Origin of the sequence: Ktedonobacter racemifer DSM 44963 (assembly GCF_000178855.1) — a bacterium.
Classification (GTDB): domain Bacteria; phylum Chloroflexota; class Ktedonobacteria; order Ktedonobacterales; family Ktedonobacteraceae; genus Ktedonobacter; species Ktedonobacter racemifer.
The window spans coordinates 1-114,257 of the sequence record NZ_ADVG01000005.1; the positions used below are offsets into that span (position 1 = coordinate 1).

The following is a 114,257-nucleotide window of genomic DNA, read 5'->3' on the forward strand; positions in this document are numbered from 1 at the left end:
TTCATCTCCTATATACATCACCATCCTCCTCTATATCCATATATACACTTGTATCATCCTAACTTATCTCTTGCTCTACTGGCAAGGTTCTCTTTAACATTTCGCTATTTCCATCTATTTCTATTTACCTATCCTTTTGCCACCCCTGGCCTCCTCCTTTTAACACTCCGTTTCCCTTCCACGCTCCCCATTCTGCCTTCCCTCTTCCCCTCTTCTTTCCCACAAAAAAAACTCTCTCCTCTCGGATCAAGCGCTTCTCTCTGACTTCCTCTGCAACAACACGCGCCCCTCATCCATCTCCCCCTCACCCGGTGAACCTCCTCCTCCCTGGCCCACTCCTCTTTAACATTCCCTTCCAATTGCTTCCCTTTCGCCTCTCTCTGGACTCCTCTTCTTTCACATTTTCTGCCAATTGGCCTACTTCCTTTTTATCAACAACAAACCAGGGCGCTACCGCCTGGTTCCTCATCCAGAGGAGAGAGCGGAAGCCCTCGCTCTCCTCCAGGTCGCCATCTCCACCTCTCTCGTTCATCCCCAGACCATTCTCCACACCCTCTCACCTGCCAATGCCTGACGATCTCCCTCACCGGTATCGGAAGAAACGCAACCATTCCCCAAAAATGCACCAAAACAGGGGTGTAACACCCCCTTTTCGTGCTCAAAAAACGCAATTTTGTGCAATCGTAATTTGGCACGACGTTGGAGGAAAAACACGGGAGCAGCACACGTGGAGGGCAGGCGCTGCGTAGAACAAACATGGGAAAAACATGGGAAAAAGAAAACCACCATCCATCGTCCTGGCGCCTCCCAGGCCAACACACGCTCCTTCATGCTGGCAGCGGCAGGGACAAGCCTCGAGAACGATCCTCATTGATGCCAGTGCAGAGAGCATTGCTGGGCGCGCCGGTAGCAACGGCGAACGTGTGGGATCGTTTGGAGCACAAGACCGGCGCGCCCGTGTCTGGCCCTGGGCCAGGCTCGGCCGCGGCCACACACGATCCAAGAGGGAAGACACCTGGAGCCACCATCAGGGCCTGGGCAAGAGAACAGGCCCTGCCTCGCTTCTTGCAGACAGACGTGATACCACTGAATAGGAGATTTTTGCGACAGCTCTCCTCGTGGGTATTCTATGCTAGAGCGAACATCCTCGTAAAGAGCCATCATTCTCTTCTGAGGCTTGACACACCACTCGGCATGGTATCAGGACAAAATTGCGATTGCAAGAATATGAGCATTTTCACGCTTACTCTGGGGGTGCCACTGCCCTCTTTTCCCTGTCACCCTTTCATTCTTCTCGCCTCTCACTCACCTCACCCCCATCTCCATCCACCCTTCTCTTCTGCACTCCCCCACCAGCACCAGGCGCCCGGCATAGACCACATCCGGAGCACCCGCGCATCACCGCCTTGCCATTTCTGAGGAGACGATACCAGGCGCATACCGTACGTTCCTCTTGGCGAGAACTCCATCAATTCCACTCCTCGCTCACTTCAAGATTCCTCCTCTCTTGGGCGTGGACGCAGTCACTCGTCTCTGTCTTCTTTCAAAACGGTGAGCAGTGCTGCTGGTGCGCGCCAGATTATCCTGGAGAAATACACGTCAGCACCCACTCGGTCTGACAGGAGTCAGACTACTGCAGCACACTCGACAAGAGCCTAGACCACGATCCCGCTGGAGCAGACAGTAGGCAAGCGCCAGAATGAGCCATGCACAAAAGCACTTCATGGATCTGGAACCAGGTGCGCCAGATCCACCCAGCAGATCGGAGATCTCCCAGCGCTGGGGAGCGTCAGGAGGGCCTCGTTGCGTCTACAACGGGGTGTATAGAGCACAGAAAGCATCAATGGGAAAGACCGCAAGAAGAGTGACCCGCTTTCCCCAGGAAAAAGCGCTCCGAGAAAAAAAGAGCAAGCCACAAGGACTTACTCTTTCGCCAAAAACATGGATCACACCCAACATAGGTGTGGGGTTTGGTCTGTAGTATAAAACACTTCAAAACACTTGTATAGCGCACCAGCATCAATCAAGCACCTCCAGCAGAAGCCTTCCACCAACGCCCAGAAAGCTTGGTTTATTCAGCAGAACCAAAATCCAATACTCCCTCTCGAAAAATTGCTCATCCATGTACTATACTTTCGTCTATGTATAGCATTTGCTATACATGCTCTTCTTTGTACAGCAAAAGAGAGAGAGGCACACAGTGAGTGAAAGAGAGTCAAACCTTGCCGGGAGGGAACCCACAGAACAGGAACGCGCCGAGGAAGCAATTGGCCCACAGGTCAACTTCCGTCCGAGTAAAGAGGATAAACTTCGTTTATGGCGACTCATGGAGCGGACTGGCCTGGGAATCTCGGAAGTTCTACGTTTCTCGCTCGCTCAGACCGAGCGGCACTTCCCTATGACACGCCCTTCCGGTCAGATTGACCGCGTCCGTATGCAGTATCTTGTCGGCTTCATTGGCATCCTGCGCTGCTTTTGCCAGGCTGCCTTGCACCGTATGCGAGAGCAGCAGGTAAGCATAGCAGAACAGCGGCTCTGGGTCCAGAACCTGCTCGCGTCTTTACACAATCCTCTGCATATTTGCAGTGTCCTTGCCGAGTATCTCGACCTCGAGCAATGCGAGGTCTTCTTGCATCATAATGATCGGTACTACCTGCAATACCAGGGAACCGTAAAGCTGTTAGAACGGCAGGTAAGTGATATCTCTTCGCGTTACCCTCCCAAAGCACGCCGCCAAGCACGTTTCGAGGAGGAAAACACCCAGAGCGAATATCCATTACAACTGTTCAGTGAGGATATTCTCTCTGCCTACCAAGAAACGCTGGCGAGCGCGGCAGAGCAACGAGCCACTCTGCTCGAGACCCTCCGTCAAGGCGTGCTGGCATTCCTGCCTCGCACCCTGACCCAGGCCAAGGGAGCAACAGCGTAATCGGCAGTGAACAATGACCGTGAGTAGAAGCCATCTGAGGCAGCACGCCTCAACTGTGCAGATCTCCGCCTCCGAAGCAACCGATTTAATCCCTGAGTCATTTGATCCTGAAACGGCCTGGTTTTACCACCTTGGAGATGCCAATGCCTGGGTATCCAACATCTCACCTCACGACGGGGGAGTCGAATTTTACCTGCATGTGAACTTCCATGCTCCCCTCAATATCGTCGTTGATATCATCGTCCTTGATCCACATGAGCAATTCCATCTAGAACGACAGTGACACTTACGCAGCTCAAGCACAGGAAGCAACAGGAACCTCTTGCACCCGGCAACAGGGGGAGCCTTCAGCCTTTCCCTGGGGCACACCTCCCTCTGCTGCTGCTCCTCCTCACATCACGACAATGATAACAAGAAAAAACCAAGTCGGTCCCCATCATGCATACAAAACAAAGAACCAGAGAGATCTCCCTGGTTCTTTTCCTTTCATACAGCAATCCATTTCTCCCTTGCTGCACAAAAAAAGCCATCGTTTACCTGATCTTGGCTCGCGACAACGCTATTATACGTCAAAAAAGTATCTTCATCAATACCGTTATTGGGTATAAACCAGCTCTGCAAGCCACTTGACGCCTATTCTCAAGTTATGATATTATGGCTTTCAAGTCATTGTTTAGCAGGAATCCACTCACTTTTCCTTCCTGCTTCTTATATATTTTCCTCCTTGAAAAAAAATGAGGATCGTAAACTTACCTTAGAAAGTTGTTTCTCCAGACTAGCCAAGTAGGCGAGAGGATCTTTGCGAAAGCGCAGCTGTTTGCAGCGAGCCTCTTGCCGAAAGGTAATTTCTGTCCGCAATTGTTGCCAGCGAGCCAGGTCCGAGGGAACGAGGTCCTCTGCATTCAAGGGATGCAAGCGGGTGGCAAGCGCCGCTGTCAAGCGAACAGCTCCCCGCACCACCAGTGCAGGAATGGCTCCTTTATTCACTGTAGGGATTGTTGCTACCAAAGCAAATGGAAAAGTATCTATACATACCAGTATGGTCGGCGGAAGGATTGCTCCTTCCGCCGACCATACTGGTATGTATACGGTGGCAATGTGCAAACTACTCTGACATGATTGAGCTAAAAAGCACGTTATAGAATGCTTGCTGGCGTTCTCTCGCTTTGGTATAGATCGTGTGCCGGACAGGGTCGGGTTGGACTGTTCTGATGGTTTCGGGGACCAGTTGCGTCATGTCCGGCAGGATCTGGAGGGTTTCGAGGGCAAGCAGAGCAGCGCCGCGGGCGGAGGCTTCGCTACTCTCCGAAAGTTCAAGTGGACGGTTGAGGGTATCGGCCAGGAGCTGGCTGAGGAGCGTCGATTTAAGAAGTGCGCCGCCATTGGCGATGAGTCTGGGTTGTGTGACCTGTGCTCTCAGCGCGTGAACGAGCTGGTCGTGGATTTCACCAATCTGGAAGATAACCGCTTCCAGGCTTGCACGAGCAATTTCTGCTGGGGTTGTGTGTAAGGTAATGCCAGAGATGGCCATAGCAGCGTACGAGTGCCAGCCAGGACTGCGTTCTCCGGCAAGTTTCGGCAGAATCGTCAGGCCGTGCGCGGCTGGCTCCATGCCGGTGAGTTGCTGGTCAAGTTCGGTCAAATCTTGTATCTTCAGTGTATTCTGGAGCCAGGACAGCATGTTGCCGCCTTCACTGAGCGCTCCACCGAGTAAAGCACGCTTCTGGTCGACGTAATACAGCCAGAGTCCCTGTTCAGGTTCAACCTGCTCCGGTGGTACCACCACGCGCATCGCGCTCGATGTGCCCATGGTCACGGCCCAGGTGGAGGGATCAGCACAGTTTGAGCCCAGATTGGCTGCGGCTCCGTCTCCAATCGCTGGAAACCAGGGCACATGATCAAGCACGGGCCAGCGTTCAGCGAATTCAGGGGTAAGTCCCCGGAGCGTATCTGGCAGATCGCCAGGCGTTGGCAGATGCACGGGCGAGAGGTGCAGGTGGGCAAGCATTTCGCTATCCCAGGTGCCGGTGCGGGTGTTGAGCAGGCCAGTACCGGAGGCCATGGAGAGGCTGCACACAGCTCGTCCCAGGAAACGCTCGTGAAGATATTCGCTAAACGAGACATAACGAGCTGTGCGTTCCGCGATTTCGGGATACGCACTGGCTAACCAGCGGATCTTGGCGGGCCAGTAGCAGGCGTGCAGGCGTGTTCCAGTGCGCCGATGCGTGCTTGCCTCGTCAAGTTGTAAACGCAATTCAATGGCGGCCTGCCGTGGGCGTGTGTCCTCCCAGGTCAACAAAGGGAGGAGTGGGCAACCAGCGGCATCCAGCGGAACAAGCGTGTGCCAGAATGCGGAGGTCGCGACAGCGGCGATCCCATTCACGCGTGTGCCAGCAGCTCGCAAAACTTCATCGATGGTGCGCGCAACAAGTGCAAGCAAGAAATCAGCATCAACCGAGGCTTCGCCCTCGTGGGAAGTTGTCAACTGGTAAGTGAACTGAGCTTGAACCCCGGGGACAGCCGTGCCGTGTGCGTCGTAGAGCAGCGCGCGGGTGGATGATGTGCCAATATCGAGTGCGAGAATGTAAGGCTGATCTGCCATGGTATTTCCTTTGAGCTTGAACTTGTTTGCGCATCTTCTGCTGAGTAGGAAAACGGCGAGCGCTGAGTATGGCTTTTTTCCCGACCCCACCCAGCCCAGGAAGCAAAACAGCGGAGAGGCCAGGGCAGCATGGTACCCTTGCTCACTTGAGGTGATGAACATGATAAGAAAAGGCCAACTGCAAGGTGTGGAAAAAGGTGATGTGAGAGACCAAGTCGAACTGATCGCTAAACTGTTTGGAGTGGCCTCCTAAGAACGTTTGAGAGGGCCACGTACCCTCGACTTCTTTCCTCAGATTTTTTGCAACACAACCGTACAGTGGGCTCTTGGTTTGTTCATTCAGGTACATCCAAAACAGCACCGGGTGGATAGCAACGGATACAGTCCAATTGGGGTTTGCCATGAAGAGTAAAGTGCTTTACGCCTGCAGGCAGGAAAAACCGGCTTCCCTTCACCAGTGCGATACCTGTTTGATTAAAAAGAAGCTCACCCTCACCCTCCAGTACAACAAGGATGGACGCACCTGTTGGTTTGAAGTCCAATACTTGATTACAAATGATTCTCTGTATGGAGAAACAGGGTGTGACATCTTCCCCTACAAGCAGTGTGCAACTTCCATCCATTGAATAAAATAGAGTCTTGGGCTGTAAACGGCAACGCGCATCCAACTGTTCCTCTGTCATACCAACATAGTGGAAGCATTCCATCAACAATTTCTCACCAAGCCCCTGATGGATGAGTTGCTCAGGGATGGGCGTTCCGTCCTGCCTGGTGCATTCGCTGCGCAGCGTATAATCGGTGGGTTCCTGGATTTCAAGCAGGAAACAGCCCGGACCGATTGCATGAGGCAGGCCGCCGGGTATAAAGAAGGTATCGCCAGGTTTGGGGGTTACTTTGTTCAAGCAGGCCACCATTCCTTCAATATCCTGCTCCACATACAGCTTATGCCAGTACTCTTTGGTTATCCCGGGGCGGAAGCCCATTAGCAGATATGGTTCCTGCCCGTTGCCCCGACGGGTTCCCAGTATATACCAACACTCGGTCTTACCATAATCAGAGTGGAAATACCGTTTGGCGAACGGCTTGTCCGGATGAACCTGGATGCTGAGTCTTTCAGACGAATCAATAAGCTTCGCAAGCATACCCAATTGCCTACCATATTGTTTGATGTGCTTGCTGCCCAGCATCGCTTCCTCCGCAGCCTCGAATACATCCAGCAGCAATTGTTCTTTCCCACCAAACTGAACCCTCGACAAACCCTCGTTTTCAATGGGTGGAAAACCAGGATTGACAGCCCTTGTAACGGACGCTAGCCATTCTTCTGGTCGGTCGCTATCATCAGCATTGGGCACCCCATGCCAACGGTCGATAAGACTTCCACCGCGGTAGGTTCTTCGAACTCTGGTAGGAAGAACCTCAAGTGGTTGGGAAAAGGTATTAGCCATTGAGATGCACCCAAAAGACGACTGCACGATTAAGTAAGAACCTATCAGACATCGTCAACTTCCTTTCACACTATTGGGTCATGAGTGTTTTTGATAATCAGGATAAAGGCCATTTGCTAATCTCATTTTCGGCCAGAAAATGTGGCCAGCCAGCTTAACATGTTAACAATCGGTCAATCACCCAAATGCTGTTGACCCTCTCCACAGGCGGCTGGCATGCCTCGTCGCGACGAGGCATGCCAGCCGCCTGTGGAGAGGCCAATAAATTAGCACCAGATTAGCAGGTGGCAGACTTCTCGATTATCAAAAACAGTCATGAGTGACTTTATCAAGAGCAACCAGGTAGAAAGCGACCTATTAGCGCTGGATGACAGTCTGACGACAAATTCGAGACCCGGCCATTATTCCATCAGTGCCAACACGCCCCAGTCACATTTTTCTCTATGATGTATCGCCGAAGATTACTCATCAGAGGTTAGACAGAAAATCAACGACACTTTTCTCAACAAGATCGGCATGCTCGACCAGTGCAAAGTGTGTACCCGGTTTCAGTTCGACAAATGTCACCGGCCCGCCCAGATTGTCACGGTAATACTCGGTTGCTTCAAACTCGTTGACACTTCCGGGGTTTGGAGCCAATATAAGCGCAGGCACTTTGATGGTTGGCACGACCGGACGAAAATCCTGATAGCTTGAATCAAACCAGGTCGCCATCAGGGCCAACTGGTCTACAATGCTCAACAGACCCTTATCCAACATCCCAAGCAGTCTCATATATTCAGGCGGCACTTTTGATTTATCCTCGGCAGTAAGGGCAATCTCTATGGGATTCATCCGCATTTCAGGTGGCAGGTCGATATCCGGAAAAGCGCCCGGCGCGGATTCCATACCGTCTTGAGCAAGAAATTCGTCAAGGTTATGAAACATTTTTGCCATTGAATCCATCAGCTTTTTCATATCCTGTTTTCCGCGCAGCCTGCCATACGGCCAGTCCTCTCTCGAAGTACAGGCCGGCGACTGGTCAAAGAGAATGATGCTGTCAACATATTGATCCCCGTATGCTTTGAAATATGCGAGAACAACATGAACGCCCATGGATCCAGCATAAAAGACCGCTTTATCAACCTTCAGATGTTCAAGCAATTCTTTCGCGTCCAGCGCACACCATGCCATAGAATTGTATTTGCTGGGCGAGGATTTGCCATAGCCACGATAGTCAAACGCAACGCAATGGTATCCTTTGTCCACCAGGACATCAAACATTCGATTTGGAAACTCTTCATACGGTGCCGGCCAGCCATCGAAGAAAAGGACTGTCTTCGCGTTTTTGTCGCCTGCTTCCTTATATGAAATGTTCAGCCCCTGGGAATTGGTGTAAAAAGCCATTTTTTCTCTCTCCTTTTAGTTACTAAATTGGTTAACGAAAATCCTACTGACTACACTCATTCTCAATTATCTACACAGATCACCTCCCTTCATGTCATCCGAATGGCACAGCTTCAGCACGACCTGCCAGATGCTTTTATCCACCACCATTTACATATTTGCCTGGACATTTGCGACGGTTTCCGTTTTGATATCCTCCACTTTTGGAGACACTTCGGGTATCGGAATCACACAGAGCGCGCTCACCAGTCCTCCCACGGCCAGGGCACCAAAGAAGAACGGCCACCCGCCCACAGCAAGCAGTAGGGGCGCTATAAACGGAGTAATAGACGACGGCAGCGCATTGGCTATGTTCATAATACCAAAGTCTTTTGCGGCGTCTTCTTTGTTGGGTAGGATACGGGCAACCAGCGCCAGGTCCACCGCTGTAAAGATGCCATAGCCCAGGCCGATCAGGGCATTCCCAACGATAACCAGCGTAAGATCGGACGCTATGGCGCACAGCACCAAGCCAATGCCGACAACGAGTGCGGATATGGCTACAAACGGTTTCTGCTTTCTCAGTTTATCCGAAAGCATGCCGCCAAAGATGCTCGCAACCATCAGGCAGAAAACTGAGATCATGGAAAGTAATGTGACCTTGGAGGATATCTCAGCCTGGGAATATTGAAAGCGCTTTACCAGCATGATTGTATTGTATACAGTGGCGCTGTATGCAATGGAGACAAAGAAGCGGGTCAACCATCCCCAGGTGAATACAGGATATTTTCTAGGGCTGGGGTATACGCGGGACAGCGCTTCCGTGAATTTCAGTTTTTCTTTTTGTTTCCGTTCAAATTTTACCCGGCCCTCGATAATGAGTATACAGCTGACAACGGCAGCAACGATGCCGATGGCGGGCAGCACACCCCATTTCAGAAGCATGGGCGCATTGTTCAGCATTGTCATGAGCGAGAGGCCAAGGAGTGCGCTCAAGGGTAAGGCAAAGCCGGCAATTCCGGATATCGTGCCTTGTCTGGATGCTTCCACCTGATCGGGAACCAGCCCGGTAAGGGATGCTAACACAAAATTAAAGAAGATCTGCGTGAGGCACCATAATACGATAATCATTGTTAAATCGCTCGTCAGCGCAAGACCCAGCAGGGAGAACCCTTGAAGAACGGTGCCTAAGAGGATCCAGGTCCGCCGCCTTCCGAATTTCAGCGTTGTACGATCGCTGATCGCTCCGCCGATGGGGTTTGCTATCAGGGCAGCCAGGACACCCAGACCACTTGTTATACCAAAATGGGCTTCAGCAGTATTCGGGTTTATCTGCAAAAATTTCAGTGACAGCAGCAGCGTTGTAGCCGCATAAATTCCGATACTTCCGCCTATTTCGCCAACAACCATGGCTGCAACCAGCCTCTGAAAGGGTGTTTTTTTCAACGTGTCATTCGTTTTTTCCACACTTTTTTCTCCTTTGAATTCCAGACATACAGTGTCCAATACAAGATGAACGCATTGATCGAAGAACAAACCGAGCGGTTGGACGCGTGACCATCACCCAGATTTGTGGAGGCTCGAAAGACGATTACCTCACCGATTGAGCAAAGGCTTGTTTCATGAGCCGAGCGCTTCCTCGGCAAACTCGCGTGTGCTCTGCGAAATGGCTAAAGGTATACCGGTCATATGCATATGGCGGGCTGAAAGAAAATAATCGCGATCCAAATGAGCGAGAACCATCTGGCTTGCTGCCGAGCGTTTGCGAAAATACTGCACCTGCGGGTCTCCTGCGACAACCCGAGACTTCAATTGAAATCCCGTGGGGTTCAGCCCATCGGTGCCAACGCCGTCGATATTTACTTTCTCCTCCAGGAGACGGTTGAAAATATATTTGCCAAATGCATCGTCTCCTACTCGGCTCACCCAACCGCTGCGCAGGCCAGGCCGCGCCAACCCGATAGCGACATTGGTTTCGGCTCCCACGAACCGCCGCTTAAATCAATTGACATCATGTAATTCCCCGATCGTATCGACTACGAACATAGCCATTGCCTCACCGAAAGTGACGACATCCAACTTGCTCAACAATACTCCCTCCATCTTCTAAGCCTTTCCTAACATTGCGATGCAATCAGGCGGCCTGCCCATAAATCGATTTAGTAAATCGATTTATGGGCAGATTATACTTCACTTTTTTACTAAATTCAAGCCCCCTCCCCAAAGTAATTGTTCAGATTTGACCCAAAGAAAAGAAAGAGCCAGCAGACGTCTTTGTGGAGAGAAGAGGCCCATCATTGGCGCTCTATTCCTCTTTCCTGCTCGCCAAAAATGTGCGCAATTGTTTCGCATACGCCCAGCACTTTTCGGGAGGCGCGATCTCACGAGATCGGAAGCTCTGGTACAGGTTATCATCGATATATCGGGGAAAAACATGCAGGTCTTTGACGGCTTTGGCCAGTTCAAGACCTCCTCATTCTCAGGAAATTTTTCCTTGAGTTTGTGGATATCACGCAAGTCATGCGCCCAACAGCGTTGATGAAACCCTTGGTGGATGTTGTACCCCGCATAAAAATCGCTGCCCAACACTCCCTGATACTGGTCTCCTATCAAGTGTTCGACGACTTCTCCTGCACGCGAGTGATGGTACTCGTAGTAGCGCACGGTTGGGGTACTCACACTCCAGATGTATCCGTTGATCCCATCCTCTCGCCAGCCGGTTTCATCGGCTTGTAAGGCGGGGCTAGTACACTGCGGTGGAAATAGTTCCGTGATAAAATAGGAGGGAAAACAGGGTCTCGCGCCATAACTTGCGAGTGCGCATCTCCAAATAGACATCCAACTTATTGATTTCGAGAGAGAGAGTTAAAGTTTGGAAGCAACCCGCCGAGAGAAAGAGGTATGGGAGCACCAAAGAAAGCCGATTGGCGAGAAGAACGGCGCAAACGCGCCTGGGAACTGAAACAAGCAGGATGGAAACAAAAAGACATCGCAGTGGCGCTGGGGGTGACAGAAGGAGCGATCAGCCAGTGGATGAAAAGTGGACGAGAGGGAGGAGAAGAGGGTCTCAAAGCCCATCCAGCCAAAGGAGCCACGCCCCGTCTGACACCAGAGCAGCAAGCGCGTATCCCAGAAGTGCTGGCGAAAGGAGCAGCAGCCTACGGATTTACGGGAGACGTATGGACAAGCCGACGGTTGGCGGTGGTCATCAAGCGAGAGTTCGGAGTCAGCTATCATCCCGATCATTGTGGGTACCTGGTCCGCAAGATGGGTCTGAGCTTGCAGAAACCAGTGGTGCGAGCAACTCAGCGCAATGAGCAAGCCATTGCGCACTGGAAGAATCAGCAGTGGCCTCGGCTCAAAAAAAGCCGAACAGGAAAAGCGCACGATAGTCTTTGTCGATGAAGCGGGTTTTTATCTGTTACCAATGGTGGTGCGAACCTACGCTCCGCGCGGACAAACCCCGGTGCTGCGAGTTCCACTGACCCGCGATCACATCTCTGCCATTGGAGGCATCACCCCAACGGGCGGATCTTCATGCAAACGCAAGAACGAGCGTACAAAGCGGTGGACGTGGTCCGGTTTTTGCAGGTGCTCCTGCGCAAGATCCCTGGTCGCTTGCTCGTCATTTGGGATGGCTCACCCATTCATCGAGCGAACGTGATCAAGCAGTTTCTGGCCAGCCCGATGGGCAAACGAGTGCATCTGGAACGCTTACCCGGCTATGCGCCGGATCTCAATCCGCAAGAAGGGGTCTGGAACGCGGCTCAAACGTCGTGAACTCAAAAACCTGTGTTGCCGGGACCTTGCTCACCTGCGCCAAGAACTGGTCCACGCTAAAGAGCGCCTGCGCCATCGGCAGACCATCCTGCAGCAGTGTTTCTCCCATGCTCTTGCTGAGATTTAGTTGTCAGCCACGAAATCAATAAATGATCCACTTGAAGATGCGCAGAGGGTTTCCTGGAGTGAAACCCTGGAAAAGTGAAGGGAAACAGAACCATGCCAAAACGTGCCATCCATATGGTCCTCAGTGAGCGAGAAAAAGAAGAGGTAGAGCGGCTTACAAAGCATCATCGGAGCGAACAGCAACAGGCGCAGCGGGCGCGGATAGTCCTGACTGCAGCTCAAGGTCATTCGAATGCGCAGATTGCCCGCGAGTTGCAGGTGAATATGGACACCGTGCGCTTGTGGCGGGATCGTTGAGTGGGACTGCAAGGCATTGATCTGGAAATGCTCACAGTGGCAGAACGTTTACAAGATGTGTCGCGACCGGGAGCGCCTCCAAAGTTCACGGAAGAACAGCGCTGTCAGATGGCAGCCTTTGCGTGTGAAGCACCGATGAAAGCAGGGCGGCCCATCAGCCAGTGGACAGGCCGAGAGATTGCGGATGAATTGAAGAAGCGAGGCATCGTTGAGCAGATTTCGCCACGACATGCGAGCCATCTGCTGAAAAAAGGGGGCTGCAACCGCACCGTTTCCGGTATTGGTTAACCGAAGAGCCTGACCCCAAGCGCGATAAGAAAATTGTCGAGGGCTGCGAGGTGTACAGGAGTGCACGCGAGCGAGCCAGGCAGGGTGAGCGCACCATTAGCATGGATGAGTTGACAGGGGGGCAAGCCTTGGAGCGCAAACATCCAGACTTGCCGATGCAGCCGGGCCATGTGCTGCGACGCGAGTTTGAGTACATTCGGCATGGGACGTTGACCTGGTTCATCAACTTTGATGTAGTCAGCGGGCAGGTGATCGCCCCCTCTTGGGGAGCGACTCGTATGGAGCAAGACTGCCTGGCCCACCTCGTGCAAATCCACGGGTGCCTCATGCCATTTTTGACACTGGGCACACCAGCCTTTGAAGATTCGGTGGTGCAGGACTTCGACAGGTGGCGGGGACGGCACATCGATCACCTCTCGCACTCGCGCCAGGCTGATCCCTCCTAGCCGCAATTGGCAATCAGGACAGGCCACGATCCGATACTCTACGATCTGCGTGGGCACGCTGCGGGGACGGCCATGGTTGTGCTCAGCCACGCGTTTCTTCCACTTGGGGCTTTTTTACATTGGCTTTGACAAACGCTGGCGGCGGCGTTTTCTGGTGTTCCAACTCTTCGATCCGTAGAAGAGCAACCTGCAGCAGTTCCTGATTTTCTTTCCGAAGCTGGGCCACTTCTTCTTCCGTTATCATCATAGCCTGAGTTTACCAGAGCGTTCAAGTCTGAACACTTACCCCCAAAATTCATTTTGCGGACGAGTGCTTCTCCGTGAAGATTCCCGAATGATTAATTTGCAATCGAATACCTGCTCACGCGGCGGTCCATTGGTTGGCACATCCGCGGTTATTCGGTTCATGAGCAGTTTGCCTGCTGCCCTGCCCATTTCCAAGGTGGGTTGTGCGATCGCAGTTAGGGTCGGTGTCAACAAGTGGGCAAACGAAATGTTATCAAACACGATCAGCGCGAGCTCTTCCGGCACTGGCATTTGGTTGTTCTTGATAAAAGATAGAATTTCCATCAGAACCAGCTCGTTGCCGGCGATCATCGCAGTCGGCCGTTCCGTCCCCGAGAAAAGCTCGGCCAGCTTGCTGCGGATTTGCCCGATTTCGCAATGAATCATAAATTCCTGCCGTTGTTCCAGCCCCAATTCCCGGACAGCTCGCTTATACCCTTCCATCCGATCTATGCGCGAGCTGATCGTCAGCGGTTCCGTGATGATCGCGATCCTCTTATGCCCCTGTTCAGCGAGATGCTCAGTTGCTTGAAATACGGCCTCCGCATTATTAACGACTACGGTGTCTGACAGGACTCCTTCCACCTTCCGGTCTAAAAAAAGAAGAGGCATACGCTCCTTCACCAATTTCTTATATAAAGATTTATTTTCCCCGGTAGGGAATAAAATGATGCCGTCTACCTGTTTGGCTTGCAACGTTTCTAGATATGTCTTCTCTTTCTCCATATCCTCATCCGAATTGCATAAAATGACATTCATGCTCTGTTCCTGGAAATAATCTTCGAGCGCTCTGCAAATCTCAATGGAAAATCCGTGCACGATATTGGCGACGATGACGCCGATCGTCGATGTACGTTTTTGTTTGAGGCTTCGAGCCAATATGTTCGGCTGATAGTCCAGCTCCGCAATCGTAGTTTCGATCTTTTGTCTCGTTTGTGCACTCATATACTCGTAACGCTTGTTCAAATACTGGGAAACGGTGCTTTTCGACACACCTGCTTTTTCAGCAACGTCAGTTATCGTTACCATCATTACAACTGATTCCACCTTTGCCTTCTATCTATAAATCAGTTTATCATTCCGTAACATCTCGCTGCGTTTGATGCTATCAAGGGACGTTGAGACATTCAAGTTTTTCCTGACACAAACCATTCATTCGGCATCGTATAACCGGGCATGCTTGCTCTTGAAGTTCCGCCGTGCCGTCATGCGTATTCCAATAAATTCGTCCTTCCGACCGCGCCGACGCTTAGTGCTGCGTTCCTCATTGGCGCTATCATTACTGCCAGGCAGAGCCTCTGGATAAAACATGCCTGCATTGGTTCTCAACTTTGATTCAGCGTTTTATTCATACCAATGAGGAACGTAGCACCAGGTCGGCCTGAATGGTTTGAGTTTCTCGAACGACCGCCGATAATCTGCTTTCATTTAACCCGCCGTGATCCAGCCATAATTCAACCGGAGCCGAATAGACGCGTATAAGATCATACGGTTCAATGGCCTGCCTGCACAACTCCAGCGGCAGAAGTTCGCCGGGAAACAACTCGCGCCGAATTTCGCTTCCTTGCCCTCCGCTCTCTGCAATGAGGGCGGCATACTCGCCTTGATCAACTTCTTTCCGGCAGCCAAAAACTGAGGGAGGGACTACAATGCTTTTCATGCTGTTCACAATCCATTCATAAATCGATTTACGAATGGATTATGAACGAATTATACTTCACCCTTTTACTAAATTCAAGCACTCGTCCGCAAAATTCATTTTGCGGACGAGTGCTTCTCCGTGAAGATTCCCGAATGATTAATTTGCAATCGAATACCTGCTCACGCGGCGGTCCATTGGTTGGCACATCCGCAGTTATTCGGTTCATGAGCAGTTTGCCTGCTGCCCTGCCCATTTCCAAGGTGGGTTGTGCGATCGCAGTTAGGGTCGGTGTCAACAAGTGGGCAAACGAAATGTTATCAAACACGATCAGCGCGAGCTCTTCCGGCACTGGCATTTGGTTGTTCTTGATAAAAGATAGAATTTCCATCAGAACCAGCTCGTTGCCGGCGATCATCGCAGTCAGCCGTTCCGTCCCCGAGAAAGGTTCTGTCAGAACTCAAACACTCCCTTGGCAGAGCGCTCACACTTCTGTTATGCTGATCCCATGAAAACAGGATAGAATCGAGGAGTGTTGACTGATGAACTGCCCCCATTGCGCTGCCATGACCACCAAGAAGCGAGCGAAGAAAACCAAACTGGGCTATGCAACGTTCTTTTGCCTTCACTGTCGCTGTACCTTCAACGAACGTACTGGCACCCCTTTCAACTATCTGGAATTTCCCACGGACATTGTCCTTCTTGTGGTCTTGTGGCGATTGCGCTACAAACTGAGTTTGCGTGATGTTGCCGAGTTATTTTTAGAGCGCGGCTTTGTTTTTACTCATGAAACGGTTCGAGACTGGGAAGAGCGGTTTGCTTCGTTGATCGCGGATCACTTGCGGAAAAAACGTTATGGCCAAGCAGGGAGATCCTGGTATGTTGATGAAACGTACATTAAAGTCAATGGGAAATGGTGTTATCTCTATCGGGCCATTGATCGAGATGGCAATCTGGTCGATTCACGACTGAGTGAAAAGCGAGATATGGATGCCGCCAAATGGTTTTTCCAGCAAGCAGTCGAGATTGTTGGTCATAGTCCCGATCAAGTAACAACGGATGGGCATACATCCTATCCGAGAGCAATCCGTGAAGCGCTAGGCAGCAATATACTCCATCGAACGAATACATACCTCAATAATCGGCTGGAGCAAGATCACCGGGGCATCAAACAGCGATACTATCCGATGCGTGGTTTTGGATGTTTCGAGGCTGCAGCCCGTTTCTGTCGTGCTTTTGACGAATTACGCAATTATCTTCGTCCGCGTCGGGAGATGGGAGAACCAGTTTCACTCCCGGAACAACGCCAGGCTTTCCTTGAACGACTTGCAGCCCTGCAATCATTCATCCAAGCGACCTCATAGTTCAGAGAGCGAGAGGGAAGCATACAATTCTGGTAAGTTTTTGTGTTTTCAGTTCTGACAGAACCCAGCAGGAGAGCCATGGCGATTCTACGATTTGGGGCATGGATACTGCTCCTATGATTTTTTTGATCAGTGCCCTCACCGCATGGCCTGCGCAAAATGCACCTTCTATGTACCTAAAGAGTCGAGTCAAGCACAGATCTTGGAAGGCAAGGCAAACTTACAACGGATGTTGCAAGAAATCCCGCTCTCAGACGATGAACGCGAAGCCGTTGAAGAGGGCATTGAAGCCCTAGAAAAACTTTCGGCACAGTTAGTTGATATACCCACTCCCGCCGGGCCAACTCCACGGCAATTGCAAGAAAACTCTGGTAAATCGAGCTTTGTTTCGTTACAATCAGTTCAGCGCAGGTTCTCACAGGCTTGACAAGCTCAATGAGGTTCGAATATCCTCTATATAGAGCTAGAAGATGTACTATCTCGGCACACATTTTGCTGTATGCAAAAGGAAACATATACGACATATGGCTATGGTAAAAAAGGCGTTTTATGCCCACTGGACGGGTGCGCTCTTCTCTCGGTGTCAGTCGCCCATAGCCATACTATGCCCTTTTTCAGCGAGCGAGGTAGCTAAGCGCTAGGCAATCCCATAGTAAATAGGGCCATGGGCGATGAATATGCATTGCTCATGGCCTTTTTGTGCTTTTTTGGATGGAGAGGTTGTGAGGCGTGCATGTGGTACCGGACACGTTCTCATGGCTGTTTGTCTCGTATGCGACTCTGGTGCTTGTCTACTCTTTAGCTCTCGTGCTCCGGGGACACAATGGATGCCACACACACTCCTTATCTTTCAAGAGGAGAATGTCTTCATGTCGCAATCCTTGTCCATCGATTCACAGGCTCGATGGAAACAGCGTTTTCGCGCCCCTACGCTCTCCTGGTCCCAGGTCGCGGCGCATGCACCCGACCGGGGCCTCGTAGCGAGCAACCTTTCAGGGAGCTATCAACTCCACTCCTGGGATGTATCAACGGGTGAGCTCAGGCAGGTCAGCTATGCTCCAAAGGGGGTGTTCATTGGACGCCTCTCTGGTGATGGCCACTTCATCTACTACTTACATGATGAGGATGGTGATGAAATGGGGCGTTTTGTACGTGTTCCTTTTACAGGAGGCAAGCCACAGGAGCTTACGCCTGAATTTCCTCCCTACTTTGCCGACCCCTATCTCAATCCAACTGGGACTATGCTGGGCTTCCTGGTTGGCAAACCAGAAGGGGTAGATCTCTATGTTGTGCCGCTTGGCCCCAATGACGGCGTTGGCGCGCCACGCTGGGTCTTTCATAATCCAGTGCCTGGACTGTTGGGGAGAAGGTTGCTGGCTCTCTCCAGCGCGGGGACGACTGCGATCATGATCTCAAAGCCACACAATCCTTCTACTTATGAGGGGTTGCTGGCTATCGATCTGGCGACGGGCGAGTGCATTGACCAGTTGCAGGCGGAGCCAGGCACCTCTGTTGCATTGGGGGATTACTCTCCTGTATCGGGTGATGAACGCCTGTGGGCAACGATCCAGCGTGGCGATACACGGCAGCACCTCATCTGGAATCCACGCACCGGTGAGCGTCTCTCGCTCGACCTGAGTGGTTTAATGGGTGCGTCTCCCTGCTCCTGGTCATCAGATGGCACACGCCTGCTTTTATGGCAAGAAGATCAGGGCCACAAACGCTTTGCCATCTTTACCCTTGCTGAGCAGAGTATCCAGGTCTTGAGCGAGTTGCATGGGACATATTGGAGTAGCTACTTTGGCAACACTGGCGAGATCTATACGCACTGGGGGATGATTCAGGATGGGAGTGTAGTCGGTCCAGAAATTGTGTCTTTGGACGCGATTTCTGGCTCACAACGGCATCCTCTTGTTGTCTTGGATCCGGTTCCATCTGGACGTCCCTGGCAGTCGGTGTCGTTTTCCTCGTCTGATGGGCAACAGGTACAAGCCTGGCTCATTACGCCTGAGAGATCGGGGCCCTATCCAACCATCATTGATTTGCATGGAGGACCACATATGCAGCGTATGGTTGATCCGGCCCCCGATCTGCAGATGTGGGTAGATCATGGCTTCGCGGTCCTCTCCGTCAATTACCGGGGGTCAACTGGCTTTGGCATGGCCTTTGAGCAGTGTATTGTGGGCAATGCCGGTCATTGGGAGGTCGAAGATATTGTTGCAGCTCGCTCCTGGCTTGTTACTGAGGGACTAGCTCGCCCGGAGGCTGTGATGCTGACCGGCTGGTCGTATGGCGGCTATTTGACCCTGCTTGCGCTTGGCAAATATCCTGACCTCTGGGCTGCTGGCATGGCAGGTATCGCCATTGCTGATTGGGGCCTCCTTTACGAAGATACCCACGAGGCATTAAAAGTATCGCTACCCATCCGGCTGCTGGGGGGGACACCAGAAGAGAAACCAGCACAATACCAGATCAGCTCCCCCATCAACTATGCTGAACAGGTCAAGGCGCCTGTACTGGTCATCCAGGGGCGTCATGATCGTGGTTGCCCGCCTCGGCAGATGGAACAGTATGTAGCTCGCCTGCAAGCGCTAGGCAAGCGGATTGAAATCGACTGGTTCGACTCTGGTCACGGCTCGCTCCACGTTGAGGAGGAGATTGGCCTGTACGAGCGGATGCTGACATTCGCGCTCACAGCTCTCAAGGCGAAGTAACGCTGCCTCATGGAAAATATTGAACCAGAGCGGCAAAGGTGACTTTGCCGCTCTGGTTCAATAGAAATATGTCTTTTTTTGCAGATAAAGTGGCGAGAACTCTCGTAAGAGCAGAACAGCCATGAGAAACCGTCTCTTTTCTCTCATTTTTTGATGACATGCCATGTTATCTGGCAGCGACGCCAAATAATGGAGCTTACGCAAGTTTGCTGATAAATGAAATTCTTCAACGAGCTAGCAGTCTTTCACGAAATATAAAATCGCCAGTTGTTCATGCTTCACAAACCCCATACGCATGTTAATGGAGAGCATGGGAGCATTCAATGCATCATTAACCGTACGCAGTACGGTATAGCCATGCTGCTGGGCGTAGCGTATGCCGCGCAGCTTTAACGCGGTAGCAATGCCCATGCGCCGGTAAGAGCGCAACGTTCCAGTGAGACCGGTGGAAATCAGCTTGCTGCTCGGTTGAGCGCCCATAAATGAGAGGCCAACATACTCGCCATTATGCACCGCGACAATAAAAGCTTCTGGTACAATTTCGGGATGATACAGGAAACGAGCACAAAAGAGTTCAAAGCTGATAGGGCTGCGTGGTTCAGTTGCCGGGACATCCTGGCGTATTTGCCAATCTAATGCATACAGCTTGCGATCGCGTTCCGGGTCACCCGCCAGTTCTTCCAACGTTTTCAGGACAATTCCCTGTTCGCTTAAGCGCTGTTCCACTTCGAGATAAGGCCCGAGATCAAAGGTTGTAAGATCCAGCCGCGATTCCCATTTGCGCTGCTCCTCACGAAAGCCGCGCTGCTGCAAAAAGCGGACAGACTGGGATTGATCCTCCTGTGTCTGCGTCCTGATTTGCACAGGTTCAAATGGCTGCAAAGCTTCTAGCATATGTGTATAGAGTTTCGAACCAATGCCCTGGTTCTGATACGTCGGGAGCACAAAAAGATTGAGAAAGAATTTATGTGGATGATATTTATGAATCCTCTGGGTATATTCGCCCCAGGCGACAGGCCGCTCCTCCATCTCAACCATCCAGCGCCGGTGCTTGCACATGGGATCACGTAAATCATCAGCCAGGCGCACTTCCTCAACAGTTACTGACGCTTCCGAATAGACAGCGTTCTGGATATCGCACAGAGCGGCATAATCAGCAGGAGCAAAAAGGCGCAACGAAGCAGACATGCAAACTCTCCTCAAGTGGTGAAAAACAGGGGAAATACATTTTTAGACCATTAAAAGTTGGAATAGCATACTAGCATAAAGTACGCTTTTGTCGCAAGTGTATCTCGGCTTGCAATTTTACAATTTCGGTCTCAGCAAACTTGCGTAAGAATCAAATAATGTAGCAAACGTTAGCGTTTCCCGTATCAGTTACACCTACTCCAACAAATTCTGAAAGAAAGGAAGGGTCTCTGGCTACCTAGTGCAAAAGCACACGACCTATTCGGGATAAAAGAAGGCAAGCACAATCTATACTATGGAGAAGATGCCAGGCTAGCCTTGCCTTCGTCTTGCCTCTGCGCATCAAGCACATGCTTGCTCATTTGATGTCTATACCGCGCTCCTTGCACGCGTCGCTGCCTTCATGCTCGCCATACAAAGATGAAATCACTGGTGATGTTGTTGCTCGCCGCCAGCAGCATTGCGGTCGTTATAATGTTGGATGTGTTCGATGATAGCCTGATCGATTATGACTTGCTCTATGAGGTGCTGTGGATCGGTGTGCTGCGTCTCACGCGCTTCTTCCATCAAACTGCCGATCATCAAGCCACGGCGATAGGTGGCTTCCCCCTCGGCATCTCTCTGGTTGTCTGGCCTGGATTGTGTGGAAGAGCCTATCAATGTGGGGAGAAAGAGCAAAAAGAGGAGAAATAAGCCAACGATAATCACGGTAATCAGGGTACCTGTATCCATTTTTTCACCTTCTTGGAATCTGATATTCTTCTTGTGCTTCTTTGTTTACATAGACGTTGAGGCGCAAACGATCCCCAATCTGATTCATCCTGGCTGTGTATGAGTCGACGTATCTTTGCATGCGAAAAAGCTGTATGACGTTGTGATTAAGAGCAATTTAGGTAATTTAAACATAATTACTGCATAATCACACGACCTTTTTGGAAAGAGCAAGATGCGGTTCATGAGAACAGCCAAAGTGAGCACAAATGCGTTCAGCCAACTGCTGAGCAGTGAGCAAACCGTCAGGTTCGACGATGGCCTGTTTCCCATGGACCCACTTGGGCTCGATGGGATTGAGCCAAGGGCTTTTCGTCGGCAAGAAGAAGGGCAAAATGCGTGTCCCTTTTCCCGCCTGTCTGACCTGCTGATTGTGCTCACGAATCCAGGTGCGCACCTGCTTACTCCCATGCCAGGAGGCGTTATCCCAGATCAGTAGCCAAGCCGTCTTGCCTTGGGCTTGCAGTTGCGTGCAACACCACTCCAGAAATTGGATCGTGAGAGCACTCACTGGGCGTCCAGTGACGAAGCGTAGCGACATCTCGCTACGCCTGGGACCGCTCAGGGGTCCTTGCTGCCACAGAACTCCATAACAGGCCAGGGCTTTAGGATCTGGATCCCTTTTTTGCCAGGGTTGCTCCACCAGGCGCACCGGCTGTTCCTCATCTTGCCACGCTGACATGCGTGGTAATGCAAAGCGGCTCCACCACACCTCGTCGGCAAACCCAATCGCCCAGTTTGACTGTTGACTACACCAAGCAATCAAGCGATCCCGTGCGTTTTTTTTCGCAGGTACTGTGGGTCGGGGCTTGTAATCCAGTGTTTGGCCCGTTTCCAATTGGTTTTGAGTCGTTTGAGAGCTCGGCGCACGCTCTCGTCGGAGATCGGGGTCACAACGATCCCCTGCTCGAGGCTGACCTGGGCGGCCAGTTCCAAGGTCCAGGTACTGCGCTCTTTACCAAATTCGCTGGGACGGCGATGCAGCAGATCTTTCAACCGCTGGAGCCCTTCCGGCGAAAAGTTGGTGTGCAGGTGACGGGGGCGCGAAGAGCCTTCGTGCAGCACAGCCAGGCCGGAGGAATTGAAGCCATGGATGACATTGCGTACCGTTTGGTCGTCGCAACCCAGTTGCCGGGCAATGGCGATTGCCCGTTCTCCCCGGGCGCTGGCCAGCAAGATTTGGCAGCGGCGCAAGACAAAGGCATTCGATGAACGCAATCCCGCTTGGGTCTGCTGCCGTTCGTTCTCGGTCAGCGGGCGAATAAAAATGGGGGGTCTCATGCCTTTTGTTGTACCACATTTCCTAACATCTCTGGTGGGAATGCACTAGCACATTGGCACGTCTAGACAGAGGCACCTTCGCCTGCTATCCTATGGATGAGATAGTATCAGGAGATCGGGATGATACATGTTGTCATCCCCACCTAATTTAGAGGGGATTATATCCAATGCCTTCACGTTTCCTTTGGCTCTCGTTCCTTCGATGGGGGGTCGCGCTCGTCATTGCAGCCGCGCTGATTACAGAGATAGTCTTTCCATCCTCTTTTGGAATCCTTCCATCATTTCGCCTTTGGAAGCTCGCTTTTAACGGTGCAGTGCTTATCGGCTGGATCGTTCTCTCCGGGTACGCTCTTCGGAAGCTAAAAGAGAAAGCTGATTTTACCTCGTTTCGTCAAGCACTTCTCGTGAACTTTGCTCTCGTCATTGGGATGCCTCTCTTTTTTAGCCTGATGGTCTTGACCGATGGGAAACCATTGGATTTTGCCATACAGTTCGGGTTTTGTCCGGGCTTACTATTCAGCATCGGACCGCTGATCCAAATTGTTAAGTACTGGCGTCGGCCCCGACGTGCAAATTAACCAGCATTTACAGGTTTTCAGGCCAAGTGCTCATGGAGAAGGGGACTTCCGCTCCGGCAGAGGAGATGAATCTTACTCTCCATGGGCAACCGACACTTTTGCTAGAGATCATGAAAGGGGTTGTGAAAGCAGAAAAAGAAGAGGATACTTTCTTCCAGGTAAAAACGTGAAGAAAGGAAGCCTCCCCATGACCAATGAGAGCGTACCCCCACAAGAACCGGTGTGGCCCAAGCCCAATGAGAAGCAACTCCTCCTGGTTTTTGAGCAAAGTTGTCAAGACCTATGCCGTCCAGCCAAAAAGCGTGCGGGCCGGCCTGCCACGGTCAGTTGGAGCCACTTATGTTTGGCGATTATGATCTGCTTTTTACGCGGCTGGAACGCGCAATTGGAGGTGTGGTGGCTCATTGTCGGTGAACATTTCGGCGGCTTTGCCCCGGTGAAAGTGAGTGATCAAGCCATTTACAACCGCATTGAGCGGGCAGCAATACCGCTGTACTGGCTCTTTGAACACGTGAGCGCCTGGCTGCGGAGGCGTCTGGCTCCTTGGGAAGATCGTCGTCTCGCTCCCTGGGCCGCAGCGGTCTACGCCGCAGATGCCAGCACCTTGGATCAGATATCGCGCTTTTTGCCTTGGTTACGTGCTCTGGCGGAGGGGATACACGCCTGCTGGCAGGCCAGATCAGTGCCTTGTTTGATGTGCGTCTGCAACAATGGGTGCGCGTGGATTACTGGTCGAACGCTCGCGATCACTGCAAGACACATGTTCTGACCCTGGTGGAACGCGTGCAAGCAGGCACATTGCTACTCTTTGATCGCGGCTATCTCAGCTTCGCTTTCTTCGACCAGCTTTCTGCCCGAGGAATCTGGTGGATCAGTCGGTACGCCCATCAGGTGAGCTATCAGGTGTCTCACGTGTGTTATCAAGCCGATGGGGTGCTCGATGCGATCGTCTACTTGGGAACCTCTTCCTCCAACCAGGCCCGTGATCCCGTGCGCTTGGTCCAATTCTGGCTTCACGGGCGGCATTATCGCTACCTGACCAATGTGCTTGATCCACATGTGTTGAAGCTTTCGGACGTGGTGAACTTATATGTGCGCAGATGGGATATTGAATTGGCCTTCCGGGCGATTAAAGATCATCTCAATCTGCACCACCTGTGGAGCGCGAAGCGGGCGGTGGTGCAGGTGCAACTGTGGTGCTGCCTCATCCTGGCTCAGGTCTATCATGCCTTACAGGTGGAAATTGCTGGACAAGCAGGCGTGGAGGTCTTTGAGGTTTCCCTCGATCTGCTGATCCGCCTGACTCCTGGCTGGCTCTCGCGTAGACTGACTCCCCTAGAGCATGCGGTGCGCTTTGGCCGCGATCTGGGTCTGATTCGTCCCTCGACTCGCCATCACATCGAGGTTCCCTGGATCGATCCCTGTTGGGTCGTCCCCCCACCTCCCGAGGCGGTTCAACCTCGGGAGATGGTTCGCTATCGTTCCCAGACCAGAGGCACTGGAACCAAGAGAGTTGGTCTCGTCAGGCTCAAAGCTGGCAAGCTCCATTTGTTGGAGTAGGTGCGTATCAGTTGGGATATACTTGCAGCAAGAACATGTATTGCCCAGACTTTGTTTCAACGAAATGTATTATGCTAAATTGAAGCGAGATGATGAGGACAGAAAGATGGTTCAAACAGATTGGACGGTTTTACTCTTAGGCGGATCATCAGGAGTAGGCAAAACAACGGTTGCAGAACAAATAGGACGTCATCTTGGCATTTCCTGGCTCCAGCTGGATGATTTTCGTTTAGCTTTGCAATGGGGTCTCGCTTCTCTTTTGCCGGAGCATCACATCGAAGCACTGAACTTCTTTAATGATCCTACTGTCTGGCAATCGGCTCCAGAACATCTTTGCAAAGGTTTAATTACCATGGGCGAAAGCATGGTGCCCTCTCTTGAAATCGTCGTAAACAATCACGTTGATACTGCTGCTCCCACGGTGATTGAAGGAGATGGCATTCTCCCTTCCTTGTTTGCTCAACCATCATTTCAACGTCACCGAACAACAGGGCGAGTACGGGCAGTGTTTCTCGTAGAACCGGAAGAAGAACGTATTTTTGCCAATATCATAGAACGACAACGGGGTACACAAAACCAATCTGAGGCAGAATTACGAACAGAGGCACGAACCAAATGGTTGTATGGACAATGGCTCACTAAAGAAGCTCAACAGTATGATTTGCCTGTACTTCCCCCGCGCCCTTGGTCGACGCTTTTCGAGCGTCTATTGTCGGCTTTCGCTCTTTAAATTTTTTCATCCCCATGGCAATCGTCTACTCTTCTAGTAAATAAGCTGAAATCCGCAACGATTTTAAGGTGAACCTGGGAGAATCAGCGCGAATTGTAGGAATTCGCCAGGTAGCATCAGGAGAAACCGCTTCTCATCTGAGGTACGAGCAGAAAATTCTGTAAATAGGCATTTTATATGACGTATTCTTTAGCAGAAAGGTAATCCTTTCATGGCTCAAACAGATAGGCCTGAAGCACTTTTAGATGCAGCCCAACTTATTTTCCAACCCGCCGATGATGTAGAAGCTGTTGTCAATAATTTTTTACAGCGTTGGGGAGGATGGACATTGGACGTTTTTGCCCGTGTGCTACAACAAACAGATGAAACTGATCCCGACGAATTGGCTCAAGATGATAAACTCTTCGCACTCTTAGCGCTCGGCTTCTTGGCTTACCCAGAAGCTTCCGCACTTTTGTTCCCTTTCATTCATTCACCCAAACGGACTGAACGTTGGGTCAGCACACTCTCTTTGGGCCTTCTTAGAGAGTCTGCTGTTTGTCCTCTCCTACAACAAATGCTTCTCGAAGACCTCCTCAATCCTCGTGCTTTCGATCATGATTCCTTTTATGATTCCAACTGGTATATGGTCCTTCGATGTCAGATTGCTTTAGTCCTTGGTGAGTGGGGAAATCCACTTGCTATTTCTCCACTCTGTGAAGCGATTCGGCAATGTTGGGCTTTTGAAACGAACCCAAATATGTATTTTGGAAAACCTGCAAATTCATTTGAAGATTACGATTCTTGGATTATAGATTATGATCGTCTTATCGATAGGTTATGAGATTGCCCCGATTTGAAAGAGTCCCTAAAGCTGAGATATACTCGAAGCAGATCAGAAAGGGGCTTATCAATGGGAAAGAGCCAAAAGGTCTACACAAAAGAATTCAAAGAGGAAGCCGTGCGGCTGGCGCAAACATCAGGCAAGCCGATTGCACAAATAGCGCGCGAGCTGGGTATCTCCGACAGCGCGATTCATGGGTGGCGCAAGGAATTAGCAGAACATGGGAAAGAAGCATTTCCAGGCAAAGGGCATCAAACCACGCTTGAGGAAGAAAATCGTCGCTTGAAACGCGAAGTCGAAAGACTCCAGCAGGAGCGTGACATACTAAAAAAAGCAGTGAGCATCTTCTCACGGGAATCCAAATGAAACATCAATTTATTGAACAGCACAAGCATGAATTCTCCATTGTTATCATGTGCGATGTGCTCGGAATCTCGGAAAGCGGCTTGTATGCCTGGCGCAAACGTTCAGCCTGCCTGCGCGAACGAGAAGATGCTCATTTAACGCAGAAGATACGGCAGGTGTTTGTAACTCATCAAGGACGATATGGAAGCCCACGCATTTTGAGAGAGCTGCGTGACGAAGGGATCACCTGCTCACGCAAACGGATCGCCAGGCTCATGCGGCAGAAGAACCTTTCTGCCAGACGTAAACGGCGTCGAGTAGTGACCACAAAAAGAGATATGGCTCATCCAGTCGCTCCCAACCTTTTAAATCGGGAATTTCGTGCTGAAGCGCCAAACAAAAAATGGGTGACGGATATCACGTATATCCCAACTCGACAAGGATGGCTCTATCTCGCGGTCATTTTAGATCTGTATTCACGAATGGTTGTGGGATGGTCGATGTCGAGCAATTGCGATGAGAGATTAATAGAACAGGCACGCTAACCTTGCCCTTGCCCGCCGTCGCCCTAAAGCGGGGTTGCTGCATCACAGTGATAGAGGAAGTCAGTACACTTCAAGAGCGTATCAGGCGTGTTTAGAACAAGCTGGAATACAGTCAAGTATGTCACGTAAAGGAAATTGTTGGGACAATGCCGCGATGGAGAGTTTCTTTGGAACCTTAAAAGATGAATGTGTAGGGGAACGCATTTATTCATCACATGATGAAGCGCGATTAGCACTCTTTACCTACATGGAAGTCTATTATAATCGTGTTCGTCGGCATTCTACACTCGGATACGTAAGTCCACTGAATTATGAGCGGACGGGGAATTAAAAAACATAACGTAACGTTTGACGTAGTACAATTTTTATACTATAATAAAAACGTTAACGTCACGTTGCGTCAAAACATTTTTCACTCTCCTCACCTCAAACCTCTAGAGACTCTACGAAAACGGGGCAAGCTCATTAGCTTTTGCCCTAGGGAAATTGGGCGCTCAAGAAGCACTTGAGACTATCTCACTCCTGCCGCTTCACTGGCTTCGTGTACAAATGTACTTTATCTTTGGAACGCTGTCCGGTTCAGATCCCATTGATTATCTTATCTTTATACAATCCCCTATTCGAGAATATGTTGATGGTACATTTGAAACCACATATTCTACTATTCCTCGCGTGATGAAAGCGTTAGAAACATATTTTCATCTCCCCCAAGAGGAACAAATAGCCTTTCTTCATCAATTCGCGTCTAAGCCACACCGACGGTTCGATGAAGTCTATCCACGCAATATACCTGGATTTGAGGAACATTTTCCTTATTTTGATGACGAACCTTTTTAATCCGTGTTTATACTTGGCTTGTCTACGTTTTCTTTCTTCTAACTTATTTTGGGACTTATCCGAAAATAGCAAGACATTCACAATGATGGGAACAACTGGGAGCACAGGCCAAATATAGGAAAGTATCATAGGTGTGGGGTTAAATTTTCCCAACGAATTACTATCTGATGTTTTTGATAATCGAGAATCTGCCCTTTCGCTAACGTTTCCAAGCAGCCAGGAGCTGTAGCTGGTTTAGAATTTGCTAACGAGCACGAACACCTTGCTAAACAAAATATACCCATCTCCTGAGCATATTTTGTTTAGCAGAAAGCCAGTGTTTAGAAAAGGGATAAAATTTACAAGCTCTCCCCATGAATCGGATCAGGAATATCACGCCTGTTTTCATGATGAAACGGTACAGTAAATGAAAAATGCCAATGACCTGCCAGGGCGGTGTTCGCTTTGCCAGTCTCCACTAGCTGGTGTACATCCAGGGTAAGAGCAAGAGTTGTTGCCCCCGCCGGAACCAGAAAAGCTGGTTGCAACATATAACAGTGGGCAACGCCATTCTGTGGAGCATCACAGTGTGTAGCAGTGAGCACCTCCTGCTTCTGTGCTGTCGGGCTTTTTACATCATACGAACCTAGAAGAAAACTTCTGTTTGCCTGCGCCGAAGCGATGTCATAGGCAATGACCGTACGCCCTTGATCGGCATAGACCTTCGTCACAGTGATCGTGACGCCCTGATCGCTCTGTGTTTGTCCAATTGACTCATACAGATGAACATCGCCAAAGAGCGAATTCCACATTTGCATACGTTCCCTTTCTTTCTTACGCTCCCTTCGCTGATAACCCATTGGTTGGGGGAGACGCTGTACAGAAGTAGTGGAGAGGTTCTGTCCTCGGTCGGGCAGCATTTGTAAAGCACTTTGAGCAGCGTGTAAATTTTGAAATTCTGGGGTCTCCCGCTGGTTTGGTGAATCCGCTCGCGTGCTCGCAACTTGAGATAGTCAGTTTTACTGTCCATTAGGCCTGTCGGTATCCTATCGTCAAAATGATACCGACAGGCTATTTGTTGAGCCAGGAGAAAAGGCCCTATTTACAGAATTTTCTGCTCGTACCTCAGATGAGAAGCGGTTTCTCCTGATGCTACCTGGCGAATTCCTACAATTCGCGCTGATTCTCCCAGGTTCACCTTAAAATCGTTGTGGATTTCAGCTTATTTACTATCTTCCTCATCCAACTACCGACAGTTTCTGCCGTATATCTTGGCGTCATTGTCGCATATCAAATGCCTTGCTTTTCTTCAATCTCCGACACCACTGATTCGAAAACAGGTCTTGCCAAGGGATCTGGCTCACTTTTGATACCACTGGCGAACCCTTTTCGACAGCATCAGAGCGGTATGGAAAAGCGCACACCTGGATCTCAATCGTGTTGAAGGCTTCTTGCCCCTCGATCTCATGAAGAATCTGCTCGCAATCACTTCTTTTGCCAGGCATCTGCCAAATGCATGAGTGTTTGCCAATCCGAGGCTTTTCATCCAGAGCTTGTTCCCTGGCTGCCTCATCGTTCTCTCCGAGGTTCGCCAGCGGTATCACTTTTGGTAATAAGGTCTTCAATAGCCTGCTAGAAGTCAGAACCCATTTTCGTTCTACTGTTCCTCAGGTGCCATGAATGCTTCACGAGTCATCTCATACACGCTCTGCCAAGACTCAAACTCCCACAGCCGTTCTATCTTATGCATACCCAACTTCTCGGCCAGGCGACATGATGCGATATTCGCCTCTTGCGTTATGATCAACACACTCTCTATATTAAGTCTGCTAAAGCCATCTTCCAGGCAGGCACGCGCCGCCTCCATCGCGATACCACGTCTCCAGAAGATGGGATAGAAATCATAGGAGAGTTCAATGCCTTTTTGCGAGTAATGCAGTCCGCAGAGACCTGCAATCTGTCCGCTTGCCTTCTCATAGACGGTCCACCGTCCAAAGCCTGCCTGCTGCCAATGCGTCTGTTGCCAAGCCAGTTTCTTCTCAATTACCTCCTCACCCACAACGCCACCTAAATACCGCCGCACCTCGGCGTCGCGCCACAGCCCACTCAAGCCTGCATCCTCTTCGCGGCTTGGTCTCTTCAGCAATAAGCGCTCTGTCTCTAGCACTTCTGCATTGTTCACATCAGCCTTATTTTGCATGCTCTGCTTCCTCTTGCTATCTCTATTTCTGCTACAATCACGACGATCATTTCAAGCGCATCCTCCTCCGCAAAAGTTTGCAAGGATTCGGGGCATTCTTAGCCAACTTGAACTCCCCAAAGCGCAAAGTCATTAATGAGGAGGTGCCCACTCATGTTCAGTGGCCTGTTTATGCTCAAAGAGAAAATGATTTTTAGTAGATAAGCTCATCATTCACCAAGATTGTGCCAGAACTAATTTACAAGGCAATTTCTCATGCACAAAATTCAATTCTTATTCCACATAACCCGTTATAACCGGCATCCATGAAGAGTCCCATATTCTCACCTTTTACCCCTGACTGCATAGCGGTCTGCGATAAATGGACGTTTTCTTCTGCCACTTTTTCGCGTAAGAAAATCCGCTGTTCTGTCTGGTGGCGGAGCTCGTGGATTTCATGGGATTCAATAGCATAGTTGAAGTAGGAAAGAGCCGCAGCTATTTCAGGTATGTGCGAGTTTCCTTGCATCGCAATATATCGACACGCACGCTTGCTAAGGAAATAATCTGAGATTTCTCGAGTAGCGCGACCTTGCCTAATGGTAATTTTTGCTTCAAAGAAGTTTTCGATGATAGGAATGTTATCAGTAGCGCAGGCTGCCATGGCTTTTTTTATGACTTGTTCAAAACCACGCCAGTTCGTTCGGTAGCCAAGTTGCTCTGACAATTCTCTTGCTGACCAGTAAACTTGACCTTGATCATTCTCTCGTTTGAGGCTATCAAAATCAGGTGCAGACAAGTTCATAGTAGATACCCTTTCCATCATATCCAGCAATTTACGGAGCGAGAACCTTTTCCTTAATAATCGCTCCCCAATATATGTCTCTTGAGCTTCTCGCTAGGTCTGAACGTGTTACCCGCTCCGGTAACATATTCAGACCTAGCGAGATATATTAAATCAGTCCATTACTTCTCCGATTTGTTGCGCCACTAGTACCTTTCATAAAATTGTATGTCTTTAACAGTTTTGTTGTCAATTGCTCAAATTACAACTCAAGGGAGCCAAAAAAATTAAAGAGAGGAAGGCATTTTACTCCTCAGAAGTACTCTCTTCCCGTTCCTCACGGACTCTAGCTTCAGCATAGAGTTCAATGATCGTTTGTTCAGGGACGTTCTTTCTCAGCATGTGTGATTTGACAATCGAGGGTCTTGGTCACTTTCGGCGTTTAAGCTCACCAACAGGTGGGAGTGAAAGGCTTTCTTGGCTTCTGGAGCGATCTCTTGCTATACGTTCATAACTCTACGATAATCGATCCACCGAAAGTGACCAAGACCCTCAAAATCGTTGCGGATTTCAGCTTATTTACTACTCCCGCATAGGAAAAATAGGAAATAAACAGCTTTGCATCTGTTTATGCTACTCCTCGGTATGCGTTTTCTCGCCTACCTCACTAGCTCCCTGCTCAGACTGAACAGCCTCAAGCCTGGCTGCTTCATCATGCTGCTCAATGGTAAGAAGCAGGGCAATGAGGCGCTTGCGTGTCTCCGTCGTTTTGGAATGATGCGCTCCTAGCACCTGTTCACGAATGGACAGCGCTCGTGCATACCAGAGTCTGGCCTCCTCGCTGTTGCCTTGCATTTCCCGAAATCGTGCAAGATTGTGCATGGTTTCAGCCGTTTCGGGATGCTTGGGACCCACCTGCTGCTCCTGGATCTGCAAGGCTCGCTGATGAAGCGGCTCCGCCTCGGCATACTTGCCCTGCTCAGAGTAGAGGAGCGCCAGATTGTTGAGTGATTGGGCCACATCGGGATGGTCGGGACCCACCTGCTGCTCTCGGATCTGCAAGGCTCGCTGATGAAGCGGTTCCGCCTCGGCATACTTGCCTTGATCGGAGTAGAGGTTCGCCAGATTGTTGAGTGATTGGGCCACATCGGGATGGTCGGGACCCACCTGCTGCTCCCGGATCTGCAAGGCTCGCTGATAAAGCGGTTCCGCCTCACGATACCGCGCACGATCCTTGAGATAGGAAGCTATCTCAAAGAGCAACCGTCCTGCTGCCTCGCTGATCATCTGGTACTGCTCAATCCTTTGTGCTCCTGCCAGTGCTTGTGGAAGCAACCGTTCACACTGCGCCCAGGTTCCATGCTCCACGTGGGGAAAGGTCGCATTGACTGCCATCATTACTCGCTCGGCCCAGGTACGCCGTGCTGTTTCCTCCAGCGAGTCCTGCAATACGGTTTGAACCAATCGGTGTATCGAAATGGTCTGGTTACTGAGGTTGCGGCGTACAAGAGAGTAGGCACGTAAGGCTTTGAGTGTTGTGTTCAATTGTTGAGGATTGCTACTCAGAATTGAGAGGGAGCCCTCTAGCTTGGCAGTGCCTTGGGTAAAGAGTTCTTCGGGAATAGCATCAGCGGCTAGGAAGGTGCAGAGACATAAGAGATCAGCGGCGATTGGGTGGCGTTGTTGCAAAAGTTGAAATAACAGCAACATCGTTTTCGTGACTGAATCTGGGTGATCCTCGACAAGGTCGCCTCCACGATAGTCGAGTAATTGGGCTCGGGACGCTTCATATTTCTGGAGATACCCAGAGAGAGAAATTCCCTCTTCCAAAATGTAGGCCCCAGCCTGATCGAGAGCGAGAGCGAGGCCCCCTAGTTCCGTGCTGAGGCGGCGCGCCAGTGCTTGATCTGCAGGCGATGCCTGATTGAGAGGTTGCCCAATATCAAGGATACTAGCTCGTTGTAAAAGGAAAAGAGCCGCAGTGTCAATGGATAAGGTGTTGATCTCAATTCGTTGAGCCAAAGGGGCTGTGACTTCGGCACGAGTAGTAAGAAGGATGTGACCTGTGGGACTTGTGGGAAGAAAGCTACGTACCATCACCAAATCATCAGCGTTGTCTAGGATAAGAAGCCATCTATCGTGGGTGATCAACCATTGCTTCACGGCTTCAACGATTTTGAGTTGGTCTTGCTCATCTTTTTCAGGCAGCGAGAGCAACGTAGCGAAGGTCACATAGTCGGCGATCATGCTCTCACTGGCGGCAGCTCGGGCCCAGAAAACATATTTATAGTCGGCGACAAAACGGAAGGCGTATTCGAGAGCTATTTGTGTTTTGCCGATGCCGCCCAAGCCACTGAGTGCGAGCGAAGTGAAAGCTCCTTTGCTTGTTCGGAAAATGTTGGCAAGAGTGGTGAGCAGGTCTTCACGACCGACGAAATAAGGGTTGCGGCGCGAAGTGATAGTCCACAGCAGGGAAGTGGAGGATGAGGGCGATGAGGGAACTTGCCCTTGCTGGGAGAGGATGATCTGGAGGCCACTCACTACGTTGGTTGCCTTGAGTTCTTCTACATTGATAGGACCTCCCGGTGTAATGTGCTGATCCTGGAGTTGCTTGAGGAGGTCGGCTAGCACATCCGCTAAAGGAGAGCCAGAGGGAGGAGAATCATATTGACTCATATTCCAAGTAATCCCCGTGTGACTTGCCAAACAGTGGCTGCAATGGGAGCAAGTTTGATCACCAGGGCACCAATCTTCCCAGCTTGTTCAGCTGCTTGAGCGCTTTGAGTTAAAATCTCATTGACGTTTTTAAGCCGTTTGAGTACTTTCTCTCCATTGGGTTGTGACTTCCCCAGTTCTTTTTCTGCAACTGTCAGGTCTTCAGTGGCGGCCTTTGCCTCGTCTTCGTCTGGAATCTCCTGTGCTGCAATGGCTGTCTCTACCTGCTGACGTAGAGATGCCAGTTCACAACGCACGTCTTCAGTGGTAGCATGAGCGGGATCAGCGATATATTGGAGGCCGCTGACAAGGTTACGAGTGGTAATGTCGTCAGCGGTGATTTCGCCGCGTTGGATGGCTTGAGCGAGTTGAACAAGCGAGGAAGCAGATTGAGCATCACCACCTTGGATCTGTATGCCAGAAACGATATTATCTGCCTGGATGCGTTTTGCGCGAATACCACCAGGTTGCTGATTGTCTGCGCTCATAGGTTTCGTCCTCTCCTTTTCGAGATAGTACTACGTTTTTCGGAACGTCTAGTTATTTTTCTTATTGCTGACATTCTTTTCAAGAAAAAACAAGCGCAACTATCGATTCTCGCCTGTTTCCCTGACACCCACTCTCTCCCAAAGAGTGAACGACCAAAGCACTGAATTTGGTCCGTTAGATTCAGGACGGATATCATTAGCCTTGCACGCCTTGTAGAACTTCAGAGCGCCATACATCGCACCATGATCGGTGATCGCCAGGTGCTTCATGCCCAACTCTTTGGTCTGCTTCACCAGCGTCTTGATACGGCTAAAACCATCGAGCAGGGAATACTCGGTATGGACATGCAGATGCGCGAAATCAGGTGAGCGTGTAGCTGCCATGTGATTCCTCTTCTTGACGTAAAGGGGGTATCCAAATGCAAGCTTCCCCCCTTCATTTTCCTCTTCGTACACACAATGGGGTCGTCTCGGTCTTGAGCAAGATCATGTACAAGGGAAAGGGCTTACCACCATCAGCCCCTCTCGTTCAACACCGTCTCCGTGCAGGGCAAACCAAGGGTCAGAGAGGTGCTGCTGTTTCCGCGTCCGTGCCTCTCTCAGAGAGCTAGGTCCCGCTGGTAAATTCACTTAAGGGCTGACGTTTTTTGCACTCAAGGGTGGAATTTTGATGCGAAGGATTGGAATCCACAGGTTCGAGTTTGGGAATACGGCTCTGGAAGCGGATTTCAGCACACGACGTTGGTAAATTCACGGCAAGAGGAAGTGGAAAAGAGGTCCTTCTTTTTTCCGTTATGAGGGAAAGGGCTGAGTAGCAAAAAACCTTCATTTTGTGGCACTAGGATCATGTCTAACAGTCGTGATTGCAGGGACAGGACCGTTCGAGCGTTGAAGCACTTTTTCTCAGGTAGCTTCCCATTCGCCGGGCTTGAGTCCGTATGGGTTTGAGTCCCACCTCCACTCTTTTCAAACCCTGCGAGAAGATATGGGGACATCTTTGCCGCGTGTCTCTTGCCCTCTTGCAAGATCGACGAATCTCTTGTGTATCGGGTATACTTGAGAAGGCAATCTGGCAGGACCTGAAACGAAAACGGTGCAGAACTGCGGGAACGCCACTTTCACAGGAGTCAAGGAAGAAAAAGCGTATGCCATCATCCGTTCCCCCATCAGAAGCATGGTATGAAGCCTTGCTGAGCATCAGCCGTCAGGCAGCGGATCAGGGCTCGTTTGAGGTAGCATATCATACCTTAGCCGCAGCCCTGTCCTGTGTGAAAGACCGCCCCCAGGAACACGCCCTGCTCGAAGAACTCCAAGCCCTGCTGGAGAAACAAGAGCGACCGGATCAGCGATTCGATGTTCAGGTTGAGGTAGGACTAGGATGCCTGTAAAATCCTATCACAAAGCAGGCTCCTGGCTCTGGGATCAATGGGGCCAGGATCTCCCATTGGGTGTCGGTCACATCTGAAGGATAGGGCTTTCGAGCACGCTGATTCGTCATCGAAGTTGATCCTTTCTCTTTGCTTGACTGACTCCTTTGCTTTTTTCTCTCGGCACTTTTCTTCGTTACGACACACTCTCATAAAACCAAGTGAGGAATAACATGATAGAGTCAGTTGCGGATGTGTTAGTTATAGAAAACAACAAAGTACTATTAGTACAGCAGAAACAACAGAGTTCCTACGGCTTGTGGGGTTTTCCTGGTGGTCATCTTGAGCCGGGTGAGACCGCTCAGGAGGCAGTCGCGCGGGAGATTCACGAAGAGCTTGGTACAGTGCTCATGCAAGTCAAACCGTTCAAGGTAACCCGTATTGAGCGGCCAAGTGGAACGCTTGAACTCAACACATTCACCGGTGTATTACGTGGCCCCGTAGTCCTAGAGGACCACGAACTCATGGCCTATGGTTGGTTCAGCCTCGAATCGCTTCAAATAATGCGGGAGAGACTCCGGCTGCCAATCTTGCTGGAGCACGCTCAAGAACTGCTCATATCTCTTCCGTCCGTCGCAGGCAAATAAGCAGACAGGCGAAATCCACCATGGCCTGGAACATACATTTCTTCCGCTCATACCGATAACGTAACCGGTGGTAGCTTTTAGGGACTCTCAAATAATTAATTATCCCTGCCAACAGACAGAGAATAGGTGATATCCACAAACCATTTCTCCAGGGAAGGCCATCGCTGGAGGTGGGTTTCCACCACTTGCATGGCTTCCTTCGTCAGCTTCACACCAGTTTGATACGTGGTCGTCACCAAATCAACCATCGGATGGTTCCCTTTCCATGTCATCGTTTTGGCAAACTGGATGACAGCATCCACCGAATCGAGCAAGGTCCCATTCCAGTGCTGTTCTAAAATGCCCCAACAGCGCTCAACCGGATTGTATTTGCTATGATAGGGTGGATAATATGCCAGACGGACGGTGATCTGATACTGCTGCACAAATGCGAGCAAACGCTGCATGAACTGGGTCCGACGACTGTGATTCTCTGGTCCATTATCCACATTGATGACAAGTGTCTTGATGTGGGAAAAGCGCTCTTTCACGCTCTCCCACCACTGCACCAGGCGATCCACCAGACAGTCGCTGGTCACTTTGGAGACGACCCCGTACAGAAAGAACTCATCGGAAGCGGGCAGGAAAATGCCCACCGGCGTCACCGTGGCTTTTGCCTCAAAATCATGGTCAGCCGCTTTGGTCAGCACACGGCTCTTTCCTCCTCGTGCAAAGGGACCGACTTTGACCGTTGCCTTGGCATCCATCGAAAGGCGTAAGGTCGAGTCCTGCGCATCTGCCTGAGCATTGACCTGCTTTAGATGCTCGAAGATGGCATCCGTTTCCGGGAGTTTTTTTGGGGTTGCGTCTTGGCCACCTTTTTGAGGGAATATCCCAGCGCATTGAGCCTGGTCGTGATCGTGACTGCCGTTGGTAATTCAGCATCGGTGTAATGGAACGTTGTGATCAACTGGCGACGGACTTCTGTGGCGGTCAAACGCGTGTAGAGCCGGGTACTACGAAACTGCGGATCGGCTTGGCTTTGCCCATCCACAATGGCGGTGATATCCTTCAGCAAGTTCGGCAGATGCTCTTCGCTGCGTTTTCTGCCTCGAAGCTGGAAGGCATCCACACACACCTGTCCGCTTTTCAGTTCATGCTCGCCTTTCCTGATCGTTGCACGATTCCAGCCCAACTCCTCTTCGGCTCGACGTTGCCCTCCTTCTCCCAATGCTCGTACCGTCCGTGCCATAAAAAGACGACGAGCGCTGCCTTTTAATTCCTTTGCTGCCTTGATCAGTAACTCTTTCACTTCCTCTGCCAGTTCCATCTTCCATCCTTCCAGAGCTTTTTTGCTTCTAGTCTATCATCTCTGGCAAGGGCGTTTCTGGGGTGATTTATTTTTTTAGTTTCCCTTAAGCCACGCAATAGCTCGCTCCACAAACGTCCGGAATTTAAATTGATCTTTGTCCATATGGGCATGCGGCCCGTGCTGTCTGCGGTGACTTTTGCGTTGCCTTTCGGGAATGTTGCTGGTCGTACCATGCTTGAGTAGGTTGCGGCGGAATGCTCTGCTGTCATACCTCTTGTCAGCGTTGAGCTCACCGAGCCTCCGCTTAATACCGATGCGCAGCTTGTTTACTGTCGGAAAGACCATAAATTCGCCAGTTAATTGAGCTTGGTTAGAATGTTGTTCTGGTTTTCTCTGACGCATATCTTCGCCCGAAATGGAATTTGACCCATAAACCTGCCCAAAGTTTTCTTCTCCCAGCTAGCTCGGATTTTCATTCACGAACCCACGTTTCACGCCTCAATCTGGTGGAGAATTACGTCAATGCGGCGAGAAAATGCGTCACTACCTTGTTTTTGATTCCAAAGTTGGGTATGCTCTCAGCAGAGGTATCCAGCACGCCATGCGGAAATGGTTGTAAATGTGATTACTGAATGGCGTAGTTTTTTGATAAGTATATGATGCTTATCGCAGATAGCCTTCCCAAAGAGAAAGCTCTTGAACCCGCTTACAAAGCCCTTTCCCTCGTTAAGGGAGGGAAAAAGCAACACCGAAATTACGTCAAACAATTATCAAATTTTGTCGCCATTTAGTAATCATATTTACACATGAATGAAGGTGGGCCATCGCCATGACCGGAATCGAAGCTTCGACCTCTCTCCCTCCCTTGCCGCGCTGGTTCGGACCTAGAGCCAGCCCAGATGATCCGGCCGTCTCGGCCCTGATCGACCGCGTCGCGCGCGGGGCCGGGTGGGCAGACATTGGCGGTTCGTTCAACCTCAACGTGCGAATAGACGCTGAGCCGCCGGTTGTCCTCCGGGTTCATAGGCCGTGGGTAACGCGCGGCCGAGTGGCTGGATTGCGACGCCTGCGCGAGCGGCTCCAGCGCACCCAAGTCCGAGTCGCTCGGCCGATTCGGATGTTCGGCTCCGACTTTGTGAGGGCCGCTGATCGTTGGGCTGAGCTTGAGGAGTTCATCGATCACGTGCAGCCGCCGGCGACCCAGGATTCCTACGTCCGCCTATTCGAGGAGCTCGGACGTCTTCACGCGGCGCTCAAAGCAGTCTGGGAGCCCAGTCCGCCCGAACCTCTCGACGACCACAGGACATTCGGCCAACTGCGTTACTCGGTCGGCTTCACACGCCGCCGGCTCGGACCCCGTAGCGAGCCGGTCGTGCGTCGGATGCGCCAACTGACTGGCGAGTTGTCCAAGCTCCGGAAGGGTGTCGAACTGCCATTCGCGCCGATTCACGGTGACTACCGCTTGGGCAACGCGGTCGAACTGTCAGACGGCTCATGGGTCACCCTGGACCTGGATTTTGTGAGGGTCAGGGAGCGGCTGTACGACATCGCGGGCGCTCTGAGCCTGATGCGCGACCTTCCCGGCATCGCCACCAGCCTGAACCCGGGTGCACAGAGCGGCGAATGGATCGAGCCGCGACTACTGCTCGACGCCTATGAGCGCACCGCTCCGGAACCCCTGACTCCCGACGAGCACCGTTGGCTTCCCGGGGCTCTGGCCCTTGTACCCTTGCACTGGGCTGCCACCGCCGGACTCGCAGGAGACGGCGTCGAGGAGGCGGAGAGCGCAATGAGCGCCGCCGAGACCTGGTGGTCGCGTCGGGCTGAACTGTCGTCGTAGTCCGGCGGCTGCGCGACAAGATATCCTTGATCTGATTGCTGCCGCGACAATCCAGCAGTAAATGGGGAAAGAAGCCTGAAGCATCGATTGCAATCGCCAGACCCTCTCCAGTGATCTGGATATGTTCGACGCGCATCACTTCCGGTAGAGAAAGCAGAGATATCTCTCCATCATGAACTCCCTCTTGCGAGAAAATACATGTTTCGATGAGACGCTATCACCTTTCACCGATATGTCGCAAAGCAAGCGAATGGTAAACCCCAAGAGTGGACTTGCACTAGAGCCGTCTTAGCCCAGACTTGACGCATATCTTCGCTATTTTCTCCCTCTGACGCATATCTCCCCCTTTTGGCGAATTTATGTGTCAAACGACATTTACTGTACGCTCAGCTGAAGTAATGTCGTTACGGTTGCCTTTGGCAGACAGCGTGGCCAAAGGCAAGCCATCCCTCTCGGTTAGTACACTGACATTTGTACCAGTCCGGTGATGTTTGCCAGAGTAACCGGTACACTCCTTGAAGTTCGGCGCTTGGACGAGCGTGCCATCCAGGCTACCGAGTGAAAGGTCAATCTGTCCTTCTCGGTCAAGTAGTTTGAGTACGGTCTGCCAGGCTGTCCGGCCGTTTCTTACCTCTCAAAATCGACCGTTTAATGGCATGCACTGTTCAGCTTTTCTAGTGGGGAAGCGCATCGCCTCCGCGAGCAGGAGCATCGTGATTGGAAGAGTATCAAAAAACGTATCATAATCAAAGTATCATTTCCTGAGAGGTGAGATGAGTATCTGACACTCACAGGAGAGGTTTTTTGTAAGCTGGAACAACCGGCGTATCCTTAGCGGAATGTAGAGGGGGTTTTATGTCGGGGCCCCTACATGGTCTTATGCCTGAAGGAGGCCTTCTACAGCTCGAATAGCTTTCGCGAACCGTGCATCCCAGCTTCCGCTGATCCTGATATATGGGCGATTGCGCTGCTCCAGTACCTGTAGACACCGATCGAGAAACTCTTGCCTCTGGTCGGAGAAAAAACGTTGGTTGTCGTCTACCCAGGGGACATCAATATCTGTGACCAGGTAGAGATCATAGCTCATGGCGTCCGCGGCCTCGTAGAGCCAGGAGGGGCAGGTGCCAAAGAGCGCGTTGCTCCAGACAGTTGTCGTGAGCAGATCTGTATCACAGAAGAGCACGCGATTGGCCTGTCGCGCCAGTGCTTGTGTAGAAGCACGGTGCCCATGCGCGATTCTTGCGATGTCTTCGAGGTCGTCACACCTGCCGTTTTTGAAATCCAGCAGGCCGCGAGCGTATTCCTCGACGAAAACCGTCTGGAAATGGCGTGCCAGGTCGATGGTCAGGGTGGATTTGCCGGTTGATTCGGGACCGTATATACAGACGCGTTTGACATAATGCGGGCGCACAACTGGCGGAATGTATTGCCAGTATTGCAGCGGATTGGAGCGGAGACGCGTTGCTGAGATAGGGACAAGTGTGCGTGGGTGGTTGACTGGAATATACTCCATACCCAGGAGTTCAGCTAACTTCCAGCCATAGTCTTCGGATGCGAAAATAAAGTCAGGAATGTAGGGGAGGGCCGCGCGCAGTGTCTGTTCCCAGATCTGCCAGTACCGTGGATCTGTTTCCTCTGGATTCTCGTCATTGACGCGAATCACACGCGCCCAGGGTGCCATTTCTTTGATCCAGGCCACGCGCAGTTCCCCGTCGATCTCGTCAGTGGGTCGTGTTCCCACTACTAGCAGTAAGTCATCGACATAGTTTTGCGCGAAATCGATCAGATATTGATGGCCGAGGTGTGGTGGAATAAAGCGGCCAAGCACAAGACCAGTAGTCATGCGTATGCTCTCCTTGATTGCAGCCACGCGCGTATCCCAAAAAGGCACATGACCAGAAAAGTCACGTAGACCACGCCTGTCAGATAGAGTCGCTCGTAGATATAAAGCGGGATATAGATGAGATCAGCTAGAATCCAGCCGTACCAATTCTCCACAAATTTTTTGTTTAACATATATTGTGCCACAAGACTGAGCACAGTCGTCAGCGCATCCCAGAATGGGGCCGAATCCTGCAGTGTTTGCAGATAAAAGGTCAGACTGGTGGTAGCGATTCCCGTGATGAGCACAAGCACCAGAAGTTCGAGCGGGGAGATATTAGAAACGCGCAAAGAGGTCTTATTCTTGCCCCCGTGTAGCCAGAGATACCAGCCTTGCAGGCCTAGCAGAACGTAGAGCACCTGCAAGCCCATATCGGCAAAGAGTCCAGCTTGCCAGAAGAGGACGAAGAAAAAGATATCATTGGCAATCCCGATAGGGAAATTCCAGATATTTTCCACTACCGTTAACCAGACTGAGAGAGCGCCAGTAATAAAGCCGAGGTCTTCCGTCAGTGTGAAAGGAATAACCTGCAACCATGAGCCCACCAGCAGCGCGAGAGAGCCGCAGGTGAACAGAGTAAGAAAGACTATCGTTCTTATTTTCACAAAGCATCCTACTGCCCGCTTTGCGAGCGACATGAGTGAGGCATGGTAATGGATCAGTTACGAGCAAGTATACCATATTCAGCTCTTGCTTCCCTGCTTTGGGAGCCAATCGGGTATGCGTCACGTTTTTGCAACCCCCAAAGGGGGCGCGGTGGTGCCCCTCGTTCCATAGGCACCACGTTGACGGCGCCGTTTCACGATGTACCGCCAAACAGAGGCGCCACGTTGACGGCGCGCCGATTCATCACCCAGGAGGGGCCAATCAACCTTTCATGCGTCAAGTTCCCTGGGCAACACGCCTTTTTGGCCTTTTTTGGGTGTGACGTTGGGGGACATGGACGCATATGGGGATAGTGATTGCATCCATGAGATAAATCCGCGCGCCGTCAACGTGGTGTTGAAAGTCAACTAGTCTTTGTCGACGCATTGCCTCAAGGAATCATCAGCATTTATCTCATGCTCTCTCTACACACGTCTAAAGGCTGATCTCCCAAAGGTGCTTCACCAGAGCAGCGCGGTGCGCGGGATTATTCCAATCGAAGGCCGGGGCGTTTGCTTCGGCTTCCTCCTCGCTCTCATACGCATCGTAATCTATGAATGGATTGTGCACAAACGAGAGCGCAGCATCCAGATCGCCTGGCAGGATGAAAATCTCGTGGAGCCACCAGGGGATCACTGCATCATTGACGATACCACGCAGGCGCGTGCTCATCTCAGGTTTATAGCCCTGCTCGACAAACTTTGCCAGCAGGGTATCAAGAGCCTGAACTGTTGCATCCCAGCGTGCATTAAACTCATCAGCAGTTATTTTAGGTGGACTAAAGTGTTCGTGGATCCTCTGTATCACTGCCAGGCCGGGCAGAAGATCGGCGAGATCTGTGGCGTCCCCTGGCGACAGATCAGATGTTGTGGGAGCTCGCAAATAACGATAATAACAGATGACATGACCGAAATCGGGAAGAGCATGCCAACTCTCCGCCATCGGCGTATCTCCAGTCTCAAAAAACATGCACGCCCCATCTGTGATTTCGACCTCTTCCCACCACATAGGGTCCTGTTGCCAGCGTTCGTGATACTCTTGAAGTGATAAGGGCATAAAAATGTCAGCCTTTCGTGAAATAATGACCCGCATAGTGCTCAGCGCCCACAAAGATGCGCTCATGACAGAGACTACACAGCAATCCACAACAATTGCGCGCTCTCCTGCACTACGATCCTATTCTTAAAGCTCATCCAAAAACTGGTAACGTCGCAAAGCATTGCGCTCACTTCGCCGGATGCGCCACCGCCGGATCAGCCGGTCCCGGCACCAGATGCTCTCAGCGCTTTAGCAGCCGCGCCACCGGACAATCAACCACCAGCCTGTTCTTCCGCCATATCAGCCTCTTCTCCCGCTTCGGCTGTGGCGCGTAGCGCGGCTAACTGCGGAAGTGCCGTATTCAGCAGATCGCTGGCAATGGCAATGGCCTCCGCAGGTGTTAGAGAGATAGCGACCTTGAAAGATGGCTCCAGAATCTGTTCCTCGGTCGGCACCTGATGGCGCAATTGCAAAATGATATGCGCGGGATCGCTGTAGATGAGAACCCTGTCTCCCGTTTCTACTGTCCGTGGTACGCATTTCATCCCTCTGGGTGTGCTCATAGTTTGCTCCTTCGCTCTAGTTTCTGCCTGGCTCGACGCATCAAACCTATCTCCCCTCGTGCGCCACCTCCGGATCAGCCGGCCCCGGCACCAGCCGTGTCTCATACGCCACGTCTGTCTCCATGGCCCGCTGCATCTCGTCGTAGATTTCGAGGATGACCCGTTTGGTGCGGTACTCGCCGCACTGCTTCACTTCCTTCTCCCGGTACCCCCTGAACGTATCCATGATATAGTCCACATCCTCGGCGCACGCCGCCTCGAATCCTACCTTTTAGCGGCCATCTCCAAATACATGGATAGAACCGCCTTTGAAGAGGCCCTCACGCTTGAACGCCTTGTGGAGCAAGAGGCTGAGAAGCGCTTACAGAACGTGATGAGCGGCTTTGTTGAAACAATGACCACCCAGGGCGCGCCAGGCTGCAACCTCCCACTCAAAACACAACAACGCTATTTTGCCGCAAACACAGATGACCCAGGGGTATAAATAACTCCAGCGAGAAAAAGGCCCTCACTAAGAGTGGCCTCTTGCAGCCGCCCCTGCTGCTGCTCTGTCGCAACGATGGCAGTTGCTCGCGAGTTTACACTCGATGAGATCGCCAGCGGCCTCCAGATGTCGGCCAACTCGATGAGAAGTCCCTCTCTTGATGGAGGCTTGATCAATACAGGTGTCGTGTCTCTCGACGAGGCACGGTCGGGCGGCGACTATCTACCGATCCGGGCTCATTCCCTTTCTTCAAGAAAGATTTCCCGAGCAAAAAGAGCCGCTTGATGCGCTTATTCCTCTACTCATGTATGACACCCTTCGTATACGGATGAAGAAAAACGACCACTGGCGACGAACTTGGCTCGAGCAGCACCCAGTGCATAAGCAAACAATCATTAAATTTTTAACGCGGGGCAATCCATATATGGACATTAGCTTGGACAGTAGCTGCGGGAGGGTATGACTCAACGTGGTTTAGATCGAAACTTATAGAAGCAATCCGGGTTCCATCGGGAGACCAAGATACTATAAAAACACCTCCCAGTCCCACATGATTATTGTAAGTATAAATCCACTGCTGGTTAGCTATATCCCAAACTTGTACGGCATTAGTTTTTCGATCTTGATGCCCATTAGAGTCACTACAGCCAATAGCAATATATTTGCCATCAGGTGACCAGGATATTGAGTTTATCGTTGGAATAAAATCATCTCCGTTACTCTCCAGTTTGAAAGTTGAAATTAAATTTCGTGTATGAATATGATACTGTCAACTTGGCTATGGGCTTGACCAGAAAACAAATCTTGTGACAGAGTGCGAGCATGAAAACAAACACCACTGCTCCCGACTACAAAGGGTTCCGTTTCCCTTCTGAGATTATCAGCCACGCGGTTTGGTTGTATTTCCGCTTCTCACTCAGTTATCGTGATGTTGAGGAACTTTTGGCCCAGCGAGGGATCGTCGTGACCTATGAAACAGTGCGCCAGTGGTGCCAGAAGTTTGGGCAAACCTATGCCAATGAACTGAAACGCCGTCATGGAAAGCGAGGAGACACGTGGCACTTAGATGAGGTCTTCCTCAAAATCAACGGGAAAACCCACTCCCTGTGGCGGGCGGTTGATCAGGATGGCAATGTGCTTGATATCCTCGTCCAAAGCCGGCGCAACAAGCATGCTGCCAAAAAGTTCTTTCGTAAATTGCTCAAAGGCTTGCAATACGTGCCGCGGGTTATCATTACCGACAAACTCGCTAGCTACGCCGCCGCCAAGAGGGACATCATGCACAGTGTCGAGCACCGCCAGCATAAGGGCTTGAACAATTGTGCGGAACGTTCGCACCAACTAACCAGGCAACGAGAGTGCACCATGCGACGCTTCACATCCCCTGGCCATGCGCAACGCTTCCTCTCTGCGTTTGGTCCGATCTCCGATCATTTTCGGCCCAAACGCCACCGTCTGAACGCCTCGGTCTCTCGTGCCCTCATGCAGGATCGCTTCCAGGTTTGGAATGAGGTAACCAGCGGGAAAACAGCAGCTTAAGAGAAAACCACTCTTCTCAACCTTCCACCTTCTCCTTTCCTCTCATCATTCTTTTCAGAAAGGCTCTTCCATTATCTCGCTAAGTTGACAATATCTCTCAAAGCCAGCGGGATCCTTTCCTCATCAGTTGAATTGCGACAAGTCAAATACTTGAATAATCTCATAGAACAAGACCACCGTTTCATCAAACGACTGGTCAAGCCAGGAATGGGTTTCTTTTCGTTCGAAACAGCTTGGCGAACATTACAGGGGTATGAGGCAATGAACATGATCAGAAAGGGACAGGTACAGGGAGTGAGCAAAGGTCACAGCACACACCAGGCTGCATTCATTGCTGAATTGTTTGGGATAGCCGTCTAAACTCAAGAATATGCCAGGGCACTCCCGTTTCTTGTATTCCTCTCGGCGTTTTTGCAACACAACCGGTCCGCGTGCGTTGCCTTGTCGGATGGTTGCAACTTGTCGCCCCATTTGCGAGGCGCACCGCGTTTGCCTGTTGGGGGAGGAGCGGGGCGGTAAAAACAGCGATTGCCTTTGAGTCGGATCAAGGTTCCTGTGATCGGCAAGCCACTGAGTTGACACCACAACCAGGCCGAGTCATACCCGCGATCCATGTAGGCCAGGGTGTTTTTCGGGAGGTGCGGAGCCAGACGCGCCAGTTGGAGAGCGGCCACCTGGGCCGCAGTGGTCGAGGTCTCGATGCGACGTTGGTCCAGGACATAGGTCCAGCTCCCTGGGGTTGCTGGCAGGGCGACCACTGTCGAAAACTGCCACCCGTAGGTAATGGCCTGTTCTCCATCCGGCAAATTTGGTACCTTTTGCCCGCTGCGATCCGGCGAGGTCACCGCTTTGGGACGCGCAATGTTGCTGGCATCTATGCCAATGCGCAAGGGCTGATCCAGGGCTGGTCGAGCGAGGTACTCAAGAAACAACTCGCGCAAACGGCCCTCGTCGATTTTGCCGTCCGACAAGGCTTCATAGACACTGTCCCACGTCCGTTGAAAATGCGGCGACAGCGACAATTCGATCAGCGATTGAGCCTCACACTCGCTCAGCAGTGCGTCCAACAAGTTGAACAAGGCGTCTTTTCCCTGGAGAAAGCAGCCGTACACGGCGTGACGAAATTCGTTCCATGTGTTAAGGTGCATTCGAGCAAGCTCCTGCGTATTCGTAATACAGGAACCTTACTCGCTTGGGTGGCTTTTCGCAAGGGAGGCCACCCAGTTCTTAGTTAGTCCAAACTAGAAAAGATCGAGGGAGTTTTTAATACATGAAATGCACGATTCGGGATATACCTATCAATTATGAATCCTACGGATCTGGTCTACCTATCATTTTGATCCATGGAAATACGCCAGATCATCGTCTCATGAAAGGTTGCATGGAACCTCTTTTTGCACAGCGGATTGGCTGGCAACGTATCTATTTTGATTTGCCCGGCATGGGACAGACTCCTGGTAGTGAGCATATCAAGAGCACTGATGATATGCTGGATGTCGTGATAGATTTTATCGATGCGGTTATCCATGAGCAACCCTTTCTGATTGCAGGTACATCGTATGGGGGCTATCTCAGCCGAGGAGTGCTCAAGCGCAGATTCACTCAGGTTGCGGGAATGGCACTCATCTGCCCGGTTATTCTCGGAGAATGGAGTCAGCGAGACCTCCCTCCACGTACCGTGCTGGTCGAAAATGCCCAATTATTGGCTTCACTGGACCCGGCTGATGCGGAGGTATATGGCTCGATGGCGGTGGTACAGAATGAATCGAACTGGCGGCGTTATCGAGATGAGATTCTCTCGGGGATCAGGATTGCTGATGAAGCGTTTCTTCAAAAGCTGAGTCAGCGTTATAGTTACTCGTTTGATGTTGATGACCTTCCACAACCTTTCTCCAGGCCTGTCGTGATCCTTGTCGGAAGACAGGATCATGTCACAGGCTATCGGGATGCCTGGCGTATTTTGGAAAACTATCCTCGTGGCACCTTCGCTGTATTAGATCGTGCTGGCCATAATGCGCACATTGAGCAAAGCCAGCTCTTTCAGGCTTTGGTCTGTGAATGGCTCGATCGGGTGCGGGAATCCATCTCGTGAACATCAAGGCCGCATTCTGAGTATTCGTAGTTAGATTGTGTTTCATGGGAATCTGCCAGGCAGTGCTGGTTCGGTTCCTGTCCTGTTAGAAAGATATATTGCCGTGAAGAATGAATATACACACCAGGAGTTGGCCGTTTTGGGAGCGGAAACGGTACAAGAAGATAACCCTGCACCGCTCGACCGCCGCCTGGTTTGGATGATGGCGGTAGCCTGTACACTCTCTATCGCCAATCTCTACTATGTCCAGCCGCTCCTGGCTGAGATGGGTCAGAGCTTTCGTGTCTCTGTGAACCAGATTGGATTTGTTGCAACGCTGATGCAGTTTGGCTTTGCGGCAGGTCTGCTGTTGGTTGTGCCATTAGGTGATAGATACAATCGGCGCACTTTAATCGTGAGCATGTTGGGGGTCGTAACGCTTGCGCTTATCCTGGTTGCGCTGGCACCGACCGTGACGGTGTTAACTCTCGCCGGGTTTTTGTTAGGGTTTGCCACCGTGGTTCCGCAGATCATTGTGCCCCTGGCGGCCAGCCTGGCAGCTCCATTTGAGCGTGGGAAAGTTATCGGGACGGTGATGAGTGGCTTATTGATTGGTATTCTGTTGGCGCGTACGTTCAGCGGCCTGATTGGAGCGTATCTGGGATGGCGGGCGGTCTATTGGAGTGCTGCCGTCATCATGATCGTGCTGGCTCTTGCCCTGCGCTTTCTTTTGCCAAAGGATCAGCAACGTTCAACCATGAGCTATGGGCAACTCCTCCGTTCACTTGGAAGCCTGATTCGCACTGAGCCGATCTTGCGCGAGGCTGGAGTCTTTTATGCACTGTCATTTGGTGCATTTAGCGCTTTCTGGGTTACCTTGACGTTTATGTTGCAGTCGCCACCGTATCATTATGGTAGCGAAGTCGCCGGGCTGTTTGGCCTGGTAGGGGTAGTGGGCGCGTTTGCGGCCTCTTTTGTTGGCAGACTTGCTGATCGTTTGAACATTCGTCATGTGACCGGCTTAGCGCTCCTGATTGTGCTGTGCTCGTTCATCTGTATGTGGCTAACTGGATACTGGCTCTGGGGTCTCATTGTTGGCGTGATTCTGCTGGATCTAGGTGTGCAGGGGACCCATATATCGAATCAGACGCGTGTCTATAGCCTCGATCCTGAAGCACGCAATCGTCTGAATACCGTCTATATGGTGACAGGCTTCATCGGTGGCGCGCTTGGCTCATACCTGGGTACATGGGGTTGGAGTCTTGCTGGTTGGAATGGCGTGTGTAGTGTCGGCTGCATCTTGCTGGTTGCCGCTCTGGTGGTGTATGCAATCAATAGCAAACGCAAATCTGGGTAGTGACTCTTGATAGGAGTGGTAGAATCAAGGTCAGAAGGGCTGACGTGATGCGCCGATGCATGGTGGTGAGCACTGGCCGTCTGCGCGCCTGCCCGATCCTGCACTCTCGATGTGTGGCGCTTAGTCACAACACGATTCGCGGAGCTGCCAGTGGCTCGCCGCTCAATGTGGAACTTTGTGTAAAAAAAGAGATATATAGCATGGAAAGTGCGTGATGGCTTGAAAAGTGATTGAGCTATTTTTCAACCCATCACACACTGTTTGTTAAAAAGCGGGACGGTTCTCCAAGCGGTGAACAAGATCCCAGAACTCTCCATCCCCTTGCAAAATCTGGCCCGCGCCCATGCCCTGGCCTGCATCAAGAGAAACCAATGTACAACTCCCCTCGTATGCATCGACATTCATAAGAACCGGCAGATCCCACTGCGTAAAGCTAAACGTGTACCACTTCCCTTTCCCAGCCACCTTATCCTCTCCCAGTGGACAATTGGGCTGTGCTTTCCCTACTGGCAACGCCCAAATCTTCGTGTAAAGCTGCTGCCTCAATCCCGCGTCAGCAATCGTGCTCTGCCGGGCGGCGCCACTCCCCGGCTGGAGATCCAGAGTAAGCCGATCGGGATGCGCCAGCGCGAAGGGAGTCGCGGCCAGCGTCTGCTCGAAGAGGTGCTTGAACTGACCGTTCATAACAAAGGTTCCACTGCGAGACTGGTAGTTCCCCTCAAGCGAAATGGTGTTACATGTTTTGTCAATAACAGAGTGAATTGCTTGATTTGCTGTGTGGAAAACAAGTTGGTATTCGTGGAGTGACTCTGGTGAGCAATTCCCATTCTGGGGAGCCAGCGGGAGCGCGAGGATAGCATCGTACAGGCGCTGCACCGTCTCAACCGACGTAATCTGCGCAGCCTGAGGCGGCTGATCGAGCTGCAAGGTATGCAGGATAGCAAGCTGTTCCGGCCTGGCAACTGGCGTGGCCTTAGAAATGGCCTGGTCCAACTGCGTCCAGAAATCATTTGTGGACTGCCGATCTGTTGATTCTCCTGCGATAGAGACTGGTTTGCAGCCATAATCTGCAGCCACAACCGTCGCCAGGGTCTTCGTCCCTTGCTGGAAGGTCAGGGTATAGGGAAACCCACCATCCGCTGTACAGGCAATGGTCTGGGGCATTGGCGGCAGGGCAAAGATGGTCGAATAGAGGTGTTGCACCTGCGTGGCAACGTTCAGGGTCACCACGCGTTTGCTTTGCGCCGGATCAAGGGCAGGCCTCTCAAAATTGATACGCACACTGTCGGGACTGCCGGCAGGTCCAGGACCTGCCGCCTGAGACCCTGCATTCATCCCACAGCCACTTAATCCGACCAGGAATGCCAGCAATAAGGCGGGCAGGAGAGTGGGTATGTGTTTGTTCAAAATAAAAGCTCCTTGGGTTCTAGGAGAGAAGAGTGCCACAGCTTCTTCTCTCTAGAGGAGACGTAGAAGCGTGTGGATTTGTTCCAATTGGTTGGATCCTCTACTCATGCTTCAGCACCACCCACGTCAGTAGCATACTAATCCGCTCACGATACCTTTTTAGGATACTGTCAACTTGGCTATGGGCTTGACCAGAAAACAAATCTTGTGACAGAGTGCGAGCATGAAAACAAACACCACTGCTCCCGACTACAAAGGGTTCCGTTTCCCTTCTGAGATTATCAGCCACGCGGTTTGGTTGTATTTCCGCTTCTCACTCAGTTATCGTGATGTTGAGGAACTTTTGGCCCAGCGAGGGATCGTCGTGACCTATGAAACAGTGCGCCAGTGGTGCCAGAAGTTTGGGCAAACCTATGCCAATGAACTGAAACGCCGTCATGGAAAGCGAGGAGACACGTGGCACTTAGATGAGGTCTTCCTCAAAATCAACGGGAAAACCCACTCCCTGTGGCGGGCGGTTGATCAGGATGGCAATGTGCTTGATATCCTCGTCCAAAGCCGGCGCAACAAGCATGCTGCCAAAAAGTTCTTTCGTAAATTGCTCAAAGGCTTGCAATACGTGCCGCGGGTTATCATTACCGACAAACTCGCTAGCTACGCCGCCGCCAAGAGGGACATCATGCACAGTGTCGAGCACCGCCAGCATAAGGGCTTGAACAATTGTGCGGAACGTTCGCACCAACTAACCAGGCAACGAGAGCGCACCATGCGACGCTTCACATCCCCTGGCCATGCGCAACGCTTCCTCTCTGCGTTTGGTCCTATCTCCGATCATTTTCGGCCCAAACGCCACCGTCTGAACGCCTCGGTCTCTCGTGCCCTCATGCAGGATCGCTTCCAGGTTTGGAATGAGGTAACCAGCGGGAGAACAGCAGCTTAAGAGAAAACCACTCTTCTCAACCTTCCACCTTCTCCTTTCCTCTCATCATTCTTTTCAGAAAGGTCTTCCATTATCTCGCTAAGTTGACAATATCTCAGTGATGAGGATATCCCCATGGAGTCGAAAGAGCAGGCTATTGAAGAGATCCGTAAGGCAGCGGAAAAGTCCGGTTACGCCAAGCAGGTTCAAGAAGAGGCTCGTAAACGTGAGCACGGCGAAAAAAATCGTTAGCCTCTCCCTCCTTGCTCAGCGCTGTGTGCTGTACTAATTCACCTATATCGGGGCGCATCACATGAGCGATGCCCCCGATTTTTTTGCCTGAAAATGTCGCTGTTCTGCTTCTATACCAGCCGTACCGCCTCACCAAAAGGGACAGTTTGCAGCGAAATCCCTCCTGGCGTCAGGACCCACAGAACTGGCAGCGATCCCTCTTGCTCTGGAAATGTACCATATCCGTCGGTCAGGTAGACACATACGCCTGCCTGGTTGGGATCATGCTCTTTCTCAATGGCTTCAAAGAAAGGGCGAAAGCTGGTACCACCTCCACCGACCGGCTTGGGCAGGTGCGACGGGTCCTGACTCGTCAGCTCATAGGGACCATAGCAACTCGCGTCGGCATAATATAAGTGGGCCTCCAGGTGTGGATAGGCCTGGAGGATGCCTCGAACCTCGCTCAAAAAGAGGGAGAGTAGCTTGTTGTCGATGGAGCCACTGGTGTCAACGGCGATATAGACACGTACTGACTCCCCTTGAAGCGTTTCCAGGTAGAGGCCACGTCCTACAAAGCGCCGGTCAAAGCCCTGAAAGTCGTTGGGTGTCTGGACCAGGAAGCGCCAGAGGTAGCTGCGCCAGTCCAGTTGAGCCGGGTTGAGGTGCGACAGCTCACGCTCCATTCCAAGTGGAAAGTTTCCCTGTCCCAGCATCTCCGCGAGCGTCTTTGCGTGCTGTAACGCCTGGCGCCAGTGCTGCTCAAGCTCGGCATAGGTTGGATGACCTGGGCCATCCATGGGTAGCAGATCGCCTACATGTAGCGTATATTTCCTGGCTTGCGTTTGAAGAATGTGATAGATCTCTTCGACGCTCAGGTGCTCCAGTTTTGTGTCACGTATATGCCCTGGCGGTAGTTCTAAGCCCTCTTGAGCCAGGACCATACCATTGACTACGATATCCGCCGCGATATTCCACATGAGTGGCTCGCGTGTGCCACATCTGGGAACGTGTAGTAGGGCCGCGTGCAGTACTTCATGCGCTATCAATCCTAGTCGCTGCTTAGGCGTCAGTGTTTGCCAGAAGTTAGCATTGAGAAAGATGTTTTTACCATCCGTGGCCGCTGTGGGAATGCGCGTCGTAATCTCAATCTGGGCGAAGAGCGTCAGCGTGGCGAAGAATGGTGCGCGCAGGCGCAGTTGTAAGATGGTTGCGCTGATCTGCCGTTGTAGCTCTGTGTTCTGCTCCATGGTCTGTTACCCTAACAAGGACATATAATCGCTGAGCATCTGCTGGAGACGCTTGTCTCTCTGCACCAGGATGGCCAGTTTCCCCAGCTCGTTGCGTGCCTGGACCAGTTTGAAGAGGTCGGTCGCAAAGAATTGTATCCACTCGGCGCTTGCCTTCTCGCTGATCCACTGGAAGGCACTATAACTCTCCTGCATATTCGCTGCGCGTAGCGTAAGCGCCGTGGTGAGCGCATAGCGTAAAGATGGCTCTTTGGGAAAGGCTATTTTTTGTCCATTCCCCTTGAGAATCGTGGCCACATCTGGAAACTGGTTATAAATAGCGCAGAACGCCTGGAATTCAGCCGCCGCTGCCTGCCCAATTACTGGATCAATTGGTAGCTCCGCGTGATAGAGCTGTGAGGCCATCATCCATGAGCGGGGCGAGGGCCAGGCTGGCTGTTGGGGATCAATTCGGTGCAGGAGTCCAGGCCGGAAGGAGAGAAATGCAAGCAAGCGCTCATGTAGATTATGGGCTATGGCGTAGGCCTTAAAGCTCTCGAAATGTGGTTCCACCACCAGGTGGACAAAACGGTTCGCCAGGGGCGTGGGCATCTCAAAGACCGAGGCGCGATCCTCTTTGCGGTTGCCTGCCGCCCAGATGAACCAGCCCTCAGGCACGGTATATGAGCCAACTTTGCGGTCGAGAATAAGCTGCTGCGCCATTCCCTGCATTGCCGGAGGCGCCATATTGAGTTCATCCAGGAAGAGAATGCCCGCGCCCTCGCGTGGCAGGAACTCCGGCGGATACCAGCGCGAAATGCCGTTTTCGGCTACTGGTAGGCCGCGCAGGTCGGTGGGTGCAAGCTGCGAGAGGCGCACGTCGATGAGGTCAATGCCATGGGCCTGTGCTGTCTGGGCCACTATGCTCGATTTGCCAATGCCTGGTGGTCCCCAGAGCATCGTGCTGAGCATCAGGCGTCGCTCGACCAGGGTATGCAGAAAGTGCGAAAGGGCTTCTGGTGTCATGGATTATTCCTTACTTTTTCTTATCTCGCAGTGCTAGCCGTTGGCGGGCGACCGCGCGTACATAGCGATTGGCATCCTGTGCCAGCTCCTTGAGTAAGGCCGTTGAGGCATTGGGGTGCTGTGCGCTCTTGTAGCGCTCCAGGGGAATAGGCGAACGCGCGAAGCTGTACAAAAATTGGATGGGTAACTTCTTATAATCCAACAGTCTCATGCGCAGTGGGTCATTAACATTGGATTGAAGTGTATGTAAGAAATAATCGTGTAGTACCTGGATACGTTTTTGTTTAGATACGACAGACTTCTGTAATATATCCTGTATTTGATATGGTTGTAGTCCTCGATAGAATCTCCCCCCTACACTATCTTGATTGATAATGGCATCTAAAAGCTTCAGAGATGTCTGTGGAGATTGCCTGGGATGTGTTGGAGGAATGTGTGGATTGATTATCCTAATGTGTTCAAGGATGTCCAGTGGAATGCGAGGATTTCCTGCCAGCTTTTCAAGCACAAATGGTTCTGAATGGTGCATGAAGCGTTCGAATAGCTCTCTGGGTAGCTGTGAGTTGCCTGCAAGCTGGACCTGAATATCGCTATTTGCCTCTTCGGCCAGGAGAAAAAAGGCTTCTTGAGGTAGTGTTGGATTGTGTGCTACGGTCTGACGTACTATTGTTTTTTCATCCCTGGCCAGGGAGAGCAGAATATGTTGAGGTGCTTTGACATTACGTGCCAGCGCCATCCGCACTTGATGAGAGTGATCTTGCGCGAGTTGGCCATACAGCTCAGTAGAAAGCCCATGTCTGGCCGCGACTATTTTGCGTATAACCATCTTCGTATCCTGGGCGAGCAGGCTATAGATATGTTCTGCAAGCCCATGTCTACCTGCTACTGTTTGGCGCACAATCTTATCACTATCGTGAGCGAGTAGGCTGTAAATGTGCTCTGCAAGCCCTTGTCTGCTCGCAGTCGCTCTGCGGACTGTTACATCAGGATCTTGTGCGAGTGCCTCCAGCACAGGTATCTCAAGCTGTGGATGGAGAGCCGCCGCTCGTCTCAAGCGGGGATTGTTACTTGTGACAAGTTGCTTGAGGAGTGCCTGTGGTAGATTTTTGCGACTGGCCAAGCTATATTGTACCTGCGGTTCCTGGTCTTGCAGTAGCTTTTGGAGCACCTCCTCTGGAGTGTTGAGATGACGCGCGACGGCCTCGCGAACTTTAGCTTGCTGATGCTGAGCCAGGTCTCTTAAGATGTCTTCGTCAATATTCGGACAGTTCTGTATAAGCGATACTATGGTGTCTGGATTGGTATGAAATTCCCCCTGGCGTAACCAGTGGTTGACTAGATCGGGGAGAACATTACCTATGAGGAAATACCCAGTGCCATATGAGCTGTTGCCGAATTGCTCTTTTGGCAAGAGGAGGTCGAGGCGGATAGTTTGTGGATCTTGTGTGTTCTCTAGTTCACCTGCTACGCGAATATGAGCCTTACACGATCTCATGAGTTGCTCTTTGATGTTTGATCTGCTCACAAAGAAATCCTGCTGAAACCATTGAATCCAATGCTGCGGAATCTCTTCACAACGTAGAAGCTGGAGCCAGGCCCTTGGCGGAGACTTTTTGATAAAGTCTGGTTGTGCCAGATTGAGCAGTGGCAGGATAGGGTTCTGCAGAAACTCATGAGGAAACTCTTCTATCAACTTTAGCAGTTGGGGAAGAGGGGTGTTGGGATTCTGGGCTGTGGCGCGTCGCACGACTTTATTTGGGTCCAGGGCGAAGGCTTCGAGCAGGTTTGAGAGTGTGTTGGGATTCGCAGCGATGATGGGTTTAAGTTCGCGTTCTTGTGCCAGTTCAGCCAAGCGTGCAGGTGTGGTTTCGGGATTAGCGGCCTCATCGGCATATAGATGTTTCTTTCTGCGGTGCCTCATGGTGGATGTGCTCTTTCACGTGCTATTTAGCGGATTCAATCTCTCGAAAGAGGGCATACTCAGAGAAGACGCGAAATGAGTAGGTGAAGGAAAAAAAGGAGGTGACCAGGAGTTGAACCTGGTGTCTGCCATCCGCCTTGCGAAGACGGCGCATGCTGACGCTGCACCACACCTCCGAAAACAATATGGAGCGGCCAGGAGTCGAACCTGGCGTCTGCTGTGCGCCTTATGAGTGCGCTGCATGCTGACCGCTGCACTACATCCCCATATCGACCGATTACTCAGTGTGACTACTATAATAGAGAAGAGTTTCGCTGTCAATAGAGCAATCAGCCTGCTTACCAATCGGAGGGAGCATAATCCTTGTAGAAGCGACCATACTCTAGCTGCCCATCGTGGATGGCACTCCAGATGGGATCACAAATACGCGCGGCTGCGTCCTGCATATCTAGCGGCATGCTTTCCTTTGCCCGCTGCCAGATGGCCTCCTGGGTTGCTGGTGCCTGGCGCGTGACCCAGCCTGGATCAACGCTATTCATATAGATATTGTCCTGTGCCAGGTCTGCGGCGGCGGTGTGGGTGAGCATATTCAGGGCGGCCTTGGCCATGTTGGTGTGTACATGCGTTCCCAGTTTGTTCTGGGCGAAGCGACCCTCCACAGCGGAGACATTGATAATGAAGCGCTGAGGGAAGGAACTGTTTCGCAAGAGTTCGTTCAGACCCTTCACCAGCATAAATGGCGCGGTGACGTTGATGACCTGGACCTCCAGAAACTCGGTCAGGTCAATCTCTTCGATGCGCTGGCTCCAGCTATTCTCGCGCCGCAGGTCAAGCATCGCTCCCTTTGTTGCATTGCTCACCTGGCTTACAAGTTGCTGTTCTTCTGTCCTGGGAATCCTTTCAGTTTGTGTAGGGATCGGGAGGGCCAGCGCTTTGGAGGCTTCAGCTATAAAGGACGTTGGAGGCATGAAGGCGTGGGAACGCGCAACAAGTTCCTGCTGAGCCGCTGGCAGGGTTTCTGGCGTTTGCTGTTCGTAGGCGAGGAGCGGCGCGTAGTAGGCATATGGGCGCTTGACGGTCTGGGCAGCGTTATTGATCAGAATATCGAGTGCGCTATAATGCTCTTTGATATGCGCAATAAAGTATTCTATTAAGGATAGATGACGCAGGTCGAGACCATAGATGTGCAGGCGCTCGCGCCACTGCGCAAAATCAGGCTCCGCGCTGTAGCGCCGGGCCGCGTCATGGGGAAAGCGCGTCGTGGCAATGACCGTTGCCCCGGCTCGCAGGAGGCGTAGCACCGTCGCGTAGCCGATATGAATGCGCGCACCCGTCACAAGCGCCAACCTTCCACGCAGATCTGCCTGGCTCTGCCGCTTCTGGTAATTGAGATCGCCACACTGGAGGCAGAGCAGGTCGTAGAAGAAGTGTCGTCGGGTAAAACGTTGCTTGCACCTGTAGCAGAGGCGTGTGCGTAACAGCTCTGGTTCGCGTGTGATCCCAATTGTGATCGCGCTAATGCTCTCGCCCTCCAGGCTTGGACTTATATAGTTAAGCCCCGGCTCTAGGAGGCTCAGGTAGTCTGGCCTCTCTACCTCGCGTTGACGCTGGAGCACACGATACATAGCCTGGCTATATGCTTCATGCGAGCCTTCTTCATATCCTTTGTCGAGTTGTAGCCGTTGCACGAAGATAGTCCCCAGCGGAAGCAAATGTTTGAGCTTGATCTTTCCCTGTTGCGCCTGGCGTTTGCCAATGTCGCGCAGGGCTTTGGCGCTTGCGATAGCTTCTACTGACTCCACTAAACCCGCTTCATCCACCTCATCTGCTAGGCGTGCCACCAGCAATGCTGTTCGCTCGTCGAATTCTGTTTCTGTTTGTTGGCTTACTTCCAATGTGAGCGTTTTGTCAATGATGATAATATCCAGCCACCTGGAGTGCTCGCCCTGCTCATTCACCAGGTAACCTTCACCTACTCCGTAGCTGGCTGGAAGAAGCTTTGCCAGCTCTTCTTTACATTGGCTTCTCCCCTCAACCCCTGTTCCTGCCCGCTGCTTGAGACAGGCGACAATACTCTTCAAATGGTGGCGTAGATCGGTCATAGGTGCTTGCTATCCTTGTGGTCTGCTGCTCGGATCTGTTTTATTAACTCTTCGATTGGCATCAATCTAACATGCGCTGTATAGTACTGTCAATCTGACGTGGGGGCTGCATTATGCTTATGGCGGTAATATAGTTTTGTAGCTACTTCTTATTGAAATTGGTAGTATTTGCAGTCGGGTTTATCTGCTCCTGATGGAAGAGGAGGGCTTTCCCATGAACTCTGAGGAGAATATCAATACGCAGGATGTCCTTTTTGAGAATACTAAGTGCCTATCCGAATAACTCAGAGGCTTAAAAAGTCATCAAACCACAAGCAAAACAGAGGTTTCACCTAGAGGTCTTGCACAATCTCAAATGAATGGGACAGCACCATACGCCAACTCAGGTCTTCCTGGCGAAAAACATTGCTCAACATGACGCGACTGCTCCTCACCCTCCCTTCTGGAAGATGAAGTTGTGCAACTTGAACACCTGTGAGGACAGCAACTTCTCCAAAAACATGCACTTCAATCGCTTCACCCGCAATTTCACTGATCGAGATGGGAAAGGCGGTGAGGATGGTGATGAACTCTCCCCTTGTCTGATCGGGTTCTCCTGGCGAACGCCCGACAAACGTTGGTGCGAGAATCGTTGCCAATAAGGAAGCATCTCTGGTCTTCAGGGCCTTCCAAAACTGCTCCTGGACGAGAAGGATCTCGCGTTGGACTGGTTGGTCAAGATGCATTTGTTTTCTCCTCTTCGCGCACAAAGCTTCTTTAAAGTAACCCTGCGGCACGAAAAGCAATCAAGCCACAGGCAAAGTGGAGAAACGCCAGATAGTTTGCAGGCTTTTTCTCCCACCGAATAAGTAAGCGGCGAAAACGGTTCATCCACGAATGTGCACGTTCCACTACCCAGCGACGTGCTTTGAAGCCTGCTTCCCGCTTGATTGCCCTAGCTTCTTCTCCACGAGAGCGTACATGAGCAGTAAAGCCAAACTCCTGCAAGATCGCATAGACCTCATCATAATCGTATCCTTTGTCCAGGCACATTCCCTGTAGGCGCTCCTTTATGGGCTCCGGACGCACGACCACCAAACTCTCGATAGTCGCTCGCACCAGTTTCATATCATGTCGATTGGCTCCTTCAACCGTCAGGCCAATCGGCACTCCATGGCCCTCTGTCAGCAGGCTGCGCTTGACGCCGGACTTACCCCGGTCGGTAGGATTGGGTCCTGTTTTGTCCCCACCCAGCGGCGCTTTCGTCATCGCTCCGTCCATCGCGAGCCAGTCCCACTCAATCCCGCAGAGCTCATCAAACTGCTCCAACCCTGTTTGCCAGAGTTTCAAGAAAACTCCCGCTTCTACCCAGACTTGAAACCGATCGTGGGCCGTCGAATGGGCACACAGTTCGGTTTGGTCGAGAGCTTGCCATTGACAGCCCGTGCGCAAAACGTAGAAGATTGCTTCAGCACAATGTCGATCAGGGATGCGAGGTCGTCCCCCGCCAAAGCAATGCGTATTGACGTGGACTGGCAGCAGCGGCTGGAGCACAGCCCACAGCTCATCAGAAATCCGGAATCCCGTCGTGGTGCGATTATTCGGCGTTCGTTCTCGCTCTCCTTGCTGGTTGTCTTTTTTATCCTTCCCTCAGTATAGCAGATTATTCGGATAGGCACTAAGTGTGCCTGCTTGCTTTGACAAGATCGGTCTGTTCCTGAATACAGTATCATCGATGAGTTGGCATGCACTGATTCTCTGGAAGAAGAAGCTCACCGATGAGTTCTGTAGATATGAAGGCATTGTCAACTTAAAAAATTCTGTTGATGAGCATTCACCACTTCGAGACCAAATGAGCCATGATTTTCTAGTAACCAAGGCCAGAAAAAGGGTACAATCCCCACTTTGAGGTCCTTTTCTCGCATGTAAGCTCTACAGTTTTGATTAAGTTGACAATACCAGGCATGGACCCTACAATTTGCTGAGATGCGACACATACCCCTCTTTCGCTATAAGCCTGGTACTTTGGTATGTCCAGGTCTGCTTGTATGTTATAGAACCACTCCTCTAGCGACGTTGTAAGTGACAACCAGGCATCAATTCCTGCGCTCTTGCTCTCGCTAGAAAGAGAAGCCACCATATGCACAAACTCCGATGGGAGCCACACTGCTCCATCATTGTTGCGCTCATGTGTATTGTCTTACTTGGGCTAATCATTGAAATAACGATATATGCTCGCGTTACACCAACCCAACACTCGCTCGCGGCCCAGATAAGTCGACAGAGAACGACAAAGAGATCCACTCCTCCCAGTAGTCATACGACTCTGAACAGCTGCCCCCCAGAGGGGCAAGGACGAAGGGCCGTTATCACACCATTAGCTCATGGACAATTGCCACATATTCTCTACCTGCAAACAAACGATATATTGAATGGCCCCTCAAGTGTGATCGATTTTGACGTGCTGCACAATGATAGTTCTGAAGTGACGCATGGGGAAATCAAGGAGAGCCTCGTCTCCGCGAATGGAGCATGGCTGCTTACACTTGTTCACAGCAACGGACATGATGAGGTCCGTCTCCTACGTCTTGATGGGAAAGATGAGCAGACCCTGTATTGTGCACTCTATGGCGCGCAACTGGAGAGCGTGCAATGGTCGCCTGATCAAAGCTACATCGCCTGGAGCCTGGTCCCGGCGGCTGACAAGCTTCCAGATCTCTACCTGCTCAATCTTCACAGCGGCCAGGTCATGAGGGTCGCGCAGGCCACTCGCGATAAAGGCTACCAGCCTGGAAGTTGGCTCAATGCAGGGCAACTCCTGGTAAAAGACAGCTTAAAGGATGGATCATCGCACGCTCTCTATGTGTTGGATATCACAAAAAAGCCTTTTCCCGGGCTTCGGCAGATATTTCAGCCAGAAACACCCCTATGTTGGGACTATGTGGCAAGCAGCGATGGAAAGACACTCTATATAAGTGAGTGCGCTGGCGGAAATAGCATTTATCGAGGCCCCAGCACCATCAGTGCGCTCTATCTTGCAAGCAACAAGACAGAAGAGATCTGGCATTCTAACACGATGGCCATTATAGCCCTGCGCTTTGCAGCGAAGAGTGACAAGCCACTACTAGCCATCATTGGGAACAGTGCTCCAGGAATGCAGGTTCCCACTGAACTCAACGGGCTCTGGATGATCTCGACTTCTGGAGATGATAGCACCATTGCGGTCACAAACAGGTATGGAGAATATAGCACCTTCGCAGGCTCACATGATCCCTGGTCGAACATCTCGCGCGATGGCACCATGTATGTGCTGCATACCTCCTCTAATGAGGGGCAGGGAGATAAGCTTTACTACGGTGTTTTAGGCGGAGGCATACCCGCCCAGTTTGCAAATATAGCAGAGGGAGGAACACTGGAAATGATAGGCTGGACGGAAGAATGAGAGAGAAGAGAGCTTTGACCAGGCAACGCCTTCTGGCACTTGTCTTTGCCTGCCTATCCGGACTGCTAACGCTGAGTATCGTACTCTTTGCCTGCATATCCACCGGAGTAATCCCCCTCGGGACAACAAATACACATGCAACGCCAGGGATGATGACGCCCAGCCCAACGCCAGAGCCTACGCCTATACCTCCGTCTGTTCTGACCGTGGTGGGAGGCGCGCCACCGATAGATGCCAAAGCAGCCTACCTTCTGGATACTGATACTGGCAACGTACTGGATGACCAGAACGCGGAGCAGCCCTTGCCCATGGCCAGCACGACCAAAATCATGACGGCCCTGGTCGTCATTGAAGCTGCAAATCTCAAGCAGGAGGTCACGGTTTCTCCAGATATCCCTCAATATGTCTTTCAGCACAATGGTAGTAATGCCAAACTGGTGCCTGGAGATACTCTGACAATCAACGATCTGCTATACGCCTTAATGTTGCCGTCTGGTGATGATGCCGCCATCGTCCTGGCGCGCGCCGTCGCGGGAAGCTCAGACGCCTTCGTCGGGATGATGAACTGCTTTGCCTTGCGCCATCACCTTTTCCAGACACACTTTATCAATCCCGATGGATTGACGTATTACGATGCAAATGGCAAGCCCCTACCCGGTCACTACTCAAGCGCACGCGATTTAGCGCGCCTCACAGCGTATGCCTTGAGCAATCCCCTCTTCGCCAAAATTGTCGGCACCAGGCAGTATGACCTGGCTTGGTCGCCAAAACATGGAGCCTATCATTGGACAAATACCAATGACCTGTTCAACCTGTATCCAGCAACCACGGGCGTCAAGACCGGTTTCACCAACGAGGCGGGCTACTGCCTGGTCTTCTCCGCGACACGTGATCATCATCACCTGGTTGGCACGGTGCTTTTTAGCTCCGACACGGATACCAACCAGCGCTTTCGCGACGCCAAAACGCTCCTCGAATGGGGCTTTGGCCTGCCTATGCTGCCAGCTTATTAGCTATCCGTGTAAGAACTAGTGTGATCCCTAAGTTCATTGTTTGCGTCTCTGTCATCTAGCACAATTTCATACACTGCTGTTTTCTCGCCTGGATATTTGCGATCAAACACGATCCCGAAGAAACGACCCACGATACCGACACGTAATATGTCTCGCGCACGCTTTGCCTCCTCGGCATACAGGCGGCGCGCGGTGCCTTCAATCGCCGGGACAAGCGCGTCCCCTTTGCGATTGCCGGGCGCGAGGGTGACGTGCGGATCGCGGGCAAGGCGCTTGGCCTGGTATTGTCAACTTAATCAAAACTGTAGAGCTTATATGAGAGAAAAGGACCTCAAAGTGAGGGATTATACCCTTTTTCTGGCCTTGGTTACTAGAAAATCATGGCTCATTTGGTCTCGAAGTGGTGAAAGCTCATCAACAGAATTTTTAAGTTGACAATACCCTCGCAGTTCTTCAATACTCTGCCTGCGGAATGGCTCCTCAGGAGGAAGACTCAGCGCCCGATGGTACTGCCGCTCACGTGCCTGGATCGCCTGCAATGTCGTATCAATGATCTCTTGGTGCTTTGGGGTCATCTCAGCTCCTTGCTCCAGGCGATTCCTGGCTTCTCTGGAGACGTTCTCTGCTGCTCCCCCGCATTTCGGGGAAAAACAACACACCCCTACGCTTCACACTCACTCCGCAAGCCGTCTCAGACGTGTCCTGTCCACCTTCCATCGTAGGCGCTTCCAGAAAAACCCATCCTCACCCACGTTCGTCCCTGTTGTGTCCGTGGACACCATCTTTTGCAGTGGAGATCGCCCCCTCTCTTCTGCAGAGCGGGCTCTTCGAAAAAAGGGAGCAGGCTGCGTAAGGTATCCGCCAGCAGAAGAGGAGGCACAACGAGGCAGAAGAGGGCGTTTTGCGGCATTAGGCAGAGAGAAGATCACGTTTACCTGGCATCGGGGAAGCAAGAAAGACGTTGAGCTGACACACCATCGCGGCCAGGTACAATAAAGAGAGAAAAGGAAAAGGAGAAACACACACAATGACCCCCTTGCAAGCTGTTCAGGTCATCTTCAGCGACGCATCTTTGATTCCTATTAAAGAATGGAAAGGTCTCAATGGCGAGCTGGGCGTGTATCACTCGCAAGACCACGACTACTACTATCTCCTCATCCCTTCCCAGGACGAGCACTATACCCAGTCCTATCCTCCTACGGACCGTGACCAGGCCATCAGTGCTGCCGAGTTCATTGCCGCCTTCGCCGGCGCGCAGGAACGCCTCCCCTAAATCACTCACCACCTGTTTCGCGCTCCCCCTCTCTCCAGAGCACACGCACCTTCACACCTGGAGCACATCGGAAAAGCAGCCACTAGCTTGTCACAAAATATCGTTTTACGGTTTTATGGGAAAACCGTCACGACATCTCCATCTCTCATCCAGATCATCCCTCCCCACGCACTCGCCCTGGTTCCACCTGGAGAACTGGGGGATTCAGGAGCCTGGCCCTCCACTCCTCAGAGTGTGAAGGTGATCGAAACCTTTCCGATTTCCAGGTTGGATGGAAAGAGAAGATCGAGAGGACCTATCTGGCCATCGCTGCCAACTTGCACCTGGAAAATGAGCGCGCCAGATGTCGTTGGATTGCTCCTGGATACGAGAACGGTTGGGAACGTCCCCGAGTAGCTTCTCGTCTCCCCCAGCCTTGCATCAGCTATGGGAAGCACTTCCCCATCCTGCTTGAGACCATTATCCTTAAACGTTCCTTTCATAGTAATAATGATAAAACGAGAATCGCCGTTGGCCTGCATACCAGTTGCGCCAAATTGAGAGGAAAAGGTCCAGGAGATGCTGGACGTGATCTTCTCCACCGTCCATTGGCTGTTGCCATACTCAAAGGTCGTGTTGGTGGTAATGCTCCTGTCGTGGTATTTTTGCAGATCTCCTGGCCTGGTGAGAGACGTTGTGATCACGGCTTCAGTTCCTCCTCCTACCTGCAGCGTCAACTGGCCAGGGTCCATCTTGTTCCTCAGAGGGAAGTCGACCCAGAGATCACTGGTGCCTGGTGGAAACGTAACGAGTTTGAAGCTCATCGTTTGAGCAAGGACGTTCTCGCCCTCGTCAAGATACCAATCAGTGCTCATCGATAAAGGACTTTTCACTGGATTGAAAGCCTTGAGGTAGAGACGGAAAATCCAGGGATCCCCTTCGGGTTTGGAGTCAGAGTCATCCGCGAAACTGAGCTGCTGATCCGTCGAGCCTATGGTAAACTCGACCCCTCGATAGAGAAATGTCCAGGGATCAGATGGCTCTGCATCGGCAGATGCTTGTCGGATCTGAAGCGTTTGAGGTGGAGTGCCTGGAGTAGGACTGGGAGTGCTGGCAACTGGAGATGTGTTCGCTCCTAAGGAGCAGGCGCTCAGTAAAACAAGCAGGAAAACGAGGCTCAAGAGTGTCCTCTTCACAGAAGAGGAGGATATAAATGTCATTACACATACCTCTAAAAAAGACTTTAGTAAGAGTAAAAAAGACTTTAGTAAGAGAACGAATGAGTCCCCCTTGGACACACTCAAGTAGGGCCTTCCAGCATCAACTTCTCGTGAAACGTTGTAGCTTTCTGTCATTTAAATTTTCAGGTGGAATGTGAAACTGCCCACGGGATAAGCCTGAAAACCTGCTCTCTTGTCACCTCATTTACCAATGAGTAGGGGGTGATTGCTGGTAAATGACCTACCATGTGAGTCAGTTTTGCCCTCAAATGTGGGAAATTGCCCCCAATGTTGAGCAGCGCATCCATTGATTACCTGAAAACCAGCTTCTGGAGCGGATCGCTTCACCCTGTTTTTGTCAATTCGGGTGGTCACCAGCGAGTGCCTTTCGTGCGCGAACCATCATGTGCGAGCCGCTGGCTTCTCTTGTTCACGGGAGAGAAGCCCCACATCTGAGTATCAGCAGCAGCATGGTGGGATTTACTCGTGTGGGAATGTCGCTTGCCGCAGGTGCCGAGAGAGAAACAGCCATCCGGTGATCAGAAGCAGGCCACTCCACACGATGCCCACGGTCGGCAAAATGCCCAGATGCTCCAGGCTCAGCCCGAGTGCGGAAGAGCCAATGGTGAGGACGCTGAACAAGATCAGGCGATAGATGCTACTGACGCGGCCTTGCAGGGCATCTGGTACGACAGCGAAGCGATAACTGTCCATGAAGATAGCACTGATCGAGTCGGAGAGAGCGATGCCCGCGAAGACGGCTCCCAACAGCAGTGGCGTCGTGATGAAGCCATAGAGAGGAAAGACGAACACGAACACGATCAGGGCACAGCAGAGCGCTCGGCCAAAGCGTATGCGCCGAAGCATCGGCGGGCAGAGCGCCGTGCCAAGCAGGTTCCCGACGCCGCCAGCGGCGACGATCAGGCCGTAGAGCACCGGCGGGATATGCTGCTGTTGCACAATGGCCAGGACGAGAAGCACGCTGGCTGTTATGGTTACGTTGACATAGCTGGAAATCAGGAGGATCGAGCGCACGACCTCATGCTCCCACAGCCAGGTGAGTCCCTCGCGCACTTCTCTGAGCAGGTGGTGACGCTCCGTCCTGCGTTCGTCTTGCATGGGCGAGCGTATGGAGAGCAATGAGCCGAGCAAGATCAGAGAGGAAAGCGCGTCGGTGACGAACGGGAGCAGCCTGCTGATGCTAAAGAGCCAGCTGCCCAGCGCGGGCCCGACAAGCGCGCAGGAGCCAACGATCAACTTGTTCTGTGCGACTGCTGTGGGGAGCTGGCTCTTTGGCACAACCCATGCCCGTGCTGCCGATGTGGCCAGCTCGTAGAAAAGCGAAATGGCTCCCAGGCCAAAGGCGATGGCGTAGAGGAGAAGCAGCCGCAGTGGTCCGCTGGAAAGGCCCAGCGCCAGGGGAATGCTCGCCACGCACACCATCAAGCAGAAGGTACAGAGAAGCATCACGCGTTTGCGCGGCCAGCGATCCACCAGCGCCCCGGCGGGCAGGCTCAGGAGGACGTAGGGAAGCTGCCCCAGGCTATACGCCAGCCCGGCAGCAGCAATCGAACGCGTCAGTCCCACAATGAGCAGCGGAAACGCGAACTGCGTGCATGAAGTGCCGAGGTCGGAGACGGCCTGGCCGAGCCAAAGCAAAAGATAGTCACGATTGCGCCAAAGGGAAACGGGCTGTTGTAGAATGACTTCCGTGTCCATGTATCACAGTCGCTTTCTAGAGAAATCGGGAGCATTTTATCCAGAAGGTGGGTGAACCAACTGCTCGAACCATTTCACAAGCTCATAGTAGCCCGCGAGAGATGACAGTTGCAAGAGTTTGAAGTGCTATCTGAAAGAAAGCATTTTCGCGCGAAAGGCACTCGCTGGTGACCACCCGAATTGACAAAAACAGGGTGAAGCGATCCGCTCCAGAAGCTGGTTTTCAGGTAATCAATGGGTGCGCTGCTCAACATTGGGGGCAATTTCCCACGTTTGAGGGCAAAACTGACTCACATGGTAGGTCATTTACCAATTGCTTTTCAAAATAGTGTTCTCGCGGGCCGTTTTCAATGGCCCATCCACTACCGCGAAGCCCAGGGGCGTCGCCCATAGGCGACGAATGCACAGATTAGGGCCAGCACCAACGGGAGCAGCGCCTCTGCGCCCTGACCGCCAGCCACTGTGTACACGGTCGCGCCAATCATCTCGATGACCAGCCCGCAAGCTGCCAACGGGGTCAGCACAGGTCGAATACGCAGGAGGCCGGGTAAGATCAGACCGAGCGCGCCAGCCACCTCGATTACGCCAATCAAACGAATTAACGGGCCAGGCATCTGGATCGGCATCTGCGCCAGCAGCACCTCAACCGGCACAATCAGCTTCATACCACCAACGAGCAAGAAGAGCAGAGTAAGCAGTACCTGTACGATCCATAGAGTAACGTTTACGCTTCTCTTCTGCTGCTTCACTGAAATTTCCGCTGTCAATTGAGTAGCATTTTTCATCTTTATTCTCCTTTATCCCTGAGTAAAAGGCTCTCTTGTGGTCAATGTTGAGATTCGCGGATGGCGATGTGGAAATTTGTGAATGAAGTGGCACACCCGCACTTCCACTGAAAGTCCCTCGATAGGTACAATAAAGAAGGACATTCCTCTTTGGTGGTGCGCCTATAACACATGAGTAGTTGTGTGAAAGCTCTAGCATACGTAAAGAGGCCATGGTCGCAGAATCCGCCCACTTCATTCGCAAATTTCCTGAGGTCCATCCCACCCCCTGTCTGCTGTTATTTCTGAAAGAATTCGATGAGGACCGGAGTGAGCACTTTGGGGTCAACCTCGTGAGTTTGACCTTCAAGCGTGAGGCGGCTGGCGTGCGGCAAGACGTTGGCCAGCGCATCAGCGCCATGGCGCATCCAGGCGGGGCTATCACCACCATCTGCAACCAGCACAGGCATGCCCACCTTGACCCAGCGATCAGTTGGGAGCGGTTTGCCCTGCATGACATTGCTGACAAAAGCCGCGTCGTAGGCAAGGGTATGTGCCACGCCAGTCATGCCAGACCAGTTTGCTTGATCCTGCTTGATGCCACCAAGGTATTCGGCCGGAATGCCCACAGCTCGCGTCAAAAAGTATTCGACCGCTTCGTCGCGCTTCCCCTCAACCGCGAGCGTCGTGAGGTGCTCCGCGTAGTCGGCGGGCACGGGTTGGCGGCTGTCATCGACAATGAGCGTCGGCTCATAGATCACGACCATGGTAATGCCTGGGATGAGGGCAGCGGCATCCAGGCTCAAGACAGCGCCCGACGAGATCCCAAAGACCATGGCTTTGCCGCCAGCATCCTCGACCAGTGCTTGCACGTCTTCAATCTCGCGTTCCTTCGCGAAGGGTTGGGTGTCTGAACTGTCGCCACGTCCGCGCCGGTCGTAGTTGTAGACCGTGAAGTGGTTGCTAAGCAGTTCGGCCAGGTGTGCCATACTCGGGTCAAAGGCACGATGTACTATCGCACCGTTGACCAGGATAACGGCTGGGCCAGACCCAACCTTGTCGAAAGCAATGTGCGTGCCGTCTTGAGAAGTAACTGTTTGCAAGGTATTCTCCTCTTGGTATATTGATCACTACTTATGCTGGTTGGTAAACAAGGGCTAAGACGCCACCACTCAATGCCCTCGCCTCCCTCAGCCTGAGCTCCCTCTTCGGGCTGCCTTCTCGAAAGAGTCGCTTGCCCTTGCCCAGCACTATCGGATGGACCAGCAGGCGATACTCATCGATAAGGTCGTGCCGCATGAGCAAATTGACCAGATCGCTCCCGCCGTCGATGAGGATGTTTCGACTGATTTCGCGCTTGAGCTTTTGGATTTCTTCCGGGATAGTCCCCTTGATCAGCCTTGAGTTGTTCCACTCCACGTGGTGCAGCGTCGAGGAAACGACATATTTGGGGATACTATTCATCCAATCAGCAAATTCATCCTTCTCGGAAGGCCAGGCGGCGGCGTGAATTTCATACGTCACCCGCCCCATGAGCAGAGCGTCACTCGCAGAAAGGTCGTCCTTTTTAAACTTCCCGATCTCGTCATTGAAGAACGGCATGGACCATTCAGGTCCTTCGATCACGCCATCCAGGGTGATGAATTCTGAGACAATGATATTTCCCATAGGAGGTTCTCCTTCTGTTGTCATTCAGGGGAGAGTATATCTCAAGGGGAAGGCGTTGTCTTGTACAAAAACGAAAGCTGCTCTGGTCGCCCACATTCCGCAGAAGTGTTGACGAGAAAAAGGAATTCAAGTAAGGTAAGGAAAAAGCCGAAGGGGAGAGGAAATTGCCAGACGTGGAGTACCAGACAGAGCGACTGGATCATTTGGGGATCGTGGCAGGAGCGTGCAGAGAGGCAGGAATAGCGGAATGGTTAGATGCCCAAGCAGGAGAGCAGAGGCGGGTGGTGAGCATAGGAACAGCCACAGTAGCGATGATCCTGAATGGGCTGGGTTTCAGCAATCGTCAGTTGTACCTGGTGCCTCAATATTTCGCGAACAAGCCAGTCGAATATTTGCTGGGAGAGGGAATAACGGCGGATATGCTCAACGATGACAGCTTGGGGCGAACGCTGGATTGGATCTATGAACATGACCCGACGACATTGTTTGCCAGCTTGGCCCTACAGACTCGTCAGCGCTTCGGGATTAAAGCGCAACAGCTGCATGTCGATACCACCTCCTTGTCTGTGAGTGGAGAGTATAGACCTGGAGAAAAGAAAGAGCAGGCAATTGCAGAAGAGGAAGATGCGATGTCCATTGCGATCACTTACGGCTATTCGCGTGATCATCGTGCGGCTCTCAAACAATAGATGATGGGGCTGGTGATAACCAGTGATGGTGACATTCCCATTTTTCTGCGCCCGCTGGATGGCAATAGTTCGGACAAAGAGAGTATTAGCGCCATCGTGACCACAGTGATGACGCACTTGCGCGAAACCCTTCCAGAAGAACCTGAAGAGCGCCTCGCTGTCTTTGATAGTGGTGGCTACAGTGAAGGGAATATGAAGCGTTACAACGAGGCGAAGATCAGATGGATCAGCCGTGTTCCAGAAACCTCCACGGCGGCCAAAACGGCCCTTTCCCGGGAACCAGAAGGGTGGCAAGCGCTCTCAGATGGATCTGGGAAGATCGCTGTTCGCATCATGGATCTGCCCCAAGAAAAGGAGCGGTGGGTGGTCGTTCACACAAACGCTGAGGAACAGGCAGCAAAAGAGCAGATGGAGAAGAAAGTGAAGAAAAGCCAGGAGCAGTGGGAGAAACGGCTCTGGCACCTGTCGAAACAAGAGTTTGCCTGTGAGAATGATGCACAACAAGCCTGGAAGCAGATGATGAAAGGGAAACCAGCATACCTTGTGGCAACCTTCACGTTGCAAGAGGAAAGACACTATCAGCAGCCAGGGTGCCCGAAAAAAGAGGCTCCACCAGCATCAACCGTCTGGCATCTGGTCCCCACCCTCTCTGTGAGCCAGACGGAAGGAGCAGCGCAGATCCAGGAACAGGCACGCTTCATTGTCGCGACCAACGTGATCGAGGAGCAGACGCTTCCCCATGAACAGGTATTTCTCACCTACAAAGAACAAGGAGGTGTTGAGCGGGGCTTTCGTTTTCTCAAGGACCCATTGTTCCTGGCCTCCTCCATCTTCGTCAAGAAGCCGGAACGGGTGATGGCTTTGGGCTTCATCATGGTGCTCTGTCTGTTGGTTTATCGCTTAGCGGAACACCTTCTGCGTCGCCAACTGGCTCAGAGAGAGCAAACGGTTCCTAACCAGATCAATAAGCCCACCAATCGCCCAACCATGCGCTGGATTTTCCAGTGTTTTGAGGGAATCGATCTCCTTCATATTCGTGGTGGTTCACATGGGCAGACGCAGGTCCTGGGCCTGCAGCCGCTTCATCACCAGATCCTCCGCCTGCTTGGTCCTGTGTACTGTCAATGCTATTTTGTCTCTCCGTGAACGGTGGAAAAGAGCATATCTCGATACACGAGAACGTTTGTGACAAGGAGAAGTAAAAAGAGCATGAATTTTGGTCGTCGCACTGCAGGAGCTTCCTGTATTTGAAAATTCCACGAGAAGTGCTCGTGAGAAAAAGGCTTCATATGGAAAACGAAGAGAATCTTTCTGATGACAATGATAACTGGCTCCACGAGGAATGGATGACCTGTCCTGCCTGTCATCAACCGCTTTTTCGCATCGATCAATCACCTCTTGATGGAGACTATCATTTCTACTGTGATCGCTGTCCAGTTCGCCTTGATGTGAGTGTTTATGAGCCGAAATATGACCAAATCCAGCAAGCACTTCCGCACTGTCCAGAGTATGAAGAGAAAAACGCTGCTCTCATAGAAGTGATGGAAGCGCATTTGAAACCATGTCAGTGCGGTGGGAGGTTTCGGCATGATGCCCCGCGCCGCTGCTTCTCCTGTTTCACTCCGGTGATCGTTGACGACCCTGCATATATTGACCTCTACCCAGATGAAGATATCTTTGAGAGGGCACTGGACGCCGAGCGACAGAAGAAGTTAGAACGCTGGCGTGCACAGTTTTTCCCAGACCTGGAAGACAAATGGAAAGGCCCATCTGAAACAGAACAATGAAAGAATCTGGAGGATCAGTTTTCCCCATCACTTGCGTCGGTGTGTCGCCCCTGCTTCTTATCCTCGTTTTGCCGTTTTGTTTCACTCTTCAACACCTGTTTATCTCTCGCTTGAGAACGATCAGGTTTCTCCCCTTTCGGTGTTCAAAGGCGCTCATCATGTCAATTAATACTCTCCAACGTATTCTCCGTTTGCTTGGCTCTGCCTATGGCCAAATGTCTTTTCTCTCTCTGTGAACTGCAGAATGTGGGAGTCGGCTGTGATGGAGCAGTTCAGCAGGGGTTTGTCCAATAAAGCGCGTGAGCGATCTCGTCAGATGCGGCTGATCGTAATACCCTGCCTCCAGAATGGTGTCGGGGATCGAGACGCCTTGCTGTAAGAGGAGGGTAGCAGAGCGAGCACGCTCGATTTGTCGCGCCATGTTCTGGGTGATCCCGGTTGCCTGCAAGAAGTGATACTGGACGGAGCGTGGCGTGAGCTCTTAGATCTGCCCTTGTAAGGCTGCCTCAACGACGGGATCGTGAGCCAGCAACCCGGCACGCACCAGCCGGTTCACAAAGATCTCCGCATTGTCAGAGGTAGGAAATTCCCAGGCAGAACTAGAGAGCCAGAAGGTGTTACATGTCACTTCAGGTAGGGTCACCCCGTATCGGCGAGACTTCTGGTAGGCAGATGTGGCAGAAACGTGCCCAACTTCAAGAGGATGCCAAACCACTCCCCATCGGAAGGGCTGCCCCCAAGAGGCGTGGCTTTGGTCTCTGGCCCTCGCACTGTCATCGTAATCTTGCCATGCAGTTTGGTGACCACCAGTTCACAACGGCTCACGGCAATGGAGAGAAACGGGGCTGCACCCTCGCTATGGCTGCGCCAGATCCGTTCGACAAAAGGCGAGTCCGATGGCCTTTCCTCATCAATGATAATCATCTCTCTCCTCTCGTTTCCAGGCTAAATTCGCTTCCCATGATAGCACAACCATTATTCCTTTAGTAACTATCTCAAAATAGACAACCTATGCAATCGTCGATACCATAAGAGGGCACAAGCGAGTTGGATAAGAGCCAGGAAGTTTTCAGATTGATCCGTTTGCGTCCTCTGAGAGCGGGAGGATCGAGTTGAGCCAGGAGAGGAGCGATTTGTTCCCAGAGAAGATCTGGGATGTGCCAAATGGTTGGGATGTCTTTCAAAGCGGTTCGGTTCCCCTGCCTTTTCCCTGTGTTGTCTGTATTTCTTCCAGAACCTCGTCGGTCGTTACCACTTGGGCAAATTCTCCGTGGATACTAGTTAAGCTGATCGCATGAATATCCTCTGCCCGGTGGAGCCTCCCATCGGGTCCCACTCGATCAAAGGTTGCGGTCGCGTCACTCACCAGATAGGTGAGGAAGCCCAAATTTCCTGCCATCCGAACGGTCGTTTCGACGCAATGATTGGTTGTTAGTCCAGTCACCACAAGCGTCGTAATGTGTCGCTGCCTCAACAGCGTTTCAAGTGATGTTCCGATGAAAGCACTGCTCACCTGCTTGGTAATCAGCGTTTCCCCTGGAAGGGGGTGTACCTGGGCTTTCAGAGCATATCCCAGGTTTGTCGGATGCAGGGGTGAACCAGCAAAGCGGGACTGATGTTGGACATGAATGATGGGCCACTGCTGATCGCGCCATGCTTCCAAAAGGCGAACAATGTGGATCTCCGCCAAGGGATTGTTTCGTCTCCCCCAGAGAGCATCATCAAATCCTTGTTGCACATCGATAATAAGTAAGGCTGTGTTGACAAATGAGAACGCCATAACGAGAACTCCTTCTCCTTTCATATTCGTCAGGAGAAGTATATACTCTTTTCTGGCCATTTTTGCTATACTCTCTCTGGAAAAAGGAAAGACTATCCGAAGATAAGATGGAGAAAAGTCATGACCACAAAAGAATCTTCACTTGAGCTTGATGAGATCGATTGGTGCCTTCTCGACCTCTTGCGCGAGAATGCTCGCTTGACCTTTGCCGAACTCGGTCGCCAGGTCCACCTCTCGTTAGCCGCAGTCGCTGAACGTGTGCGAAAACTGGAAGAGCATGGGATCATTAGCGGGTATCATGTCGCACTCAACGCGCGTCGCCTGGATTTCACCGTTCAAGCCTTTTTGCGCGTTACTTCCACGAAGGAAAACTGTGCACGAGTTGTCGCGCTCGCACAAACGTTACCTGAAGTGCGTGAGGCTTATCGAGTGACAGGGAGCGAATCCTATTTGGTAAAAGTGTACGCTGGATCCATAGCACACTTAGAAGAGCTCATCGATCAATTTCTCGCTGTTGCTGATGTCACGACTTCCCTTATTCTCTCCACTCCCGTTCAAAAGCCGGCTCTTGAGCGGATTCCGGAAAGAGCATACAGTTCCAAAGAAACGTGCTGAAGCGAGAGAAGTTCTATAGGGTGGAGAGAGAAGCCGTAGCCAGAGCTGCTGGAGTTGGGAAGCGTTCGCGGATAGCGAGTGCAGGAGGAAGATTCGGATCTTTGAGAACCTGGGTGAACTCCGGGAAAAGCTCATCGCAAATGGCAATGAGCTTATTCTTGCGTTGCGTTGCCTCACGCACTCGTTCATAGCGATGACGAATCAAGCCTCTGAGTTGAGCAGCAGTGGCATTGGGAGGAAAGGCTTTCCGCACAAGCTGGGTTTTGTCTGCCACTTGTATTCCCAGCGCGAGCTGGTTATACAGTGTATTGGCCAGGCCGAGGGCATCGCGTTTATCCGTTTTCATCACGGCAGAAGGCCGCTCCTGAACGTGCATCATATACACAAGCAAATCCAGTTCTTGAAGGAATTGTTGGAGCGCTTTGTGGTAATGGCCCGTTTTTTCTAGAAGGACTGTATAATGTTCAAGCGGAGCAAACTCACGCATGCGTTTTACCAGCGCTTGCGCATCCTTCCCGGCTATTCTCAAATGCCAGAGCAGGACAGGCTTCAAAACGTTGATGCCGTTCCAGAAGAGTTTTGGAAACAAAGCCAGCTACGTGCTTCGTGTTTCCAACATCAATGCCAAGAAAGAGCGATTCGTGCTGAAATAGCGGAACAACTTGGGGTGTCTTTTTCGCCTGTCTCGCGCATAGGCTTCATCCTTCCACGAGAGAACCAACAAGGCATGATGCCACAACCTGGGTGGATAGGCCAGCGCCCGTGGAGACACCGCTCCCATAGACAGGCCAGGAGTTCCACACGGTCTCCACAGACGTAAGGCGTATGGAAGACGAGGAGCAAATACTTGAAACGTCTCTGTTACTACTTCACGACTATCGCCCAGTGTAGCATGCTTTCATGCGTGCAACTCGCATAGAGGATTCTCTGGTGAATACGTCCCATAACGCGCCTCCCGTGCGGGATTCGCAGTGTAGCACAGCGTCAAGGCCAAGGCGAGCGCGCCCCTTCCACTCTACACCTCCACCGGCGCGGCCTTGACAGGCTGTGCTCTTGAAAGAATAACCCGCCCGGAGGGGACGCGGTCGCGGGCCCGGCAGACGGCTGAGAGTCACATCGCAGGAGGGACAGCTCACAGTCGTTGAAAAAAGAGAATGGGGACCGATTGGCGGCTCCAGCTGAGAGGGGCACCTTTCCCTCCTACGTAGTGCCTTTCACTGTTAAATTTGTACGATCCGGTTCTCTGGCAGTTTCTTCTTTAAGGGGTGGTAATGCCCGCTGCGATGGTGCTTGTGCAGTTCTGGATCATAGAGTACTGGTTCCGGTGGTGGTGTTCCAGGGGCAAGATGTCTGAGTGTTTCGTCATCTTGTTTGAGCAAGGCATAGATGAGTCTGATCAAGCGCCCTATCACATGAGCAAGAGCCTTTCCCTTTCCTTTGTAGGCTTGTGTTCTCTCATCATAGGAGCAAAGCCGAGGAACGAGGCGCTTGTACAATCTGGCCCATTCTGTCTCGGTCTTGATCGCGTTCCATGCCACTAGATACATGATCTTTTTCATTTCACGCGAGCCTCCCTTCGTGAGACTTGTCCGATCAAAGGAGACTCCTGTTTGTGCTCTCTCTGGTGCCCATCCGAAGTAGGACTTGAGATGAGCAGCATCCTCAAAATTGGCAATATGCCCGATAGTTGCAAGAATAGCTGCGGCGTACATAGGACTGATCGGGGGGATCGAGAGCAGAATCTGTCCTTCTCGGCTGCGTTCGACGATTTGAGCGACCTCCTGGTCTAGCCGCTCCGTGTGTTCTTGCATGAGACGCAGTTCCTTGATTAACAAACCTTGTTCAAGTATCAGGCTGCGCTGCCGAGCAACATCTTTGATCCCAATACTTTGGGCTGCCAATGATTGCAGTTGCTCTAGTTGCACTTCTGAAGGACGGCTCCCTCTTCTCACTTCACGCAATGTCACGGGGCTGGCTGTTGCAACAGCTTGTGGTGTGGGAAACTTTTCCCGGAGATCTAATGCTATCGATGAGTTTGGGTTTTTCAAGACCTGAGTGAGTTCGGGGAAAAGCTCGTCGCAGATGGCTGTGAGTTTGTTTTTCCTTTGGGTCGCCTCAGTAGCTAATTCATACCGATGGCGCATCAACCCTTTGAGCTGTAGCGCGGCTTCTGATGGGGGAACAGCCCGCCGGATCACCTGTAACTTGTTCGTGACCTGGACACCTAATGCTAACTGATTGTAAAGGTGATTGGCGAGCCTGAGAGCATCCCGCTTATCGGTCTTGAGCATGCCACCCTCTCGGCACTGGACATGCATTACGTAAGCAGAAATATCCAATTCGAGAAGGTATTGTAAAAGGGGACGATGATAATGGCCAGTTTGCTCCATAACTATGAAGCATTGCTCCAGTGGACAATAGGCGCGGATGCGCTCCACAAAGACTCGGAAACCTTCTCGCGATTGCTCAAAAATGAAGGATGGGCAACTCTCGAAGTGCCTGTGACGCTCTAGCAAGGTCTTTGAGACAAAGCCAGCGACGTGTTGAAATTTCCCGATATCCACCCCGATGTAGATGGATTCGTGAGGAAGCATGGGCAGGACTTTGAGATCTGGACGCGATTTTGTTCTGTTTGCCATAGGCTGATCCCTTCCATATGGCTTCCTTACCAGAGCATGCTGTTGTGAGTGGAGAGGCCAGAACCCGTGGATGTGGCTTGCCCAGATACACACGAAACGTTGTTTCTGGTCCTTCAAAGGCGTATGAAGAATTTCACGCACATCCCCCAGTTACGTCTAAAAGGTTGGCTCAATCAAGGGTAAAGGTTTGACAGGTTCGTCTCTCAAAGGAGCGACCTTTGAGTACCTCTCCACAGGTAACACGATGAAAGATGGCTTCAAAATTCAAGCTCTTGTATTCTCATCTCTCGTGTGTATCAAGGGTCCCAAAGTATCTCCCCCACTGAGCAGCCAGGGGTCTATCCCCATCACTCTTCAAGGAGTCTGCGAGCACTGTCCTGAGATAGCTAGTCCCAGGTTGGCTATCCACGCTCAAGAATACCAGAACTTTTGTTCAAAATCAAGATTCCGCCTGTCACTCTTCTCAGGTCATTTACTACTTTTGGATAGGTACGAAAAAGTTGATGGCTAAACAAGGACAGAAACTCTTGCGAGTGGGTGCGGCGGCTCATGATAATAGAAGCTTTTTGGACTATTCCGGTTTTCTTTTCTCCCTCAATTACTTTGTTTGTTAGAAGTCAGTACCCTACGGCGAAAGCCGAGGGCTTGGAGTTGTGTCTGAACTCCACCGCAACTCAGCATACCGTTTCAGGCGTGCGGCTTTGGCTTCATCGTCCGACACATCAGGGCGTACTGACAAGAGGCCCGTTCCTATCCAGTCTTGCCGGAGAAGAAGCGTTCGCATCGCAATATTCCTCGCGCCAACCAGATCGGCATGGAGTGTGTACTGACAATTCTGACAGAGAAAGAGCAAGCCCTTGTGTGGACGATTCTCTTTGCAGGTATGCCCACATTTGGGGCAGGCCTGCGAGGTGTAGTTGGCATCCACCTTGATCGCCATACTTCGATGCAAGAGCGCTTTATAAGCGATCATACTGTGCAATTCTGCAAAGGACCATTTGGAAAAGGCACGATTGGCTTTGCGCTGTTTGGCACTTTTGCCTTTCCGTCGTTTGGTACGCTCTCGAATATCTGTCAGATGCTCCAGTCCAATTACGCTTTGAGGATATTGGGTAACAATCCGTTTACTCACGACATGATTGGCGTTTGCTTTCAACCGTCTCTCTCGTCCACTGATGGCAACGAGCCTTCTCGTTGCAGAACGAGTGCCTTTTTTTTGCAGACGCTTTCTCAGTCGTGCAGAGTGGTGTGATTTGGCAACAATGGAGGTGTCAGCATGGAAGGTGCAATTCCCTTGTATTGTCGCCGTGACGGCAAGGTATCGCATCCCCACATCCACGCCAACGACGTGCTTGTGTGTTTCGGGGGTAGGATCAGCCATCTCCACTTGCAGGGAGACAAGGAGGTAAAATTGCTTCTTGGCTTTGTCATACCAGAGCTTCGATGCACCAATCTCCGTACCACGCTGGATCAATGCCACATGCTTATTGTAGCCAGTATAGGGCACAACGATACGTCCATCGAGCGTGAGAAGACTCACGTGCTGCTCTTTCTTGAACGCGTAGTCTTTCTTCTACTGGTAGGTCAACGTGGGAGAGAGAAACGTGGGAGCCTGATCAAGCCCTTTATAACGTTTCTTGGTGATACCTGTACCTGGACATACTTCTTGGCCGCAAAATGGGCCTTACGACGCAAATCTTGCCCGCCTTGTTTCTTGTAATACTGCTTTTCTCTCCAAAGGCACGACGCATAAAACGCCTCAAAGTACAGAGCTACTTGCATTCTGGCTTCGTGGACCGAAAAGCGTTTCTGCTTCAAGAACTCAGGCCAAAGTGGTCAGGATATGAGTCACAATTGCTAGACGCCAACGCGCAGGCCAACGCTCGCTTCTGCACCGATACCAAGAGTGACAGAACGCTGGCCAAAATGACGCAAATGCTGACCTCCAGTTCTCGCAGGGCGAGAAAGGACGCGCGAGAATTGAGTCACAGAGAGGCCGAGAGAACCTGTGGCCAGGATATAAGTCTCAGAACAAAGGAAGCTCAACAACGCTAATCAAGGCTAGATCTAGCTTGAGTGTCTCTGCGGCCATTTATATATGTCACTCATTTGGCCAGGAATTATGTCCAGGTACAATACCTGCCTTACGATGAGCAGCATTGTTCTTCACCTTTGTCCATAAGCCTTTATAGGTGGCACCAACTTGGCGAGGAACAGAACAGGCCATTTGCGAAGGCAGATGAAAACGGAGACGAATCTCATCGTAGGTGGCATCTTGCAAACGAATAGCATTACTCAATTTGCCATTCGCAAAGGCGTACTGGCTCACATAGTTGAGAGCATCACGATACGCCAGTTGCGTTGTCCGTAAAGCCTTGAATTGCTCGGACGTTGTATTCAATTTGAGTTTCGCTGTTAATACCGTTTTCATACGCTAAATTACATCATAGTTTTCATCTGACTGTCAATACTACGTGAGCAGATGAAAACATGTCTACGGCGTATTCCACCCAAGCCACCTCCAAAGGAACGCCGCATTCCTCCCCATGCCTGAAAGGGCTGGGGCATCCTGCGGCGTTTTCGGTGAATAGCCTCCAGAAAAGATTGTGGAGAGTGATTATCCAAACTGGCGATACTTGGCAGGAGGAATACCGACTTCTCGCTTGAATGCTTTGCGAAAAGCTGCATCCGAATCGTAACCCAAAAGCTGTGCAATCTTTTCCACCTTGATTTCATTTTTGAGCAATTGTTTTGCCTTATGCATACGCCAGCGAGTAAGATACTTCATGGGCGGTTCGCCCACAAGATGAGTGAAACGAGAAGAGAACACGGAGCGGGAGAGCGCCACTGCATCTGCGAGTTCCTCAACCTTCCACCCACGTTCAGGTGACTGATGAATCAGGCCGAGAGCTGTACTGATAGGCTGGTCACGAAGCGCCGCTAGCCACCCCTGTGAAGCATCTGCTTGCTGATCAATCCAGGATCGTATCACATGAATAAAGAGCATTTCCGTTAACCTCCTTAACATGACCTCGGTTCCAGATTGCTGTGAGGCTGATTCGTACGCAATGAAACGCACAATTTCGGCGAAGCCATGCGCCATTTTCCCCTGTTCCCCGAGAATATGGATGACTTTTGGCAAACAGTGGAGCAAAGGGAAACCGTCGGGCTGCTCAACGTGAAATGCTCCGCAAAGCATGATCATTTTGGGTCCTTCGTTCTCGGAAAGAAAGAGTCGGTGGTCACGATATGCCTCATAGTTTAAATGCACCGCCTGGGTTAGGGGTGATGTGGGTTCATCACAGAGCATATGGGCGTGCCCATGAGGTAACAACATGATATCTCCGTCTTCGACCCGGAGAGGCTCAGACTCCCCCTTGACATACAGGTACCCTCCCCCAAATTGGAGGATATGAAAGATCATATCCTGACTTGCAGCGAAATCAAAACGCCAGAAAGAAGTCATCTCCGTGCGTGAAGAGAGCCAACCTTTCAGCTCAAGGGTATTGAGTACATCAGTCAGAACATCCATACTATCCTCCCGTATTTAGGACGATCAAACATAATTTCCTAACAGTTTGCCATAGAATGTCTCGGCACACAAGAGTAAAGTATATCTATCAAGCGGAGCACTTGAGTTCGCGTAAGCAAGCTCAGGCACTTCAATAGTCCAAGATCAGACAAGGAGAAAACAATGACGGCAATGAAGGCAATACGGATACATAAGTTTGGTGGTGTTGATGTTCTGAATTATGAGGAGGTTGAGCGTCCTACACCTCAAGCTGGAGAGGTTCTCGTGCAAGTACGTGCTGCTGGTATTAACCCCATCGACACGTCATCGCGTCAATATCCTGTGCCCATCACTACTGGCACGAAAGCCTTGCCTTACACGTTGGGTTGGGACATTTCAGGCGAGGTGGTAGCCCTTGGTGAAGGCGTCACCCGCTTTGCACTGGGCGATGAGGTGTATGGAACGCTACGCTTTCCCGACGAAGCAAAGGCCTACAGTGAGTACGCCACGGCGCCTGTGGCAGATATTGCGCTCAAACCACGCCGGCTAACCCATCAAGAAGCTGCTGGCGCTTGCCTGTCCGCCTTGACCGCCTGGCAGGCATTATTCGAAGTGGCTCACCTGCAAGCTGGGCAGACCATTTTCATTCTTGGGGGATCGGGAGGGGTGGGCCATTTTGCCATCCAGTTGGCAAAATGGAAAGGAGCAAAGATCATAACCACGACATCCACTCACAACGTGGATTTTGTGCGTGACCTGGGGGCAGATATTGTGGTCGATTATACTCAGCAAGCTTTTCCAGAGGGCTTGGGCGGGGTCGATATCGTGCTAGACACGATTGGTGGGGAGGAACTGAAGCGCGCATTTCCAGTGGTCAAATCTGGTGGTCAGGTGGTCACGCTCACTGCTCATAAAGGGTCAAAAGCGCTTTGCGAACAACTCGCCCCCCACTACGGAGTAAGCTTTGCGCTGGTCATGGTCCATCCGTCGGGGGAGCAAATGGCTGAAATGGCTTCATTGTTTGATGCAGGTCATCTTAAAACGCACCTTGATGCCATTTTCTCCTTGAAAGACGTGGCTCAAGCACACAGGCTGAGTGAGGGTGGGCATATTCGAGGTAAAATCGTGTTGACCATTGCATAAGCCGATGTTGTAAAGGCAACGGTGTAGATCATTTTGTTTTGTGGGCGAAAATTGGACAATTCGGTGGGCGGTAAAACAGGCAAAAGATACATATACAACAGAGGAAACGGACTTGTTTCCGCTCTGCTGGCTGTTTTAGACTCCTTACTACTCACCCGCCGAATTGTCCATTTTCGCCCACAAAACAAAATGATCTACAAATATCTGGCTGTAGGAATGCCGATTTCTCGGACGATCAGACATAATTTTCTCACAGAATGGCATAGCTTCTTTCAATAACCAAAGGTACACTGAGGACTGCAACAACGATCAGCAGTGGCATAGAAACATCCCAAAGAAAAGGAGAAATTCTACGATGCATGCCAATACAAGTGAGCAGCAGAATGGTTCGCCGCTCTCTCAAGATCCGAGTTTCCAGTCAAATTGGAGAGGAGCGTGGTACGCAGCCCCCATGCGGATGCAGCCTGCGCATCTTACGAACCGCACGCTCGCGCAGGTTGTACATCTCCATGCCGGTGGGCGGCAAATCCGGCTCCGCTTTTCAAATCGCTATGGAGAGCGTCCGCTCGGGCTCGCCTCGATGACAGTTGGGCGCTCCCTCTCTGGGCTCTGGCAGAAGGCACCAGTCTGGCCTGTACTTTTTCAAGGGCAGGAACGCGTCTCAATTGAAGCTGGCGAAAATGTAATAAGTGATCCTATCAGCCTCCAGGTTGAAGCTTTCAGCAATCTCGTGATCAGCTTTGTGGTGACAGAGGGGGACATTTCTACTGGACACCTCATCGCCTCGCAGACTTCTTATGTGTCAACGCCTGGTGCCGAGAACGCCAGCACGATTCCGGCGGCTGAGGAACTCTTTGCTGCCTATTCACTTACGACCACAGCCTGGTGGGCTCTAATCGGCGTGGAGGTGTTGCCAGAGAAACTCACCAGTGTGGTTGTCGCGCTGGGTGATTCGACAACGGATGGCGCTTTCTCCACTATTGATGCGAACAGGCGTTATCCAGATTACCTGGCTCGCCGGCTCGCGACTCGCCGTGAAACGGGCGTTATGTCAGTTCTTAGTACTACAGCCGCACTTATGCAGCCCGCTTCTTTGCTCGCCGTTTGATATGGAATTGTTTGGCTCTGGCTTGATGTCGCCGACGCCAGCGTGACCAGTACAGAACACTTTCCGGCGTCGCAGGTGCTTGCCACACCAGCCGCCAGAGCAGGCGGCGCACTTCTGGGACCGTCAGGGGAAGAAGCTCTGCGACTTCTCGCTCCTGAAAGTGGGCCCCCTTTTTTGCCCTGCCACTTTGATCACCGTCAAAAACGCCAGGGCAAACATCGCCAAAGTGATATGCCGATACCACCCCTGCCAGTGCCGCACTTCGTATTCATCCAAGCCGACCTGCTGTTTGGCCAGTTCAAAGGCTTCTTCGACTTGCCATCGGCTGCCCGCTGTCCGCACGACCTGCTCCAAAGTGACTGCTTCTGGCGCGAAGACGAAGTAATAGGCGATCTCGGTGGGGTTGGACAAACTGCGCCGAGCCAGCAGCCACTGCTTCCAGCCCGGCTCGGTCCACCGGAAGTCCAGAGACTGCCAGGCCCAATCGTAGAAGCGCGGCCCTTGACTGCCCTCTCCCGCTGAAAGACGTTGCCACCTTTCGGCAGGCCAACTCGCCACGACTTCATCTGCCCGATGGCTGAGCCCAATGCGCTGGTTCTTCGGCACGGCCAGCACGTAGGGCTGCAGGCGCTCCTCCAGCCAGATGCGCAGTTTGGTATCCCCGCCATAGACGGTATCACCTGTCACCCACGTCGCTTTGACCCCGTGAGCGAAGGCACGCTCCAGCATCCGTTTGGCCAGCATTGGCTTGGGGATCGTGGTGCGCCGGTCCTCTGGGATCGCTGCCTCCTTGCACCGCTCGGGCTCCTTCTCCCAGTCGGCATGCAGATACAACTCCCGATCGAGCAGGACCGCTCCATACCGATTGGCGTAGGCCAGAAAGACTCCGATTTGGCAGTTGGCGATCTTGCCGACCGTCCCGCTGTATTGGGCTGCCACGCCTGCGGACTTGTTCCCTTTCTTGACAAAACCCGTCTCGTCGACCACCAGCACCGCCTCCGGGTCAGCCAGATGGGTGAGGATGTACTCCTGCAGGTCATCGCGCACCTGATCCACATCCCACTTCGCCGCGTTGAGCAAACGTTGCATCCCGTCGGGTGTGGCTTCTCTCGCCAATTCGGCGAGTTGCCACCCGTTTTTTCGCTCGGTGGTGCTTATTAACCCACGAATATAGGCCATGGCCCGCTGGCGTGGCTCCGAACGCTCAAAGGAGGGCGCTAACCGCACTTGCACTTCTTCCAAACGATCCGCCCAGGTACGCAGATCTTCGATTGAGGGAAACACTTCCATCTCTCTCCTCCTCGGATTGATTTCTCCCTCGTTGTATCACATAAGTGCGGCTGTAGTATTAGAGCGTGTTTGGGAATGCAAAGGGAGACATAATTTGATATACTGTAGGGCATGAATGCAACCTATCCAAGCAATCTTTCTGACGCTGAGTGGGAGTGCTTGCAACAACACCTTCCCTCCGATCCCTCACGTGGCAGACCACGGACCCATGCTCTACGAGTGATTTTTGATGCGATCTTTTACGTCTTGCGCACCGGTTGTGCATGGCGCTACCTGCCTTGCAATTTTCCGCCGTGGCAAACGGTGTTCTACCATTTTCGACGGTTGCGCCTCAAAGGAACCTGGTTTCGCCTGCTCACGACCCTGCGAGAAGCTGAACGCGAGCGTGTGGGTAGAAACGCGCAACCGAGCGCAGCGATCATCGATGCACAGAGCGTCAAAACGGTTGAGGAGTCAGCCAGCATCTGCGGGTTTGACGCCCACAAACACATCAAGGGGCGCAAGCGCCACATTCTCGTTGATACACTGAGCCTGCTGCTCTCAGTCTACGTCACGCCTGCCGATCTGCACGATAGTAAAGGTGCCCGGTGCTTGCTCGCTGGACTCGCCCCACTGTTGCCACGCCTGAAAAAGATCTGGGCGGATGCGGCCTACCGAGGCCAAAAATTGGCGAAGTTTTGTCTTGCCCAGGGTAACTGGGATCTGGAGATAGTAGAGCATCCTGCCGGCACACGTGGGTTCAGTGTTCAGCCTCGGAGATGGGTAGTGGAGCGAACGTTTGGTTGGCTTTCTCGCAATAGACGCCTCTCAAAAGATTACGAGCGAAAGGTGCAAACCAGCGAAACACTCATCCAAGTGGCGATGATTCGCCTGCTTCTCGTTCGTTTGGGGCGCAAAAACTGACCAATTTAGCCATTGGCATACTATGGCCGATGCGCCCTCCAAACTAACAGGCTTTCCCAGATGAGAAATCCCTGGTACGCTGCTGCAGGGCTTTTTGGTTTACCCGTATTACCGTGATAACTTGCCACACAGCAGTTGCAAGGCCTCGCGAGGCTGAGCACAACAATGCCGCATAGCAGAGGCGACATTGTTGACCTGCAACCAATCCATCATGGCGAGTCCCCCTCCATTAAGGGCTGCTAACGCTGCTGGAGCCCCTGCCAAACGGACTTGAGAGGCATCTTCACCCATCGTCACATCACGCCGATAGTGTAGGCGGTTTTCAATACACCAATGGGCTTGCTGCAACTGGAGTAAGCGTGCTGCGTTGGCCAGACGAGGCGGCAGATTGGTGAGACCATAGACGATCTCCTCACGCACCTTCCCATCCTTTTGATGCGTCGTGTGCCTGCGCAACCGGAAGACCTGTGCCACACCTGCCCATTGCGGCTCAAACCAGTCATTCATCAGCGTGCTGCTCCACAGTTCTCTGATTTCCAGGCGTCCATGCCCCTTTTGAACGCTCCTGGCATACTGCCACTGCTGGCGGGGAGCGTCTTCTTCCTCAAAAAAGTCGCGGAGATCTTCATAGAGTTGTGGCTGATTCAGCTTGGCAATCAGCAGATAGTAGCCTCCATAGCGCTCAACCGCCGCACACCACTTTGTTTGCGTATGCATGGCATCGGCACTAATGATACGCCCTTTGACCAAGGCGGGATGCAACAAGGCAGCCGCCGCACTGATCTCATTTTCTTTGCTGCGAACCCCACGTTGGGCGAGGACAATGCCGCTTTGGCACTCATAGAGGCAGAGCAGATGGACAGGAGGCTGCTCACTGCTCTGGTGTCCTAAGGTTCCTCGCATCTGTTTGCCATCCATGGCTGTCTGAATGAGCGGCTTCTCTTGACCTGGCTTGGAAAGCCGACCAGATTCCTCACCGCAGTGCTCAACCGCTCTGGCTTTCAGCACAACACCAGCCAAGACGGTGGCAATCTCCTGGTCATTACACTGACTGAGTGCAAAGGTGTAGGTCGAATTCGTTGGAAAGCGCCTCGGCCAGCCCAAATAGCCCTGAAGCTGCTCCTTTCTCTCGTCAATCCACTCCACAATCCCGTGGATACTGCTCTCTCCTGCCAGCTTTCCTAACAGCAGCAGCGTCAATATCAACGGAAGGGGATAACGTCTCCCTCGTTTGCCACGTCGATCTTTCACCTGAGCAAAGGCGGCGTAGAAGGAGGTGGGATCCACGTGAAGCGCTTCGGGAAAGGCTTTTTTCATTTCGTCAGATATGGTAAGGTACATCCAAGGTCATTTCTCGCTTTCTTAGGGGTGTTTTGAGTTTTCCTAAGTGTCGCAAGAAATGACTTCTTTTTCACTCTTTTCGGGTAAACCAAAAAGCCCTGTACGCTGCTGCTCTCTGCTTGTACGCTTTCTTGATCTCCTGTAAAATAGGGTGGAGTTTATTCTGATCTTTGCAAAAGAAGAAAGAACGTGAGAAAGTCAGCCGGTTCCAGGAAAAAATTGCGTAAGGCTGGCCAGAGCAAACGCGACAGGAAAGGAGAAAGGAGGGCGTATTATGCCTGCGAGTTCAACAGCACAACTTGTTTGCCGGCACGGAACAGCCTTGGAGAGCTGCTCTCTCTGCCAGCCATCTCTGCCTTCTTGTACGCATCAAAGTCTGAACGCCAACCTGAACGAGTTACTGCAAGAGGCACGCCCGCGCCTGCTGCGCCTGGCGCGCTTGAATGGGATAGAAGCGGATGCCGCCGAGGATGTGGTCCAGGAGACGTTTTTCGAGGCATGGCGGCATCTGGAGAAGCTGCGTGAACCTGAGCGCTTTGCTGCCTGGCTGGATGGGATTTGTCGCAATGTGTGCAAACGCCAGGCGCGTCTCCAGGCCAACGGTGCGCACGAAGTTCCGTTCGCCGGAGATGAGGACGAGGCTGGCACAACAGATGTTGACACGTGTGATCCTCTCTCCATCGATCCAGAAGAAGAACTGGAGCGCCAGAGCAGGCAAATCCTGCTCGATCGCGCCCTAGGCTATCTTTCGGAGAGTGCGCGCGAACTGATCGAACTCTGCTACCTGGCTGAGCTACCGCAGCGCGAGGTTGCGCAAAAGCTGGATATGAGCCTGGGTGCGCTCGAACTCAAGCTGCATCGCGTGCGCCGCCAGCTTCGCCAGGTGCTCAACGGAGAACTGCGCGAGGATGCTAGAGAGTTCGGACTGCTGCTGGATGAAGACGAGTCTATGGGCTGGCAGGAGACGCGTGAATGGTGCGTTTGGTGCGTCCAGCAACGCCTGCGTGGCAAATTTGAACGCTCGCTCTCGGGAATTGTGGGCTTGCGTCTGCGTTGCCCTGTTTGCTCCAAACGGTACAGCACCGATCTGATCCATACCGGAGATATCATCCAACTGAACGGCCTGCGCTCCTTCCGCACAGCAATCAAACGGAGCTTGCAAAGTGCCGCTACATACTTTACGACTGCACTACATGAGCGGCGCTGTATGGTCTGCCAGGCAATGATTCAAGTGAGAATTATCCCCTCTCCTCTGCTTCATGAACTCTCTGCGACCTGCTTACCTGAGGGGATCTATATATACATAGAATGTCCCAATTGCGGGACCTCGAGTTCAAGCATCTCTGGTACCCTGCTGACTCATACAGTCGTTCGCAACTTTATCCTCGATCGTCAACGTATTCGGCTCGAACCCACCAGCTTGGTGACGTATGCCGGACAGGATGCAATCTGTTCGTGCATGGTGGATCTGCATACCTCTGAACGGCTGACCATCATGGCACATCCAGAAACATTGCAAATCATGGCAGCTCTCTCAACATAAAAATCATGGCAGCTCTCTCAACATAAAAATCATGGTAGCTCTCTCAACATAAAAATCATGGCAGCTCTCTCAACATAAAAATCACTGCTTTTTTCCACCAAAAATGGCGTAAGGCGAAGCGGAAAAATGGCGACAGGACACGAGAACCATCATGTGAATAAGAAAAAGGAATGATACTCATATGTCAACTGCTTTTGAACCAGGGGAGACACCAGGAGCGAGCGTGGAGGCCAGATCGTCAGATTCCGCCAGCGGCGAGGCTGAAATCGTCCCAGAGAGTGTCCCGCCGGGGGACAAACAGGCGCTGGGAGGGATGTTACACCCCTTCAAAGTACGCAACTTCAGCCTGCTGTTTGGTGGGCAGACGGTTTCGACGATTGGTGACGCGCTCTACGCGGTGGCGCTGCCGTGGCTGATTCTGAGCAATGGAGGCAGCCCGCAAGAGCTGGGCATTGTGCTGACCGCCTACGGTATTCCGCGCGTGGGCAGTGTGTTGCTCGGCGGCTGGCTCTCGGACCGCCTGCGTCCGCGCCAGTTAATGCTGATTGCGGATACGGTGCGTGCCGTACTGGTGGGCATCCTGGCGGTTCTGGCCTTCTGGGGGCACGCAAACGTCTGGGAATGGTCCGCCGTCGCAGCGTTTCTCGGAACCTTTCAGGGTCTCTTTTTACCGTCTGCCTCGGCAATTCTGCCAGAGTTGATCAGTGATGAAGATCTCCAGGCAGGCAACGCGCTCAGCTTTGCCTCCACGCAGGCCGCGACCCTGGTTGGCTCAGCCGCCGCCGGTGTGGTGGTAGCCGCGCTAAGTTCGGGAGCGGCAATGGCGATCGACGCGGTGACCTTTGTGGTTTCAGCGGCCTCTCTGGCCATGATGCGCATCATCCGCGCAGGAACGCCAGGCAAATCAGGAGAGGGGGCCAGCGCTCAAACAGATGCTGAGGGCCAGGCGGACGGGACGGCAAGCGGGGAAGTGCAGATTACCTTTGGACGTTTCCTGCGCACCTCGCGATTGATGCAGGTGAGTATGGTTGTCTCAATCGCGGCCAACTTCTGCTTTGGCGGATTGTTGGAGGTTGCGCTGCCTACGCTGGCGCATGGTCCAATGCACGCGGGCGCAAGCGGGTATGGGATGATTATGGCGGCCTTTGGCGGGGGCGCGCTGGCTGGTGGCATCCTGGCCGGCATGCTGGCTGGGCTGAAACGGAAAGGGCTGATCGCGCTTCTAGCCGTGCTGATCATGGCCATCATGATCGCGTTGCTTCCCTACGGAGGAGTTATAGGTGCGGTGCTCTGCATGCTGATCAGTGGCCTTGTGAACAGCATCTCCAACGTTTTGCTGATTACTCTGATCCAACTGATCATCCCGCGCCATCTCATGGGGCGCGTCATGGGACTGCTTCTGTTTGCCTCGTTCGGTACCTATCCGATCTCCGTGGCCTTGGGCGGTGTCCTGACGAACCAGCTCGGCCCGGCAATCCTCTTCCCCTTCAGCGGACTCGTGCTCTTCCTGGCGATTCTGTTTGGGATTACGCAGAAAGAGTTGCGGGATTTATAAAGTCTCTTCCATATTCTTTCATCTCCCACCTGACCCGGAGGAGTAATTTTTCAGAGCGTGTTCTGCAAAGAGGCAAAAGCCCTTTCCAAAACACGCTCTTAGGTCATGAGCGATGCATTTGTCTCGTTCATGACCGAATTTCTTATTGTCGCCATCGGCACTTTTCATTATCGCTCAACACTCCTCGATGGAAGCCACAGAGGCTCGGATTGGAAGGTCCAGTCGTCCAACATCGTCCCCAGGATGCTCAGGCACTCTTCAACCTGGTCAAACGGGATGTGCTCAAACAACCACCCCTTCTCGAAAGAAGAGGGTAATTGTGTGTCCTCCTGGCCACCAAGCCGGGAACGATAGGGCTCAGGGACGCACTCCTCCGGCTTGATCTCCGAGCCCTTCAGCTGCACCGCAATCGTGAGGCGAAACGCCTTCTTCTCATCAGAACAAGCCAGGATCGCCTTCCACTGCTGGCGCATCATCGTCTGGACCTGCTGCTCGTTGCTCTGGTCTCCATTCGCCATACCCAAACTCCTTACGAAGATGCCAGGGCCTTCACGCACCCTGGCATCACACTATTTCATGACTATAAGAACACAAGCACACGGAAAAAGAGGAGGTGAACATCGACTTTCACATGAGGGACTCCGCGCGCCGGCGGGAGAGAAAAAAGATGGCGACCATGCGGGTCCGCAAAACCGCTACCTGGGAATCTTCTTTTTGAAAGAAGAGCAGGAGGCTCAGATGAGGGCGGGACCACACAGAAACGCAGCCACCAAAAGGCAGCAGTGGCACCTCTTTTTGAGCACAAAAGCGCACCTTTCTTTGCAATCGCGATTTTGCAGAAAAAACGCAGGAAGATCACAGATCCGGGCTCCGCGCAAACACAGGAAAAACATGGAAAAAACAAAACCAGGTACACGAGATCTGCCACACATAGGCCAGCACACAGACCTGGAGAAGAAAAACAGGCTTTAAGTAGCTGCTGGAGCCTGTCACACGCCGAAAAATGCTTTCACCTGTCACAGCTGTCAGCGCCGGTTGATTTCTGAGCCGATTTGGGGCGGTTTGGCTCAATGGCTGAGCCAGTCTAGCATGCTTCTCAAGCGGTATCAAGGCCGCTATCGCTTCCCCTTGACACCGCTTGAGAAGCATGCTCAGAGAATTGATGCGCCATTGAAGCGAAAAAAATGGTCATTTCTTTCTTCCCTCGGAAAGCCGTCATTTCGGCCCTAAATCGGCTCGGAATTGCGTCGGCGTTAATACAGCATATGGGACACTTGAAGCAAGATCATCGAGAAGACAAGGAGACACCCATCATCGTAGGCTTCCCGAGAGCGTGCCACCACCCGCACAGATCGAGGCTATGATCTCTTTCTTGCACCATCTCGAAGATCACTCCATCAAGATTGGCACGCGCTGTCCATCTCAGGACCAGGCTTGCCCAATTGCGTGAAGAGTACGGGGAGCAGCTCCAGCTCCTGGGCGTCATGGACGGCACGCGCGACACCGAGCGCCACCTTCACCATCAGGCAGGACCATCTCAGGCGCTTTTCCGAGTGGTTCCGGCCAGGGCCAGAGTTCCTCGCCTGTATCGAGCACCATGCGCGCCCTCTCCCCTTCCCCACATCAGAACGCAGGCCACTTCCGGCCCATACCGATGAGAAACAACAGCGTGCCCGCCGCCTGTACGACACGCACCCCGATGGACTCACAGACATCGAACTCGCAGGCCTGCTCCAGGTCTCACGCATGACCGCCAATCGGTATCGCCATCACCTTCAGGCCGTGAACGTTCAACCAGGGCGCTACCGCCTGGTTCCTCATCCGGAGGAGAGAGCAGAAGCCCTCGCTCTCCTCCAGGTCGCCATCTCCACCTCTCTCATTCATCCCCAGACCATTCTCCACACCCTCTCACCTGCCAATGCCTGACGATCTCCCTCACCGGTATCGCAAGGAACGCAACCATTCCCCAAAAATGCACCAAAACAGGGGTGTAACACACCCTTTTCGTGCTCAAAAAACGCAATTTTGTGCAATCGTAATTTGGCACGACGTTGGAGGAAAAACACGGGAGCAGCACATGTGGAGGGCAGGAGGAGAGCAAGCGCTGCGTAGAACAACCATGGGAAAAACATGGGAAAAAGAAAACCACCATCCATCGTCCTGGCGCCTCCCAGGCCAACACACGCTCCTTCATGCTGGCAGCGGCAGGGACAAGCCTCGAGAACGATCCTCATTGATGCCAGTGCAGAGAGCATTGCTGGGCGCGCCGGCAGCAACGGTGAACGTGTGGGATCGTTTCCCACGGGATGCGCAACGAGGGAGCGATGTGAGATGAAGTGGCTTTCAATCGTTTCTTTCCGTTTTGCTTGCGGGGAGAATCGCTCGAGAGCCAAATGGTGCCCCAGTGTTTGCCCAGCTTGAGGCTTGTCAAGAGCAGGAGCGAACTCGGTGGTGCGTACCAACTCCAGTCTCAGATTCCACACTCATTGAGTCACGATATCCCAAGCTTTCTGCCCCTAGGTGGAGTGGCTACACCAGCGATCCGGGTCAAGCTCCTGGTCTTTGTTCGCCACTGTTTGCTCGAATGCTCTCTGGTGTTAAACTCGAGCGCCAGAGAGCATTCGAGCAAACAGCCGGCTAGAAAGGTTGGAAGAGAGGAAGGTGATGTTTGCAAACAATCCTGTGTCACAATAGCGTCCTCTGTTGTACACTGAACCATGCGAGAACATTCTCATCCATCCATATTTGCCAAGAAAGGCGAAACAGATGCCCAACAAAGCACGAGTGGCCATCAAAGTCTTCGATGTGGAGACCAGCATTGCATTCTACACCACATTTCTGGATTTCGAATTGGTGGAGTTTCAGCCCGACGCGGGAATCGCTTACATACGGGATAGCGATCATGATCTTCTGTTACTTGCTCCCCCGCATCTTGAAGATCCGCGCAGCCTTCTCGATGAACCTAGCATTGTCTTCAAGCCTGGTGACACCCTTGACTTCGTTGTTGACACGTTTGAAACTCAGCACGCCAGGCTGGTCGAAGATGGACACGGTGATATGCGCGTCGAGGAAAATGAACGTGGTGAGCGAAAACTACGGGTGACTGACCCCAACGGTTATCACTTCGTGTTCGTCATCCCGGTGAAACGCTCGCCAGAAACGCTGAGGGCGGCCTACGCCGGGCTCAGCGACGAGATTGCAGCAGCACTTGATGGCCTCACCGAAGCCGATCTTGATCTGGAGCGCGCTCCCAATGAATGGTCGATCCGTCAGATCATCCATCATCTTGCGCTGAGCACCTCCTTGTCCCTGATGCCCATCGAAACTGTTCTGGTGAACCCGGGGAACGTCGTGGTACGACCTCCCTACGATCAGGAAAAATGGGTTGAGATGTTGGATTACCAGCATCGCCCCATCGGGACGTCACTTGCTCTCATCAGAGCAGTGCAGGCCCATATTACGCAATTACTTCTCCACGTCCCCAACAACTGGGATCATGCCATCGTGAGCAAGTTTACGACGGAGGATGAGGGCCGTACAACCACGCTCAGCGATATGATTGCCATACAGATCGGGCATACCACTGCACATCTCGACGAGATCCGCCAGACCCGCAAGGTACATCACCGCTGATCCAATGAGAAAAAGGGAAGAGAGGCACTCAGCCAGCAACGAATGGAAAGGGGTTGTGTCTGGTTGGTGGTAAATGACATCCGAAGTGAGCAGGTTTTGCCCACCCACTTGAGCACTTGCCCTCCAATGTGAGCAGCGTGGCTATCAAGCGCAAATGAAGCCGCTCTATAAGCCAATAGTCGTGTGCCGTTTCTGTACATTCAGTGCTCAAGATTCGGCGTCATGCGGGTACTGAATGTTCAGACAGACTTCCAGCACCAGCAGAATTCAAGCCAAACGCTGAAGATCCGGCTCATGCGGGCTCACGATTGGGCTCAAGTACCCTGTCTGGAATTTACAACACCTGCTGCTGGTTGACCGCCTCTGAGGCGGATTCTCTGTCAGGCAGTGGCGCTGTTGCTCACATTGGAGGGCAAGTGCTTACATCGGAGGGCAAAACCTGCTCACTTCGGATGTCATTTACCAGTTGGGAAAAGGGGGTTACGCCCCCGCCTGAGCAGGAGAGCCAAAGCGCTCAAAGAAGTGAGTAGGGAGACCATGGAGCAGGGCCCCAAGTCTGGGAGCGTTGGCGGGACGGGCATTGCGAGCCAGGCGCTGTGACCAGGAAAGCCGATAGTGGGCACGCCGCTCCCGAGTGAGCGGCGTTTCGCCCTTCTCAGGGAGCTCTCTCCCTGACACATTTTTCTGCCCTAAAACCGAAGAGAAAAGATCCATTGCTGGTGACGCTTGCGAAATGGTAAAGAGTGCGTTAAATTTGCTCCTCCCCAAGAAGAATCTCTAGCATGTTTGAGGATGAACAATAGCCACAGCCTCCCCAAGCGAAACATGCTTTTATCTCGACGATCAGCCCGATCAAAGCGAGTGCGTTGCCCATGATGGATGCAGGAAGCCGCCAAATGACTCACCCACCAGATGGCGACAAACAGTCCCAACAAAAGTCGATGAAGACGCTCTTTCTCCGTGATCAAACTGGCTTCCAGATCCCAGCCGCGACTTTTGGTATCTTGAAAGGTTGCTTCCACACGCATCCGCTTGGCACACTCGTTCTGGCGCGCTTTGCTTGCAGGTCGATCGGAGATGAGCACCCATCCTTCTTCATGGCCAGGCGTCCAACAAGCACTGATCTGGGTTTGCAACGATGACTCCTGCCAGAGCATCGCCGGACCATACCAGTGTTGGCCGGGCTGTTGCACCAGGCTACTCACCGGACTCCACGTGCTCCAGCCCTGGCGCGTTTGCCGTCGAAACGTATGCTCATGACTGATGCGCAACAGATAGTGCCAGCCGCGATCCTGGCACAATTTCACCAGCGCCAAGCCGCTCAGACCGCGGTCAGCCAGCAAGGTGCAATCGGCTTCGGGTCCCACGCAGCGTTGCACCAGGTCCAGCAGCCGTGCCACAATGCTCCATTGTCCTTCTTCCCATTTCTCTTGCGCCGGCATCACCGCCCAAGCCACCGGTAGGACGCGTGAATGCACCAGCAAGCCCAGATAGACAATGGTTGCGTCTGAGCGAAACGGCGTGCAATCGAGGATGAAGGACATAGGTTTGCCCTTCCAAAACGTCAGGAGTTGCCGGACAAACTGTTCCCAGATCTCCTCGACGTCGATGCGAGGGTTCGCCACAAACCGAGCCAAACGCCGTTCAATGCTCGGCATCTTTGCCAGAGAGACTTCCTCAGTTCCCAGCGTTTCCGCAATCCGCTGGAGGACCGTGCTGCCTGACATCACAATCCCTTGGACGAGGAACGCCAAGGTGTTCTGTTGATGGCCATGCAGGGTTGGAAAAAGGGCTTTGACTTGTTGTGACCAGTGTTTCCGGAGTATCATAGCAGTATTCATCGAGATTGTCCTTTTCAAGCAATGTGTGTTTGTCTGCTTATGAGGACGATCTCATACCAAGTTGCATTCCGTGTAGTAGGATAAGGGGGTCTAGCAGAAAGAAGGAAAGGAAATTTGTGGCCTATGGATAGTCCTACCATCATAGAAATGAAAGGTAACCACGATTATTTTATCACGATTACTCTTCAAAGTGATCCTTTCATTCATTCTCGTAAAGCTGACCAGAATACAATTGCAGCAACTTGGTTCATCAAAGCCGGACGATTTCAAAGCCAGTTTGAGGTCACGTTTGAGGCCTATGAATTGGTGGGATTACTCGATGCGCTTCAAGAAGTGTACCAACAAGTTGGAAAGGAAACGGAAGTCCAATTTGCATTGGAGTGGTATCTCGTTCTCACATTTAAACTTTCTAAAATTGGGCATCTTGAAGTTGAAACTGAAGCTTGGACGAGTGATGTACGTCTCTCCAGTTCCATGCAAGCAGATCAATCATTTCTTCCCTTCTGGATCAGAGAAGTAAAAAATGCACTTCAACGCTTTTCTCTGCTAGACTGATAAGCTTGACTGGCTTTCCCCATCTCAAGATTACCATTTAGAATGCAACTTGGTATCAGATCTCTTTCTTCACGCTTCTTGCCTCAATGGGCTGAACGTGAGTATCTCGTCACCAACAAACCCTTCCTTATTGTTTCTTTTCTTTCTTCTTTCTCCTTTTTCATCTCTGAAAAAGTGTCAGGGAGAGAGCACCGGGTGCCCGGTGACCGGACACCCGTTGGCCCCGGCGAACCTGGAAGAGGTAATCAGGTTGTACGGGCTGCGCATGTGGGTGGAGCAGAGTTACAAGCAGGTCAAACACGCCCTGGGTTGGTCACAGTATCAAGTGAGAAGCGACCAGGCCATCCGGCGGCACTGGCAACTGGTCTGTTGCGCCTTCTCGTTTTGCTGGTATCACGCCTCTCACCCCTGCTCCAGCGCGATGGAAGATGCGAGAGAAGCATCTAAGCTGCCAGTTTCTCCAGAGCCAGAGGGTGTTGTCGATGTGACAGCAACGGGGAAAAAAAATCAGCCAGGAAACAGGATCTCGTCCACCTCTGTCCTGGCCGGTGGCACTACGGGCTGTGCGCGGGTGGTTGGAGCCCTGGATCATGCTTTGGCGCTTCTGGCGAGCGTGGTCAGAGCAGCCCCCACCATCTCTTCTCCAGTGCTTGCTTGATCAGCTTGGGCGGGGACAAGGACTTTTCCTCTATGGCACGTTCTGATTGTTGCTCCCCTTTTTACGCATCCAGCCAAGTGCATGGATCGCTCGGCTCATCGAAGCTGGGCTCACGTGCATGCCGTGCTCAGCTTCCCACCACTGGCAATACTCTCGGCTTTCTTGCATCGGGGTGAGCTTCCAGCATCTCTTGCACTCCCATCTGCAACGCTGCACCTTTCTTCGAGGGTCGCCCAGGAAGAGGTCGCGGTAGGACCGTTCCTGTTTCGCGCCTTTGCTTGAGGTATCGCTTGATGGTCGCCCGCGACACCTGGAAATGTTTGATGATCTCCGCTCGGGATTTCCCGTCGTCAACTGCGCGAAGCACTTGTTGTCTCAGGTCTTGTGGATACGCTCGCATACCTCCATTGTGTCACCTGGTTCAAGCTTTCTGCAAGCCGCAGTCAACAAACTACCGCTAGTGCTGCGTTCCTCATTGGCGCTATCATTACTGCCAGGCAGAGTCTATGGATAAAACATGCCTGCATTGGTTCTAAACCTTGATTCAGCGTTTTATTCATACCAATGAGGAACGTAGCACTAGTGCTCAATTCCTCATTGGTGATACGCTAAAAGAGAGAAAGCAAGTCACCAAGAGAGGAGCAGAGCTATGCCCAAACACGTGCAAGCCCGAGCGGCGCAGGATGCCCAGGAAGAACGCCAGGTGCGCAAACTGGCCAGGAGTCACCACGCACCTGCTGATTGGAAGTTTCATGCCCAGATGGTGGTGGAGAGCTGGGCAGGCAAGACGCCGCAAGAGATCGCCACCACGCTCTCATGCCATCCGAGAACCGTGCGCATCCACCTGAACCGCTTCAATGCGCAAGGGATCAACGGCCTGGGAATGCGGGAAGGAGCGGGACGTAAACCGCGCTTGACCGAGCAGGAGCGCAGCCGGATTCTGGCCCTGGTGAAGCGACCACCTCCAGGGAGGTTAGAGCGGTATGCCGATGGGAGCCTGCAGGCCCGCGAGGAAGAAGGTTCAGCGCAATGGAGCTTGGATGCTCTCACGGAGGCGGCCCATGCCGCGGGTATCCAGGTGGAGCGGAGCCAGATCCGACGGATCTACCTGCGTGAAGGGGTACGCTGGCGCAATCGCCATAGTTGGGGAACCAGTGATGACAAAGACTTTGCCCCAAAAGAACTGCGGTCGTCACCCACTACACCGAGCCACCCGACGGGTCGACGACCATCTGCACTGACGAGTTAGGACCGGTGACCCCGCGTACCTTCGCGCCAGCGCCTGGCTGGTCAGCGGATGGGCACCGCATCAAAGCTCCCCTGGAATACAGTCGTGGGGATGACAAGGTGTGGATCTATGGAGCGCTGCGGGTCCGCGATGGCAAGGAGATCACGCGCTGTGCGGCTGCGCGTAATTCCAAGAACTACATTGAGCCGCTCAAAGACATCGAGGCGGATAATCCGACAGGGGACATCTTTATCATCACGGACAATCTCTCCAGTCACAATAGTCTGGAAACCCGCACCTGGCTGGTGGACCATCCGCGCATCCAGCACATCTTCATTCCCAAAGGCGCCTGTTGGCTCAATCTGCAAGAAGGGTGGTGGCGCCTCTTCCGACGCGATGCCTTCGCTGGCCAGAGTTTTGCCAATGCTCATGAGATCGAGCGAGCGATGAGCGTCGCCACGGCGCAACTCAATCGGCGAGCCAAACCGTGGATCTGGGGACGGCCGCCCAAAACGCGACGCCACCTGCACCGTCTCTTTTCTTACCGCCTTTGAGGAATTGAGCACTAGTGCTACAGGCCATCGATGCCGGACAAAGCCAAACCGGAGTCGCCAAGGCGTTCAGCATCTCGGTCGCGACCATCAAACGGTATCTCAAACAACGACGAGAGATGGGGCATGTTTTGCCCAAAAGCGATCCCCGGACGACCTGCGGTCAAAGGAGCAGTGTTGCGGGTTCATCTGCAAGCGCAACTGGAAGCCCATCCCGACGTAACGCGGGAAGAGCATTGCCGCCTGTTCCACCAAACTCACGGCATCCCGGTCAGCCCGGCGAGCATCAGTCGCGCGCGCATGGCATTGGGCTGGACACGAAAAAAAAGACGCTGAGAGCAAGTGAACAGGATGAAGCGGCCCGCGCAGCCTGGCGAGAGCAAGCCAAGCAGTTGCCCACGCAGGATCTGGTCATTGTGGATGAAACCGGGTCGCGGATCAACATGACCCCGCTGTACGCCTACGCCCCGCGGGGTGAGCGCGCCATTGGTACCGTTCCCCGCAATTACGGAGCGAACCTGACGTTAATCGCATCGCTGTCCCTGCAGGGCATGGGCGAAGCGATGCTTTTGGATGGCTCGGCGGACGCTGCCGCCTTTGAGACGTATGTCGAGCAGATCCTGGCTCCCAGCCTGCGCCCAGGGCAAATCATGATCCTGGACAATCTCTCCATTCATCTGGGCCCTCGCGTGAAGCAAGCCATCGAAGGAAGAGGCTGCCAGCTCCTGTTTTTGCCAGCGTACTCGCCCGATTTCTCCCCAATTGAAGGAGCCTTTTCCAAATTGAAAGCCTTCTTGCGGCGGGTCGGGGCGCGTTCGCGCGAAGCGCTCCAGGATGCGATCATCCAGGCGTTGCCCTACATTACCCCTCAAGATGCGCTCGGCTGGTTTCGGCATTGTGACTATCCTGCGCCTTCGATTGGGAGAACAACTCCACAGGGATGAACACCGCTCTCCATGTTCAAGTTTGCTGATAGTGCGTGGCAGCTTTTTTGCAAGACAGACAGAGAAACAGGTAAAAGACTCCTTCCCCATCCTCTTCCCAATCTTCAAAGGCAATCTGTCCCAGGAATGACATCGTCTGCTGGCAGGCAGGGCACTGCGGATAGAAGGCGTCCTGAATCCACTCAGGATGCCCTCCAAGCTGAGATGTTCCTGGTTCATCTAAGAGGAAGCGACCAACGGCTTCAAAAGGTGTGCTCCGTGCTTTGCCAAGACCTAACGGTGCAGGCAATTTCACCACGTCGCCGTCATCGGGAATCTGATGCAAAAGCGCAGGCATCTCCCCATTAAGAGGACTCCAGTGCGCTTCCCCTCCCAACGTAATATCCAGGTAGGTTGTGGCGTAAAACGAGCATCTGGCGCAAACGGTCAGGCATAATCGCTCTCCTTCTGCCGTGATCCATCTGCATCGAGGATCACGAAGGTCGAGATCGAGGACTCTCTGTAATGGTCGTTGACACCATGCACAGTGCTCCTGGCCCATCGTTGGTTCTGCCGCGATCTGGGAAGAGTTTGCCTGGTCAATCGGGATCAACTCATAGCAGGTGGAGAAGTACAGATCACGCCGCCGACCATCTGCGGTGAGTTCCCATCCCGCATCCTGGGAGTAGTTCTCTGGAGGAACAAACAGCTCGGTTCGCCAAGCAGGAGGGTGAAGGCGAAAGGTCGAGAACTGCGCTTGGACCGCCTTCGTTCCTATCCATGCCAGGGCTTGAAGCAGCTGACCCCAGTGCCCTTGAGAGGGGGCGTGGAGCAGTTCGAGTATCCGTTGGCACATGCCTTCCCCTGCGCCGAGGTACAGGTGGCCTGGAGAAAACTGCTGGCGTGCCACGAGCATTGGCAAAAGCGGCACGAGCACTCCTGGGTGAAATGTATTGATCTGAGCGAGCAGAAGCAGCACCTCTTCATCTGCTTCCTCTTGCAAGGGGTATTGAGCCAGGAGACGCTGGCTGAGGAGGTGTCCTTCTTCGACAGGAAGGTCGCGCAGCTGGTGAAGGAAACGAGGGGCCTGCTGTCGCCACCCACGGACATCTCGCGTCTGCATACGTAGCTCGGCGAGTGAAAGAAGTTGATCGATAGTATCCATGTTTCCTCTTCAAAAGAGATCATGTGAGACGAGAGGGCGGTCCTCCGAAAGCGTCTGCGTCGCCTCTCGACCTCGGTTGCAGTGTAACAAAAGGGCAAGCCCTCGTCAATCAAAAGCTCACACGATCCCGAGACAGAAAAAACAGCTCAACTTTTCTGGACAGCGCTCTAGTGCTGCTTTTGTTAAATCCGCCAGTAACAAAAACAAGCAGGCTTATCACATGATCCGGTTCTAGAAGCCAATCCGTTTTGCTACTGCACTTAACGAACGGAGCACTAGTCCTACAGTTGTAAATACGTAGTGTAAATGAGATGGACTTCAGGACGTAGCTTGCCTTCCATTTCGGGGCGAATCTGTTCATATAACCCCTGTTCCGGTGTTCGACACCATTGGATCAGCAGGTGGTAATTATCAGTACGTTCTTTCCGTTCCCGTTGCACTCTTGGCATTCCTTGCCTCCTGGATAAAGGCAAAGCAAAGGCATGTCTCTGACTCTCCCTTGCTGTCAGACGTCCGCCAGGTATGGCAGCGGAAACGAGCCATGAAGACAAGTGCCTCCGGTACCTGCCTTTACGATGGATGTTCTTGCACGGCCTCCGCTCGTTCCAGCAGTTCTCGGGTGACGATGCGGTTCTTCATGGGTCTGGAGAAGACGATGGCGGTCGAGGCGATGCTAAAGCGGGAGAGTTGCTCGATGACCTGCTCCAGGTGAGGCATTGAGGCAGCAATCACTTTGACAACAACACAATCGTTGCCCGTGACTTTGTAGCATTCCAGCACTTCAGGAACCGCGCTGGCTTGGTCAGCAACACGGCTACAGCTCTCGCCGACAAAGCTCCCCAGGCGAATCATGGAGAGGACCGGGAAACCGAGTCTCGTCAGATTGACCTCCGCGTGATAACCAGTAATGATGCCTGCCTCCTCCATCTTGCGAACGCGCTCGGCGACCGAGGGGAGGGAGAGGGAAGCGTCAGAACGGAGAACAATGAGAGGAGAAATCGCTCTTGTGGTACACTGATGATCACGAAGAACGTGAACACACCGTTATGAGGAGGGAACCATGAACTGCCCACACTGCATATCCCCTGCCACGAAAGAACAGCGCAAGACCACCGTGCTCGGCTATCGAACGTTCCGATGTTCAGCGTGCCGATGCACCTTCAACGAGCGGACTGGTACCCTTTTCAATTATCTGGAATACCCTACCGATATTGTCTTTCTCGTCGTCCTCTGGCGGCTGCGCTACAAGTTGAGTCTACGTGACTTGGCTGAAATGCTCTTAGAACGCGGCTTTGTGTTCACCCATGAAGCGGTCCGAGACTGGGAAGCCCGTTTTGCTCCCTTGCTAGCAGAGCATCTGCGTGTCAAGCGACGCGGGCAAGTTGCAACATCGTGGTATGTCGATGAAACCTACGTGAAGGTGCAGGGGAAATGGTGTTATCTTTATCGGGCGATCGATCGAGATGGCAATCTGGTCGATTCACGCCTCAGCAAGAAACGGGATATGGACGCAGCAAAGCAGTTCTTCAGCCAGGCTCTTGCGATGGTGGGTTCCGCCCCAGAACGGGTGACGACCGATGGGCATGACTCCTATCCACGTGCAATTCGTGAGACGGTCGGTAATGACGTGGTGCATCGGACCAATGCCTATCTGAATAATCGACTCGAGCAAGATCATCGTGGGATCAAACAACGATACTATCCAATGCGCGGGTTTGGAAGCTTCACATCGGCATCACGCTTCTGTCGAGCATTTGACGAAGTTCGCCAGTTCTTCCGGTTCCGTACCACCATACAACAAAAGGTTTCCCTGGCGCAACAACGCGAGATGTTCCGTCAACGATTGGATACGTTGAAGGCCACGGTTCTGATGGCCTAAACACAGAGCTGCATTGTAAGCTACTCAGCACATTCTGTCATCTTCTGTGTTCTCAGTTCTGACACATCCGTCTAAACTACTAGCACAATGCGTATTTATATATTTCAGATAGAAGGAAGGTGCGTATGATGGACAAAGAGGACAAAATTTATGCTGAAAAGGTATTGAAACAGCTCTTCTTACGAGCACAAGTTGACGGAATGCAGTTTGGTATTTCTCCAGCCACAATAAAGATTTATTTTACAAATTTCGAAGGTTCGGGTGGTTCAGATGACTATGGTGGGCAATTATATCTCAACATCGAATCAAAATGGTGTTTATTTGATAATTCTCCCGAAAAATACCCATCTAATGAGGATGAAATTGAAAACTATTCCGAGGATGAAGAATACATTAGGATTTATAAAATTAGAAGACAAAAAGTTGTAGATATACAATTAGGTAAGAAAACACCGCATCTGTTTATAACATTGGAAAATGGATACACAATTTTTGTAAATGGTTTTCACGACAAATATGAATGTTGGCAAGCAGGAGTTCAATTTGACGATGACGGTTGGCTTGTAGTTGCAGTTCCTGGCGATGAAATTGCTACCTGGGCTCCTGATAGGTTTAATGCCAAATAAAAAATAGCTGGTGGATAACAATCTGTAAATCCTAAGGCTCACCCGCATTTATGTGAAGGATGGGCTTATCAAGTGCATGCTCTTGTTCAGAATGTGCCTGTGAAGAAGCCACACAAACTTTTGCCTGTTCGTGTCATTGCAGAGTTTATCACACAAAGTGCGGGTGAGCCTTTAATGGCTCTTACACAATTTTGAAACGTCATGCGTCGCAGACGCACCACTCCGCATGAGGTCTACACGACCTCAGAAGATACCGCTGGCGAACCTTGGAGAGAGCCATGAGACAGCCAGGTAACACGTGTATTGTGGATGTTCTCGGAGCGGCTAGCATTCACGAACCAAGCAGATGCCCAGCAAAAGATGCAATTGTTGATCTATTCTGCATCACGCTAAAGATCTATGAGTCTTCAGCGTGATTGATACCAATTTGCGTTCTGATAGAATAACGGAAGTAGCGCTCGGATGAAGCCTGCAAGGTCTTCTCGGACAAAGAAGGAAAATGAACAGTGAATGCTATTCAGCAGAAAATCATTTCTGATATCCAGGAACATGGATTTTCCATGATCACAGTGGGTGATCCAGATGAGCAGTTGCCGATGTTCGGCTACACCATTGGTCTCTATCACACAAGGCGTCTTCCCGAGGTTTTCATGATCGGACTGCCACAACAGTCATTGATGCAATTGTTGAATCTGATTGCTCAGAATATGTTATCTGGAACACCATATGAAGCTGGACAGATCACAACCGACCTCATCAAAAACGGCTTTCCCTGTTTCTTCGGTACTGTTGCTTCGATGTACTATGACGAATACGTCGGTCAGGCAATGAACTACTATGCTGTAGAATCGTTTCCTCTCCTGCAGTGCGTCTGGAGCGATAAGCAACAGCGTTTTCCCTGGCAACCAGAGGCTGAAGCATGGTTTCGGACACGACAACCGCTGCTCTTTAACCCAGCTTCGTATGGCTTCTCCTCGAAGGATGTCTGAACGCTGGTTTTTGCTCACCCACGTGCGTCTTCCACCATATCCTGTGATTTCTGGAGGTGAAAGTGTATGGCAAGAGTCACGAAAGCTTTAGCTCATCTGTCAGTCGAAGAGGTGAAGTATCGGCTCAAAACAGATTCCCGCCCTTGGTGTCGGCAGCGCTGGCTCATCATTTATAACGCCTTGGTGGAACCGCGCAAAGTTGAGGAAATTGCCAGACATTGTGGCGTTTCCAAGGCAACGGTCCATCAGGTGATCTCCACCTACAATCGATTGGGAATTGAGGCTGTCGAGACTGCTGGCAAGGGTGGCCGTCGCCATGAGTACCTGAGTATGCAAGACGAGAAGCAGTTTTTAGCCCCTTTTTTCGCGCGTGCTGAAGTAGGAGAGATTGCCACAGCAACCGAAGTCCAGTGTGCTTTTGAAGCTCTGATCGGTCGTGAGGTGGAAGAAAGTACCATTTACCGTTTACTCCATCGGCATGGATGGCGCAAGTTGATGCCACGCTCCAAACATCCTCAAGCGAGTAAAGAAGCACAGGAACTCTTTAAAAAACTTTGCAGAGCAGGTTCAAGTAGCAATTACCACACGTCCCCCAGAAGATGAGCGTCCTGTTTTGATCATGGCGCAAAATGAAGGCTGCTTTGGCCGCATCAGCCGTGCGAAGCGCTGTTGGGCACCTCCAGGAGTACGCCCACATGTTCCTGCCCAGGTGGTGCGAGAGTACACCTATGTCTATGCCGCTGTGGCTCCGGCCCTTGGTCTAATGGTCTCATTAATTTTGCCCGAGGTTTCCACCACGATGATGAATCTCTTCCTGGAAGAGGTCAGTCAGAGCTTCCCGAAACACTTCATTATCATGCAAGTCGATGGGGCGGGTTGGCATCAGGCTCAGGAGTTAGTGATTCCTACCAACATCTGTTTGATTAAGCAACCACCTTAGGGACTTGCGAAAATTAAATAGTCCTAGAGATGATATACTGTAGCGAAAACACGTCTGGGAGGCCAAGGATGGAACTGGTGCCGGAAGTCAAAGAGCTCCTCATCGAGACGGAGAAAACCCTCAAAGGGCACGCGCGCCGCCTGTTTATGGCGCGGACAGTGCAGGCCTTGGGGGAAGGAGGTCAGTGCTTGGCAGAACGAGAGTTGGGGTGGAATCGTGCGACCATTCGTAAAGGCCAGCGCGAACTGAAGCGAGGGATCGTCTGCGTTGATGCTTTCTCATCGCGAGGCCGCAAGCGCAGTGAAGAGCACCTGCCCAATTTGCTCACGGATATCATCGCCATTGTAGATGGGCAGAGTCAAGCAGACCCGCAGTTTCGCACCAACCGTCTGTACACGCGCTTGACGGCAACGGAAGTGCGCCGCCAGTTGATTGCACAAAAGGGCTACAGTGAGGACGAATTACCCACGGCGGAGACAATCGCTACCAAGTTGAACGAACTGGGGTATTACCCGAAAAAGGTGGGCAAGAGCCAACCCCAAAAAAACTGCCCGAAACCGATGCTATCTTTGCTCAAGTGAAACAAATCAACGAGGAGGCTGATGCCAATGAGCAGATCTTACGAATCTCGGTGGATGCGAAGGCGACAGTCAAGGTTGGTCCTTTTGCGCGGGGAGGCAAGAGTCGCATCCCAACCAAAGCCGCTGATCATGATTTTCAGCCGACGGCTACCGTGACTCCTGTGGGCATTTTGTTGCCCGCCTTTGATGAGGTCTTCTTCTATGGGGTGACCTCGAAAGTGACCAGTGATTGTCTGGCGGATCGTTTGATCGATTGGTGGGAGAGAGCGAGAGAGCGCTTTTCCCAGATCACCACACTCGTCATTAATCTGGATAATGGACCAGAGAACCACAGTCGGCGGACGCAGTTCATGCAGCGTTTATTGGAATTTGTGCAACAGTATCACATCAACATCTGCCTCGCGTATTATCCTCCTTATCATAGTAAATACAACCCAGTCGAACGCTGTTGGGGCATTCTCGAACAGCACTGGAATGGTTCCTTGCTCAATTCGATAGACACCGTGATCCAGTATGCCAGAACCATGACGTGGAAAGGAAAACATCCCACAGTCGAATTGGTGACGACTACCTATCAGACTGGCGTGAAACTGACCAAGGAGGCAATGGAGGCGGTGGAAACCCAACTTCAGCGATTACCCTCCCTGGAAAAGAAGCCATAGAAATTGTCAAGCCCTTGTGGGCCAAGCCGAAGAAACCCATCCGGGAAAGGGTAAAACAACGCTCTCCCTTGCACTTGAGGACAAGCCTGAAGCGCCTGAGAACGGCCTATCTGGGGGGCGAGGCCAGCGGGCTAAACCCAACTGCTTGACCTGTTGGGTTTAGCCCGCTGGCCCCGCCGCGACTTTGGTGGGATCATAGTCCTCCCCGGTCCTGAGTAAATAGGCAGCAATCACGAGCATCTTGCGCATCACCGCCATCAGCGCCGTTTTTTTGCCTAAGCCTCGTGCGAGGAGACGATGATAGTAGGCTCCAAAAGCCGAACCAGGGAGACAGGTACAGCGCATGGCAGCCATGTAGAGCATGCGTCGGACTAACCCGCTGCCGCGTTTGGAGAGCTTGGCCTGACCTTGCCATTTGCCACTCTGTTTGATTTCGATATCCATGCCTGCATAGGCCACCACCTGATCCAGACGCTGGAAACGAGCCACGTCTCCCAGTTCGGCGCGCAGGACCGCCACCGTCTTGGTGCCAAATTCGGGAACCTCCTGTAACCCTTTGGCTCCTGGATCGCGGGAGAGCCGTTTCCCCATCTCCTCTTCAATTTGCGCCAAGTGGGCCAGGGTGTGTTGCAGCTGTTCACACCAGATTTTCAAGCTGAGTGAGCGGGCTTCGAGCGCCAGATCACTGCTGACCGAATGCTCAGCTAACTGCACCAGCCGTCTGGCGGTCTGCTGGCCGTAGTTGCGAGGAGCCGACGTCCGCAAGACCGCCGCGATGGCATCTACCCCCGCTTCGCGAATGGCCTTGGCACTTGGATACGCCTGGAGCACAGTGGTCGCGGTGAGCCGACACGGGTCGGCAAAGACCTGGCTGAATTCGGGAAACAGCACGACCAGCAGGGCCTGGATCTCATTTTTGTCCCACGCGAGTTCATCGCTGAGTTGGGTATGCAGGCGCACCAACTCGCGATAGCTGGCAATCTGCTCATTGGGGACATAGCCCGCGCGAGCCTCACCACTGAGTAACACCCGTGCAATCGTAGTGGCATCCAACCGGTCGGTCTTCGCCCGCAGTCCTCGTTGCTTGGCAAACTCATGCGTTTGTCTGGGATGCAACAAACACAGATGATAGCCTTGCTGCTGGAGAAAGTGAAAGAGATTCTCCCCGTAGCGCGAGGTCGCTTCCAGGCCCACCACGATCTGACCGGGGTCCACTCCTAAACGGGCCATCCGTTCTTGGAGCAGCGCAAAGCCGGAGGCGGCATTGGCTAGCTTGGTCGGTTTGATCACCACCTGCTTCTGGGGAGTCAGAACGGTAAAGCAGCAGTCCTCGCTGCCGATATCAATGCCCACGACGTACGCAAACGACGACGGGTCAAGGAGCACAGAAAGCGATACTTCTGCCATCACACACCTACTTTCTTCTCACCATCACTTCCCTATGCGCTTTGTTTTCCTCTCTTTCAGCGGGACACCCTCCTACGCAGAGCAATCATGAACTCATCTTGGATCGGAAGTCATCGAGTTCTTACCGAGAACGCAACGCGTACCACAAGCCGAATCGACGTTTGTCACTCTGGCAGGCGGGAAGCCGTCTTTTCCTGGAAGTCACCATCTCGCGTACGAGACAGGCTACGAGTGGTTACCGTGGCCCTCCCGCTGCTGTTCCCAGTCTCGCAGATTCCTGGTCTCTCAACAAGTCCTCTACTCGACACCAATTAGTATATGAGTGGTTCGTTGAGATACGGTCTTCTCCGTCAGCTATCCGGGATAATTAATTATTCTTGAGCCCCTAAGAAGGTGTGCAGAATGACACCAGTTAGGGAGCGGCGCGAGCCAGCCTGGCCACCATCAGTTTACTCATCGCGAGAGAGATCAATGCCTCGCTACTCGAATAGGTGCCCTCATAATCGCGGGAGAGCCGACGGTTCTGGGTGATCCAGGCATTGGTGCGTTCCACTACCCATCGGTGGGGAAGGAGGTGGAAACCTGGGGGAATGATCGCATTCCAGTCGACTTCCTCCCCTTCTTTCACCCAGACGGCGCGAATGCCGGTCCAGGGATGATTCACCACCTCCACACGTACCCCCAGGTGCTCTTTGACCCACTGCTCTCGCGTGGTGGCCTGCATACCCGCTATCGACCCAGATCAGCTGGAGACGAGGCAGCGCTCCTTTCAGAGGCAGAAGCAGAACCTTGCCTCCTTCCCGCTCATCGATGTGAGCGTTCAGCACTTTCACCGCGATCACCAGCCCCTGGGTGTCAACCAGCACAAACCGTTTTCTGCCGTGGATTTTTTTTCCCGCCATCAAACCCGCGCTCATCACCGCGCACCGAACTCGTTTTGATCGATTGACTATCGAGAATGGCGGCACTCGGTTCAGGATCGCGCCCAAGGCTTACGCGCAGATCACGTCGCAGGGCTGCATTCACGTGTTCCCAGACGCCTGCCTGTTTCCACAGGCGGAAAGAGAGATACACCGTGCTCCAATGCGGCAAATCATGGGGCATCATGCGCCAGGCACACGCACTCCGCAGCACATACAAGATGCCATTGAGGATTTCCCGCCGCGCAATTTCCTGCGGACGTCCGCCTGGCTTCTCTCCTGGAATCAACGGCTCCAGAATCTCCCATTCTTCGTCTGTTACATCTGATGGATACGGCATCCGCAGAGAGTGAGTACTTTCCCATCATCCCGCTCCTTTCGATAGCTTTGCTCGGCTTTTTTCTCTCCTTTCTCTTTTCTATCGGCTAGTTTTCGGCTTTCTGCACACCTTCTAAGAAGAAATTTATGTCGTGAGGCCTCATCGCGCCATGAGGGTCTCTACAGACGTTTTGGTGGATGAGCTTTACCCATGTTTTGTAGACTTTTTCTCCGGTTCTATAATCGAAGTGTAACTTCCATGATTTATCACAATCACAAGCGAAAAGTGATGCAAGAGTGAGTATTACCTCATTCTCTCTTATGTGTTGATGGGCTTTACTCGGCATCTTCGATGTCTTTCTGGATGGGGCAGGTCGAGAAGCACATCTTTCTGGACGCATTGTGGCCGCGCGTACAGAGAATATCTCCAGGTTAGACGCCACGTCCATTGTCGAGAAAGATCGATGTCATCTCGGATCAGCGTTTTCAGTAGAAGGGTATTTGCCGCAATAGAAGGAGACTTGCCATGTCTGCAGGCTCTGTTCGCACCATCAAGTTCGTCATCTGACGAGGGGATCCCAATGCCTGGGCTGGGTACGTGGGGTATGGTCAAGGACTCACGGCGTCGGGCGGATGAGATCGCAGCGCTGCGCCTGGGCCTCGACCCTGGCATGACATTGATTGCTACCGCCGAGATGTATGCCGACGGCGCTGCCGAGGAACTCGTCGCTGAAGCAATCGCCGGACGCCGCAATGAGATCTTCCTGGTGAGCAGGGGACTACCAACCAACGCGAAAAGTGCTGTTCGTAGACTCAATAGCGTCAAAGGACAAAAAGGAGACGCACATGGCCAGTCACAAGCACATAGAGGACGTCAGCCCATCGTTGGACGATCGTGTCATTCACATCCTTGATTTGCTTCCTGACGCCCTGCTCATGGTCGATCAAGAGAATACCATTTTCTATGCCAATGCCACAGCAGAAGCAATGGCCGGAGCCACGAGGGGTGCATTTCTTGGCAAAAACATTTGGCAGTGTCCTAATACTCCGAGAGTTATCAACGCTCCACTCTACAACACCTTTTTCCAAGCCACACAAACACATACCCCCCTTCAGGTAGAGTATGTATCTCCTCTTACCCATACCTGGCGGCACGTCCACATTGCCCCCACAGCCGAAGGTGCGATGGTCCATTTTCATGAGACGACCCTCTACACGATGCTTCAGGACGCACTTTTCCAGAGCGAACAGTTACGCCAGGCCATCGCGGATGGCGTCCCTGCTGGTATCGCCATCCTGACTGCCGATGGGATTGTCTTGGAAATCAATAAGGTCCCATTGGAGAATGCTCAGGTTCAACTCGAAGACGTGGTTGGCAAGCCCCTGGCAGATGCCCCCTGGTGGGCCTCCTCCTCAGCGATGCAACAACGGTTACATGACGCGGTTGCGCAAGCGGGCAAAGGGGAGGTTGTACGTTTTGACGCCAGAGTCTATCCGAAAAAAGTAGGAGAGCGTGAGCTTGAGGTCACCATTACTCCACATCTTAATGCAAACCAGGAGGTCACATATCTCCTCTATACAGGCTTTGATGTCACTGAGCGCAAGCGGGCCGAAGCCGAACTTCGTTTCCTGGCGGAGACCATTCCTCAGTTTGTCTGGGTTGCGCGTGCCGATGGCTTGAGCGAATACCATAATCAACGCTGGTATGACTATACCAATACGACTCCCGAACAGGGATTTAGTGACAGGTGGGTTCAATTCGTCCACCCAGAGGACCGTCAACGAGTGCTGGAAGCCTGGTATACTTCAGTTCAGACTGGCACGCCCTATGAAGCGGAATTCCGCTTCCGCAACGGCAGAACCGGGGAATACCGCTGGTTCCTTGCCAGAGCCATGCCGTTTAAAGATGAGCAGGGTAACATTGTGAGGTGGTTTGGGACGTTCACCGATATTCATGACAAAAAGCAAACAGAAACCCGTTTGCGTCTCAGCGAAGCTCGTTACCAACGGCTGTTAGATTCCAACATTATTGGACTGGCCCTGGGTGATATCTATGGGCACATATATGAAGCCAATGAAGCATTTGCGCGCATGATCGGCTATACCCAGGAAGAGGTACGTGCAGGTCTCATACGTTGGGATACCATTACCCCCCCAGAATATCGGTACCTCGATGAGAAAGCGCTCAAAGAACTTCAAGAGTTAGGTGTTTGCCATCCATTTGAAAAGGAATACCAGAGAAAAGATGGGAGCCGCGTTCCTGTCATCGTAGGGGCAGCCCGGCTTGCAGAAGCAGACGGGAAAATTATAAGTTTTATTGTAGATATCTCGGAGCGAAAAGAACTTGAGAAAAGGAAAGACGAGTTTGTTTCTCTCGCAAGTCATGAACTGAAAACGCCATTAACCGCCCTCAAAATGCTTCTCTATCAGCTCAGGAAGAAGTCGAAACAAGAAGAGTACCAGGACGTCACGCGCATCCTCTCTCGTATGGAGGCACAAGTCACGACCTTAACGCAATTGATCAATGATCTGCTGGATGTCTCCAAAATCCAGATGGGGAGATTTGACTACGCTGACGAACCGATTGATCTTGATACCGTGATCCAAGAGGTTGTAGAAACGCTCCAGCAAACAACGACCACACAGACATTGCGCCTGCATGGAGCAGTCCATCAGTGCATCGTGGCGGATAAACGCCGACTCGCGCAAGTCTTCACCAATATCATCAGTAATGCCATCAAATATTCGCCTCAAGCGGACAGCGTTGATATCTGGGTAAGTGCATCGCAGAATACCGCTGTGATCAGGGTACAGGATTATGGCGTTGGTATCCCAGAGGAACTTCAAAGTACGGTCTTTGAACGCTTCAATCGTGGGAGCTACGGCGCGAGTGAGAAGGTTTTTCCCGGTCTGGGCATGGGGTTATACATCGCCAAAGAAATCGTCAAGCATTATGGCGGGACGATCACGGTGGAAAGTGCGGAAGGAAGAGGAACAACGTTCACAGTCTCTCTCCCTGGTGTTGACGGGAGAGCATGTGGGACCGTATCAGTTACCGCGCCGCCCCATGAAGGAGAGTGAGCGACGGCGAGCCCGATGTTGGGGAGTAGGATGGAGCTGGGGCAGTTGAATTGGACGCGTTGGAGGCGATCTATCCAGGCGCGCTTGTGTGTATGAGGCCTCACGACATAAATTTCTTCTTAGCGGGATGGAGAGAGGGAATGATGTCGGGAGGCCTAATCTAACAGCGTCCTTTTCAGAGCATGTGTTATCAAGGGAACAAGGCCATCCACGGCCTGCCTTTGACGTCACCTCGCGAACATAGCTTTACTATGCCACTCGCCCCCTTTTTGTGTATACGCAATGACCTTTACACAACAGCCTAAAAGCACGACAAGTCACACACACTGGAGAGAGTGTATCTTGCGTATCTCTCGGGCACACGTGGACAAGTAGCTTGAGCTTCACACTTGGCCATGACTTTGGCAGCAGACTTGGTAGACCAATTGAACGGATGCGCTTGAGCATTCCATTCGGAGACATATGCCATAAGCCGCTCGGCCAAGTGATCCACGGAAGCGAAGTCGCTGATGCGCAGTCGCTTCCGTTGGAGAATGCTAAACCATTGCTCCACCTGGTTCATCCACGAGCAATGCGTCGGCAGGAAGTGGCAGACGAAGCGTGGATGAGCTGCCAGCCAAGCCTGAACCTGCTTGCCTCTATGGATGCTGGCGTTATCGAGCACCAGGAAAATGCGCCGAACTGAGGCTTCGATCTCCCGATCGAGCTCGGCGAGCAGGGTGATGAATTCGGCTTGGCGTTTGCGTCGTGCCGTTCGAGCAGAGACCTTGCCTGTTCGTGTGTCAAAAGCCGCAAACAGGTGCAGGGCTCCGGCACGCTTGTACTCATGCTCCACACGGGTTGGCAACCCTGGACGCGTCGGTTTGGTTGGGGCCAGACGAGGGCGTGGCTGTAGATTGGTCTTCTCATCGACACACAGAACTCTCTCCCATTGAGCAAGCGGGCGGGGTAGAGCTCAACCAGAAACTTCACCTGCTCGGCAAACTGCTGATCACGAGGTACCTTGGGAGAGAGCCACAGGTGGGAGCGCCACGGCTTGAGTTTGTGAGAGCGCAAGACCCGCCCAACGGTTTCAGGGGAAATGGTTTGAACGATGCCGTCGGCTTTGAGCTTGCGAGCCAGGTCGGGACAATTCCACTGGGAGAGCGAGCGACCTCTGTCGTCAGGCCTTTCACAAGCAAGTTTCACGATGTAGAGGGCCACTGCCGGTGAAAAGACGGGAGTGCGACCGGATCGGGACTTCTCGTCCAGCCCTGCCACTCCACGACTGTGGAACCGCTTGGCCCATTTGCGTAGGTTGCGCTCTGTCAAACCGACCCATTTGGCGGTATGAGCATAGCTGTGGCCTTGCTCTAACAGCAACATCGCCCGAGCGCGTTTGGCTCGCCCGAGTGGCGTTTTCTGATGCTGCAACCACCCTCGCAGAGTCACACGTGTCTGCTGGCTCATCTGGATCATCAGTGCTGCGTGGCGACCGCGCATGTTCACCTCCTGGGGTATGGGGAAATCTGTTCGCTACTAGGTAAAGAACAATGCAAAGACCACTCTCAATTCCGACCCTTTTCAATGCCGTGCTGTACTCAGGAGGATTCGCCAGCGGTATCAATTTTGGTGATAAGCTCTTCCACCAAAAGGTATAAAAGATCCATTAAACTTATTGAATTTTATAGGTTGCCGGGATAAAATAGGATCTTAGGCAGACGAGACACAGGAAATATAACATGCAAATTAAGTGACTGGTTGGGTATTTTATGTTTGTGTAAGAGTGGAAAAGGATCCTTTGAGATCTAGGAGGGATGATGGCAACTCTCGTTCATTTTCTGCAGCGGCGATTCCAGATTAGCAGCTACATAGTCAGTCACAGTCAACTCCTCCTTCGCAGTGTGAAGACGAAAATGTTTCCAACCCGTATTGATGTGCTCTTTAAGCCAGTTGATTGGATATGTCTTCCTACCCACTTCAATGGTCTGATTGTCGAAGCAGCGAACCCAGAGCAAGCTCGCATTATCAGCACGTTATCAGGCATTTCGCTGGACCAATCGGAGAGCTTCTGGGTGTTGCGAGGAGGAGAGTGTGAAGGGTATGTGGTGGCGTCAGTGTATTTTATCGATGAAAGTACGCGAGAAGATAATGAGCCAGACATCTGGAATGAACCACTTCATTGGGAACGTGAATCGCCAACTCGTCCGGCTTACTGGAGGGAGCAGGGTCTGCACTACGGCATCCGGCTGTGGAAGGCTCCACCAAAACTGGATCTAGATTTTCTGGACATAGTTATCCTACACTATAGAGTCATCTTCGCTGATATGCCTGAGGAACTTATAACTGCCTTCATAGAGGGCATGAAAGCTGGTTACGCCCAGCCTCAACCTGATAAGGAACCGCATTGATACGCATGCTACCCTCACGAAATGTGTGGGATTACATGTATACATAATAAAAGTTTTTATACATTCTCGGTGGAGCACGCTGACACCAGTATGGTCGGCGAGGAGATTGCTTACAGATAGTGCATGATGGTAAATAAGGTGACGAGTGATCAGGTTTTAGGGCGAGGAGTGAGCAATCGGCGTGCGCCGCATCAGCGGCGGAAAGTGAGTGTACCGGAAGGTATCAGGGTTGTTGGAAGACCCTGTGCATACCCGACTTATCCCTGCCACATGGCTTGAATTCCGAAAGGAAAGGGGGAGTGTAGCATGTCGGGGTCAAAGGCAACGTAGGAGGAAGGGTTGTGTTGCAAAAATAAGAGGAAGAGAAATAGAGCGCGAGCGGTCCTCTCAACCTTTCTTAAGCGGCCACTCCAAACAGTTTGGCGATCAGCGCGGCCTGCCCTCTCACATCTCCTTTTTTCACCCCTTGCAGTTGCCCTTTCCTGATCATGTTCATGATTTCATATCCTTGTAAGGTTCGCCCAGCCGTCTCAAAAGAAAAGAAGCTCATCCCGGGTTTGACGAGACGTTTGATGAAACGATGATCTTGTTCGATCAGATTGTTGAGGTATTTCACCTGCCGCAGTTCCACTCTCTCAGGCAGAAGCCCAGCAGCTTTGAGGTCAGCAATAGCTTTGGGATAGGCGGCGTTTTTGTCCACGCTGATGACGCGGGGAGCCAATTTCCTGGCATCGTCGTCTGTTGGCATCGGCTGCCGCATCCCCTTTTCCTTAACCAGATCAGCAGGATGAATCGAACAACCAGAGGTTGGAAGGGCTTTGAGGAAGAAGCGTTTGGCAGCTTCAGCATCACGCGTTTGGCTCAAAAGAAACTCAAGCGTATTTCCTTGGGAATCTACGGCGCGGTAGAGGTACATCCACATTTTCTTTACTTTTATATACGTTTCATCAACTTTCCACGAGTCGTTGCAGGTTTTGAGGTGAGGGCGACAGCGCTTCTCCAATTCAGGCGCGTAATACTGAACCCAACGGTAGATTGTTGTATGATCAAGGTGCAGACCCCGTTCCAGCATGATTTCCTCGAGATCTCGATAACTCAATGCATACCGCAAATACCACCGAACACACAGCAGAATAATCTCAGCTTGGAAATGACGCCTTTTAAAAGGGAACTGCTCTGTCATCATGAATCCTCTTTATGCTTCTTTTCCGCTCACTTTAACAGATTAGCTTTCTTCTTGCAACACAGCCCACAAAAGAACTTGCGCACGTACAGGATCAGTTGCACCTGCTGCCCCGCGCAGGGCAGGT

At 52.2% G+C, this 114,257-nt stretch carries 104 protein-coding genes, 1 tRNA gene and 15 pseudogenes (1 of these 120 running past the window's edge); 53 read left to right on the top strand and 67 right to left on the bottom strand.

Going from position 1 to position 114,257, the window contains the following annotated elements:
• The first annotated feature begins 767 nt into the window (after positions 1–767).
• From KRAC_RS73205 to KRAC_RS53925, 3 genes are all read left to right on the top strand, one after another.
• Positions 768–1,094 carry a hypothetical protein gene (locus tag KRAC_RS73205; protein WP_157508224.1) on the top strand — a complete coding sequence of 109 codons (327 nt, stop codon included), beginning with the start codon at positions 768–770 and terminating at the stop codon, positions 1,092–1,094.
• Positions 1,095–2,200: 1,106 nt separating this feature from the next.
• Positions 2,201–2,929: a hypothetical protein gene (locus KRAC_RS53920; protein ID WP_040448438.1), complete on the top strand. Its 729-nt coding sequence runs from the start codon at positions 2,201–2,203 to the stop codon at positions 2,927–2,929.
• A gap of 13 nt (positions 2,930–2,942) precedes the next feature.
• Entirely contained in the window at positions 2,943–3,212 is a 270-nt protein-coding gene (locus KRAC_RS53925) for a hypothetical protein (protein WP_007921656.1), read from the top strand.
• 822 nt (positions 3,213–4,034) lie between these two features.
• On the opposite strand, the gene KRAC_RS53940 is transcribed toward KRAC_RS53925, so the two are convergent.
• On the bottom strand, positions 4,035–5,531 hold the full coding sequence (locus KRAC_RS53940; protein ID WP_007921657.1) for a gluconokinase: 1,497 nt from the start codon (positions 5,529–5,531) through the stop codon (positions 4,035–4,037).
• Between the two features lie 148 nt (positions 5,532–5,679).
• Here KRAC_RS53940 and KRAC_RS77655 point away from each other — a divergent pair.
• A pseudogene (locus tag KRAC_RS77655) lies at positions 5,680–5,784 on the top strand (IS6 family transposase); the annotation flags it as partial.
• Between the two features lie 82 nt (positions 5,785–5,866).
• Here the strand turns inward: KRAC_RS77655 and KRAC_RS53950 are convergent.
• The 5 genes from KRAC_RS53950 to KRAC_RS80525 form a co-directional block, all read right to left on the bottom strand.
• Positions 5,867–6,976, bottom strand: coding sequence for a type I phosphomannose isomerase catalytic subunit (locus KRAC_RS53950; RefSeq protein WP_007921658.1), 1,110 nt, complete (start codon positions 6,974–6,976; stop codon positions 5,867–5,869).
• 468 nt (positions 6,977–7,444) lie between these two features.
• A complete protein-coding gene (locus KRAC_RS53955) occupies positions 7,445–8,362 on the bottom strand; it encodes an alpha/beta fold hydrolase (RefSeq protein WP_007921659.1) in 918 nt (305 codons plus the stop codon).
• A gap of 150 nt (positions 8,363–8,512) precedes the next feature.
• A complete protein-coding gene (locus KRAC_RS53960; RefSeq protein ID WP_007921660.1) occupies positions 8,513–9,808 on the bottom strand; it encodes an MFS transporter in 1,296 nt (431 codons plus the stop codon).
• Between the two features lie 153 nt (positions 9,809–9,961).
• Positions 9,962–10,327: a PfkB family carbohydrate kinase gene (locus KRAC_RS53965; RefSeq protein WP_052569366.1), complete on the bottom strand. Its 366-nt coding sequence runs from the start codon at positions 10,325–10,327 to the stop codon at positions 9,962–9,964.
• Between the two features lie 204 nt (positions 10,328–10,531).
• Positions 10,532–11,179 carry an IS66 family transposase gene (locus tag KRAC_RS80525; protein WP_075164654.1) on the bottom strand — a complete coding sequence of 216 codons (648 nt, stop codon included), beginning with the start codon at positions 11,177–11,179 and terminating at the stop codon, positions 10,532–10,534.
• Between the two features lie 63 nt (positions 11,180–11,242).
• On the opposite strand from KRAC_RS80525, the gene KRAC_RS77665 reads away from it, so the two are divergent.
• The 4 genes from KRAC_RS77665 to KRAC_RS64430 all read left to right on the top strand — a co-directional run bounded on the left by KRAC_RS77665 (position 11,243) and on the right by KRAC_RS64430 (position 12,832).
• Positions 11,243–11,746: a winged helix-turn-helix domain-containing protein gene (locus tag KRAC_RS77665; protein WP_040448442.1), complete on the top strand. Its 504-nt coding sequence runs from the start codon at positions 11,243–11,245 to the stop codon at positions 11,744–11,746.
• Positions 11,747–11,878: 132 nt separating this feature from the next.
• Entirely contained in the window at positions 11,879–12,121 is a 243-nt protein-coding gene (locus tag KRAC_RS77670; protein WP_052569367.1) for a transposase, read from the top strand.
• A gap of 219 nt (positions 12,122–12,340) precedes the next feature.
• On the top strand, positions 12,341–12,544 hold the full coding sequence (locus tag KRAC_RS64425) for a helix-turn-helix domain-containing protein (RefSeq protein WP_052569368.1): 204 nt from the start codon (positions 12,341–12,343) through the stop codon (positions 12,542–12,544).
• 36 nt (positions 12,545–12,580) lie between these two features.
• Positions 12,581–12,832: a helix-turn-helix domain-containing protein gene (locus tag KRAC_RS64430; RefSeq protein WP_211221526.1), complete on the top strand. Its 252-nt coding sequence runs from the start codon at positions 12,581–12,583 to the stop codon at positions 12,830–12,832.
• Here KRAC_RS64430 and KRAC_RS53990 read toward each other — a convergent pair.
• From KRAC_RS53990 to KRAC_RS54005, 5 genes are all read right to left on the bottom strand, one after another.
• Positions 12,829–13,368, bottom strand: a complete 540-nt coding sequence (locus KRAC_RS53990; RefSeq protein WP_040448443.1) for an IS66 family transposase zinc-finger binding domain-containing protein — start codon at positions 13,366–13,368, stop codon at positions 12,829–12,831. The two genes, KRAC_RS64430 and KRAC_RS53990, sit on opposite strands and share 4 nt — an antisense overlap.
• On the bottom strand, positions 13,361–13,525 hold the full coding sequence (locus tag KRAC_RS73210; protein ID WP_157508229.1) for a hypothetical protein: 165 nt from the start codon (positions 13,523–13,525) through the stop codon (positions 13,361–13,363). Before KRAC_RS73210 ends, KRAC_RS53990 begins: the two co-directional genes overlap by 8 nt.
• Positions 13,526–13,560: 35 nt before the next feature.
• The gene (locus KRAC_RS53995) at positions 13,561–14,610 is read right to left on the bottom strand and encodes a substrate-binding domain-containing protein (protein ID WP_211221528.1); all 1,050 of its coding nucleotides are present in this window, start codon (positions 14,608–14,610) and stop codon (positions 13,561–13,563) included.
• A 301-nt stretch (positions 14,611–14,911) separates the two neighbouring features.
• Positions 14,912–15,223 carry a hypothetical protein gene (locus KRAC_RS54000; protein WP_007921675.1) on the bottom strand — a complete coding sequence of 104 codons (312 nt, stop codon included), beginning with the start codon at positions 15,221–15,223 and terminating at the stop codon, positions 14,912–14,914.
• Positions 15,224–15,251: 28 nt separating this feature from the next.
• Positions 15,252–15,620: a substrate-binding domain-containing protein gene (locus tag KRAC_RS54005; RefSeq protein WP_040448444.1), complete on the bottom strand. Its 369-nt coding sequence runs from the start codon at positions 15,618–15,620 to the stop codon at positions 15,252–15,254.
• A gap of 124 nt (positions 15,621–15,744) precedes the next feature.
• Between KRAC_RS54005 and KRAC_RS54010 the strand changes: the two genes are divergently transcribed.
• The 3 genes and pseudogenes from KRAC_RS54010 (at position 15,745) to KRAC_RS54020 (ending at position 19,280) form a co-directional block, all read left to right on the top strand.
• The gene (locus KRAC_RS54010; protein ID WP_007921677.1) at positions 15,745–16,566 is read left to right on the top strand and encodes an IS6 family transposase; all 822 of its coding nucleotides are present in this window, start codon (positions 15,745–15,747) and stop codon (positions 16,564–16,566) included.
• Positions 16,567–16,633: 67 nt separating this feature from the next.
• Positions 16,634–16,993: pseudogene (locus KRAC_RS54015) on the top strand (tyrosine-type recombinase/integrase); the annotation flags it as partial.
• A 442-nt stretch (positions 16,994–17,435) separates the two neighbouring features.
• Positions 17,436–19,280: a S9 family peptidase gene (locus tag KRAC_RS54020; RefSeq protein WP_007921678.1), complete on the top strand. Its 1,845-nt coding sequence runs from the start codon at positions 17,436–17,438 to the stop codon at positions 19,278–19,280.
• A 234-nt stretch (positions 19,281–19,514) separates the two neighbouring features.
• On the opposite strand, the gene KRAC_RS54025 is transcribed toward KRAC_RS54020, so the two are convergent.
• The 4 genes from KRAC_RS54025 to KRAC_RS54040 all read right to left on the bottom strand — a co-directional run bounded on the left by KRAC_RS54025 (position 19,515) and on the right by KRAC_RS54040 (position 22,520).
• The gene (locus KRAC_RS54025) at positions 19,515–20,468 is read right to left on the bottom strand and encodes a GNAT family N-acetyltransferase (protein WP_007921680.1); all 954 of its coding nucleotides are present in this window, start codon (positions 20,466–20,468) and stop codon (positions 19,515–19,517) included.
• A gap of 426 nt (positions 20,469–20,894) precedes the next feature.
• Positions 20,895–21,200 (bottom strand): hypothetical protein, encoded by a 306-nt coding sequence (locus KRAC_RS54030; RefSeq protein WP_007921681.1) that lies wholly within the window; start codon positions 21,198–21,200, stop codon positions 20,895–20,897.
• A gap of 187 nt (positions 21,201–21,387) precedes the next feature.
• On the bottom strand, positions 21,388–22,005 hold the full coding sequence (locus KRAC_RS54035) for a transposase (protein WP_007921682.1): 618 nt from the start codon (positions 22,003–22,005) through the stop codon (positions 21,388–21,390).
• The gene (locus KRAC_RS54040; RefSeq protein WP_007921683.1) at positions 22,002–22,520 is read right to left on the bottom strand and encodes a helix-turn-helix domain-containing protein; all 519 of its coding nucleotides are present in this window, start codon (positions 22,518–22,520) and stop codon (positions 22,002–22,004) included. Before KRAC_RS54040 ends, KRAC_RS54035 begins: the two co-directional genes overlap by 4 nt.
• Before the next feature lie 167 nt (positions 22,521–22,687).
• Between KRAC_RS54040 and KRAC_RS54045 the strand changes: the two genes are divergently transcribed.
• From KRAC_RS54045 to KRAC_RS80530, 6 genes and pseudogenes are all read left to right on the top strand, one after another.
• On the top strand, positions 22,688–23,098 hold the full coding sequence (locus KRAC_RS54045) for a hypothetical protein (RefSeq protein ID WP_007921684.1): 411 nt from the start codon (positions 22,688–22,690) through the stop codon (positions 23,096–23,098).
• A gap of 187 nt (positions 23,099–23,285) precedes the next feature.
• A complete protein-coding gene (locus tag KRAC_RS73215) occupies positions 23,286–23,867 on the top strand; it encodes a hypothetical protein (protein ID WP_040448446.1) in 582 nt (193 codons plus the stop codon).
• Complete coding sequence (locus KRAC_RS54055) at positions 23,795–24,658, top strand: IS4 family transposase (RefSeq protein ID WP_157508232.1); 864 nt, start codon at positions 23,795–23,797, stop codon at positions 24,656–24,658. Before KRAC_RS73215 ends, KRAC_RS54055 begins: the two co-directional genes overlap by 73 nt.
• Positions 24,659–24,764: 106 nt before the next feature.
• A complete protein-coding gene (locus KRAC_RS54060) occupies positions 24,765–25,388 on the top strand; it encodes a hypothetical protein (protein ID WP_007921687.1) in 624 nt (207 codons plus the stop codon).
• Positions 25,389–25,599: 211 nt separating this feature from the next.
• A complete protein-coding gene (locus KRAC_RS54065; RefSeq protein WP_007921688.1) occupies positions 25,600–26,211 on the top strand; it encodes a hypothetical protein in 612 nt (203 codons plus the stop codon).
• Between the two features lie 69 nt (positions 26,212–26,280).
• Positions 26,281–27,432: pseudogene (locus KRAC_RS80530) on the top strand (IS3 family transposase).
• 844 nt (positions 27,433–28,276) lie between these two features.
• Here the strand turns inward: KRAC_RS80530 and KRAC_RS54085 are convergent.
• The 6 genes and pseudogenes from KRAC_RS54085 to KRAC_RS54115 form a co-directional block, all read right to left on the bottom strand.
• On the bottom strand, positions 28,277–28,735 hold the full coding sequence (locus KRAC_RS54085) for a DUF4179 domain-containing protein (protein ID WP_040448450.1): 459 nt from the start codon (positions 28,733–28,735) through the stop codon (positions 28,277–28,279).
• A gap of 839 nt (positions 28,736–29,574) precedes the next feature.
• The gene (locus KRAC_RS54095; RefSeq protein WP_007921705.1) at positions 29,575–30,117 is read right to left on the bottom strand and encodes a GNAT family N-acetyltransferase; all 543 of its coding nucleotides are present in this window, start codon (positions 30,115–30,117) and stop codon (positions 29,575–29,577) included.
• Between the two features lie 253 nt (positions 30,118–30,370).
• On the bottom strand, positions 30,371–30,901 hold the full coding sequence (locus KRAC_RS54100) for a hypothetical protein (protein WP_007921707.1): 531 nt from the start codon (positions 30,899–30,901) through the stop codon (positions 30,371–30,373).
• A 612-nt stretch (positions 30,902–31,513) separates the two neighbouring features.
• Positions 31,514–33,556 (bottom strand): FxSxx-COOH system tetratricopeptide repeat protein, encoded by a 2,043-nt coding sequence (gene fxsT, locus KRAC_RS54105; RefSeq protein ID WP_007921710.1) that lies wholly within the window; start codon positions 33,554–33,556, stop codon positions 31,514–31,516.
• Entirely contained in the window at positions 33,553–34,083 is a 531-nt protein-coding gene (locus KRAC_RS54110; protein ID WP_007921712.1) for a hypothetical protein, read from the bottom strand. The genes fxsT and KRAC_RS54110 overlap by 4 nt, the downstream gene beginning before the upstream one ends.
• A gap of 183 nt (positions 34,084–34,266) precedes the next feature.
• Positions 34,267–34,467 (bottom strand): annotated as a pseudogene (locus KRAC_RS54115) (PHP domain-containing protein); the annotation flags it as partial.
• A gap of 761 nt (positions 34,468–35,228) precedes the next feature.
• Here KRAC_RS54115 and KRAC_RS54120 point away from each other — a divergent pair.
• Entirely contained in the window at positions 35,229–35,471 is a 243-nt protein-coding gene (locus KRAC_RS54120; protein ID WP_007921716.1) for a hypothetical protein, read from the top strand.
• Positions 35,472–35,683: 212 nt separating this feature from the next.
• Positions 35,684–36,097, top strand: a complete 414-nt coding sequence (locus KRAC_RS64435) for an NUDIX hydrolase (RefSeq protein WP_007921718.1) — start codon at positions 35,684–35,686, stop codon at positions 36,095–36,097.
• A 95-nt stretch (positions 36,098–36,192) separates the two neighbouring features.
• Here the strand turns inward: KRAC_RS64435 and KRAC_RS80535 are convergent.
• Positions 36,193–37,406: pseudogene (locus tag KRAC_RS80535) on the bottom strand (ISAzo13 family transposase).
• A gap of 811 nt (positions 37,407–38,217) precedes the next feature.
• Between KRAC_RS80535 and KRAC_RS54145 the strand changes: the two are divergent.
• A complete protein-coding gene (locus KRAC_RS54145) occupies positions 38,218–39,228 on the top strand; it encodes a phosphotransferase enzyme family protein (RefSeq protein WP_007921721.1) in 1,011 nt (336 codons plus the stop codon).
• A gap of 877 nt (positions 39,229–40,105) precedes the next feature.
• On the opposite strand, the gene KRAC_RS54150 is transcribed toward KRAC_RS54145, so the two are convergent.
• From KRAC_RS54150 to KRAC_RS54170, 5 genes are all read right to left on the bottom strand, one after another.
• A complete protein-coding gene (locus KRAC_RS54150) occupies positions 40,106–41,071 on the bottom strand; it encodes an AAA family ATPase (protein WP_007921722.1) in 966 nt (321 codons plus the stop codon).
• Positions 41,068–41,715 carry a nicotinamide riboside transporter PnuC gene (gene pnuC / locus KRAC_RS54155; protein ID WP_007921723.1) on the bottom strand — a complete coding sequence of 216 codons (648 nt, stop codon included), beginning with the start codon at positions 41,713–41,715 and terminating at the stop codon, positions 41,068–41,070. Before pnuC ends, KRAC_RS54150 begins: the two co-directional genes overlap by 4 nt.
• Positions 41,716–42,190: 475 nt before the next feature.
• Entirely contained in the window at positions 42,191–42,811 is a 621-nt protein-coding gene (locus tag KRAC_RS54160; protein ID WP_007921724.1) for a hypothetical protein, read from the bottom strand.
• A gap of 254 nt (positions 42,812–43,065) precedes the next feature.
• Positions 43,066–43,356, bottom strand: coding sequence for a hypothetical protein (locus KRAC_RS54165; protein WP_007921731.1), 291 nt, complete (start codon positions 43,354–43,356; stop codon positions 43,066–43,068).
• A 46-nt stretch (positions 43,357–43,402) separates the two neighbouring features.
• Positions 43,403–43,582, bottom strand: a complete 180-nt coding sequence (locus KRAC_RS54170) for a hypothetical protein (protein WP_040448454.1) — start codon at positions 43,580–43,582, stop codon at positions 43,403–43,405.
• 66 nt (positions 43,583–43,648) lie between these two features.
• Here KRAC_RS54170 and KRAC_RS54175 point away from each other — a divergent pair, with 66 nt between their 5' ends.
• Entirely contained in the window at positions 43,649–43,840 is a 192-nt protein-coding gene (locus KRAC_RS54175; RefSeq protein WP_040448455.1) for a hypothetical protein, read from the top strand.
• A 403-nt stretch (positions 43,841–44,243) separates the two neighbouring features.
• Here the strand turns inward: KRAC_RS54175 and KRAC_RS80540 are convergent, their stop codons facing one another.
• Positions 44,244–44,600: a WD40 repeat domain-containing protein gene (locus KRAC_RS80540; protein WP_157508376.1), complete on the bottom strand. Its 357-nt coding sequence runs from the start codon at positions 44,598–44,600 to the stop codon at positions 44,244–44,246.
• Between the two features lie 62 nt (positions 44,601–44,662).
• Here KRAC_RS80540 and KRAC_RS54180 point away from each other — a divergent pair, with 62 nt between their 5' ends.
• Together KRAC_RS54180 and KRAC_RS54185 are read left to right on the top strand one after the other, a co-directional pair.
• A complete protein-coding gene (locus KRAC_RS54180) occupies positions 44,663–45,379 on the top strand; it encodes an IS6 family transposase (RefSeq protein ID WP_007921739.1) in 717 nt (238 codons plus the stop codon).
• A 99-nt stretch (positions 45,380–45,478) separates the two neighbouring features.
• Positions 45,479–45,739, top strand: a pseudogene (locus KRAC_RS54185) (DDE-type integrase/transposase/recombinase); the annotation flags it as partial.
• Positions 45,740–45,741: 2 nt separating this feature from the next.
• Here the strand turns inward: KRAC_RS54185 and KRAC_RS64440 are convergent.
• Positions 45,742–46,527 (bottom strand): transposase, encoded by a 786-nt coding sequence (locus KRAC_RS64440; RefSeq protein WP_007921747.1) that lies wholly within the window; start codon positions 46,525–46,527, stop codon positions 45,742–45,744.
• A 122-nt stretch (positions 46,528–46,649) separates the two neighbouring features.
• On the opposite strand from KRAC_RS64440, the gene KRAC_RS54195 reads away from it, so the two are divergent.
• Positions 46,650–47,471 carry an alpha/beta fold hydrolase gene (locus KRAC_RS54195; RefSeq protein WP_007921748.1) on the top strand — a complete coding sequence of 274 codons (822 nt, stop codon included), beginning with the start codon at positions 46,650–46,652 and terminating at the stop codon, positions 47,469–47,471.
• A gap of 139 nt (positions 47,472–47,610) precedes the next feature.
• Positions 47,611–48,807, top strand: a complete 1,197-nt coding sequence (locus KRAC_RS54200; RefSeq protein WP_007921749.1) for an MFS transporter — start codon at positions 47,611–47,613, stop codon at positions 48,805–48,807.
• A 264-nt stretch (positions 48,808–49,071) separates the two neighbouring features.
• On the opposite strand, the gene KRAC_RS54205 is transcribed toward KRAC_RS54200, so the two are convergent.
• The gene (locus KRAC_RS54205; RefSeq protein ID WP_007921750.1) at positions 49,072–50,214 is read right to left on the bottom strand and encodes a hypothetical protein; all 1,143 of its coding nucleotides are present in this window, start codon (positions 50,212–50,214) and stop codon (positions 49,072–49,074) included.
• Positions 50,215–50,437: 223 nt separating this feature from the next.
• Here KRAC_RS54205 and KRAC_RS54210 point away from each other — a divergent pair, with 223 nt between their 5' ends.
• Entirely contained in the window at positions 50,438–51,154 is a 717-nt protein-coding gene (locus KRAC_RS54210) for an IS6 family transposase (RefSeq protein WP_007921751.1), read from the top strand.
• 341 nt (positions 51,155–51,495) lie between these two features.
• Here KRAC_RS54210 and KRAC_RS54215 read toward each other — a convergent pair whose 3' ends face one another.
• The 7 genes from KRAC_RS54215 to KRAC_RS54240 all read right to left on the bottom strand — a co-directional run bounded on the left by KRAC_RS54215 (position 51,496) and on the right by KRAC_RS54240 (position 59,193).
• Complete coding sequence (locus KRAC_RS54215; RefSeq protein WP_007921753.1) at positions 51,496–52,611, bottom strand: vWA domain-containing protein; 1,116 nt, start codon at positions 52,609–52,611, stop codon at positions 51,496–51,498.
• Between the two features lie 6 nt (positions 52,612–52,617).
• Entirely contained in the window at positions 52,618–53,616 is a 999-nt protein-coding gene (locus tag KRAC_RS54220) for an ATP-binding protein (RefSeq protein ID WP_007921756.1), read from the bottom strand.
• A gap of 10 nt (positions 53,617–53,626) precedes the next feature.
• Positions 53,627–55,537 carry a HEAT repeat domain-containing protein gene (locus KRAC_RS54225; RefSeq protein ID WP_007921758.1) on the bottom strand — a complete coding sequence of 637 codons (1,911 nt, stop codon included), beginning with the start codon at positions 55,535–55,537 and terminating at the stop codon, positions 53,627–53,629.
• Positions 55,538–55,633: 96 nt separating this feature from the next.
• A tRNA-Ala gene (locus tag KRAC_RS73230) sits at positions 55,634–55,713 on the bottom strand.
• 162 nt (positions 55,714–55,875) lie between these two features.
• Positions 55,876–57,639: an SDR family NAD(P)-dependent oxidoreductase gene (locus KRAC_RS69960; protein WP_007921760.1), complete on the bottom strand. Its 1,764-nt coding sequence runs from the start codon at positions 57,637–57,639 to the stop codon at positions 55,876–55,878.
• A 332-nt stretch (positions 57,640–57,971) separates the two neighbouring features.
• Entirely contained in the window at positions 57,972–58,364 is a 393-nt protein-coding gene (locus KRAC_RS54235; protein ID WP_007921762.1) for a nuclear transport factor 2 family protein, read from the bottom strand.
• A gap of 31 nt (positions 58,365–58,395) precedes the next feature.
• Positions 58,396–59,193: an IS5-like element ISKra1 family transposase gene (locus KRAC_RS54240; protein WP_040448456.1), complete on the bottom strand. Its 798-nt coding sequence runs from the start codon at positions 59,191–59,193 to the stop codon at positions 58,396–58,398.
• A 565-nt stretch (positions 59,194–59,758) separates the two neighbouring features.
• Here KRAC_RS54240 and KRAC_RS54250 point away from each other — a divergent pair.
• Complete coding sequence (locus tag KRAC_RS54250; protein ID WP_007921769.1) at positions 59,759–61,060, top strand: TolB family protein; 1,302 nt, start codon at positions 59,759–59,761, stop codon at positions 61,058–61,060.
• A 14-nt stretch (positions 61,061–61,074) separates the two neighbouring features.
• Positions 61,075–62,073 carry a D-alanyl-D-alanine carboxypeptidase family protein gene (locus KRAC_RS54255; protein ID WP_244422603.1) on the top strand — a complete coding sequence of 333 codons (999 nt, stop codon included), beginning with the start codon at positions 61,075–61,077 and terminating at the stop codon, positions 62,071–62,073.
• A 344-nt stretch (positions 62,074–62,417) separates the two neighbouring features.
• On the opposite strand, the gene KRAC_RS54260 is transcribed toward KRAC_RS54255, so the two are convergent.
• A complete protein-coding gene (locus KRAC_RS54260; RefSeq protein ID WP_007921773.1) occupies positions 62,418–62,648 on the bottom strand; it encodes a hypothetical protein in 231 nt (76 codons plus the stop codon).
• Positions 62,649–63,100: 452 nt separating this feature from the next.
• Here KRAC_RS54260 and KRAC_RS54265 point away from each other — a divergent pair, with 452 nt between their 5' ends.
• Positions 63,101–63,346 (top strand): hypothetical protein, encoded by a 246-nt coding sequence (locus KRAC_RS54265; RefSeq protein WP_007921778.1) that lies wholly within the window; start codon positions 63,101–63,103, stop codon positions 63,344–63,346.
• Between the two features lie 227 nt (positions 63,347–63,573).
• Here KRAC_RS54265 and KRAC_RS54270 read toward each other — a convergent pair whose 3' ends face one another.
• The 5 genes from KRAC_RS54270 to KRAC_RS54290 form a co-directional block, all read right to left on the bottom strand.
• Positions 63,574–64,506 carry a hypothetical protein gene (locus KRAC_RS54270; RefSeq protein ID WP_040448457.1) on the bottom strand — a complete coding sequence of 311 codons (933 nt, stop codon included), beginning with the start codon at positions 64,504–64,506 and terminating at the stop codon, positions 63,574–63,576.
• A 519-nt stretch (positions 64,507–65,025) separates the two neighbouring features.
• Positions 65,026–66,264 carry an MFS transporter gene (locus KRAC_RS54275; protein WP_007921788.1) on the bottom strand — a complete coding sequence of 413 codons (1,239 nt, stop codon included), beginning with the start codon at positions 66,262–66,264 and terminating at the stop codon, positions 65,026–65,028.
• A gap of 362 nt (positions 66,265–66,626) precedes the next feature.
• On the bottom strand, positions 66,627–67,049 hold the full coding sequence (locus KRAC_RS54280) for a DoxX family protein (protein WP_007921790.1): 423 nt from the start codon (positions 67,047–67,049) through the stop codon (positions 66,627–66,629).
• Positions 67,050–67,327: 278 nt separating this feature from the next.
• On the bottom strand, positions 67,328–68,131 hold the full coding sequence (locus tag KRAC_RS54285) for an alpha/beta fold hydrolase (RefSeq protein WP_007921791.1): 804 nt from the start codon (positions 68,129–68,131) through the stop codon (positions 67,328–67,330).
• Between the two features lie 31 nt (positions 68,132–68,162).
• Complete coding sequence (locus KRAC_RS54290) at positions 68,163–68,696, bottom strand: dihydrofolate reductase family protein (protein WP_007921792.1); 534 nt, start codon at positions 68,694–68,696, stop codon at positions 68,163–68,165.
• 164 nt (positions 68,697–68,860) lie between these two features.
• Here KRAC_RS54290 and KRAC_RS54295 point away from each other — a divergent pair.
• Positions 68,861–70,531 (top strand): annotated as a pseudogene (locus KRAC_RS54295) (IS1634 family transposase).
• 143 nt (positions 70,532–70,674) lie between these two features.
• Complete coding sequence (locus KRAC_RS54300; RefSeq protein WP_040448458.1) at positions 70,675–71,172, top strand: hypothetical protein; 498 nt, start codon at positions 70,675–70,677, stop codon at positions 71,170–71,172.
• Between the two features lie 205 nt (positions 71,173–71,377).
• Here KRAC_RS54300 and KRAC_RS77690 read toward each other — a convergent pair whose 3' ends face one another.
• The 4 genes from KRAC_RS77690 to KRAC_RS54310 all read right to left on the bottom strand — a co-directional run bounded on the left by KRAC_RS77690 (position 71,378) and on the right by KRAC_RS54310 (position 72,952).
• Positions 71,378–71,593, bottom strand: coding sequence for a helix-turn-helix transcriptional regulator (locus KRAC_RS77690; protein ID WP_244422604.1), 216 nt, complete (start codon positions 71,591–71,593; stop codon positions 71,378–71,380).
• Between the two features lie 60 nt (positions 71,594–71,653).
• A complete protein-coding gene (locus KRAC_RS77695; protein WP_244422605.1) occupies positions 71,654–71,815 on the bottom strand; it encodes a hypothetical protein in 162 nt (53 codons plus the stop codon).
• Positions 71,812–72,096 carry a hypothetical protein gene (locus KRAC_RS77700; protein WP_244422606.1) on the bottom strand — a complete coding sequence of 95 codons (285 nt, stop codon included), beginning with the start codon at positions 72,094–72,096 and terminating at the stop codon, positions 71,812–71,814. The genes KRAC_RS77695 and KRAC_RS77700 overlap by 4 nt, the downstream gene beginning before the upstream one ends.
• A gap of 256 nt (positions 72,097–72,352) precedes the next feature.
• Positions 72,353–72,952 (bottom strand): cysteine hydrolase family protein, encoded by a 600-nt coding sequence (locus KRAC_RS54310; protein WP_007921801.1) that lies wholly within the window; start codon positions 72,950–72,952, stop codon positions 72,353–72,355.
• A gap of 120 nt (positions 72,953–73,072) precedes the next feature.
• On the opposite strand from KRAC_RS54310, the gene KRAC_RS54315 reads away from it, so the two are divergent.
• A complete protein-coding gene (locus KRAC_RS54315; RefSeq protein WP_007921803.1) occupies positions 73,073–73,567 on the top strand; it encodes an Lrp/AsnC family transcriptional regulator in 495 nt (164 codons plus the stop codon).
• A 13-nt stretch (positions 73,568–73,580) separates the two neighbouring features.
• Here KRAC_RS54315 and KRAC_RS54320 read toward each other — a convergent pair whose 3' ends face one another.
• The 5 genes and pseudogenes from KRAC_RS54320 to KRAC_RS54350 all read right to left on the bottom strand — a co-directional run bounded on the left by KRAC_RS54320 (position 73,581) and on the right by KRAC_RS54350 (position 79,738).
• Positions 73,581–74,156, bottom strand: coding sequence for an IS110 family transposase (locus KRAC_RS54320; RefSeq protein ID WP_157508236.1), 576 nt, complete (start codon positions 74,154–74,156; stop codon positions 73,581–73,583).
• Between the two features lie 631 nt (positions 74,157–74,787).
• Positions 74,788–76,206, bottom strand: a complete 1,419-nt coding sequence (locus tag KRAC_RS54325; RefSeq protein WP_007921805.1) for an IS110 family RNA-guided transposase — start codon at positions 76,204–76,206, stop codon at positions 74,788–74,790.
• A 625-nt stretch (positions 76,207–76,831) separates the two neighbouring features.
• Positions 76,832–77,854 (bottom strand): annotated as a pseudogene (locus tag KRAC_RS54330) (RNA-guided endonuclease InsQ/TnpB family protein); the annotation flags it as partial.
• Positions 77,855–78,343: 489 nt separating this feature from the next.
• Positions 78,344–78,637, bottom strand: a pseudogene (locus tag KRAC_RS54345) (RNA-guided endonuclease InsQ/TnpB family protein); the annotation flags it as partial.
• A gap of 186 nt (positions 78,638–78,823) precedes the next feature.
• Complete coding sequence (locus KRAC_RS54350; protein WP_007921809.1) at positions 78,824–79,738, bottom strand: AraC family transcriptional regulator; 915 nt, start codon at positions 79,736–79,738, stop codon at positions 78,824–78,826.
• 162 nt (positions 79,739–79,900) lie between these two features.
• Here KRAC_RS54350 and KRAC_RS54355 point away from each other — a divergent pair, with 162 nt between their 5' ends.
• Both KRAC_RS54355 and KRAC_RS54360 read left to right on the top strand, forming a co-directional pair.
• Complete coding sequence (locus KRAC_RS54355) at positions 79,901–80,860, top strand: NADP-dependent oxidoreductase (protein ID WP_007921814.1); 960 nt, start codon at positions 79,901–79,903, stop codon at positions 80,858–80,860.
• A gap of 355 nt (positions 80,861–81,215) precedes the next feature.
• Complete coding sequence (locus tag KRAC_RS54360; RefSeq protein ID WP_007921815.1) at positions 81,216–81,968, top strand: SGNH/GDSL hydrolase family protein; 753 nt, start codon at positions 81,216–81,218, stop codon at positions 81,966–81,968.
• 123 nt (positions 81,969–82,091) lie between these two features.
• Here KRAC_RS54360 and KRAC_RS54365 read toward each other — a convergent pair whose 3' ends face one another.
• Positions 82,092–83,258 (bottom strand): IS701 family transposase, encoded by a 1,167-nt coding sequence (locus KRAC_RS54365; protein ID WP_040448463.1) that lies wholly within the window; start codon positions 83,256–83,258, stop codon positions 82,092–82,094.
• Between the two features lie 111 nt (positions 83,259–83,369).
• On the opposite strand from KRAC_RS54365, the gene KRAC_RS54370 reads away from it, so the two are divergent.
• Positions 83,370–84,161, top strand: coding sequence for an IS5 family transposase (locus tag KRAC_RS54370; RefSeq protein WP_007921816.1), 792 nt, complete (start codon positions 83,370–83,372; stop codon positions 84,159–84,161).
• Positions 84,162–84,269: 108 nt separating this feature from the next.
• Here the strand turns inward: KRAC_RS54370 and KRAC_RS54375 are convergent, their stop codons facing one another.
• Positions 84,270–85,502 (bottom strand): ISAs1 family transposase, encoded by a 1,233-nt coding sequence (locus KRAC_RS54375; protein WP_007904960.1) that lies wholly within the window; start codon positions 85,500–85,502, stop codon positions 84,270–84,272.
• Between the two features lie 274 nt (positions 85,503–85,776).
• On the opposite strand from KRAC_RS54375, the gene KRAC_RS54380 reads away from it, so the two are divergent.
• Both KRAC_RS54380 and KRAC_RS54385 read left to right on the top strand, forming a co-directional pair.
• A complete protein-coding gene (locus tag KRAC_RS54380; protein WP_007921817.1) occupies positions 85,777–87,045 on the top strand; it encodes an RNA polymerase sigma factor in 1,269 nt (422 codons plus the stop codon).
• A gap of 181 nt (positions 87,046–87,226) precedes the next feature.
• On the top strand, positions 87,227–88,600 hold the full coding sequence (locus tag KRAC_RS54385) for an MFS transporter (protein WP_052569373.1): 1,374 nt from the start codon (positions 87,227–87,229) through the stop codon (positions 88,598–88,600).
• Between the two features lie 167 nt (positions 88,601–88,767).
• Here the strand turns inward: KRAC_RS54385 and KRAC_RS54390 are convergent, their stop codons facing one another.
• Positions 88,768–89,118, bottom strand: a complete 351-nt coding sequence (locus tag KRAC_RS54390; RefSeq protein WP_007921820.1) for a hypothetical protein — start codon at positions 89,116–89,118, stop codon at positions 88,768–88,770.
• A gap of 928 nt (positions 89,119–90,046) precedes the next feature.
• On the opposite strand from KRAC_RS54390, the gene KRAC_RS73235 reads away from it, so the two are divergent.
• A complete protein-coding gene (locus KRAC_RS73235; protein ID WP_040448466.1) occupies positions 90,047–90,526 on the top strand; it encodes a helix-turn-helix domain-containing protein in 480 nt (159 codons plus the stop codon).
• Positions 90,527–91,366: 840 nt separating this feature from the next.
• Positions 91,367–92,233, top strand: coding sequence for a VOC family protein (locus KRAC_RS64455; RefSeq protein WP_007921823.1), 867 nt, complete (start codon positions 91,367–91,369; stop codon positions 92,231–92,233).
• 480 nt (positions 92,234–92,713) lie between these two features.
• On the opposite strand, the gene KRAC_RS73240 is transcribed toward KRAC_RS64455, so the two are convergent.
• Positions 92,714–92,911: a hypothetical protein gene (locus KRAC_RS73240; RefSeq protein ID WP_157508238.1), complete on the bottom strand. Its 198-nt coding sequence runs from the start codon at positions 92,909–92,911 to the stop codon at positions 92,714–92,716.
• A gap of 11 nt (positions 92,912–92,922) precedes the next feature.
• On the bottom strand, positions 92,923–94,074 hold the full coding sequence (locus KRAC_RS54420; protein ID WP_007921825.1) for a transposase: 1,152 nt from the start codon (positions 94,072–94,074) through the stop codon (positions 92,923–92,925).
• Positions 94,075–94,197: 123 nt separating this feature from the next.
• On the opposite strand from KRAC_RS54420, the gene KRAC_RS54425 reads away from it, so the two are divergent.
• Both KRAC_RS54425 and KRAC_RS75040 read left to right on the top strand, forming a co-directional pair.
• Positions 94,198–94,629 (top strand): WapI family immunity protein, encoded by a 432-nt coding sequence (locus KRAC_RS54425; protein ID WP_007921826.1) that lies wholly within the window; start codon positions 94,198–94,200, stop codon positions 94,627–94,629.
• A gap of 214 nt (positions 94,630–94,843) precedes the next feature.
• Positions 94,844–95,287: pseudogene (locus KRAC_RS75040) on the top strand (IS701 family transposase); the annotation flags it as partial.
• A gap of 127 nt (positions 95,288–95,414) precedes the next feature.
• Here KRAC_RS75040 and KRAC_RS54435 read toward each other — a convergent pair.
• A complete protein-coding gene (locus KRAC_RS54435) occupies positions 95,415–95,687 on the bottom strand; it encodes a helix-turn-helix domain-containing protein (RefSeq protein WP_040445629.1) in 273 nt (90 codons plus the stop codon).
• A gap of 249 nt (positions 95,688–95,936) precedes the next feature.
• Here KRAC_RS54435 and KRAC_RS54440 point away from each other — a divergent pair, with 249 nt between their 5' ends.
• From KRAC_RS54440 to KRAC_RS64460, 3 genes are read left to right on the top strand one after another with little or no spacing between them, the layout of a single operon-like run.
• Positions 95,937–96,536 carry a helix-turn-helix domain-containing protein gene (locus KRAC_RS54440; RefSeq protein ID WP_007921833.1) on the top strand — a complete coding sequence of 200 codons (600 nt, stop codon included), beginning with the start codon at positions 95,937–95,939 and terminating at the stop codon, positions 96,534–96,536.
• Positions 96,518–97,069 (top strand): transposase, encoded by a 552-nt coding sequence (locus KRAC_RS54445; protein WP_157508377.1) that lies wholly within the window; start codon positions 96,518–96,520, stop codon positions 97,067–97,069. Before KRAC_RS54440 ends, KRAC_RS54445 begins: the two co-directional genes overlap by 19 nt.
• 14 nt (positions 97,070–97,083) lie before the next feature.
• Positions 97,084–98,010, top strand: coding sequence for an IS630 family transposase (locus KRAC_RS64460; protein ID WP_007921842.1), 927 nt, complete (start codon positions 97,084–97,086; stop codon positions 98,008–98,010).
• A 16-nt stretch (positions 98,011–98,026) separates the two neighbouring features.
• Here the strand turns inward: KRAC_RS64460 and KRAC_RS54455 are convergent, their stop codons facing one another.
• From KRAC_RS54455 to KRAC_RS54460, 3 genes are all read right to left on the bottom strand, one after another.
• Positions 98,027–99,154, bottom strand: coding sequence for a hypothetical protein (locus KRAC_RS54455; protein WP_007921843.1), 1,128 nt, complete (start codon positions 99,152–99,154; stop codon positions 98,027–98,029).
• Positions 99,155–99,435: 281 nt separating this feature from the next.
• Positions 99,436–99,603 carry a hypothetical protein gene (locus tag KRAC_RS73245; protein ID WP_007921844.1) on the bottom strand — a complete coding sequence of 56 codons (168 nt, stop codon included), beginning with the start codon at positions 99,601–99,603 and terminating at the stop codon, positions 99,436–99,438.
• Positions 99,604–99,724: 121 nt separating this feature from the next.
• Positions 99,725–100,081: an Lrp/AsnC family transcriptional regulator gene (locus tag KRAC_RS54460; protein ID WP_052569375.1), complete on the bottom strand. Its 357-nt coding sequence runs from the start codon at positions 100,079–100,081 to the stop codon at positions 99,725–99,727.
• Between the two features lie 133 nt (positions 100,082–100,214).
• On the opposite strand from KRAC_RS54460, the gene KRAC_RS54465 reads away from it, so the two are divergent.
• The 6 genes and pseudogenes from KRAC_RS54465 (at position 100,215) to KRAC_RS80545 (ending at position 104,831) form a co-directional block, all read left to right on the top strand.
• Positions 100,215–101,033 carry an IS6 family transposase gene (locus KRAC_RS54465; RefSeq protein WP_007921845.1) on the top strand — a complete coding sequence of 273 codons (819 nt, stop codon included), beginning with the start codon at positions 100,215–100,217 and terminating at the stop codon, positions 101,031–101,033.
• Positions 101,034–101,161: 128 nt separating this feature from the next.
• A complete protein-coding gene (locus KRAC_RS54470) occupies positions 101,162–101,659 on the top strand; it encodes a hypothetical protein (protein ID WP_040448647.1) in 498 nt (165 codons plus the stop codon).
• Between the two features lie 506 nt (positions 101,660–102,165).
• Entirely contained in the window at positions 102,166–102,648 is a 483-nt protein-coding gene (locus KRAC_RS54475; protein WP_007921847.1) for a DUF4262 domain-containing protein, read from the top strand.
• 66 nt (positions 102,649–102,714) lie between these two features.
• Positions 102,715–103,251 carry a winged helix-turn-helix domain-containing protein gene (locus KRAC_RS54480; protein ID WP_007921848.1) on the top strand — a complete coding sequence of 179 codons (537 nt, stop codon included), beginning with the start codon at positions 102,715–102,717 and terminating at the stop codon, positions 103,249–103,251.
• Between the two features lie 16 nt (positions 103,252–103,267).
• Positions 103,268–103,588 (top strand): transposase, encoded by a 321-nt coding sequence (locus KRAC_RS54485; RefSeq protein ID WP_007921850.1) that lies wholly within the window; start codon positions 103,268–103,270, stop codon positions 103,586–103,588.
• A 68-nt stretch (positions 103,589–103,656) separates the two neighbouring features.
• Positions 103,657–104,831: pseudogene (locus tag KRAC_RS80545) on the top strand (ISAzo13 family transposase).
• A gap of 159 nt (positions 104,832–104,990) precedes the next feature.
• On the opposite strand, the gene KRAC_RS54500 reads toward KRAC_RS80545, so the two are convergent.
• Together KRAC_RS54500 and KRAC_RS69965 are read right to left on the bottom strand one after the other, a co-directional pair.
• Positions 104,991–106,238, bottom strand: coding sequence for an IS110 family RNA-guided transposase (locus KRAC_RS54500; RefSeq protein ID WP_007921853.1), 1,248 nt, complete (start codon positions 106,236–106,238; stop codon positions 104,991–104,993).
• Between the two features lie 412 nt (positions 106,239–106,650).
• Positions 106,651–107,498: pseudogene (locus KRAC_RS69965) on the bottom strand (IS5 family transposase).
• Between the two features lie 559 nt (positions 107,499–108,057).
• Between KRAC_RS69965 and KRAC_RS69970 the strand changes: the two are divergent.
• Both KRAC_RS69970 and KRAC_RS54525 read left to right on the top strand, forming a co-directional pair.
• A pseudogene (locus KRAC_RS69970) lies at positions 108,058–108,279 on the top strand (aldo/keto reductase); the annotation flags it as partial.
• A gap of 43 nt (positions 108,280–108,322) precedes the next feature.
• Entirely contained in the window at positions 108,323–110,557 is a 2,235-nt protein-coding gene (locus tag KRAC_RS54525; RefSeq protein ID WP_007921855.1) for a PAS domain-containing sensor histidine kinase, read from the top strand.
• 301 nt (positions 110,558–110,858) lie between these two features.
• On the opposite strand, the gene KRAC_RS80550 is transcribed toward KRAC_RS54525, so the two are convergent.
• Both KRAC_RS80550 and KRAC_RS80555 read right to left on the bottom strand, forming a co-directional pair.
• Entirely contained in the window at positions 110,859–111,476 is a 618-nt protein-coding gene (locus KRAC_RS80550; protein WP_083815299.1) for an IS630 family transposase, read from the bottom strand.
• 146 nt (positions 111,477–111,622) lie between these two features.
• A pseudogene (locus tag KRAC_RS80555) lies at positions 111,623–112,039 on the bottom strand (helix-turn-helix domain-containing protein); the annotation flags it as partial.
• Positions 112,040–112,452: 413 nt separating this feature from the next.
• Between KRAC_RS80555 and KRAC_RS54540 the strand changes: the two are divergent.
• Positions 112,453–112,947 (top strand): hypothetical protein, encoded by a 495-nt coding sequence (locus KRAC_RS54540; RefSeq protein ID WP_157508242.1) that lies wholly within the window; start codon positions 112,453–112,455, stop codon positions 112,945–112,947.
• Between the two features lie 397 nt (positions 112,948–113,344).
• Here KRAC_RS54540 and KRAC_RS54545 read toward each other — a convergent pair whose 3' ends face one another.
• Together KRAC_RS54545 and KRAC_RS54550 are read right to left on the bottom strand one after the other, a co-directional pair.
• Positions 113,345–114,130 (bottom strand): IS6 family transposase, encoded by a 786-nt coding sequence (locus KRAC_RS54545; RefSeq protein ID WP_007921859.1) that lies wholly within the window; start codon positions 114,128–114,130, stop codon positions 113,345–113,347.
• Between the two features lie 68 nt (positions 114,131–114,198).
• Positions 114,199–114,257, bottom strand: a pseudogene (locus tag KRAC_RS54550) (transposase family protein) (its annotated part continues 172 nt past the right edge of the window); the annotation flags it as partial.

What these genes read in the sequence shown, in the direction of transcription:
- KRAC_RS73205 (WP_157508224.1), top strand. Translation starts at nt 768, where the DNA reads ATGGGAAAAAGAAAACCACCATCCATCGTCCTGGCGCCTCCCAGGCCA.
- KRAC_RS53925 (WP_007921656.1), top strand. Translation starts at nt 2,943, where the DNA reads ATGACCGTGAGTAGAAGCCATCTGAGGCAGCACGCCTCAACTGTGCAG.
- KRAC_RS53940 (WP_007921657.1), bottom strand. Translation starts at nt 5,531, where the DNA reads ATGGCAGATCAGCCTTACATTCTCGCACTCGATATTGGCACATCATCC.
- KRAC_RS53950 (WP_007921658.1), bottom strand. Translation starts at nt 6,976, where the DNA reads ATGGCTAATACCTTTTCCCAACCACTTGAGGTTCTTCCTACCAGAGTT.
- KRAC_RS53955 (WP_007921659.1), bottom strand. Translation starts at nt 8,362, where the DNA reads ATGGCTTTTTACACCAATTCCCAGGGGCTGAACATTTCATATAAGGAA.
- KRAC_RS80525 (WP_075164654.1), bottom strand. Translation starts at nt 11,179, where the DNA reads ATGTCTATTTGGAGATGCGCACTCGCAAGTTATGGCGCGAGACCCTGT.
- KRAC_RS77665 (WP_040448442.1), top strand. Translation starts at nt 11,243, where the DNA reads ATGGGAGCACCAAAGAAAGCCGATTGGCGAGAAGAACGGCGCAAACGC.
- KRAC_RS77670 (WP_052569367.1), top strand. Translation starts at nt 11,879, where the DNA reads ATGCAAACGCAAGAACGAGCGTACAAAGCGGTGGACGTGGTCCGGTTT.
- KRAC_RS64425 (WP_052569368.1), top strand. Translation starts at nt 12,341, where the DNA reads ATGCCAAAACGTGCCATCCATATGGTCCTCAGTGAGCGAGAAAAAGAA.
- KRAC_RS73210 (WP_157508229.1), bottom strand. Translation starts at nt 13,525, where the DNA reads ATGATGATAACGGAAGAAGAAGTGGCCCAGCTTCGGAAAGAAAATCAG.
- KRAC_RS54000 (WP_007921675.1), bottom strand. Translation starts at nt 15,223, where the DNA reads ATGAAAAGCATTGTAGTCCCTCCCTCAGTTTTTGGCTGCCGGAAAGAA.
- KRAC_RS54005 (WP_040448444.1), bottom strand. Translation starts at nt 15,620, where the DNA reads ATGATCGCCGGCAACGAGCTGGTTCTGATGGAAATTCTATCTTTTATC.
- KRAC_RS54010 (WP_007921677.1), top strand. Translation starts at nt 15,745, where the DNA reads ATGAACTGCCCCCATTGCGCTGCCATGACCACCAAGAAGCGAGCGAAG.
- KRAC_RS54020 (WP_007921678.1), top strand. Translation starts at nt 17,436, where the DNA reads ATGTCGCAATCCTTGTCCATCGATTCACAGGCTCGATGGAAACAGCGT.
- KRAC_RS54025 (WP_007921680.1), bottom strand. Translation starts at nt 20,468, where the DNA reads ATGTCTGCTTCGTTGCGCCTTTTTGCTCCTGCTGATTATGCCGCTCTG.
- KRAC_RS54030 (WP_007921681.1), bottom strand. Translation starts at nt 21,200, where the DNA reads ATGGATACAGGTACCCTGATTACCGTGATTATCGTTGGCTTATTTCTC.
- KRAC_RS54040 (WP_007921683.1), bottom strand. Translation starts at nt 22,520, where the DNA reads ATGAGACCCCCCATTTTTATTCGCCCGCTGACCGAGAACGAACGGCAG.
- KRAC_RS54045 (WP_007921684.1), top strand. Translation starts at nt 22,688, where the DNA reads ATGCCTTCACGTTTCCTTTGGCTCTCGTTCCTTCGATGGGGGGTCGCG.
- KRAC_RS73215 (WP_040448446.1), top strand. Translation starts at nt 23,286, where the DNA reads ATGACCAATGAGAGCGTACCCCCACAAGAACCGGTGTGGCCCAAGCCC.
- KRAC_RS54060 (WP_007921687.1), top strand. Translation starts at nt 24,765, where the DNA reads ATGGTTCAAACAGATTGGACGGTTTTACTCTTAGGCGGATCATCAGGA.
- KRAC_RS54065 (WP_007921688.1), top strand. Translation starts at nt 25,600, where the DNA reads ATGGCTCAAACAGATAGGCCTGAAGCACTTTTAGATGCAGCCCAACTT.
- KRAC_RS54085 (WP_040448450.1), bottom strand. Translation starts at nt 28,735, where the DNA reads ATGCAAATGTGGAATTCGCTCTTTGGCGATGTTCATCTGTATGAGTCA.
- KRAC_RS54095 (WP_007921705.1), bottom strand. Translation starts at nt 30,117, where the DNA reads ATGCAAAATAAGGCTGATGTGAACAATGCAGAAGTGCTAGAGACAGAG.
- KRAC_RS54100 (WP_007921707.1), bottom strand. Translation starts at nt 30,901, where the DNA reads ATGAACTTGTCTGCACCTGATTTTGATAGCCTCAAACGAGAGAATGAT.
- fxsT (WP_007921710.1), bottom strand. Translation starts at nt 33,556, where the DNA reads ATGAGTCAATATGATTCTCCTCCCTCTGGCTCTCCTTTAGCGGATGTG.
- KRAC_RS54110 (WP_007921712.1), bottom strand. Translation starts at nt 34,083, where the DNA reads ATGAGCGCAGACAATCAGCAACCTGGTGGTATTCGCGCAAAACGCATC.
- KRAC_RS54120 (WP_007921716.1), top strand. Translation starts at nt 35,229, where the DNA reads ATGCCATCATCCGTTCCCCCATCAGAAGCATGGTATGAAGCCTTGCTG.
- KRAC_RS64435 (WP_007921718.1), top strand. Translation starts at nt 35,684, where the DNA reads ATGATAGAGTCAGTTGCGGATGTGTTAGTTATAGAAAACAACAAAGTA.
- KRAC_RS54145 (WP_007921721.1), top strand. Translation starts at nt 38,218, where the DNA reads ATGACCGGAATCGAAGCTTCGACCTCTCTCCCTCCCTTGCCGCGCTGG.
- KRAC_RS54150 (WP_007921722.1), bottom strand. Translation starts at nt 41,071, where the DNA reads ATGACTACTGGTCTTGTGCTTGGCCGCTTTATTCCACCACACCTCGGC.
- KRAC_RS54160 (WP_007921724.1), bottom strand. Translation starts at nt 42,811, where the DNA reads ATGCCCTTATCACTTCAAGAGTATCACGAACGCTGGCAACAGGACCCT.
- KRAC_RS54165 (WP_007921731.1), bottom strand. Translation starts at nt 43,356, where the DNA reads ATGAGCACACCCAGAGGGATGAAATGCGTACCACGGACAGTAGAAACG.
- KRAC_RS54170 (WP_040448454.1), bottom strand. Translation starts at nt 43,582, where the DNA reads ATGGATACGTTCAGGGGGTACCGGGAGAAGGAAGTGAAGCAGTGCGGC.
- KRAC_RS54175 (WP_040448455.1), top strand. Translation starts at nt 43,649, where the DNA reads ATGGATAGAACCGCCTTTGAAGAGGCCCTCACGCTTGAACGCCTTGTG.
- KRAC_RS54180 (WP_007921739.1), top strand. Translation starts at nt 44,663, where the DNA reads ATGAAAACAAACACCACTGCTCCCGACTACAAAGGGTTCCGTTTCCCT.
- KRAC_RS64440 (WP_007921747.1), bottom strand. Translation starts at nt 46,527, where the DNA reads ATGCACCTTAACACATGGAACGAATTTCGTCACGCCGTGTACGGCTGC.
- KRAC_RS54195 (WP_007921748.1), top strand. Translation starts at nt 46,650, where the DNA reads ATGAAATGCACGATTCGGGATATACCTATCAATTATGAATCCTACGGA.
- KRAC_RS54210 (WP_007921751.1), top strand. Translation starts at nt 50,438, where the DNA reads ATGAAAACAAACACCACTGCTCCCGACTACAAAGGGTTCCGTTTCCCT.
- KRAC_RS54215 (WP_007921753.1), bottom strand. Translation starts at nt 52,611, where the DNA reads ATGGAGCAGAACACAGAGCTACAACGGCAGATCAGCGCAACCATCTTA.
- KRAC_RS54220 (WP_007921756.1), bottom strand. Translation starts at nt 53,616, where the DNA reads ATGACACCAGAAGCCCTTTCGCACTTTCTGCATACCCTGGTCGAGCGA.
- KRAC_RS54225 (WP_007921758.1), bottom strand. Translation starts at nt 55,537, where the DNA reads ATGAGGCACCGCAGAAAGAAACATCTATATGCCGATGAGGCCGCTAAT.
- KRAC_RS69960 (WP_007921760.1), bottom strand. Translation starts at nt 57,639, where the DNA reads ATGACCGATCTACGCCACCATTTGAAGAGTATTGTCGCCTGTCTCAAG.
- KRAC_RS54235 (WP_007921762.1), bottom strand. Translation starts at nt 58,364, where the DNA reads ATGCATCTTGACCAACCAGTCCAACGCGAGATCCTTCTCGTCCAGGAG.
- KRAC_RS54250 (WP_007921769.1), top strand. Translation starts at nt 59,759, where the DNA reads ATGCACAAACTCCGATGGGAGCCACACTGCTCCATCATTGTTGCGCTC.
- KRAC_RS54260 (WP_007921773.1), bottom strand. Translation starts at nt 62,648, where the DNA reads ATGACCCCAAAGCACCAAGAGATCATTGATACGACATTGCAGGCGATC.
- KRAC_RS54265 (WP_007921778.1), top strand. Translation starts at nt 63,101, where the DNA reads ATGACCCCCTTGCAAGCTGTTCAGGTCATCTTCAGCGACGCATCTTTG.
- KRAC_RS54275 (WP_007921788.1), bottom strand. Translation starts at nt 66,264, where the DNA reads ATGGACACGGAAGTCATTCTACAACAGCCCGTTTCCCTTTGGCGCAAT.
- KRAC_RS54280 (WP_007921790.1), bottom strand. Translation starts at nt 67,049, where the DNA reads ATGAAAAATGCTACTCAATTGACAGCGGAAATTTCAGTGAAGCAGCAG.
- KRAC_RS54290 (WP_007921792.1), bottom strand. Translation starts at nt 68,696, where the DNA reads ATGGGAAATATCATTGTCTCAGAATTCATCACCCTGGATGGCGTGATC.
- KRAC_RS54300 (WP_040448458.1), top strand. Translation starts at nt 70,675, where the DNA reads ATGGAAAACGAAGAGAATCTTTCTGATGACAATGATAACTGGCTCCAC.
- KRAC_RS77690 (WP_244422604.1), bottom strand. Translation starts at nt 71,593, where the DNA reads ATGGCGCGACAAATCGAGCGTGCTCGCTCTGCTACCCTCCTCTTACAG.
- KRAC_RS77700 (WP_244422606.1), bottom strand. Translation starts at nt 72,096, where the DNA reads ATGATTATCATTGATGAGGAAAGGCCATCGGACTCGCCTTTTGTCGAA.
- KRAC_RS54310 (WP_007921801.1), bottom strand. Translation starts at nt 72,952, where the DNA reads ATGGCGTTCTCATTTGTCAACACAGCCTTACTTATTATCGATGTGCAA.
- KRAC_RS54315 (WP_007921803.1), top strand. Translation starts at nt 73,073, where the DNA reads ATGACCACAAAAGAATCTTCACTTGAGCTTGATGAGATCGATTGGTGC.
- KRAC_RS54325 (WP_007921805.1), bottom strand. Translation starts at nt 76,206, where the DNA reads ATGGCAAACAGAACAAAATCGCGTCCAGATCTCAAAGTCCTGCCCATG.
- KRAC_RS54350 (WP_007921809.1), bottom strand. Translation starts at nt 79,738, where the DNA reads ATGGATGTTCTGACTGATGTACTCAATACCCTTGAGCTGAAAGGTTGG.
- KRAC_RS54355 (WP_007921814.1), top strand. Translation starts at nt 79,901, where the DNA reads ATGACGGCAATGAAGGCAATACGGATACATAAGTTTGGTGGTGTTGAT.
- KRAC_RS54360 (WP_007921815.1), top strand. Translation starts at nt 81,216, where the DNA reads ATGCATGCCAATACAAGTGAGCAGCAGAATGGTTCGCCGCTCTCTCAA.
- KRAC_RS54365 (WP_040448463.1), bottom strand. Translation starts at nt 83,258, where the DNA reads ATGGAAGTGTTTCCCTCAATCGAAGATCTGCGTACCTGGGCGGATCGT.
- KRAC_RS54370 (WP_007921816.1), top strand. Translation starts at nt 83,370, where the DNA reads ATGAATGCAACCTATCCAAGCAATCTTTCTGACGCTGAGTGGGAGTGC.
- KRAC_RS54375 (WP_007904960.1), bottom strand. Translation starts at nt 85,502, where the DNA reads ATGTACCTTACCATATCTGACGAAATGAAAAAAGCCTTTCCCGAAGCG.
- KRAC_RS54380 (WP_007921817.1), top strand. Translation starts at nt 85,777, where the DNA reads ATGCCTGCGAGTTCAACAGCACAACTTGTTTGCCGGCACGGAACAGCC.
- KRAC_RS54385 (WP_052569373.1), top strand. Translation starts at nt 87,227, where the DNA reads ATGTCAACTGCTTTTGAACCAGGGGAGACACCAGGAGCGAGCGTGGAG.
- KRAC_RS54390 (WP_007921820.1), bottom strand. Translation starts at nt 89,118, where the DNA reads ATGGCGAATGGAGACCAGAGCAACGAGCAGCAGGTCCAGACGATGATG.
- KRAC_RS64455 (WP_007921823.1), top strand. Translation starts at nt 91,367, where the DNA reads ATGCCCAACAAAGCACGAGTGGCCATCAAAGTCTTCGATGTGGAGACC.
- KRAC_RS54420 (WP_007921825.1), bottom strand. Translation starts at nt 94,074, where the DNA reads ATGAATACTGCTATGATACTCCGGAAACACTGGTCACAACAAGTCAAA.
- KRAC_RS54425 (WP_007921826.1), top strand. Translation starts at nt 94,198, where the DNA reads ATGGATAGTCCTACCATCATAGAAATGAAAGGTAACCACGATTATTTT.
- KRAC_RS54435 (WP_040445629.1), bottom strand. Translation starts at nt 95,687, where the DNA reads ATGCGAGCGTATCCACAAGACCTGAGACAACAAGTGCTTCGCGCAGTT.
- KRAC_RS54440 (WP_007921833.1), top strand. Translation starts at nt 95,937, where the DNA reads ATGCCCAAACACGTGCAAGCCCGAGCGGCGCAGGATGCCCAGGAAGAA.
- KRAC_RS54455 (WP_007921843.1), bottom strand. Translation starts at nt 99,154, where the DNA reads ATGGATACTATCGATCAACTTCTTTCACTCGCCGAGCTACGTATGCAG.
- KRAC_RS73245 (WP_007921844.1), bottom strand. Translation starts at nt 99,603, where the DNA reads ATGCCAAGAGTGCAACGGGAACGGAAAGAACGTACTGATAATTACCAC.
- KRAC_RS54460 (WP_052569375.1), bottom strand. Translation starts at nt 100,081, where the DNA reads ATGGAGGAGGCAGGCATCATTACTGGTTATCACGCGGAGGTCAATCTG.
- KRAC_RS54465 (WP_007921845.1), top strand. Translation starts at nt 100,215, where the DNA reads ATGAACTGCCCACACTGCATATCCCCTGCCACGAAAGAACAGCGCAAG.
- KRAC_RS54470 (WP_040448647.1), top strand. Translation starts at nt 101,162, where the DNA reads ATGGACAAAGAGGACAAAATTTATGCTGAAAAGGTATTGAAACAGCTC.
- KRAC_RS54480 (WP_007921848.1), top strand. Translation starts at nt 102,715, where the DNA reads ATGGCAAGAGTCACGAAAGCTTTAGCTCATCTGTCAGTCGAAGAGGTG.
- KRAC_RS54485 (WP_007921850.1), top strand. Translation starts at nt 103,268, where the DNA reads ATGGCGCAAAATGAAGGCTGCTTTGGCCGCATCAGCCGTGCGAAGCGC.
- KRAC_RS54500 (WP_007921853.1), bottom strand. Translation starts at nt 106,238, where the DNA reads ATGGCAGAAGTATCGCTTTCTGTGCTCCTTGACCCGTCGTCGTTTGCG.
- KRAC_RS54525 (WP_007921855.1), top strand. Translation starts at nt 108,323, where the DNA reads ATGGCCAGTCACAAGCACATAGAGGACGTCAGCCCATCGTTGGACGAT.
- KRAC_RS54540 (WP_157508242.1), top strand. Translation starts at nt 112,453, where the DNA reads ATGTTTCCAACCCGTATTGATGTGCTCTTTAAGCCAGTTGATTGGATA.
- KRAC_RS54545 (WP_007921859.1), bottom strand. Translation starts at nt 114,130, where the DNA reads ATGACAGAGCAGTTCCCTTTTAAAAGGCGTCATTTCCAAGCTGAGATT.